The organism is Klebsiella sp. 1SOBk5mer, assembly GCF_046603115.1.
GTDB lineage: Bacteria > Pseudomonadota > Gammaproteobacteria > Enterobacterales > Enterobacteriaceae > Klebsiella > Klebsiella quasipneumoniae.
This window is the reverse complement of sequence record NZ_JBKIUU010000003.1, coordinates 1-113893: the sequence shown is the minus strand read 5'-3', so window position 1 is coordinate 113893 and position 113893 is coordinate 1. Positions and strand designations below refer to the sequence as shown.

Annotated in this window: 105 protein-coding genes and 4 pseudogenes (1 of these 109 cut by a window edge); 70 read left to right on the top strand and 39 right to left on the bottom strand. The window is 60.3% G+C overall.

What is annotated here, in order from left to right; genetic code table 11:
- A protein-coding gene (locus tag ACLH1U_RS09325; protein WP_023289355.1) for an MFS transporter crosses the window boundary here: on the top strand, positions 1-1213 show its 3' portion. The gene continues 179 nt to the left of window position 1, outside the view; only the last 1213 of its 1392 coding nucleotides appear in the window; its start codon lies off the left edge, out of view; the stop codon is at positions 1211-1213.
- On the opposite strand, the gene pspF is transcribed toward ACLH1U_RS09325, so the two are convergent.
- Positions 1204-2193, bottom strand: a complete 990-nt coding sequence (gene pspF / locus ACLH1U_RS09320; protein WP_176221036.1) for a phage shock protein operon transcriptional activator — start codon at positions 2191-2193, stop codon at positions 1204-1206. The genes ACLH1U_RS09325 and pspF overlap by 10 nt on opposite strands.
- A gap of 152 nt (positions 2194-2345) precedes the next feature.
- Between pspF and pspA the strand changes: the two genes are divergently transcribed.
- The 6 genes from pspA (at position 2346) to ACLH1U_RS09290 (ending at position 6458) form a co-directional block, all read left to right on the top strand.
- Positions 2346-3014 (top strand): phage shock protein PspA, encoded by a 669-nt coding sequence (gene pspA, locus ACLH1U_RS09315; protein WP_004203910.1) that lies wholly within the window; start codon positions 2346-2348, stop codon positions 3012-3014.
- A gap of 55 nt (positions 3015-3069) precedes the next feature.
- Positions 3070-3294: an envelope stress response membrane protein PspB gene (gene pspB / locus ACLH1U_RS09310; protein WP_023289357.1), complete on the top strand. Its 225-nt coding sequence runs from the start codon at positions 3070-3072 to the stop codon at positions 3292-3294.
- Positions 3294-3653 (top strand): envelope stress response membrane protein PspC, encoded by a 360-nt coding sequence (gene pspC, locus ACLH1U_RS09305; protein ID WP_411299211.1) that lies wholly within the window; start codon positions 3294-3296, stop codon positions 3651-3653. Before pspB ends, pspC begins: the two co-directional genes overlap by 1 nt.
- 28 nt (positions 3654-3681) lie before the next feature.
- On the top strand, positions 3682-3900 hold the full coding sequence (gene pspD, locus ACLH1U_RS09300) for a phage shock protein PspD (RefSeq protein ID WP_002901915.1): 219 nt from the start codon (positions 3682-3684) through the stop codon (positions 3898-3900).
- A gap of 102 nt (positions 3901-4002) precedes the next feature.
- Positions 4003-5400, top strand: a complete 1398-nt coding sequence (locus tag ACLH1U_RS09295; RefSeq protein WP_032452561.1) for a YcjX family protein — start codon at positions 4003-4005, stop codon at positions 5398-5400.
- Positions 5397-6458 (top strand): YcjF family protein, encoded by a 1062-nt coding sequence (locus ACLH1U_RS09290; RefSeq protein ID WP_023289359.1) that lies wholly within the window; start codon positions 5397-5399, stop codon positions 6456-6458. Before ACLH1U_RS09295 ends, ACLH1U_RS09290 begins: the two co-directional genes overlap by 4 nt.
- 99 nt (positions 6459-6557) lie before the next feature.
- Here the strand turns inward: ACLH1U_RS09290 and ACLH1U_RS09285 are convergent, their stop codons facing one another.
- Positions 6558-7427, bottom strand: coding sequence for a LysR substrate-binding domain-containing protein (locus ACLH1U_RS09285; RefSeq protein WP_223825673.1), 870 nt, complete (start codon positions 7425-7427; stop codon positions 6558-6560).
- 143 nt (positions 7428-7570) lie between these two features.
- On the opposite strand from ACLH1U_RS09285, the gene ACLH1U_RS09280 reads away from it, so the two are divergent.
- The 3 genes from ACLH1U_RS09280 (at position 7571) to ACLH1U_RS09270 (ending at position 11752) form a co-directional block, all read left to right on the top strand.
- Positions 7571-8884, top strand: a complete 1314-nt coding sequence (locus tag ACLH1U_RS09280) for a 6-phospho-beta-glucosidase (RefSeq protein WP_017900788.1) — start codon at positions 7571-7573, stop codon at positions 8882-8884.
- A 172-nt stretch (positions 8885-9056) separates the two neighbouring features.
- Positions 9057-10598 carry a transcriptional regulator TyrR gene (gene tyrR, locus ACLH1U_RS09275; RefSeq protein ID WP_065806148.1) on the top strand — a complete coding sequence of 514 codons (1542 nt, stop codon included), beginning with the start codon at positions 9057-9059 and terminating at the stop codon, positions 10596-10598.
- 101 nt (positions 10599-10699) lie between these two features.
- Positions 10700-11752, top strand: coding sequence for an AbrB family transcriptional regulator (locus ACLH1U_RS09270; protein ID WP_411299210.1), 1053 nt, complete (start codon positions 10700-10702; stop codon positions 11750-11752).
- Positions 11753-11822: 70 nt separating this feature from the next.
- Here ACLH1U_RS09270 and tpx read toward each other — a convergent pair whose 3' ends face one another.
- A complete protein-coding gene (gene tpx, locus ACLH1U_RS09265) occupies positions 11823-12329 on the bottom strand; it encodes a thiol peroxidase (RefSeq protein ID WP_334080039.1) in 507 nt (168 codons plus the stop codon).
- A 102-nt stretch (positions 12330-12431) separates the two neighbouring features.
- Here tpx and ycjG point away from each other — a divergent pair, with 102 nt between their 5' ends.
- Positions 12432-13397: an L-Ala-D/L-Glu epimerase gene (ycjG, locus tag ACLH1U_RS09260; RefSeq protein WP_048297345.1), complete on the top strand. Its 966-nt coding sequence runs from the start codon at positions 12432-12434 to the stop codon at positions 13395-13397.
- On the opposite strand, the gene mpaA is transcribed toward ycjG, so the two are convergent.
- Positions 13394-14101: a murein tripeptide amidase MpaA gene (gene mpaA / locus ACLH1U_RS09255; RefSeq protein ID WP_032452569.1), complete on the bottom strand. Its 708-nt coding sequence runs from the start codon at positions 14099-14101 to the stop codon at positions 13394-13396. The two genes, ycjG and mpaA, sit on opposite strands and share 4 nt — an antisense overlap.
- Before the next feature lie 72 nt (positions 14102-14173).
- Between mpaA and ACLH1U_RS09250 the strand changes: the two are divergent.
- Both ACLH1U_RS09250 and ACLH1U_RS09245 read left to right on the top strand, forming a co-directional pair.
- Positions 14174-14287 (top strand): annotated as a pseudogene (locus tag ACLH1U_RS09250) (hypothetical protein); the annotation flags it as partial.
- Positions 14288-15904 carry an ABC transporter substrate-binding protein gene (locus ACLH1U_RS09245; protein ID WP_032452570.1) on the top strand — a complete coding sequence of 539 codons (1617 nt, stop codon included), beginning with the start codon at positions 14288-14290 and terminating at the stop codon, positions 15902-15904.
- Between the two features lie 181 nt (positions 15905-16085).
- Here ACLH1U_RS09245 and ACLH1U_RS09240 read toward each other — a convergent pair whose 3' ends face one another.
- Positions 16086-16472 carry a VOC family protein gene (locus tag ACLH1U_RS09240; RefSeq protein ID WP_072420345.1) on the bottom strand — a complete coding sequence of 129 codons (387 nt, stop codon included), beginning with the start codon at positions 16470-16472 and terminating at the stop codon, positions 16086-16088.
- A gap of 322 nt (positions 16473-16794) precedes the next feature.
- Positions 16795-17679 carry a LysR family transcriptional regulator gene (locus ACLH1U_RS09235; protein ID WP_023289368.1) on the bottom strand — a complete coding sequence of 295 codons (885 nt, stop codon included), beginning with the start codon at positions 17677-17679 and terminating at the stop codon, positions 16795-16797.
- Positions 17680-17850: 171 nt separating this feature from the next.
- Here ACLH1U_RS09235 and ACLH1U_RS09230 point away from each other — a divergent pair, with 171 nt between their 5' ends.
- From ACLH1U_RS09230 to ACLH1U_RS09220, 3 genes are all read left to right on the top strand, one after another.
- Complete coding sequence (locus tag ACLH1U_RS09230) at positions 17851-18987, top strand: alpha/beta hydrolase (protein WP_411299209.1); 1137 nt, start codon at positions 17851-17853, stop codon at positions 18985-18987.
- A gap of 72 nt (positions 18988-19059) precedes the next feature.
- Positions 19060-20262: an MFS transporter gene (locus tag ACLH1U_RS09225; protein ID WP_411299208.1), complete on the top strand. Its 1203-nt coding sequence runs from the start codon at positions 19060-19062 to the stop codon at positions 20260-20262.
- A gap of 77 nt (positions 20263-20339) precedes the next feature.
- On the top strand, positions 20340-21209 hold the full coding sequence (locus ACLH1U_RS09220; RefSeq protein WP_032452576.1) for an aldo/keto reductase: 870 nt from the start codon (positions 20340-20342) through the stop codon (positions 21207-21209).
- 24 nt (positions 21210-21233) lie between these two features.
- Here ACLH1U_RS09220 and ACLH1U_RS09215 read toward each other — a convergent pair whose 3' ends face one another.
- The 3 genes from ACLH1U_RS09215 to ACLH1U_RS09205 are packed head-to-tail and all read right to left on the bottom strand — an operon-like array spanning position 21234 to position 26063.
- Entirely contained in the window at positions 21234-22946 is a 1713-nt protein-coding gene (locus tag ACLH1U_RS09215) for a glycosyl hydrolase 2 galactose-binding domain-containing protein (RefSeq protein WP_411299207.1), read from the bottom strand.
- Positions 22936-25626, bottom strand: coding sequence for a response regulator (locus ACLH1U_RS09210; RefSeq protein ID WP_411299206.1), 2691 nt, complete (start codon positions 25624-25626; stop codon positions 22936-22938). The genes ACLH1U_RS09215 and ACLH1U_RS09210 overlap by 11 nt, the downstream gene beginning before the upstream one ends.
- A gap of 2 nt (positions 25627-25628) precedes the next feature.
- Complete coding sequence (locus ACLH1U_RS09205; RefSeq protein WP_023289374.1) at positions 25629-26063, bottom strand: hypothetical protein; 435 nt, start codon at positions 26061-26063, stop codon at positions 25629-25631.
- 77 nt (positions 26064-26140) lie between these two features.
- Here ACLH1U_RS09205 and ACLH1U_RS09200 point away from each other — a divergent pair, with 77 nt between their 5' ends.
- From ACLH1U_RS09200 to ACLH1U_RS09185, 4 genes are read left to right on the top strand one after another with little or no spacing between them, the layout of a single operon-like run.
- A complete protein-coding gene (locus tag ACLH1U_RS09200) occupies positions 26141-26428 on the top strand; it encodes a hypothetical protein (protein ID WP_032452579.1) in 288 nt (95 codons plus the stop codon).
- 8 nt (positions 26429-26436) lie between these two features.
- A complete protein-coding gene (locus tag ACLH1U_RS09195; protein ID WP_048334817.1) occupies positions 26437-27651 on the top strand; it encodes a PP2C family protein-serine/threonine phosphatase in 1215 nt (404 codons plus the stop codon).
- On the top strand, positions 27641-27979 hold the full coding sequence (locus tag ACLH1U_RS09190) for an STAS domain-containing protein (RefSeq protein ID WP_023289382.1): 339 nt from the start codon (positions 27641-27643) through the stop codon (positions 27977-27979). The genes ACLH1U_RS09195 and ACLH1U_RS09190 overlap by 11 nt, the downstream gene beginning before the upstream one ends.
- Before the next feature lie 19 nt (positions 27980-27998).
- Positions 27999-28466 carry an ATP-binding protein gene (locus ACLH1U_RS09185; RefSeq protein WP_071997528.1) on the top strand — a complete coding sequence of 156 codons (468 nt, stop codon included), beginning with the start codon at positions 27999-28001 and terminating at the stop codon, positions 28464-28466.
- 45 nt (positions 28467-28511) lie between these two features.
- Here ACLH1U_RS09185 and ACLH1U_RS09180 read toward each other — a convergent pair whose 3' ends face one another.
- Both ACLH1U_RS09180 and ACLH1U_RS09175 read right to left on the bottom strand, forming a co-directional pair.
- Positions 28512-28700: a hypothetical protein gene (locus ACLH1U_RS09180; RefSeq protein ID WP_023289384.1), complete on the bottom strand. Its 189-nt coding sequence runs from the start codon at positions 28698-28700 to the stop codon at positions 28512-28514.
- A 302-nt stretch (positions 28701-29002) separates the two neighbouring features.
- On the bottom strand, positions 29003-29917 hold the full coding sequence (locus ACLH1U_RS09175; protein WP_065806141.1) for a LysR family transcriptional regulator: 915 nt from the start codon (positions 29915-29917) through the stop codon (positions 29003-29005).
- Positions 29918-30025: 108 nt separating this feature from the next.
- Between ACLH1U_RS09175 and ACLH1U_RS09170 the strand changes: the two genes are divergently transcribed.
- Positions 30026-30787, top strand: coding sequence for an SDR family NAD(P)-dependent oxidoreductase (locus tag ACLH1U_RS09170; protein WP_065806140.1), 762 nt, complete (start codon positions 30026-30028; stop codon positions 30785-30787).
- A 142-nt stretch (positions 30788-30929) separates the two neighbouring features.
- On the opposite strand, the gene ACLH1U_RS09165 is transcribed toward ACLH1U_RS09170, so the two are convergent.
- The gene (locus tag ACLH1U_RS09165; RefSeq protein WP_023289387.1) at positions 30930-31496 is read right to left on the bottom strand and encodes a DJ-1/PfpI family protein; all 567 of its coding nucleotides are present in this window, start codon (positions 31494-31496) and stop codon (positions 30930-30932) included.
- Between the two features lie 599 nt (positions 31497-32095).
- On the opposite strand from ACLH1U_RS09165, the gene tssB reads away from it, so the two are divergent.
- The 21 genes and pseudogenes from tssB to ACLH1U_RS09060 all read left to right on the top strand — a co-directional run bounded on the left by tssB (position 32096) and on the right by ACLH1U_RS09060 (position 59133).
- On the top strand, positions 32096-32587 hold the full coding sequence (gene tssB / locus ACLH1U_RS09160) for a type VI secretion system contractile sheath small subunit (protein WP_023289388.1): 492 nt from the start codon (positions 32096-32098) through the stop codon (positions 32585-32587).
- Between the two features lie 42 nt (positions 32588-32629).
- The gene (tssC, locus tag ACLH1U_RS09155; protein ID WP_102004000.1) at positions 32630-34174 is read left to right on the top strand and encodes a type VI secretion system contractile sheath large subunit; all 1545 of its coding nucleotides are present in this window, start codon (positions 32630-32632) and stop codon (positions 34172-34174) included.
- A 9-nt stretch (positions 34175-34183) separates the two neighbouring features.
- Positions 34184-35527 carry a type VI secretion system baseplate subunit TssK gene (gene tssK, locus ACLH1U_RS09150; protein ID WP_072420330.1) on the top strand — a complete coding sequence of 448 codons (1344 nt, stop codon included), beginning with the start codon at positions 34184-34186 and terminating at the stop codon, positions 35525-35527.
- Entirely contained in the window at positions 35524-36213 is a 690-nt protein-coding gene (gene tssL, locus ACLH1U_RS09145) for a type VI secretion system protein TssL, short form (protein ID WP_044522517.1), read from the top strand. The genes tssK and tssL overlap by 4 nt, the downstream gene beginning before the upstream one ends.
- The gene (locus tag ACLH1U_RS09140) at positions 36210-37916 is read left to right on the top strand and encodes an OmpA family protein (protein WP_105491393.1); all 1707 of its coding nucleotides are present in this window, start codon (positions 36210-36212) and stop codon (positions 37914-37916) included. Before tssL ends, ACLH1U_RS09140 begins: the two co-directional genes overlap by 4 nt.
- 4 nt (positions 37917-37920) lie before the next feature.
- On the top strand, positions 37921-38412 hold the full coding sequence (hcp, locus tag ACLH1U_RS09135) for a type VI secretion system effector Hcp (RefSeq protein WP_023289393.1): 492 nt from the start codon (positions 37921-37923) through the stop codon (positions 38410-38412).
- Between the two features lie 265 nt (positions 38413-38677).
- Entirely contained in the window at positions 38678-41332 is a 2655-nt protein-coding gene (tssH, locus tag ACLH1U_RS09130; RefSeq protein ID WP_285202918.1) for a type VI secretion system ATPase TssH, read from the top strand.
- Position 41333: 1 nt separating this feature from the next.
- Positions 41334-43703, top strand: a complete 2370-nt coding sequence (locus ACLH1U_RS09125; protein ID WP_181075153.1) for a type VI secretion system Vgr family protein — start codon at positions 41334-41336, stop codon at positions 43701-43703.
- Positions 43703-44482 carry a DUF4123 domain-containing protein gene (locus ACLH1U_RS09120; protein WP_101861506.1) on the top strand — a complete coding sequence of 260 codons (780 nt, stop codon included), beginning with the start codon at positions 43703-43705 and terminating at the stop codon, positions 44480-44482. The genes ACLH1U_RS09125 and ACLH1U_RS09120 overlap by 1 nt, the downstream gene beginning before the upstream one ends.
- A gap of 63 nt (positions 44483-44545) precedes the next feature.
- Positions 44546-45076 (top strand): annotated as a pseudogene (gene tli1, locus ACLH1U_RS09115) (T6SS immunity phospholipase A1-binding lipoprotein Tli1-KP).
- Positions 45077-45144: 68 nt separating this feature from the next.
- Complete coding sequence (tli1, locus tag ACLH1U_RS09110; RefSeq protein WP_101861507.1) at positions 45145-45666, top strand: T6SS immunity phospholipase A1-binding lipoprotein Tli1-KP; 522 nt, start codon at positions 45145-45147, stop codon at positions 45664-45666.
- A gap of 68 nt (positions 45667-45734) precedes the next feature.
- Complete coding sequence (gene tli1 / locus ACLH1U_RS09105; RefSeq protein WP_101861508.1) at positions 45735-46265, top strand: T6SS immunity phospholipase A1-binding lipoprotein Tli1-KP; 531 nt, start codon at positions 45735-45737, stop codon at positions 46263-46265.
- A complete protein-coding gene (locus ACLH1U_RS09100; RefSeq protein ID WP_105491390.1) occupies positions 46253-48694 on the top strand; it encodes a T6SS phospholipase effector Tle1-like catalytic domain-containing protein in 2442 nt (813 codons plus the stop codon). Before tli1 (ACLH1U_RS09105) ends, ACLH1U_RS09100 begins: the two co-directional genes overlap by 13 nt.
- Before the next feature lie 20 nt (positions 48695-48714).
- Positions 48715-48972: a PAAR domain-containing protein gene (locus tag ACLH1U_RS09095; protein ID WP_002902252.1), complete on the top strand. Its 258-nt coding sequence runs from the start codon at positions 48715-48717 to the stop codon at positions 48970-48972.
- Entirely contained in the window at positions 48969-50108 is a 1140-nt protein-coding gene (locus ACLH1U_RS09090; protein WP_105491389.1) for a hypothetical protein, read from the top strand. The genes ACLH1U_RS09095 and ACLH1U_RS09090 overlap by 4 nt, the downstream gene beginning before the upstream one ends.
- Positions 50092-53520 carry an ImcF-related family protein gene (locus tag ACLH1U_RS09085; protein WP_411299205.1) on the top strand — a complete coding sequence of 1143 codons (3429 nt, stop codon included), beginning with the start codon at positions 50092-50094 and terminating at the stop codon, positions 53518-53520. The genes ACLH1U_RS09090 and ACLH1U_RS09085 overlap by 17 nt, the downstream gene beginning before the upstream one ends.
- The gene (gene tssA / locus ACLH1U_RS09080; RefSeq protein ID WP_411299204.1) at positions 53517-55109 is read left to right on the top strand and encodes a type VI secretion system protein TssA; all 1593 of its coding nucleotides are present in this window, start codon (positions 53517-53519) and stop codon (positions 55107-55109) included. Before ACLH1U_RS09085 ends, tssA begins: the two co-directional genes overlap by 4 nt.
- Positions 55110-55188: 79 nt before the next feature.
- Positions 55189-56943: a type VI secretion system baseplate subunit TssF gene (gene tssF, locus ACLH1U_RS09075; RefSeq protein ID WP_101861512.1), complete on the top strand. Its 1755-nt coding sequence runs from the start codon at positions 55189-55191 to the stop codon at positions 56941-56943.
- Complete coding sequence (gene tssG, locus ACLH1U_RS09070; protein WP_411299203.1) at positions 56907-57992, top strand: type VI secretion system baseplate subunit TssG; 1086 nt, start codon at positions 56907-56909, stop codon at positions 57990-57992. The genes tssF and tssG overlap by 37 nt, the downstream gene beginning before the upstream one ends.
- Positions 57970-58512: a type VI secretion system lipoprotein TssJ gene (gene tssJ, locus ACLH1U_RS09065; protein ID WP_085550776.1), complete on the top strand. Its 543-nt coding sequence runs from the start codon at positions 57970-57972 to the stop codon at positions 58510-58512. The genes tssG and tssJ overlap by 23 nt, the downstream gene beginning before the upstream one ends.
- A 126-nt stretch (positions 58513-58638) precedes the next feature.
- Complete coding sequence (locus ACLH1U_RS09060) at positions 58639-59133, top strand: hypothetical protein (protein ID WP_085550777.1); 495 nt, start codon at positions 58639-58641, stop codon at positions 59131-59133.
- Between the two features lie 4 nt (positions 59134-59137).
- On the opposite strand, the gene ACLH1U_RS09055 is transcribed toward ACLH1U_RS09060, so the two are convergent.
- Complete coding sequence (locus ACLH1U_RS09055) at positions 59138-59893, bottom strand: SDR family NAD(P)-dependent oxidoreductase (RefSeq protein ID WP_032452600.1); 756 nt, start codon at positions 59891-59893, stop codon at positions 59138-59140.
- Positions 59894-60051: 158 nt separating this feature from the next.
- Between ACLH1U_RS09055 and ACLH1U_RS09050 the strand changes: the two genes are divergently transcribed.
- Positions 60052-60930 carry an AraC family transcriptional regulator gene (locus tag ACLH1U_RS09050; protein WP_032452601.1) on the top strand — a complete coding sequence of 293 codons (879 nt, stop codon included), beginning with the start codon at positions 60052-60054 and terminating at the stop codon, positions 60928-60930.
- A 50-nt stretch (positions 60931-60980) separates the two neighbouring features.
- Here the strand turns inward: ACLH1U_RS09050 and ACLH1U_RS09045 are convergent, their stop codons facing one another.
- Both ACLH1U_RS09045 and ACLH1U_RS09040 read right to left on the bottom strand, forming a co-directional pair.
- The gene (locus ACLH1U_RS09045) at positions 60981-61187 is read right to left on the bottom strand and encodes a DUF1471 domain-containing protein (protein WP_368764397.1); all 207 of its coding nucleotides are present in this window, start codon (positions 61185-61187) and stop codon (positions 60981-60983) included.
- A gap of 25 nt (positions 61188-61212) precedes the next feature.
- Positions 61213-62142: an aromatic alcohol reductase gene (locus tag ACLH1U_RS09040; protein ID WP_236948095.1), complete on the bottom strand. Its 930-nt coding sequence runs from the start codon at positions 62140-62142 to the stop codon at positions 61213-61215.
- 138 nt (positions 62143-62280) lie between these two features.
- Between ACLH1U_RS09040 and ACLH1U_RS09035 the strand changes: the two genes are divergently transcribed.
- The gene (locus ACLH1U_RS09035; protein WP_072420316.1) at positions 62281-63186 is read left to right on the top strand and encodes a LysR family transcriptional regulator; all 906 of its coding nucleotides are present in this window, start codon (positions 62281-62283) and stop codon (positions 63184-63186) included.
- Between the two features lie 21 nt (positions 63187-63207).
- Here ACLH1U_RS09035 and ACLH1U_RS09030 read toward each other — a convergent pair whose 3' ends face one another.
- The gene (locus ACLH1U_RS09030; protein ID WP_085550780.1) at positions 63208-64131 is read right to left on the bottom strand and encodes a LysR family transcriptional regulator; all 924 of its coding nucleotides are present in this window, start codon (positions 64129-64131) and stop codon (positions 63208-63210) included.
- Positions 64132-64218: 87 nt separating this feature from the next.
- Between ACLH1U_RS09030 and ACLH1U_RS09025 the strand changes: the two genes are divergently transcribed.
- From ACLH1U_RS09025 to ACLH1U_RS09015, 3 genes are all read left to right on the top strand, one after another.
- On the top strand, positions 64219-65082 hold the full coding sequence (locus ACLH1U_RS09025; protein WP_180812803.1) for an MBL fold metallo-hydrolase: 864 nt from the start codon (positions 64219-64221) through the stop codon (positions 65080-65082).
- Complete coding sequence (locus tag ACLH1U_RS09020) at positions 65082-65993, top strand: NmrA/HSCARG family protein (RefSeq protein WP_064154716.1); 912 nt, start codon at positions 65082-65084, stop codon at positions 65991-65993. Before ACLH1U_RS09025 ends, ACLH1U_RS09020 begins: the two co-directional genes overlap by 1 nt.
- 206 nt (positions 65994-66199) lie before the next feature.
- Entirely contained in the window at positions 66200-66559 is a 360-nt protein-coding gene (locus tag ACLH1U_RS09015; RefSeq protein WP_023318077.1) for a hypothetical protein, read from the top strand.
- Positions 66560-66578: 19 nt separating this feature from the next.
- Here ACLH1U_RS09015 and ACLH1U_RS09010 read toward each other — a convergent pair whose 3' ends face one another.
- On the bottom strand, positions 66579-67754 hold the full coding sequence (locus ACLH1U_RS09010; protein ID WP_087827673.1) for an aminotransferase class I/II-fold pyridoxal phosphate-dependent enzyme: 1176 nt from the start codon (positions 67752-67754) through the stop codon (positions 66579-66581).
- A gap of 220 nt (positions 67755-67974) precedes the next feature.
- Between ACLH1U_RS09010 and ACLH1U_RS09005 the strand changes: the two genes are divergently transcribed.
- From ACLH1U_RS09005 to ACLH1U_RS08995, 3 genes are read left to right on the top strand one after another with little or no spacing between them, the layout of a single operon-like run.
- Complete coding sequence (locus ACLH1U_RS09005) at positions 67975-68778, top strand: MetQ/NlpA family ABC transporter substrate-binding protein (protein WP_105491385.1); 804 nt, start codon at positions 67975-67977, stop codon at positions 68776-68778.
- Between the two features lie 8 nt (positions 68779-68786).
- A complete protein-coding gene (locus tag ACLH1U_RS09000; protein WP_032452622.1) occupies positions 68787-69800 on the top strand; it encodes a methionine ABC transporter ATP-binding protein in 1014 nt (337 codons plus the stop codon).
- Complete coding sequence (locus ACLH1U_RS08995; protein WP_044522560.1) at positions 69793-70461, top strand: methionine ABC transporter permease; 669 nt, start codon at positions 69793-69795, stop codon at positions 70459-70461. Before ACLH1U_RS09000 ends, ACLH1U_RS08995 begins: the two co-directional genes overlap by 8 nt.
- A gap of 44 nt (positions 70462-70505) precedes the next feature.
- On the opposite strand, the gene ACLH1U_RS08990 is transcribed toward ACLH1U_RS08995, so the two are convergent.
- The 3 genes from ACLH1U_RS08990 to ACLH1U_RS08980 all read right to left on the bottom strand — a co-directional run bounded on the left by ACLH1U_RS08990 (position 70506) and on the right by ACLH1U_RS08980 (position 73089).
- Positions 70506-71705, bottom strand: a complete 1200-nt coding sequence (locus ACLH1U_RS08990) for an amino acid aminotransferase (RefSeq protein ID WP_032452610.1) — start codon at positions 71703-71705, stop codon at positions 70506-70508.
- A gap of 38 nt (positions 71706-71743) precedes the next feature.
- Entirely contained in the window at positions 71744-72358 is a 615-nt protein-coding gene (locus ACLH1U_RS08985; RefSeq protein WP_004176405.1) for a YitT family protein, read from the bottom strand.
- A 251-nt stretch (positions 72359-72609) separates the two neighbouring features.
- Complete coding sequence (locus ACLH1U_RS08980) at positions 72610-73089, bottom strand: Lrp/AsnC family transcriptional regulator (RefSeq protein WP_023289419.1); 480 nt, start codon at positions 73087-73089, stop codon at positions 72610-72612.
- A 334-nt stretch (positions 73090-73423) separates the two neighbouring features.
- On the opposite strand from ACLH1U_RS08980, the gene ACLH1U_RS08975 reads away from it, so the two are divergent.
- Positions 73424-74803, top strand: coding sequence for an amino acid permease (locus ACLH1U_RS08975; RefSeq protein ID WP_102003927.1), 1380 nt, complete (start codon positions 73424-73426; stop codon positions 74801-74803).
- A gap of 274 nt (positions 74804-75077) precedes the next feature.
- Here ACLH1U_RS08975 and ACLH1U_RS08970 read toward each other — a convergent pair whose 3' ends face one another.
- The 3 genes from ACLH1U_RS08970 to ACLH1U_RS08960 all read right to left on the bottom strand — a co-directional run bounded on the left by ACLH1U_RS08970 (position 75078) and on the right by ACLH1U_RS08960 (position 77333).
- Positions 75078-75272, bottom strand: a complete 195-nt coding sequence (locus tag ACLH1U_RS08970; RefSeq protein WP_004203980.1) for a hypothetical protein — start codon at positions 75270-75272, stop codon at positions 75078-75080.
- A 236-nt stretch (positions 75273-75508) separates the two neighbouring features.
- Positions 75509-76627: an oxidoreductase gene (locus tag ACLH1U_RS08965; protein ID WP_411299202.1), complete on the bottom strand. Its 1119-nt coding sequence runs from the start codon at positions 76625-76627 to the stop codon at positions 75509-75511.
- Positions 76590-77333, bottom strand: a complete 744-nt coding sequence (locus tag ACLH1U_RS08960) for a DeoR/GlpR family DNA-binding transcription regulator (RefSeq protein ID WP_032452613.1) — start codon at positions 77331-77333, stop codon at positions 76590-76592. The genes ACLH1U_RS08965 and ACLH1U_RS08960 overlap by 38 nt, the downstream gene beginning before the upstream one ends.
- 278 nt (positions 77334-77611) lie before the next feature.
- Here ACLH1U_RS08960 and zntB point away from each other — a divergent pair, with 278 nt between their 5' ends.
- The 3 genes from zntB to dbpA all read left to right on the top strand — a co-directional run bounded on the left by zntB (position 77612) and on the right by dbpA (position 80495).
- Positions 77612-78595 carry a zinc transporter ZntB gene (zntB, locus tag ACLH1U_RS08955; protein WP_032436262.1) on the top strand — a complete coding sequence of 328 codons (984 nt, stop codon included), beginning with the start codon at positions 77612-77614 and terminating at the stop codon, positions 78593-78595.
- 335 nt (positions 78596-78930) lie between these two features.
- The gene (locus tag ACLH1U_RS08950; protein WP_369707506.1) at positions 78931-79107 is read left to right on the top strand and encodes a hypothetical protein; all 177 of its coding nucleotides are present in this window, start codon (positions 78931-78933) and stop codon (positions 79105-79107) included.
- A gap of 14 nt (positions 79108-79121) precedes the next feature.
- Positions 79122-80495, top strand: coding sequence for an ATP-dependent RNA helicase DbpA (gene dbpA / locus ACLH1U_RS08945; RefSeq protein WP_044522571.1), 1374 nt, complete (start codon positions 79122-79124; stop codon positions 80493-80495).
- A 45-nt stretch (positions 80496-80540) separates the two neighbouring features.
- Here dbpA and ttcA read toward each other — a convergent pair whose 3' ends face one another.
- Complete coding sequence (gene ttcA, locus ACLH1U_RS08940; RefSeq protein ID WP_023289425.1) at positions 80541-81476, bottom strand: tRNA 2-thiocytidine(32) synthetase TtcA; 936 nt, start codon at positions 81474-81476, stop codon at positions 80541-80543.
- A gap of 48 nt (positions 81477-81524) precedes the next feature.
- Positions 81525-81959, bottom strand: a pseudogene (locus tag ACLH1U_RS08935) (tyrosine-type recombinase/integrase); the annotation flags it as partial.
- 446 nt (positions 81960-82405) lie between these two features.
- Here ACLH1U_RS08935 and ACLH1U_RS08930 point away from each other — a divergent pair.
- The 3 genes from ACLH1U_RS08930 to ACLH1U_RS08920 all read left to right on the top strand — a co-directional run bounded on the left by ACLH1U_RS08930 (position 82406) and on the right by ACLH1U_RS08920 (position 83480).
- Positions 82406-82726 (top strand): TonB family protein, encoded by a 321-nt coding sequence (locus ACLH1U_RS08930; RefSeq protein WP_071996700.1) that lies wholly within the window; start codon positions 82406-82408, stop codon positions 82724-82726.
- 149 nt (positions 82727-82875) lie between these two features.
- A complete protein-coding gene (locus tag ACLH1U_RS08925; protein WP_366204930.1) occupies positions 82876-83040 on the top strand; it encodes a hypothetical protein in 165 nt (54 codons plus the stop codon).
- Between the two features lie 179 nt (positions 83041-83219).
- Positions 83220-83480 (top strand): bacteriocin immunity protein, encoded by a 261-nt coding sequence (locus ACLH1U_RS08920; protein WP_077266838.1) that lies wholly within the window; start codon positions 83220-83222, stop codon positions 83478-83480.
- 291 nt (positions 83481-83771) lie between these two features.
- Here ACLH1U_RS08920 and ACLH1U_RS08915 read toward each other — a convergent pair.
- From ACLH1U_RS08915 to nifJ, 5 genes and pseudogenes are all read right to left on the bottom strand, one after another.
- Positions 83772-83939 (bottom strand): annotated as a pseudogene (locus tag ACLH1U_RS08915) (SOS response-associated peptidase); the annotation flags it as partial.
- Positions 83940-84265: 326 nt separating this feature from the next.
- On the bottom strand, positions 84266-84700 hold the full coding sequence (gene uspF, locus ACLH1U_RS08910) for a universal stress protein UspF (RefSeq protein WP_023289426.1): 435 nt from the start codon (positions 84698-84700) through the stop codon (positions 84266-84268).
- 81 nt (positions 84701-84781) lie between these two features.
- The gene (locus tag ACLH1U_RS08905; protein ID WP_023289427.1) at positions 84782-84994 is read right to left on the bottom strand and encodes a KTSC domain-containing protein; all 213 of its coding nucleotides are present in this window, start codon (positions 84992-84994) and stop codon (positions 84782-84784) included.
- A 144-nt stretch (positions 84995-85138) separates the two neighbouring features.
- Complete coding sequence (gene ompK37, locus ACLH1U_RS08900) at positions 85139-86263, bottom strand: porin OmpK37 (RefSeq protein ID WP_023289428.1); 1125 nt, start codon at positions 86261-86263, stop codon at positions 85139-85141.
- A gap of 357 nt (positions 86264-86620) precedes the next feature.
- Positions 86621-90148 (bottom strand): pyruvate:ferredoxin (flavodoxin) oxidoreductase, encoded by a 3528-nt coding sequence (gene nifJ, locus ACLH1U_RS08895; protein ID WP_411299201.1) that lies wholly within the window; start codon positions 90146-90148, stop codon positions 86621-86623.
- Positions 90149-90509: 361 nt separating this feature from the next.
- Here nifJ and ACLH1U_RS08890 point away from each other — a divergent pair, with 361 nt between their 5' ends.
- Positions 90510-90773, top strand: coding sequence for a DUF333 domain-containing protein (locus ACLH1U_RS08890; RefSeq protein WP_008805145.1), 264 nt, complete (start codon positions 90510-90512; stop codon positions 90771-90773).
- 31 nt (positions 90774-90804) lie between these two features.
- Here ACLH1U_RS08890 and hslJ read toward each other — a convergent pair whose 3' ends face one another.
- The 3 genes from hslJ to ACLH1U_RS08875 form a co-directional block, all read right to left on the bottom strand.
- On the bottom strand, positions 90805-91245 hold the full coding sequence (gene hslJ / locus ACLH1U_RS08885) for a heat shock protein HslJ (RefSeq protein ID WP_023289430.1): 441 nt from the start codon (positions 91243-91245) through the stop codon (positions 90805-90807).
- A 122-nt stretch (positions 91246-91367) separates the two neighbouring features.
- A complete protein-coding gene (locus ACLH1U_RS08880) occupies positions 91368-92357 on the bottom strand; it encodes a 2-hydroxyacid dehydrogenase (protein WP_032452619.1) in 990 nt (329 codons plus the stop codon).
- Between the two features lie 147 nt (positions 92358-92504).
- On the bottom strand, positions 92505-93005 hold the full coding sequence (locus ACLH1U_RS08875; RefSeq protein WP_023289432.1) for a DedA family protein: 501 nt from the start codon (positions 93003-93005) through the stop codon (positions 92505-92507).
- A 206-nt stretch (positions 93006-93211) separates the two neighbouring features.
- Here ACLH1U_RS08875 and ACLH1U_RS08870 point away from each other — a divergent pair, with 206 nt between their 5' ends.
- From ACLH1U_RS08870 to ACLH1U_RS08860, 3 genes are read left to right on the top strand one after another with little or no spacing between them, the layout of a single operon-like run.
- Positions 93212-95851, top strand: a complete 2640-nt coding sequence (locus ACLH1U_RS08870) for a YdbH family protein (protein ID WP_411299200.1) — start codon at positions 93212-93214, stop codon at positions 95849-95851.
- Positions 95848-96033: a YnbE family lipoprotein gene (locus tag ACLH1U_RS08865; RefSeq protein WP_004204017.1), complete on the top strand. Its 186-nt coding sequence runs from the start codon at positions 95848-95850 to the stop codon at positions 96031-96033. Before ACLH1U_RS08870 ends, ACLH1U_RS08865 begins: the two co-directional genes overlap by 4 nt.
- 7 nt (positions 96034-96040) lie before the next feature.
- Entirely contained in the window at positions 96041-96364 is a 324-nt protein-coding gene (locus tag ACLH1U_RS08860; protein ID WP_023289434.1) for a YdbL family protein, read from the top strand.
- On the opposite strand, the gene feaR is transcribed toward ACLH1U_RS08860, so the two are convergent.
- Complete coding sequence (gene feaR / locus ACLH1U_RS08855; RefSeq protein WP_411299199.1) at positions 96365-97267, bottom strand: transcriptional regulator FeaR; 903 nt, start codon at positions 97265-97267, stop codon at positions 96365-96367. It lies immediately after the preceding gene.
- Positions 97268-97502: 235 nt separating this feature from the next.
- Between feaR and ACLH1U_RS08850 the strand changes: the two genes are divergently transcribed.
- Together ACLH1U_RS08850 and ACLH1U_RS08845 are read left to right on the top strand one after the other, a co-directional pair.
- Positions 97503-99002 (top strand): aldehyde dehydrogenase family protein, encoded by a 1500-nt coding sequence (locus ACLH1U_RS08850; RefSeq protein WP_101861523.1) that lies wholly within the window; start codon positions 97503-97505, stop codon positions 99000-99002.
- A 124-nt stretch (positions 99003-99126) separates the two neighbouring features.
- A complete protein-coding gene (locus ACLH1U_RS08845) occupies positions 99127-100017 on the top strand; it encodes an oxidoreductase (protein WP_048334934.1) in 891 nt (296 codons plus the stop codon).
- A gap of 17 nt (positions 100018-100034) precedes the next feature.
- On the opposite strand, the gene ACLH1U_RS08840 is transcribed toward ACLH1U_RS08845, so the two are convergent.
- The 4 genes from ACLH1U_RS08840 to ACLH1U_RS08825 are packed head-to-tail and all read right to left on the bottom strand — an operon-like array spanning position 100035 to position 104045.
- Positions 100035-100766 carry a class II aldolase and adducin N-terminal domain-containing protein gene (locus tag ACLH1U_RS08840; protein WP_032452631.1) on the bottom strand — a complete coding sequence of 244 codons (732 nt, stop codon included), beginning with the start codon at positions 100764-100766 and terminating at the stop codon, positions 100035-100037.
- A gap of 5 nt (positions 100767-100771) precedes the next feature.
- Positions 100772-101602, bottom strand: a complete 831-nt coding sequence (locus tag ACLH1U_RS08835) for an ABC transporter substrate-binding protein (RefSeq protein WP_032452632.1) — start codon at positions 101600-101602, stop codon at positions 100772-100774.
- 23 nt (positions 101603-101625) lie between these two features.
- Complete coding sequence (locus ACLH1U_RS08830) at positions 101626-102498, bottom strand: phytanoyl-CoA dioxygenase family protein (RefSeq protein ID WP_105491379.1); 873 nt, start codon at positions 102496-102498, stop codon at positions 101626-101628.
- A 26-nt stretch (positions 102499-102524) separates the two neighbouring features.
- Positions 102525-104045, bottom strand: a complete 1521-nt coding sequence (locus ACLH1U_RS08825; RefSeq protein WP_023289441.1) for an amino acid ABC transporter permease/ATP-binding protein — start codon at positions 104043-104045, stop codon at positions 102525-102527.
- A 488-nt stretch (positions 104046-104533) separates the two neighbouring features.
- On the opposite strand from ACLH1U_RS08825, the gene ACLH1U_RS08820 reads away from it, so the two are divergent.
- From ACLH1U_RS08820 to ACLH1U_RS08790, 7 genes are all read left to right on the top strand, one after another.
- Positions 104534-105448 (top strand): LysR substrate-binding domain-containing protein, encoded by a 915-nt coding sequence (locus ACLH1U_RS08820; RefSeq protein WP_004204026.1) that lies wholly within the window; start codon positions 104534-104536, stop codon positions 105446-105448.
- Between the two features lie 170 nt (positions 105449-105618).
- Positions 105619-106875, top strand: a complete 1257-nt coding sequence (locus tag ACLH1U_RS08815) for a flavin-containing monooxygenase (protein ID WP_411299198.1) — start codon at positions 105619-105621, stop codon at positions 106873-106875.
- 26 nt (positions 106876-106901) lie between these two features.
- Positions 106902-107336, top strand: coding sequence for a RidA family protein (locus ACLH1U_RS08810; RefSeq protein WP_044522612.1), 435 nt, complete (start codon positions 106902-106904; stop codon positions 107334-107336).
- Positions 107333-108007 (top strand): DUF1028 domain-containing protein, encoded by a 675-nt coding sequence (locus ACLH1U_RS08805; protein ID WP_044522615.1) that lies wholly within the window; start codon positions 107333-107335, stop codon positions 108005-108007. Before ACLH1U_RS08810 ends, ACLH1U_RS08805 begins: the two co-directional genes overlap by 4 nt.
- Positions 107985-109169: an acetylornithine deacetylase gene (gene argE / locus ACLH1U_RS08800; protein ID WP_411299197.1), complete on the top strand. Its 1185-nt coding sequence runs from the start codon at positions 107985-107987 to the stop codon at positions 109167-109169. Before ACLH1U_RS08805 ends, argE begins: the two co-directional genes overlap by 23 nt.
- Before the next feature lie 24 nt (positions 109170-109193).
- A complete protein-coding gene (locus ACLH1U_RS08795; RefSeq protein WP_139620384.1) occupies positions 109194-110012 on the top strand; it encodes a phytanoyl-CoA dioxygenase family protein in 819 nt (272 codons plus the stop codon).
- A 22-nt stretch (positions 110013-110034) separates the two neighbouring features.
- Positions 110035-111018, top strand: a complete 984-nt coding sequence (locus ACLH1U_RS08790) for a zinc-dependent alcohol dehydrogenase family protein (protein ID WP_194859489.1) — start codon at positions 110035-110037, stop codon at positions 111016-111018.
- A 2-nt stretch (positions 111019-111020) separates the two neighbouring features.
- On the opposite strand, the gene tynA is transcribed toward ACLH1U_RS08790, so the two are convergent.
- Entirely contained in the window at positions 111021-113288 is a 2268-nt protein-coding gene (gene tynA / locus ACLH1U_RS08785) for a primary-amine oxidase (protein ID WP_411299196.1), read from the bottom strand.
- Positions 113289-113893: the final 605 nt, after the last annotated feature.

Below are 113893 nucleotides of genomic sequence, written 5' to 3'. Positions count from 1 at the left end.
CGCGCTGTTCAGCGGCTGTTTCGTGGTGGCCAGCGGCGGCCTGGCGGACAAGTTTGGCCGCATGCGAATGACCACCCTCGGGCTGGGGCTGAGCATCGTCGGCAGCGCCATGCTGGTACTGGCCCAGGGGCCGGGGCTGTTCCTCGCCGGCCGGGTGCTGCAGGGGCTGTCGGCGGCGTGCATTATGCCGGCGACGCTGGCGCTGATTAAGACCTGGTACCAGGGGCGCGCGCGTCAGCGGGCGGTCAGCTTCTGGGTCATCGGCTCGTGGGGCGGCAGCGGCCTGTGCTCCTTCGTCGGCGGAGCTATCGCCACCGGCCTGGGCTGGCGCTGGATCTTTGTCTTTTCCATCGCCGTTGCCCTGGCGGCGCTGGCGTTACTGCGCGGCACGCCGGAGAGCCGCAGCGCCAGCGCCAGCCAGCAGAAGCTGGACGTTGGCGGCCTGCTGAGCCTTATCGCCGGGCTGGTGCTGGTGAATCTGTTTATCAGCAAAGGCCACGGCTGGGGCTGGAGCAGTCCGCTGTCGTTGAGCATGCTGGCGGGGGCGCTGATCGCTGGCGCGGTGTTTATTCGCAGCGGGCTGCGCAAAGGCGAGGCGGCGCTGATCGATTTTGCGCTGTTTCGCAACCGGGCGTACGGCGCGGCGGTGCTGTCTAACTTTCTGCTCAACGGGGCGATTGGCACCATGATGATCGCCAGCATCTGGCTGCAGCAGGGGCACCACCTGACGCCGCTGGAGAGTGGAATGATGACCCTCGGCTATCTGGTCACCGTCCTGGCGATGATCCGGGTCGGCGAGAAGCTGCTGCAGCGCTACGGCGCCCGGCTGCCGATGATGGCCGGCCCGGTGCTGACCGCCATCGCCATCGGCCTGATATCCTGCACCTTTCTCGATAAGGCGCTTTATATCGGCGTGGTGTTCGGCAGCAATGTGCTGTTCGGCCTTGGGCTGGGCTGCTACGCCACGCCGTCAACGGATACGGCGGTGGCCAACGCGCCGGAGAACAAAATTGGCGTCGCCTCGGGGATCTACAAGATGGGCAGCTCGCTGGGCGGGGCGATGGGGATTGCCGTGACGGCGTCACTTTTCGCGCTGTTTTTGCCGCTCGGTATGGCCCATGCCGCCCAGTATGCCCTGTGGTTCAACGCCGCCTTATGCCTGGGGGCGATGGCGGTAAGCGCACTGCTGCTGCCGCGCGCCTCTCACAGCTGATGCTTTTTCAGCAGCGCGCGGAGCTGATGATAGGTTAAGCCTAACAGCTCCGCCGCCTGCTTCTGATGATACTTCGCCTGCTGCAGACTCCGCTGCAGCAGGCGTTTTTCCTGCTGTAGCTGAAAATCGCGGAGATCCAGCGGCAGGGCGGGCGGTTCGTCCCCGGACGCGGCCTCCGGCACGGAGGCCGCGGACTGACGGAAAGGGTTGAGGATAATGGCGTCCAGCTCGTGCTCGCTGTCGCCGTGGCGATAGACCGAGCGCTCGACGACGTTCTTCAGTTCACGAATATTTCCCGGCCAGCGGTAGCCGAGCAGCGTGGCGGTGGCTCGTTCGCTGAAGCCGGGAAACAGCGGCAGACCGAGCTCGCGGCACATCTGAATGGCAAACTGGTTGGCGAGCAGCATGATGTCGCTCTGCCGTTCGCGCAGCGGCGGGAGCTGCACCACGTCGAAGGCCAGACGGTCGAGCAGGTCGGCGCGGAAATGGCCTTCCTCCACCATCCGCGGCAGGTCGGCGTTGGTGGCGCACACCAGCCGGACGTTGACCTGCAGCGGCTGGCTGCCGCCCACGCGCTCCAGCTCGCCATATTCAATCACTCTTAACAGCTTCTCCTGCACCAGCATCGGGGCCGTCGCCAGCTCATCGAGAAACAGCGTCCCGCCGTCGGCGCGCTCGAAGCGTCCGGGATGGCGCTTGCTGGCGCCGGTGAAGGCCCCGGCTTCGTGGCCAAACAGCTCCGAATCGAGCAGATTGTCATTCAGCGCCGCGCAGTTCAGCGAGATAAACGGCCCCTGCCAGCGGGCGGAGAGGTAGTGCAGACGGTTGGCGATAAGCTCTTTCCCGGTACCGCGCTCGCCGATGACCAGCACCGGTTTGTCCAGCGGAGCCAGCCGGGAAACCTGTTCCAGCACCTCGAGAAAGCTGTTGGCCTCGCCCAGCAAATTATCCTTGTACTGCGCCATGATGAATTTCGCCATTAAGTAGTGTGATTAACCAGGTGACTGTAGCAATGCCCTGCCTGTTTCGCAACCACTGTGTTTAAAATCAATAAGATAAAAAGTTGGCACGCCATTTGTATTAGCTAAGCCACAGGTGAATGCCTGCAACCAGAACTATGAGGACTGAAATTATGGGTATTTTTTCTCGTTTTGCCGACATCGTGAACGCCAACATCAACTCCCTGCTGGAGAAAGCCGAGGACCCGCAAAAGCTGGTGCGTCTGATGATCCAGGAGATGGAAGACACCCTGGTTGAGGTACGTTCCACGTCGGCCCGCGCGCTGGCGGAAAAGAAACAGCTGACCCGTCGTATTGAGCAGGCGGTCGCCCAGCAGGCGGAATGGCAGGAAAAGGCCGAGCTGGCCCTGCGCAAAGAGAAAGAGGATCTGGCCCGGGCGGCGCTGATCGAAAAACAGAAGCTGACCGACCTTATTGCTCAGCTGGACCACGAAGTGCAGCTGGTGGATGAAACGCTGGCGCGCATGAAGAAAGAGATTGGCGAGCTGGAGAACAAACTCAGCGAAACCCGCGCCCGTCAGCAGGCGCTGGCGCTGCGTCATCAGGCGGCGAGTTCGTCCCGCGATGTGCGTCGCCAGCTGGACAGCGGTAAACTGGATGAGGCGATGGCGCGCTTTGAATCCTTTGAACGTCGCATCGATCAGATGGAAGCGGAAGCGGAGAGTCACCGCTTTGGCAAGCAGCAGACGCTGGATCAGCAGTTTGCCGAACTGAAAGCGGACGATGAAATCAGCGAGCAGCTGGCGGCGTTGAAAGCCAAAATGAATCAGTCCAACCAGTAAGTACGATTGCGCGGCGCGGCGTTGCGCCGCGGCTCACCCCCTGTAAGGAGTACACATGAGCATGCTTTTTCTCGCCATTCCGTTGACGCTGTTTGTGCTGTTTGTTCTGCCGGTCTGGCTGTGGCTGCACTACAACAATCGCGGCGCCAACGGGACGCTGACGCAAAATGAGCAGCAACGGCTGCTGCAGTTGACCGATGACGCGAAGCGGATGCGCGAGCGCATTCAGGCGCTGGAAGCGATCCTGGATGCCGAACATCCGAACTGGAGAGACAAATAATGGCTGGACTGGATCTGAATAAAAAACTGTGGCGTATCCCGCAGCGCGGGATGGTCAAGGGCGTCTGCGCGGGTATTGCTCAGCATCTTGATGTCCCGGTGAAGCTGGTGCGCCTGATTACCGTGCTGGCGATGATTTTTGGCCTCTTTTTCTTCGTCCTGGTGGCCTACATCATTCTGACCTTCGCCCTGGACCCGATGCCGGACAGTGAGCTTTACGGCCACAAAGCGCCGAGCAATGGCGATCTGCTGGCCGCCGTGGATGCCGAACTGGCCTCCGACGAACAGCGTCTGCGTGAGATGGAACGGTACGTCACCTCCGACACCTTCACGCTGCGCAGCCGCTTTCGTCAGCTGTAAATCCTGTTGTTAACGAGTGAGGCAACGCATGAATAGCAAATGGCAACGCGCCGGGCAGCAGGTTAAGCCCGGCCTGAAAATCGTCGGTAAGCTGGCGCTGCTGACCGCGCTGCGTTATGGCCCGGCGGGCGTTGCCGGCTGGGCGGTCAAATCGGTCGCGCGACGGCCGCTGAAAATGCTGCTGGCGGTGGCGCTGGAGCCGCTGCTCAGCCGGCTGGCCAACCGCGTCACGCGCGGGATGAAATAACGCCGCCGTGGGGAAGGCGCAAAAGGATTCACGTTCTCCTGCTTATCCCCGGCAGATAGCTTATGATGACGAGACACACCTTCAGGGCATAACGGACTGGCGATGAAGCGACTGAAAACTGAATTGAATGCGCTGGTCAACCGCGGGGTTGACCGGCATTTACGGCTGGCGGTGACCGGCCTGAGCCGCAGCGGCAAAACGGCGTTTATCACCGCGCTGGTCAACCAACTGCTGAATATTCACACCGGCGCCCGCCTGCCGCTGCTGAGCGCCGCGCGCGAAGAGCGACTGCTCGGCGTCAAGCGCGTACCGCAGCGGGACTTTGGCATTCCGCGATTCACCTACGATGAAGGGCTGGCCCAGCTGTACGGCCAGCCCCCCATGTGGCCAACCCCGACGCGCGGCGTTAGCGAGATCCGTCTCGCGCTGCGCTACCGTTCCAACGACTCCCTGCTGCGCCATTTTAAAGACACCTCCACGCTGTACCTGGAGATCGTCGACTATCCGGGCGAGTGGCTGCTCGATCTGCCGATGCTGGCGCAGGATTATCTGAGCTGGTCGCGGCAGATGACCGGACTCCTGCAGGGACAGCGTGCGGAGTGGTCGACCCGCTGGCGGCAGTTGTGCGCCGGGCTGGATCCGCTGGCCCCTGCCGACGAGGCCCGGCTGGCCGAGATCGCCGCCGCCTGGACGGATTATCTGCACGCCTGTAAGCGCGAAGGGCTGCACTTTATCCAGCCCGGACGCTTTGTCCTGCCCGGCGAAATGGCCGGCGCGCCGGCGCTACAGTTTTTCCCATGGCCTGACGTCGATGCCGTCGGCGAAGCCAAGCTGGCGCAGGCCGATAAACACAGCAACGCCGGCATGCTGCGCGAACGCTACAAGTACTACTGCGAAAAGGTGGTGAAGGGGTTCTACAAAGAGCACTTCCTGCGCTTCGACCGACAGATTGTGCTGGTGGACTGCCTGCAGCCGCTGAACAGCGGGCCGCAGGCGTTTAACGATATGCGCCTGGCGCTGACCCAGCTGATGCAAAGCTTCCATTACGGGCAGCGCACCCTGTTCCGCCGGCTGTTTTCGCCGGTCATCGACAAGCTGCTGTTCGCCGCCACCAAAGCTGACCACGTCACGGTGGATCAGCACAGCAATATGGTGTCGCTCCTGCAGCAGCTGATCCAGGACGCGTGGCAGAATGCCGCCTTCGAGGGGATCAGTATGGATTGCCTGGGGCTGGCGTCCATTCAGGCGACCCAGAGCGGGCTGATTGAGCTGAACGGCGAGAAAATCCCCGCCCTGCGCGGCAATCGGCTGAGCGACGGCCAGCCGTTGACCATCTATCCCGGCGAGGTGCCGGCGCGCCTGCCGGGGCAGGCCTTCTGGCAGCAGCAGGGATTTCAGTTTGAAAACTTTCGTCCGCAGGTCATGGATGTCGATCGGCCCTTGCCGCACATTCGCCTCGACGCGGCGCTGGAATTTTTGATTGGAGATAAACTGCGATGAGCGAACCGTTAAAACCGCGGATTGATTTTGATGGCCCGCTGCAGGCGGAAAAAACGCCGCCGCTGAAAAGCGCCCGCGCCTTCGACCGACGGGAAGCCGACAACTTCGCGCCGGCGCTTCTGGTGACCGGCGAAGAGGAAGAGGGAGCGGCAGAGGCGGTGGTGGAGTCGGTGCTACGGCCGAAACGCAGTCTGTGGCGGCGGATGGTCAGCGCTGGCCTGGCGATCTTCGGCGTCAGCGTCGTGGCGCAAGGGGTGCAGTGGACCGCCAACGCCTGGCAGACGCAGGACTGGATTGCGCTGGGCGGCTGCGCTGCCGGGGCGCTGATCGTCGGCGCCGGCGTCGGATCGGTGGCCACCGAGTGGCGCCGCCTGTGGCGACTGCGCCAGCGCGCCCACGAACGCGATGAAGCCCGCGATATGCTGCACAGTCACGCGGTCGGCAAAGCGAAATCCTTCTGTGAGAAGCTGGCGCAGCAGGCGGGTCTGGATCAGTCGCATCCGGCGCTGCAGCGCTGGTATGCCGCCATCCACGAAACGCAAAGCGACCGGGAAGTGGTCAGCCTCTATGCCCAGCTGGTGCAGCCGGTGCTCGATGCCCAGGCGCGGCGGGAAATCAGCCGTTCGGCGGCGGAGTCGACGCTGATGATCGCCGTCAGTCCGCTGGCGCTGGTGGATATGGCGTTTATCGCCTGGCGCAATCTGCGGCTGATCAACCGAATTGCCACCCTGTACGGCATTGAGCTGGGGTATTACAGCCGCCTGCGTCTGTTTCGCCTGGTGCTGCTGAATATCGCTTTCGCCGGCGCCAGCGAACTGGTGCGCGAGGTGGGCATGGACTGGATGTCGCAGGATCTGGCGGCCCGGCTGTCGGCGCGCGCCGCGCAGGGCATCGGCGCCGGTCTGCTTACCGCCCGCCTTGGTATCAAGGCGATGGAGTTGTGCCGCCCGCTGCCGTGGATCGCCGATGATAAACCGCGGCTCGGCGATTTTCGTCGCGAGCTGATTGGCCAGCTGAAAGAGACCCTGCAGAAAAGCAAAACCAGTCCGGAGAAGTAACCTCCGCTCAGAGACATCGCCGGGCGGCGGTTTGGCCTTGCCCGGCCTGCGAGGTCGAGTCCAGGCTTACGCACCTGCCGCGCCGCGGGCAATGTCCGGTCATACGCATTCCGCCGCCAGCCACTCGCTGAAGGCGCGAAAGCGCGGGCGCGAGCGGTTCTCCTGCGGACAAATCAGATCATAGCCAAAGGGAGATTCCGCCTCGTCTTCGGACAAGGCTACCAGTCTCCCGGTGGCGAGCAGCGGCTGGATCAGCGTTTTACGTCCCATCACGACCCCGAGTCCATTCAACGCCATCTCAATGGCCAGCGAGTGGTTGTTCACCGCGTAATACCGGCCGTCAAAGGGTAACGCCTGTCCGCTTTGCTGGCACCACAGGCGCCATTCGGCAAACTGATCCTGCACGTCGGTGGATTCGCAGGCATGGATCCAGACGATCGCCGCCGCGTCCCCGCCGCTCAGCGGGCGATACTGCCGGCGATACTCCGGAGAGCAGACCGGCAGCAAACTTTCCGCCATCAACCGTTGTTGATAAAGATCGGGATAGCGCGTGGCGCCGTAATAAATCGCGAGGTCCACCCGCTCCTCGTTAAAATCCATCACCCCGGCGCGGACGCGAAACTGTAGATTTAGTCCCGGCCACTGGGCCTGGAAGCGGGGCAGACGCGGCATCAGCCAAAGATGGGCCAGGGTCGGCGCAATACCAATATGCAGCGTGCCGCGCAGATCCTGTTCGCGAATATCCTCAATTTCATCGTTAATCGCCCGCAGCGAATGGCTCAACGTCGTCAGCAGGCGTTTGCCTTCCTCCGTCAGCGCCAGTTTACGCGTCATGCGAATAAACAGGCGAAACCCGATATGCATCTCCAGCTTGCGGATCCGATGGCTGACCGCCCCCTGGGTCAGGTTCATTTCATGCGCGGCGAGGGTAAAACTCAAATGGCGGGCGGTCACCTCAAAGGTCTGCAGCAGCGCAAGGATGCTTTGTTGTTCAAGCACAGGTTGTCTCCCTTATGCATTAATTTGCTTCATGCATAGGCCGATTTAATTCGTTTGTTACGCCAGTTTGGCCGGTTTTAAATAGTTATATCGTAACTAAACCGAGGTATACCATGTCAGGACTCAAAATTGTGGTGATTGGCGGCGGCTCCAGCTACACCCCGGAACTGATTGAAGGTTTGCTTAACCGCTATCACGAGATGCCGGTCGCTTCGCTATGGTTGGTGGACATTGAAGAGGGCAGAGAGAAAGTCGAGATCATCGCCGGACTGGCGCGGCGAATGATCGCCAAAGCCGGGCTGACCATCGAGGTGGTGGCTACCCTGGATCGGGAGAGCGCCCTGCGCGATGCCGATTTCGTCTGCTCGCAGTTTCGCGCCGGCTGCCTTGACGCCCGCATCAGCGATGAACGTATTTCCCTCAAGTATGGCCTGATCGGCCAGGAGACCAACGGCCTTGGGGGCTTCGCCAATGCCTGCCGTACCATTCCCATCGCCCTGGCGATTGCTGCCGATATGGAACGACTCTGCCCTGACGCCTGGCTGCTGAACTTTACCAACCCGTCGGGGATGGTGACCGAAGCGATCCTGCGCCACAGTCGCATCAAAGCCGTCGGCCTGTGTAATGTGCCGGTGATTATGCAAAAAGGGGTGACCACCCTGCTGCAATGCGCTGACGAAAAGGAGGTAGTGATGCAGGTCGCCGGCCTGAACCACTTTATCTTCGTGCGCCAGATCCTGCACAAAGGAAAAGAGTGGCTGCCGGAGGTCATCGCCGAGATCAATGCCGGTCGGGATCCGCTGGTGCCGCGCAACATTCCGCCGTTCCGTTGGCCGTCGCATCTCCTGCAGGGCTTAGGCATGATCCCCTGCGCCTATCTGCGTTATTACTACATGAAGGACGATCTGCTGCGTCAGGAGCTGGCGGAGGCGGGCGGCGAAGGGACCCGTGGCGAAGTGGTTAAGCAACTGGAAAAAACCTTGTTTGAACAGTACAGCGACCCGCACCTCGCGGTTAAACCGAAGGCGCTGGAGGGCCGTGGCGGTCAGTACTATTCCGAGGCGGCCTGCGAGCTGATGAATGCCATCTACAACGACAAGCGCATTATCATGCACGTCAACACGCGCAACAACGGCGCCATCAATGGCCTGCCGGATGACTGTGCGGTGGAGGTCAGCTCGCTGATCACCGCTTCCGGTCCGCTGCCCCTCAACGTGGCGCCGTTCCCTGACGATACCCTGCGTTTGCTGCAGCTGATGAAATCTTTCGAACAGCTGACCATCGAGGCCGCCATCACCGGCAACCGCCATACGGCGTGGCGCGCGCTGGTGCTGAATCCGCTGATTGTCAGCGGCGAGAAGCTCGAACAAGCGTTGGATGACGTGATCGCCCATAACCGCCAGTGGCTGCCTGCCTTCCATGCTTAACCCCCAATTAACCGGCCGGACGGCCGGTTAATTGACCACTGACCGCCTGACTTTACGGCGCAACGCCCATTTTTCCGCCATGCTGTCAATAATTGTTGACAGTTAGCTTCCCGAAAGTCCATTCCTGGCCTATTATTCTCCGGTCATTGGCACTTTTAGGGTGAACACTCCCATGCGTCTTGAAGTCTTTTGTGAAGACCGCCTCGGTCTGACTCGTGAATTGCTCGATTTGCTGGTGCTGCGCGGCATTGATCTGCGTGGTATCGATATTGACCCTATTGGCCGTATCTACCTCAATTTTGCCGAACTGGAGTTCGCCACCTTCAGCAGCCTGATGGCGGAGATCCGCCGTATCGCCGGCGTGACAGACGTGCGCACCGTGCCGTGGATGCCATCCGAGCGTGAACATCTGGCGCTGAGCGCGCTGCTGGTGGCGATGCCGGAGCCGGTGCTGTCGCTGGATACCAAAGGCAGGGTCGAACTGGCCAACCCCGCCAGCTGCCTGCTGTTTGGCCAAAGCCAGGCGAAGCTGCGCAACCATCCGGTGGCGCAACTGATCGACGATTTTAACGCCCAGCGCTGGCTGGAAAGCAGCCCGCAAGAGACGCTGGCGGAGCATGTGGTGGTGAATGGGCAGAACTACCTGCTGGAAGTGACCCCGGTTTATCTGGAAGGGGAGCATAACGAGCGAGTGCTGACCGGCGCTGTGGCGATGCTGCGCTCAACCGTGCGCATGGGACGCCAGCTGCAGACCATGACCAGCCAGGACACCAGCGCCTTCAGCCAGATCCTCGCGGTGGGGCCGAAAATGCGCCACGTGGTGGAGCAAGCGCGTAAGCTGGCGATGCTCAGCGCGCCGCTGCTGATTGTCGGCGACACCGGCACGGGTAAAGATCTGCTGGCGCACGCCTGCCATCTGGCCAGTCCGCGGGCGGGCAAACCCTATCTGGCGCTCAACTGCGGCTCCATTCCTGAGGACGCCGTTGAGAGCGAGCTGTTCGGTGACGCGCTGCAGGGCAAAAAAGGCTTCTTTGAGCAAGCTAACGGCGGCTCGGTGCTGCTGGATGAAATTGGCGAGATGTCGCCGCGAATGCAGACCAAGCTGCTGCGCTTCCTCAACGACGGTACCTTCCGCCGCGTCGGCGAGGATCATGAGGTGCACGTCGATGTGCGGGTGATCTGCGCGACGCAGAAAAACCTGGTCGAGCTGGTGCAGAAAGGGCTGTTCCGGGAAGATCTTTACTATCGCCTCAATGTCCTGACGCTGTATCTGCCGCCGCTGCGCGACTGCCCGCAGGACATTATGCCGCTGACCGAGCTGTTTGTGGCGCGCTTTGCCGATGAGCAGGGGATCCCCCGACCGAAGCTCTCCGCCGACCTCAGTACGGTGCTTACCCGCTACAGCTGGCCCGGCAACGTCCGCCAGCTGAAGAATGCCGTTTATCGCGCGCTAACCCAGCTGGAAGGATTCGAGCTGCGTCCGCAGGATATTTTGCTGCCGGACCACGACGTCGCCTCGCTGCCGGTGGGCGAGGAGGCCATGGAAGGATCGCTGGACGATATTACCCGCCGCTTTGAGCGCTCGGTATTGACCCAGCTCTATCGCAGCTACCCCAGCACCCGTAAGCTGGCGAAGCGGCTGGGGGTGTCGCATACCGCCATCGCCAATAAGCTGCGCGAATATGGTTTGAGTCAGAAAAAGGGCGACGAATAATCGCTGAACGCCGGCGACGCTCGTCGCCGGTATCCCGGCCTGCAAAGCGGGCTAAACCTGTATATACTGGTTTTTTAATCCTTTTTCCGGGGTGGTGCATATTGGCGTCGCGTCGCGCGATCGGGCAATGGCTGACATTGCTGCTGCTCTCAATTCTCTTTTCCTCGCTGCTGTTACGCATTCATCTGCCGGCAGCGCTGCTGCTGGGGCCGCTGATTGCCGGTCTGATTTTGAGCCTGCGCGGGGTGAAGCTGAGGATCCCCCGCGCCTGTTATCTGGCGGCGCAGGCTATCGTCGGCTGTATGATCGCCCGCGCCATTAACCCCTCCGTTTTTGGCGTGCTGTTCAACAACTGGGCGCTGGTGCTGGCGATCCTGTTAACGACCCTGGCGATCAGCGGCCTCACCGGCTGGCTGCTGGTCCGCTACAGCGCGCTGCCGGGCGCCACCGGCGCCTGGGGAAGCTCTCCCGGCGGGGCGTCGGCAATGGTAGTGATGGCTCAGGAGTACGGGGCTGATGTACGCCTGGTGGCGCTGATGCAGTATCTGCGAGTGCTGTTTGTCGTCGGCGCGGCGGCGCTGGTGGTGCGCTATGCCCTGGGCAACGAGGCGCAAACAATGAGCCAGGCTATCGTCTGGTTTCCACCGTTGACCCTTCATTTCCCTTTAACGCTGCTGCTGACAGCGGCGGGCTGCTGGCTGGGCGTGCGGCTGCGCATTCCTTCAGGCGCCATGCTGCTGCCGATGCTGCTCGGCGCGCTGACCCAGGGGGGCGGCTGGGTGATGCTGGAGCTGCCGGAGTGGCTGCTGGCGATGGCCTACGCGGTGCTGGGCTGGACGGTGGGACTGAAGTTTAACAAGGCGGTGTTTCTGTTGGCCCTGAAGACGCTGCCGCAGATTATCGCTTCCATTCTTGGGCTGATCCTGATGTGCGCCCTGATGGCCCTCGGCCTGACCCACATTCTGCAGATGGATTTCATGACCGCCTATCTGGCCACCAGCCCTGGCGGACTCGACACGGTGGCGATTATCGCCGCCGGCACCCGGGCGGATATGTCGTTTATTATGGCGCTTCAGACGCTGCGGCTGTTTACCATCCTGCTGACCGGCCCGGCGATGGCGCGGGCTATTTCCCGCTATGCGCCGCGGCAATAAAAAGCCCCCGCAGAGCGAGGGCTGAGTACATAGCATGTCCGCAGGCGCGATGCCCCCGGGCAGTCTGTTATCAGGCTTTCAGGGCGGCCAGCGCGGCGTCGTAGTCCGGCTCTTCGGTGATTTCGTTCACCAGCTGGCTGTAGACAACCTGATCGTTTTCATCGATAACGACCACCGCGCGAGCGGCCAGGCCCGCCAGCGGACCGGCGCCGATGGCGACGCCGTAGTCAGCGAGGAACGAGGCGCCGCGCAGCGTGGAAAGGGTCACCACGTTGCTCAGGCCTTCCGCGCCGCAGAAGCGGGACTGGGCGAACGGCAGGTCAGCGGAAATGCACAGCACCACGGTGTTGTCCAGTTCAGCGGCCAGCTGGTTGAATTTACGCACTGATGCGGCGCACACGCCGGTATCAATGCTCGGGAAAATATTCAGTACTTTACGTTTGCCGGCGTACTGGCTCAGCGCGACGTCAGAGAGATCTTTGGCGACCAGCGTAAACGGCTGCGCTTTAGCGCCTGCCTGCGGAATGGTGCCCTGAACAGAAACGGGGTTGCCCTGGAAATGCACGGTTTGTGACATGGTTATCTTCCTGTTTACATATAGTTAACGTCGCGAGTAGTGTATGACATCCGCCAGCTACACGGCAAACCCTATTTAACATTTACCAGAGAGGACAAGGGAATGCGCAACGTGCGAGTGTATGAGGAAGCCTGGCCGCTCCACACCCCCTTTGTGATCGCCCGCGGCAGCCGCAGCGAGGCAAAAGTGGTGGTGGTGGAACTGGAAGAGGACGGTGTGAAAGGGGTGGGGGAATGCACCCCGTATCCCCGCTATGGCGAGAGCATCGCTTCGGTCATGGCCCAGGTGATGGCGATCGGCGAGCAGCTGGAGGCGGGACTTACCCGCGAACAGCTGCAGCGGCTGCTGCCGGCAGGCGCCGCGCGCAATGCCATTGACTGCGCCCTGTGGGATCTGCAGGCGCGGCGCGAAGGCAAAACCTTGCCCCAGCTGCTGGGGGTGACGTTGCCAAACCGGGTGATCACCGCCCAGACGGTGGTCATTGGCACGGCGGATCAGATGGCGGCCAGCGCCGCGGCGCTGTGGCAGAAGGGCGCTCAGCTGTTGAAGGTGAAGCTTGACGACCGGCTGATCAGCGAGCGGTTAATCGCTATCCGACAGGCGGCGCCGGAGGCTACGCTGATTGTCGACGCCAATGAATCCTGGCACAGCGAGGGGCTGGCGGCGCGCTGCCAGCTGCTGGCGGACCTCGGCGTGGCGATGCTTGAGCAGCCGCTCCCTGCCGACGCCGATGCGGCGCTGGAAAATTTCGTCCATCCGCTGCCAATTTGCGCCGACGAGAGCTGCCATACCCGGGAGAGCCTGCCCAGGCTACGCGGACGCTATGAGATGGTCAATATCAAACTGGACAAAACGGGCGGCCTGACCGAAGCGCTGGCCCTCGCCGAGGAGGCAGAACGACAGGGCTTTGGACGGATGCTGGGCTGTATGCTCTGCACCTCGCGCGGGATCGCCGCCGCGCTACCCCTGGCGCCGCTGGCGCGCTTCGCCGACCTCGACGGCCCGACATGGCTGGCGGTGGACGTCGAGCCGGCGCTGCGGTTCAGCACCGGCGTGCTTCATCTTTAAGCCTGCCAGCGCAGCAGGTCGGTCATCGCCGGCAGGTAACGCTCGGTTGCCTCGTCGGCGGAGACCGGCGGGAACTCAGCGGTAATGCAGGGGAGTCCGATATCAGCGCACCAGCTGCCAAAGGAACCTGGGGTGTCGTAGCCCACGCTGCCGACCAGCGGTAGTGAGAAGGCGTCGGCCAGCCAGTGTCCCAGCGGGCTGTGTCCCGGGTCTTCGATGCAGGCCAGCGGATCGTGAAAGGAGACCACCCACGCCGGATGGATCTGATGGATCAACTGACACAGGGCCTGGGTCTCTCGCTCCGAGCCCGGCTGTTCGCCGGTCAATAACACCACGTCTCGTTCCGTCGCCGCGCTGTTCCAGCGGTACACCGTTTCCCCTTGTCTCCAGTTAGCGGCCGGAAAGTTACGGTTGAGGTCAACACCGCGGGCGTTGGCGCGCAGCCCGAGCTGACAGCCGTCAGGATTGACCGTCAGCACCACGTGATGGCGGCGCAGCTCCGGCTTCAGGGTGCGCAGGGCGCAGGAGAGGGTCACAATCGACGAATTCTCATCGCCGTGGGTGCCGGCAATAATCAGGCCGCTGCGGCTGTCGGCCATCGGCGCAGGAAACCACAGCAGCGGCGCGCCCAGTTCCGAGCTGCCGTACTGCCGGGTCCCCGGCGGAAAGTCGCCGCGCTGCGGGCGAGGACGTGAAATAGACATAGGGCTTCCTGTGTGTCGTTATTATGTAGTGTTGGCGAAAAGCGTGCTGGAATCAAACCCATTCCCTGAGGCGTGAAATCCGACGGCACATCAATTTTCTATCATATGTTGTTTGCAATTTCAGGTGATGAAACAAATAATTATCGCTCTGTTGGCGGTGTTTTTTCTCATTTTAAAGGGGATCTTATGAAGTATCCTGTCGCTTTGACATGCGGCGCGCTGTGGTTAGCCAGCGTATCTTCTCTGGCCTGGGCGGCGGACGTACCGCCGGGCACGGTACTGGCGAAAAACCAGCTGTTAGTGCGCCATATCAAAGATGAACCCGCCTCGTTAGATCCCGCTAAAGCGGTGGGCCTGCCGGAAATCCAGGTGATCCGCGATCTGTTTGAAGGTTTAGTCAATCAGGATGCGAAAGGCAACCTGATCCCGGGCGTGGCGACCCGCTGGCAGAGCAACGATAACCGCGTCTGGACCTTTACCCTGCGCGATAACGCCCGCTGGTCCGACGGCACGCCGGTCACCGCTGAGGACTTCGTCTATAGCTGGCGGCGTCTGGTGGACCCGAAAACCACCTCGCCGTTCGCCTGGTTTGCCGCGCTGGCGGGGATCGCCAACGCGCAGAACATCATTGACGGAAAAGCCGCGCCGGAGACCCTGGGGGTCACCGCCGTCGACGCCCACACCCTGCGGGTGCAGCTGGATAAGCCGCTGCCGTGGTTCAGCAACCTGACCGCCAGCTTTGCCTTCTACCCGGTACAAAAGGCGAACGTCGACAGCGGGGCAAACTGGACGCGGCCCGGCAGCCTGGTGGGCAATGGCGCCTATGTTCTGAAAGATCGCGTCGTGAATGAAAAGCTGGTAGTGGTGCCCAACGCCCACTACTGGGATAACGCCAAAACGGTGATCCAGCAGGTCACCTTTGTGCCGATCAACCAGGAGTCCGCCGCCACCAAACGCTATCTGGCCGGCGATATCGATATCACCGAATCTTTCCCGAAAAATATGTATCAGAAGCTGCTGAAGGATATTCCGGGGCAGGTGTATACCCCGCCGCAGCTGGGCACCTACTATTACGCCTTTAATACCCAAAAAGGGCCGACGGCGGACGAGCGCGTGCGACTGGCGCTGAGTATGACCATCGATCGCCGGGTGATGGCGGAGAAAGTGCTGGGGACCGGGGAAAAACCGGCCTGGCGCTTTACCCCGGACGTAACGGCGGGCTTCACGCCGCAGCCGTCGCAGTTTGAGAGCATGAGTCAGGCCGAGCTTAACGCTCAGGCGAAAGCCCTGCTGGCTGCCGCTGGCTATGGCCCGAATCGCCCGCTGAAGCTGACGCTGCTGTATAACACCTCTGAGAACCACCAGAAGATTGCCATCGCGGTGGCGTCGATGTGGAAGAAGAACCTCGGCGTGGAAGTGAAGCTGCAGAATCAGGAGTGGAAAACCTATATCGACAGCCGCAACACCGGCAATTTCGATGTGATCCGCGCCTCGTGGGTAGGGGATTACAACGAGCCGTCCACCTTCCTGTCGCTGCTGACCTCCACCCACAGCGGAAATATCTCCCGCTTTAACGATCCGGCATACGACAAAATCCTCGCCCAGGCGGCGGTGGAAAATTCAGCCAAAGCGCGTAACGACGATTACAACGCGGCGGAGAAGATCATTATGGTCAAAGCGCCGATTGCGCCGATCTATCAGTACACCAACGGTCGGCTGATTAAGCCGTGGCTAAAAGGCTACCCGATCACCAACCCGGAAGATGTGGCCTATAGCCGTACCATGTATATCGTTAAACACTGATGCGTACTGGCCTCCTGCTCAGGGCAGGTTGCCATTGCTGAAGCCGGAGCTGGCGCGGATTACGGCGCCAGTTTCTCCTGCTCACCTTCTCCTGCTCACCTTCTCCCGCCACAGTAGAAAGCATCACTTTTCTGGTAGTATGGCCGACTGAAACCAGGTCTAACCCTCTGAAAGCGAAGCATCAGAAGATCTCATCCGCTGGGTTTTTGTCATGATGCTCAACGTATTCGGCAATCATACCATCCGGATGCTGAACCAGCATGTTCCAGCCGGTTGGCACGATCTTCACCGGGTTGATAATCGTTGCTCCGGTGGAAGGCAGATGTTTCTCCCAGGCGGAAATGTCGTTGACCAGGAAAGTGGTCTCGGTAGCGCGAAAAGGCGCCAGGCTTTTCTCGGTTCCGCCGATTAACAGCACCGAACCCACCTGCGCCAGTTTGAGATCGTATTCAGGATAGTCGAAACGCAACCTCGCCTTCTGCGCGATGAGGTTTTCATAGAACGAAACGGTTTCTTCATAACAGCTCAGCAGCACGCATCGCCGGATCAGAATATTGAGGACTTTCATTACGCCTCCTTTGCCATTGACGTAGAGATAGCCTGGCAGTCCTGAGGTGGAATGCAATGCTTAAGCGTTTAAGAGGTATTTCAAGAACAGGCGTGGGTAGGCGAAGAAAAAGGGTTTGCGCAGCAGGGAAATATGCGTTGTTTAACTTGTTACGAAGCGGTGCTGTATTATAACTTTATAATCAAATAGGCGAGTCGCAAAATTGATACTGATATAAGATCATTTCCGCCTTGCATGACAATTTGCATAGTTCGGAATTAAGCGAAAGCTCTGAGCTCAGCCCCTCCACCAACTGATACCTGCTGCCCGCAGGCATCCTCTGCTACATTCGCAATGTATCAATAACCGCTCTCAGCGCGGGCGACACATTGCGGTGCGGGTAATAGAGAAATGAACCTTCCAGACGCTGGCTATAACGTTGGAGCACCCGGATAAGCGTGCCCTGCGCTAGATCGTCGGTAATCAGTTCTTCCGGGACATAGGCCAGCCCCAGACCGAGCCTGGCCGCTTTGGCTTCCATATAGCTATCGGCGAAAGCCCACTGTCCCTGCGGCGGATGAGTGATTTTTTTGCCATCCACGTTAAGTTCCCAGGCGTAAAGGCTGCCGTCGCCAAACTGATAAGCGATGCAGGGGTGGACGACTAAATCGGCGGGCGTTTGTGGAAAGCCGTAGCGTCGAAAATGTTCCGGTGTACCCACCACCGCCATCTCCATATCGGGCGAAATGCGTACCGCAATCATGCCGCTTCCGACTTCCGGGCCCAGACGTACGCCCGCATCGAATCGCTCCGCAATAATATCGACAAAACGGCTTTCGCTGATCAGTTCCAGTCTGATATCGGGATAGCGTTGTTTAAATACTGCCAGCTTCGGCAGCAGGACTTTATCAATGGCATGCTGGCTGGCATTGATGCGTACCGTACCGGAGGGCGTTTGACGATAGTGGGCCAGCGTGGCGAGTCCCATATCTAAGGCGTCGAAACCGGATTCGACATTGTGATAGAGCTGTTCACCCGCCTGAGTGAGCGACAAACGGCGGGTGGTGCGCACCAGAAGCTGAACGCCCAGGCGCTCTTCAAGTTCACGAACCGCACGGCTGATCCCGGACTGCGCCAGGCCAAGTCGTTGCGCTGCGGCGGTAAAACTGCCTTCCCGCACCACCTGCATAAACAGATAAAGGTCATTATAGTTTTCTCGTTTCGCCATTCTCCCGCCTCGTAATCCGCATGCCATTTAGAACAATATGGTATTAATCTTAGCATTTTTCACCCACTAATCAGCACTATTACTGCTGGCTACACTAAGCCCACGACAACAAAGCGCAGCAGCGTTGTCTACTGGAGATTTGCATTGATCACGTTTATTTAGGGGACTTTGATGACGGTTTTCACCAAAAAACTGACAGCCGCGATACCTGCCATGCTGCTTTGCGCCTCAATAAGTGGAGTCACAACGATGAGTTATGCTGATACGACTAACCCGAATACGCCTGTCTCTTTGATTGAAAAATGGGACAAAACATTTCCTGAGAGCGCGAAAGTGGATCATCGTAAGGTGACCTTCCACAACCGCTACGGGATTACCTTAGCAGGAGACCTCTACTTGCCGAAGGATCGCGGCGACCGCAAACTGGCCGCCATTGCCGTTAGCGGTCCTTTCGGCGCGGTAAAAGAGCAATCCAGCGGCCTGTATGCCCAGACGTTGGCCGAGCAGGGGTTTGTCACCCTGGCGTTTGACCCATCCTATACGGGTGAAAGCGGTGGCTACCCACGTAACGTGGCTTCGCCGGACATCAATACCGAGGATTTCAGTGCCGCGGTGGACTTTCTCGGCCTGCAAAAAGAGGTGGATCGCCACCGTATCGGTTTGCTCGGCATTTGCGGATGGGGCGGTATGGCCTTAAACGACGCGGCGATGGATACGCGCGTCAAAGCGGTGGCGACCAGCGTCATGTATGACATGAGCCGCGCGATGGGGCATGGAGTCGGCGATGGCAAAGACCGCTACACGACCGCCGACCGCCGAGCGGTACTGCAGTACCTGAACGCGCAGCGCTGGAAGGATGCGGCAAACGGCACTTTCGCCCCCGGCGGGCATGACATTTATGTTGATGATAAAGGCAACGTCAGCGCTGCCGATCGTATTTTGCCGGAAACCTTGCCCGCCAATCCCAACCCGGTCCTGAAAGAGTTCTTCGATTATTACCGTATGCCGCGTGGTTTCCATCCGCGTTCGGTTAATTCAACCGGGGCATGGAATGCGACGATGCCGCTGTCGTTTATGAATATGCCGCTGCTGAATTATGCCGGCGAAGTGACTATTCCGACGCTTATCGTGACTGGCGAAAAAGCCCATTCTCGCTATTTTGCCGAAGATGCCTATAAGGCTATTGGCAGCAACGAGAAAGAACTGGTGATTGTCCCTGGCGCAAACCATGTCGATCTTTATGACAACGCCGCAGGCAAAATTCCCTTTAGTCAGTTCGAGCAGTTCTTTAAAACCAACCTGAAATAGATCTCCTGTGCCGGAGACATCCCCAAAGCCGCCACGCGCCTGCGGGCGGCTTTGTATTGTCGGAGATAAACAATGTCTGCATTAAGTAACACCCGGGCACACTGGAGCGGCGTCCTGGCGATGACGCTCTGCGTATTTGTGCTCATTGCCTCAGAATTTATGCCGGTCAGCCTGTTAACGCCCATCGCTGGCGATTTAGGCGTCACCGAAGGATTAGCCGGTCAGGGCATTGCCATTTCAGGCGCGCTGGCGGTGCTGACCAGCCTGACCATTTCTCGCCTTGCGGGAGCACGGGATCGAAAATACCTTCTGTTAGCGCTCACGGCGCTGATGGCGGTCTCGGGAATGATGATTGCCCTGGCGTCCAGCTATCCAGTTTATATGCTGGGCAGGGCGCTCATTGGGATCGTCATCGGCGGCTTCTGGTCTATGTCGGCCGCAACGGCCATTCGCCTGGTGCCGCAACGCCAGGTCCCCCGCGCATTGGCCATCTTTAACGGCGGCAACGCGCTGGCCACCGTTGTGGCAGCGCCGCTGGGCAGCTACCTGGGGGCCACCGTCGGCTGGCGCGGCGCCTTTTTATGTCTCGTCCCGCTGGCGATGGTGGCTTTCGTCTGGCAATGCGTTAGCCTGCCGTCGATGAAAAGCCAGCGCGCACCACAGCCGCAGGGAACCGTGCTGGGTTTGTTCCGCCGCTCGACGGTATTCCTTGGATTGCTGGCCTGCGGGCTGTTTTTTATGGGGCAGTTTACCTTATTTACCTATGTGCGACCGTTTCTGGAGACCGTGACCCGAGTCAGTTCCTCTGGTCTGTCCCTGATATTGCTGGCAATGGGTACCGCCGGTTTTGTCGGCACGCTGCTTATTTCGAGCGCGCTGAACGCCCGGTTTTATCCGACGCTGGTGGCTATCCCTTTGGTCATGGCCGCGATTGCCGGAACGCTTCTGCTGGCCGGACACCACCCGGGATCAGTCGCCGTACTGTTAAGCCTGTGGGGCCTGCTGGCGACGGCCGCACCCACCGGCTGGTGGACGTGGATTGCGCGGACGCTGCCCGAGGATGCGGAGGCGGGCGGTGGTCTGATGGTCGCCGTGATCCAGCTATCGATTGCCCTCGGGTCAACGGCAGGCGGCCTGGTGTTTGGTAGTCTGGGATGGCGCAGCAATTTTGCACTGAGCGGTCTGTTACTGCTGGCGGCGGCAGGGGCGACTTTTCTGCTCTCTGCCAAAATCAGCTCATCTCAGCGCACGCCGATTAATGAGCTGGATGCATAAGTCAAATCACAAATGACAGGGTAATCACGGCGACGTTTATGGCCTACCATGATGGTTAAACAAGATGAGGGCTGACCATGGAATATTGCGTATTAAGTAACAACCGTAAAATGCCGATGCTGGGTTTTGGCGTTTTTAAGGTGACCGATAAAGCAGAGTGTAAGCGGTCGGTGCTGAACGCCATTCGCACCGGCTACCGCCTCATCGATACCGCCGCCGTCTACGATAATGAAGATGCGGTGGGGGAGGCCGTTCGCGAAGCCATCGCCGAAGGTCTGTGTACCCGCGAGGCGCTGTTTATTACCTCCAAACTGTGGGTTCAGGACATGGCCAACGCCGGGATGGCGAAAGCCGGGATTGCCGCGTCCTTAAAAAAATCCGGGCTGGAATACTTCGATCTTTATCTGTTGCATCAGGCGATGGGCGATTATTTCAGCGCCTGGCGCGTGCTGGAGGAGGCTTATGAAGCCGGTACCCTCAAAGCGATCGGCGTGTCCAACTTCTACGCCCATGTGTTAGCTAACTTCTGCGAAACCGTCAGAATCAGGCCGATGGTGAATCAGGTCGAACTGCATCCTTATTTCGCCCAGCCGGCGGCGCTGGAAACCATGAAGCACTATCACGTTCAGCCGGAAGCCTGGGCGCCGTTAGGCGGTGGCAGACATAATCCGTATGAAGAGGCCATGCTGCAGGAGATTGCCGATGCCCACCAAAAAACCGTTGCTCAGGTGGTCCTGCGCTGGAACGTGCAGCGTGGCGTCACGGTCATTCCTAAATCCACCCGCCAGGAGCGTATTGAAGAGAACTTTGCCATCTGGGATTTCTCGCTCACCGCGCGCGAAATGGCGCAAATTAGCGATCTGGATTTAGGTTACGTTGGCGAAGCAGTGAAACACTTTAACCCTGAATTCGTTCGCGGCTGTCTGGGGGTGAAAATCCACGACTGATCGTGGCTCAGCGTGAAGCCTGCTTCATTTAGCTGCCTGCGCCGCGGCGACGGGTTCGGTATGCTGGTTAGCGCCCACGCGTGTGCCGCGACGGTTGGCGATGCGGTAGTCGAGCGTCACGGGCTGCGGGCCGGCGGGGGTGACGGTCAGCTCCCTGATCATCTGGCCGGCGTCCGGCGGCAGGGTCAGCGTGGTTTCCCCCTGAGCGAGCATCTGGCCATTTTGCCTGACCCGCCAGGTCAGGCGACAATCCTCGCAGGCCGTCCAGGTATCGTTAATCGCCCACAGGCGCACCATCGCCGGGCTACCCTGACGCCATCTGGCGGTCACCGGCTCGATGGATTGTACGATGCGGGAGGTATCTTCCGCCAGCGCATCGCCCACCCGCTGCGTCAGGGTCTGGTTTAAGGTTTTACGCCAGTCGGGGAAGCGTTTCTCCATCCACGGCGAGTTCCACGGCGGCTCGTTGTGACCGCCCCAGACAATAATCGCCGGCGAATTGCCGAACTGGTCCATCATCGCCCGGGTCTGGCGCACCGCGTTATCGGCAAAGGCGACGCTGTCATCATAACCCCACTGCAGCGGGATATCCTGCCAGATCATCAGCCCCATCTCATCGGCCACCTCATACAGCGCGCGGCCCGCCACGTGGCCATGAACGCGGATGGCGTTGGCGTTCATGGCCGTGACTAGCCTGAAATCCCGGCGATATTTTTTCCGCGTCATGGTGCTCAGCCACGGCGAGCCAATATAGTTGCTGCCCTTGATGAACAGCCGTTTGTCATTGATGCGCCAGCCCTGATTGTCCGCCAGCGCTTCCACCTTACGTAATCCGGTGCGGGTGACGGCGGTATCCATGATCCCCCGGTTATCCGCGAGGGTGGCGCGCACCCGGTAGAGGTTAGGTTTGCCAGCACCCACGGGCCACCAGAGCTTTGCCGAGGGCATGGGCAGCGAGACGCGCAGGACGCCTGCGGTGTTCTCCAGGGTGACCGCGAAGGCCTGTTGAAAACGCGGGCCGGAAAAATTGTCCGGGGTGGCCGTCAGGCGCAGCGTGACGGGGCCGGTGGTCACGGCGCGATAGCGGATTTCGGCACGCAGAATGGGGTGCTCCAGCCCCTGTCGCCAGTCCGGGCGCAGGATCACCTCGTCGAGGGTGACGCCGCGGCTCAGATGGAGCTTCACCGGCGCCCAGATCCCCCCGGAATTGGCATCCTGCCCCTGAACCGACCAGGCGCCGCCCGGGCGGGTATCGTGCTGGTTCAGGATCCCTTTCATCAGCGTTTTGTGCAGCGGCCAGATCGTTTGCGGGTCTTCATAGGGGCTGTCGACCCGCACGGCGAGCTGATTATGGCGGCGAACGACCCCGCTGATGTCCACCGGGAAGCGCTGAAAATACCCTTCGTGCCGGGCCAGCGTCTTGCCGTTGAGCGCCACCTCGGCAAAGTAATCGACGCCGTCAAACACCAGGGTGGCCATGACGTCCGGCGTCAGGCCATGCAGGGTAAACTGATGGCGATACCACAGGGCGCCCTGATGATCGTATCCGGCGCTGTACCAGTTTGCCGGTACCCGCAGCGTGCGCCAGTCGCCGTCCGAAGCCTGCGCGCCGTCGAAGGCGCTGTCGTTGGCGTCATGCACCCGCCATTGTCCGGCCAGTGACCAGGTCACCGGCGCTGAGCCGGCGTGCGCCAGCGGCAGGCAAACCACCAGCAGCAGAAGACGTCTAGCGATCACGGGGAGCCTCCTGCATTCTGCGCCGCAGCCACAGGTGGCAGCCCGCGATCGCCTCGGCCAGCGTGTCTTGCAGGTCGCCCGGCACGCTCTGGTCGGGCGAGGCTGCCTGGGTCTCCAGTTGCTGGAGCACCCCGGAAAGGCGCTGAAAGCCAAGGGTGGCCGCCTCGCCGCGCAGTTTGTGGGCGGCGCGACGCCACGTCTCCCGGTCATTAGCGTTAATGGCGTGGGTAAGGGCGGCGGCGGCAGCGTCAAGCCCAGCAGCGAAGAGCCCCAGCAGCTCCTCGACCAGCTCAGGATCGTCGGCGCACTGTTTCAGCAGGCGGGCCTCGTCCGGCAGGCCTTCCTCTTCCTCCGGACCGCTATCTTCCGCTGCGCCGACGCGGGCGATGGCCTCCCGTAGCGCCTCCTGGCTCGCCGGTTTGGCGATATAGCCGTCGAAGCCCATCGCCAGACAGCGCTCTCTATCGCCCTGCATCGCGTGGGCGGTCATAGCCATCGCGGGCTGGTGCTCCCGGCCGAGCACCTGCGTCTCTTCGCGCAGCAGGCGGATGGCGGTTTCACCGTCCATCTCCGGCATTTGCAGATCGATCAGCAGGAGATCCCAGCAGTCGGCGCGCCAGCGCTCCAGCGCCTCCCGGCCGTTGTTCACCACCTCGCAGCGGTGGCCAAGCTGTTCCAGCAGCCGTCTGGCGACCTTCTGATTAACCAGATTGTCCTCGGCCAGCAGGATATGCAGCCCGGCCTGCTCCCCGACCGGTTCCGCAACGGGGGCTGGCGCTGTCGCCACCACCGGCGTGGGAACCAGAATGCCGGCGATAACCTGATGCAGTTCGCGCTGCGCCACCGGTTTATGCAGATAGTGAGCAATGCCGATGCGCTTGAGCATATTGGCGTCAAAATGGCGGCTCATGGAGCTGAGCATAATAATCTGGCTTTGCCGGGCCTCGGGCAGGGCGGAAAGCTCCAGCGCCAGGGATACGCCGTCCATATCCGGCATCTGCGCGTCCAGCAGGATCAGCGGCCAGGGCGGCCCTTCGGCGGCCCGGCGTAGCGCCTCGCCGGCGTTGTCCACGCAGCTTGGCATCAGCCCCATCTGGCGAAGCATGGCGTCGAGCAGGCGCAGGTTGGTGCTGTTGTCGTCAACCACCAGCACCCGCTGGTGGTTAAAATGGCCCAGCGGGGCGCTGTCGGCGGCGGCGTGAAGCGCTGCCAGCGGCAGGGTGAAGGCAAATTCGCTGCCCGCCCCGGGCTGGCTCTCCACCGTCAGCTCGCCGCCCATCAGGCTGACCAGGCGGGCCGAAATGGTTAACCCCAGACCGGTGCCGCCGTAGCGGCGGGTGGTGGAGCTATCGGCCTGGCTGAAAGCCTCGAAGATCGCCTTTTGCTTCTCCGCGGCGATGCCGATGCCGGTATCGCGAATGCGAAAGCGCCAGCGGTTTTCGTCGCCGGCCGGCGCTATCGCCAGCAGAACCTCCCCCTGATGCGTGAACTTCAGCGCATTACCCAACAGGTTGGTCAGGATTTGCCGCAACCGGGGGCCATCGACGATCAGCACCTCGGGCACCGCTGGGGAGATATCCACCAGCAGCTCAATGCCCTTTTCGCTGGCGGCAGGCATATGCGGGCGGATCAGCGACTGAACAAAGGGGCGGATCTCCAGCGGCTCTTCGTCCACCTGCATCTTGCCCGACTCAATGCGTGAGAAATCAAGAATGTCGTTAATAATGTGCAGCAGCGACTGGGCTGAGCTCATCACCAGCGAAAGGTACTCCCGCTGCTCCGCGGTCAGCGGCGTGTCGAGGCAGAGCTGCGTCATGCCGAGAATGCCGTTCATCGGGGTGCGGATTTCGTGGCTCATATTGGCGAGGAAGGCGCTTTTCGCTTCGTTCGCCTCGCGGGCTTCCTTCGCCGCCTCAATGGCCAGCAGCTCTGCGACTTTGCGCCGGGTAATATCCTGCAAGGTGCCGATCACCCGCTCTGCCTGCTGCTGCATATTGAGGGTGACGATCTGCCCCGAGAGCAGCATCCAGCGCCAGCCCTGCGTGGGGTGCTGGACGCGAAGCTCACATTCAAAAACCGGCATATGCTCGTTTTGCGAGGCGATCATCGCCTGTTGCAGGGTGGCGCGATCGTCCTCGTGGACCAGATTGAGCATAAAACGCAGTGGAAAGCGCCACTGCGCCCGTGACTGGCCGACCATCGCCAGCAGAGTGTCATTGACCTGCAGGCTGTCGCCGGAGACCTGCCAGTCCCAGATGCCGATCTGGATCGACTCCGCGGTGAATAAAAAGTCGTCGTGAAGCTGGTGACGCGAGCGTCGGGCCTCGTCAAGCTCGGTGATGTCGGTATGCAGGCTGACAATCCCGCCATCCGCCAGCCGCTGATGCTGAACGTAAATCCGGCGGTTGCCCGACTGACGGACCTCGCAGTGGTTCGTCTGGCGGCAGTTGCGGATTATCGCCTCGCGCAGCGTCTGTTGCCGGCCTGGGTCGATGTTATATCCGGCATCGATAAACTTCTCCGCCAGGCTCTCAAGAGAAGCGCCGACGGCGAGCCAGGGCGCGATCGTTGGATAAAACAGCGCCACCTTATCATTCCAGGCCTGCAGTCGTTCACGCTCATCGTAGATCATCACCGCCGAGGGCAGGAGGTTGAGGTCGGTACGGTTAGCGGCATGCATGATTACTGGCCAGCGGTTTGATAGTGCAGCTCAGCCTGGCGGCGCAGATACTCAAGCCCAGGGGCGATTGCCATTGCCCATGCGGTGAGGATCTCCTCATCGCACAGCGGATCGCTGGCGCGGACGGTTTTGAGCATCGCTTCCCGCCAGAGGGCAAAAAAACGCGGCGGCAGACGCAGGCCTTCCTCGCTCTGCGCCCGCGCCAGCCGTTCCAGGAAATCGGGTACAAAGAGGTCGCCGTTGACCGCCAGCATGGCGAAAAAGCTTTTAAAGATCATCTGCTGGCCCTCTTCGCCGGAGCGTTGTGAGAAGTGCTGCTCGGTTTCCGCAGACATATGGATAAAAGTAGTGTAGAAGGCCTCGAAGAAGCGCTGTTTGTCGTGCTCCGGTACGACGCGATTCAGGCTGGCTTCAAAGAGATCGCGATAAAACTTCATGGTGCGCTCCTCATGACCCGTTCGCCCGGCAGGCAGCGGCGGGGCGGGTTAGGATCCACAGGCGACACGCGCTGGCCATGCATGAGTTTTCCCCTTACAGGATTTCCTCGTTGCTATTCTGCGGTAAAGCGGGCCGCCGCTCACCCATCTTTATCCAGCATCAGCCACACGATACTTTTGTTGACCAGCCATTTATCACAGGTTTGTCGCTAAAGTCGATTGGCGTTGCCGTCAGGTTGGAGTATAGCCTGGTTGACAACCCCATTGCTGATGAGCAAGCCAACCCGCTACTGACTAAACTGATAGCGTACAGCGGCAAGTTTCGTGAAGGCACGATCAGCCTTATCTGGTTCTTGCCGATTTAGGAGGCGCGATGTCGGCACAGCACGTCCTGATTGTTGAAGATTCGCTGGTTTATCGTCGGCTGCTAAGCCGGATGTTGACGCAGTGGGGCTATATCGTCAGTGAGGCGGAAAACGGCGTCGCCGCGCTGGCGATCCTCGAAAACCAGCCCGTCAGCCTGGTGATAAGCGACTGGGAGATGCCAGAGATGAATGGCCTGACGCTGTGCCGGGAAGTTCGCCGTCGCCAGTTTGGTCACTACGTTTATCTGATATTGCTTACCGCCCGCGAAGACCCTGGCGATTTAACGCAGGGGTTTGAGGCCGGGGCCGATGATTTTCTCAGCAAACCGGTAGAGCAGAGCGAACTGCGGGCGCGGCTGCACGCCGGGTCGCGGATCCTCTCCCTTGAGGCTGACCTCGCCGCGCGCAATGCGCGGCTGAGCGAAGCGCTGCGACAGATTGAACAGGATCTGGAGCTGGCGGCGCGCATTCAGCAGTCGGTTCTCCCGGCTCATCAGCTGCGTCATCAGGGATTTTTCTCCGACTGGATTTTCCTGCCCTCGGCCTGGGTGTCGGGAGATATTTTTAACGTCTTCCCGTTGGGCGATCGGCTCGGATTTTACTGCGTGGATGTCTCCGGGCACGGTGTGGGGGCGGCGATGATGTCGCTCGCCGTCGCCCGCCAGTTTCTGCATGGCAGGGCCGTTGAGCGCTTTCTTTTTACGGCAGACAACCAGCCGGCGTCGCCTGCCGAGGTGGTGGCGATCCTTAATGGTCGTTTTTGCAGTGACGAAACAGAGATTGTCAGCTATTTCACCCTGATCTATGGCGTCATTGACCTGAAGACCGGCGCGGGCAAACTCTGTCAGGCCGGGCATCCCACGCCTTTTATCGTGAGCCCGGACGCAGCTGTCCGTCCGGTCGGCAGCGGCGGGGCGCCGGTGGGGTTGATAGACCATCTCTCGTGGGCAGATGTCAGTTTCTCACTGGCGCCGGGAGAGCGGCTGTGCCTGTTCAGCGACGGCATCACCGAATGTGAAAACCGGAGCGGTGAACAGTTTGGCGAGGCGCGTTTACAAGCATGGCTGCAGGACAGCGTGACGCAGCCGCTGCCCGCGCTGCTGCCGGGGTTTGCCCGGCACCTGATCCGCTGGCGCAGTGGCGACGGGCAGGAGACTCAGGCGATGGCCGATGATGTTTCACTCTTGATTATTGAACGAACAGGGGACAGTGATGAAAATTGAAACCGAACGGCAGGCCTCGGTGACGATCCTGACGCCGGCGGTGCGTCGGCTGGATGCGTCCGTCGCGGTAGCCTTTAAAGCGGCAATCGCCCAAGAGATAGGCGAAGATCGCACCGATCTGATTGTTGATTTCAGTAAAATCGATTTTATCGACAGCAGCGGTTTGGGAACGCTGGTTTCGCTGATGAAAATGATGAATGGTAAAGGAGAAATGACACTGTGCGCGCTGAACCCCGGCATCCGCAATATGTTTACCCTGACCAGGATGGATCGTATTTTTCGTATTTGCGAGGATCGCACTTCAGCCCTTGCGCAGTTCAATCCGTGATGCGCCCGTGAATAACGTCATGCTGTTTCCTGCCCAACTCAGCTCGCTTTCACCGCTGGCGGCGTGGCTGACTCAACAATTGGCGCCGCTGCCCGTCGGGGAGGAGTGGCGCTTCGCGCTCGATCTTGCCGCCTGTGAGACGGCCACCAATATCATTCGCTATGCGCTGCATGAGGATCGGCAACGCGTTTTTCGTGTCGAATTTATCGCGGCGGAGGACCGGGTGACGCTGCGCTTTATTGATGCAGGAGAGGGCTTTCCGGCCGAGCGCCTGACGCTGGCGCGTAGCGATGAGCGCTTCGATGTCGATCCGTTAGCGGAAAGCGGCCGAGGTTTGCGGCTCATTCTGCGCGCGGTGGACTATTTTAATGTGGAAAGCCGCGCCGGGGAGAATGTGACGACCCTGATAAAAGCGTTGCCGGATGCCGGCCTTCGCCATTCCACCGACGGTGCGTCAGGTGAAGGACCAGATGTTGCCCCCAGGTGAATCACCGGGGGGATTTTCCCGCCCGCGTTCACCAGCTTCATCGTCTTATGGCTGTGCCTGAGCGGTGGACAGCGCGCCCAGGTGATAAGGGCGAATAGTATCTAAGGTCATCATGGCCGATTTGCAGAAAATGCATTTCGCACCAAAGGGATTTTTTTCCGTCACGTCAAACTGGGACGTTCTGTACTGGGAGCCATGGCAGCATGGGCATCTAAAATGGATATGTTCAATCATAATGTAAACCTTGTATGGGTAATGTTCTGTTGAAAAGACAATGGTCGTTTTCAGGGAAATTAACGCGGCTGATTTTTGTTAGTGGTAAGCCGGGTATTGGGTCAGACGGAGGGCTTTTTTAACGAGCCAACAGGGATCTGACAGGGCCTGTTTACAGAAAAAGCAAAATACTAACGGGACTGCTCAAAGGAAGGTGGTATCAGGGATAACGCCTGGAGATGAGAACACGTGCTTCGATAATAATTTTTCGTCTGGTAAATCGACTTAATGATTAACGCACGAGCCGCAAATAATAGCAAACGTTATTTTAGCCTTCCGGATGCCTGCTGCGCCAGGGGCGCCTTCATCAGCGCCGTCACCCAGTCGATAAATACCTGTACCCGGGCAGAGAGCTGCCGGCTGCTGGGATAGAGCAGGGAGAGCGGCAGCGGCGCAGGGCGAAAATCAGCCAGCACCTCCGTTAACCCACCGGATGCCAGATCGGCCTCAAGGCGGGACAAGGGTGCCTGATACAGGCCAAAGCCCAGCCTGGCCGCTTCGGCGCCGACGTCGGCATCGGAAGTCAGCAGCCGACAGGGCAAACTGACCTCGGTCTGGCGGCCATCCAGGGTAAAACTGAGCGGCAAGGTACGGTGCGTGCGCGATGAAACAAAACCGATCGTCACGTGTCCCGCCAGCTCGTCAATCGTATGCGGGGTACCGTACCGGGCGAGGTAGGCCGGGCTGGCGCAGGTGATCTCCTGCAGCATGGCGAGCGGCCGGCAAATCATCTCGCTATCGGGAAGATGGCCGCCGCGAATGACGCAATCTACCCCTTCGCGGACCAGATCGACGTCGCGCTCGCTTTCGCCTACCTGCAAGGTAATGGCCGGATAGCGGGCGAGAAACTGCGGTAGCGCGGGCAGCAGCAGGGTTCGCGCCAGATTGCCCGCCACGTCCACCCGAAGGGTGCCGGAGATGCTCCCTCCGGCGCTGCGGTTGGCCTCCTCCAGGGCCGCCAGGATGGAGACGCAGCGCTGATAATACAGCGACCCCTCCGCCGTCGGCTGCACGTGCCGGGTGGTGCGCTGCAGCAGGCGCGCCCCAAGGCTGGCCTCCAGCGCCTTAATGGCCGCGGTCGCCACCGGCCGGGAAAAACCCAGATCCGCGGCGGCAGCGCTGAACGAACCCCGTTCGACGATACGCACGAACAGGGTCAGGGTATCCAGTTTATCCATGACATTGTTCCAGCTGGCAAAACAATCCTGTCGCACCATGCGGTCTTATCGTCGGCATTCAGAGGCCTATAATCGCTCATGTTTTCAGCAGAGATAAAAGGGGAAAACATGAACAATAGCGCAAAAATCGCCCTGGTGACAGGCGGCAGCCGTGGCCTGGGCCGCGCGACCGTTGAAGCGCTGGCTCAGCGCGGCGTGAATGTGGTATTGACCTACAACGCGCATTTCGCCGAGGCGACCGATGTGGTCGCGTGGGTTGAAGACCAGGGCTCGCGGGCGATCGCGCTGCCCTTCAGCGCCGGCGAAACCGACACCTTTGACGGGTTTGTCAGCACCTTTCAGGCGGCGCTGGCGGAGCTGGGGGCCGATCGGTTTCATTACCTGGTCAATAATGCCGGCAATGCCAGCGGCATGGGGTTTCTGAACGCTACCGAAGCGGAGCTCGATGCGCTTTATCGCATCCATGTGAAGGGTGTTTTTTTCCTCAGCCAAAAATTATTGCCGCTGCTGGCCGATGGCGGGCGAATTGTGAATATCTCGTCCGGACTGACCCGTATCGTGATGGCGAATCGGGCGCCCTATGCAGTCATGAAGTCTGCGGTGGAAACCCTGACCCGTTATATGGCGTTTGAGCTGGGCGGCCGCGGGATCACGGTGAACTGCGTGGCGCCGGGCGCCATCGCCACGGATTTCAGCGGCGGGGTGGTGCGGGATAACCCGCAGGTCGCTCAGGCGGTGGCGAACATGACGGCGCTTGGCCGACCGGGGGTGCCAGAGGATATCGGGCCGATGATCGCCTCGCTGTTATCCGATGATCATCGCTGGGTTAATGCCCAGCGCATTGAAGTTTCCGGGGGAATGCGCATCTGAGGCGAGGAGACAAGCCGGCCAGCGTTTCGCTGAGCTGAATCAGGTTTGGCGGCAGCGGAAACGGCCGTTCGAAAACCGCCGGGCCGGTAACAAAGAGAGCGCCAGCGCGGCGATAGTCGTTCACTTAGTCAGAGAAAATGCGTTACTCCGCCAGCAGGGCGGCGAATTTCGCCAGCCACTGCGGGTGCGCCGGCCAGGCGGGGGCGGTGACCAGATTGCCGTCAACATGCGCCTGATCGATACCGATATCGGCATAATGCCCGCCGCTCAGGCGCACCTCCGGGGCGCAGGCCGGATAGGCGCTGCAGGTCCGCCCCTGCAGAATCCCGGCGGCGGCCAGCAGCTGTGGCCCGTGGCAGACGGCGGCGATAGGTTTACGCGCGGCGTCGAACGCCTGGACCAGTTTAATGACCTGTTCGTTCAGACGCAGATACTCTGGCGCGCGGCCGCCGGGGATCAGTAGCGCGTCGTAATCCTCAGCCTTCACCGCGGCAAAATCGGCGTTCAGAGTGAAGCGGTGCCCCGGCTTTTCGCTGTAGGTCTGGGCTCCGTCAAAATCATGGATCGCCGTCATCACATAGTCGCCGGCGGCTTTATCCGGGCAGACGGCATCGACCTGGTGGCCAATCATCTGCAGTGCCTGAAAAGGGACCATCGTTTCGTAATCTTCGGCGTAATCGCCGACCAGCATCAGGATCTTCTTGCTCATTATTTTTACTCGTTGTGGGAGAAAGGTGTCATAGATATAGCCTGGCGATCCGCAGAATGCGACCTCCTCAGGATGCCGATGACGGTGGCGTGCGCATCTTGTAACCGGGTTCATATTTTTTTGGTAACGACAACTTTTTTCGCCATCGCGCTGTGGTCAGTCGCCCAGAAAATAGGCTCTTCAGCCACTGACGACTGTCTGCGGAGGAACATATCGCTGGGTCCGCGGTCATTCCTCGCTACGTTCGCTGGCCGGTTAGCGCAAACCAGTTGCTGAGAAAAAGGTTGCTCTTGAATGTTTTGCCGAGCGGGTGACGATAAATTGCGTTGCGAGGGGATGATTTAATTCCAGGTGCTGTTATCGCTATGTTTATTCTTATATTTCTCTTTGGGGTGTAATTTATTTTTATGATTGTTTTAGGTTTTGTATTTATTTATTAAATATTTATTTTGGCGCTAAGAGAAAATGAAATCATTCACCTTGTGAGTATATTCAATAAATCTTCTTGTTAAGTTGATCGATAATCTATTTCTGTTTTATTATCCTCAGGTTTTTACCGTCAACTCTTCAATAATTATTCCCTGAGGAAAGGAACTGCTATGGCTGATACGTTCCAGAATGAAGTGCCTAAGGCTCGCATTAATCTCAAATTATCTCTCCACACCGGCGGCGTGCAAAAAAAGGTTGAGCTGCCATTAAAGCTACTTACCATTGGCGATTTTAGTCACGGTAAAGAAAACCGGCCATTATCGGAAAGAGAAAAAATTAACGTCAATAAAAATAACTTTAACAGCGTACTTTCGGAATTTAGCCCGGAGGTGAATCTCTCGGTACCGAATACGCTGGCTGGCAATGGCGAAGAGGAGAACGTCAGGCTGCGTTTTACCGATATCAACGATTTTGAACCGGAGCAGATTGCCCGGCAAATTCCGCAACTCCGCGCCATGCTGGCGATGCGTAATTTATTACGCGATCTCAAATCCAATCTGCTTGATAACGCCACTTTCAGAAAAGAGCTTGAGGCAATTCTGAAAGATCCGGCGCTGTCACAGGAATTACGCGACGAAATGAGTGCGCTTGCTCCGAAATAATGGCGGGGCAAGTCTGTTAATGGAATAACCGGGAAAATGCTAATGTCTGTTACCACAGAAAACAGCCCTGCTCAGGGGCAAACCGCGCTGCAGGAAAACACGGCGAGCGAGGGCGTTTACGCGTCGCTGTTTGAAAAAATCAATCTCGCCCCGGCCTCTCGCCTCGGGGATATCAACGACTTTCTGGACGATGCCGCGCTCTCCGAGGCGCCGGCGGCGGAGCGTCTGACCGCGGCGATGCAGGTGTTTATGGAGCGCATCCGCCAGTCCGGCCAGCGGGTGGAAAAGCTCGATAAAACGCTGATTGACCACCATATCGCTGAACTGGATTTCCAGATAAGCCGCCAGCTGGACGCAGTGATGCACCATCCGGAGTTTCAGCAGGTCGAATCCCTGTGGCGCGGCCTCAAACAGCTGGTGGACAACACCGACTACCGCCAGAACGTGAAAACGGAGATCCTCGACGTCTCAAAGGACGATCTGCGTCAGGACTTTGAGGATGCGCCGGAGCTGATTCAGAGCGGCCTTTACTGGCACACCTACACCGCGGAGTACGACACCCCCGGCGGCGAGCCGATCGGCTCGCTGATCTCGGCCTATGAGTTCGACGCCAGCGCGCAGGACGTGGCGCTGTTGCGCAATATCTCCCGGGTTTCCGCAGCCGCCCACATGCCGTTTATCGGCGCTGTCGGCCCGGCTTTCTTCCTGAAAGAGACCATGGAAGAGGTCGCCGCCATCAAAGATATCGGTAACTACTTCGAACGTGCGGAATATATTCGCTGGAAAGCGTTTCGGGAAACCGACGACGCCCGCTACATCGGCCTGGTCATGCCGCGCGTGCTGGGTCGTCTGCCGTATGGTCCGGACACCGTGCCGGTGCGCAGCTTCAACTATGTCGAGCAGGTGAAGGGGCCGGACCACGAAAAGTATCTCTGGACCAGCGCGGCGTTCTCTTTCGCCTCCAATATGGTGAAGAGCTTTGTCAATAACGGCTGGTGCGTGCAGATCCGCGGCCCGCAGGCCGGCGGCGCGGTGAAAGATCTGCCCATCCATCTGTACGATCTGGGCACCGGCAATCAGGTGAAGATCCCTTCCGAGGTGATGATCCCGGAAACGCGGGAGTTTGAGTTCGCCAGCCTGGGCTTCATTCCACTGTCGTACTACAAAAATCGCGATTACGCCTGCTTCTTCTCGGCCAACTCCGCGCAAAAACCGGCGCTGTACGATACCGCCGACGCTACCGCCAACAGCCGCATCAACGCGCGTCTGCCTTATATCTTCCTGCTGTCGCGCATCGCGCACTACCTGAAGATGATCCAGCGCGAAAATATCGGCACCACCAAGGACCGGCGTCTGCTGGAGCTGGAGCTGAACACCTGGGTGCGGAGCCTGGTCACCGAAATGACCGATCCGGGCGACGAGCTGCAGGCCTCCCATCCGCTGCGCGATGCCAGCGTGGTGGTGGAAGATATCGAGGACAACCCGGGCTTCTTCCGCGTGAAGCTGTACGCCGTGCCGCATTTCCAGGTCGAGGGGCTGGACGTCAATCTGTCGCTGGTCAGCCAGATGCCGAAGGCGAAGGCGTAGGGTCGGACGATGATGAAAACCGAACGTCCGTTATGGGGCCGGGGCATTATGGTGTCGCCCCAGCATTTTCAACAGCAGGCTGCGTATGCCGCCTGGGCTGCGGAAGCGATTGCCCGGATGGGCCTCAACCACCCCTGGGGAGTGGTTGAGGCGACCTTCGAACCAGAGATGCTCAAACTGGGCCGCCTGCAGGCTCACAGGCTGCAGGTCCGGTTCCAGGATGGCACGATGATTGATACGGACAATGCCGATGCGCTGCCGCCGGCTTTGTCGCTGGAGGGCGAATCCCGCACGGGAGTGGTGATGCTGGCGCTGCCTCTGATGAAGGCCAATGGCGGCAACTGCCTGAAGCCTGATGATGTGGCCGACAGGCCGGTGCGCTTCCGGCAGCGCTGGCGCGATGTCCGCAACCAGTTCGGGGATGATACCCGGCAGATTGCCGTCATGCAGCCGGAGCTGTCCCTCCGTTTCGCCCATCAGGATAACAGCGATTACCTGACCTGTCCGGTGGTACGCCTGCTGCGGGATTCGCAGGGGGCCTGGCTCATCGACGAGACGTTTCTCCCGCCGCTGCTGCAGATTCAGGGCAGCCGCTGGCTGGCGACGCAGCTTGAACTGCTGCTTACTCAGCTCCGGGCTCGTCTGACGCGCCTGATGGCCATGCGTCGCGAGAGCAATGAACGGATGGCTGATTTTGCCGTGGCCGATGTCTCTCTGTTCTGGTTGCTGAACGCGCTGAACAGCGCTGAGCCGGTGCTGGGTTATTTTCTGCGTTACCGGCAAAGCCCGCCGGAACGCCTCTATCCGGAGCTGGCGCGCCTGGCTGGCAGCCTGCTGACCTTTTCGCTGACCCATCAGGCGAATGCCGTCCCGATCTATCAACATGACCAGCTGAACGCGGTTTTTCCGCCGCTGTTTGATTTACTCAGCGACCTGCTGGAGGCGAGCCTGCCGTCGCGGGTGGTAGCGATTGCCCTGGAGCATGATGCCCGGCTGCACTTCTGGCAGGCGCGTCTGCACGATGCCCGGCTGCGGGAAGGGGCGGATTACTATCTGTCGGTTCGTTCGTCGGTACCGGTCGCTCAGCTGCAGGAACAGTTTCCGCGGCAGTGCAAAGTGGGCAGTCCGGATCATGTCAAAGCCATCGTCAACTCCTCGCGGACAGGGGTGCCCCTGACGCCTTTGCGTCATGTGCCGGCGGCGATCCCGCTGCGTCTGGAAAACCAGTATTTCAGCCTCGATGTGTCCCATCCTCTGGCGACGGAAATGCTGCAGAGCGGTACCTGTATGTTCTACGTCCCGGGGATGCTTGGCGAGCCTGAACTTGAACTTTTTGCGGTACTACGAACGTGAATGAACGTCAACGCGGCAACGCCGCGTCCATTGATATCGATGCGCTGCTGCAAAACACCTGGCTGCAGGTTATCAGCCTGCGCCATGGCCCGCAGTTCCGCGATGAGGAGGGGTACACGCTATGGCAGCGGTGTATTGCTGATGTCGAGCGCGTGCAAACTGAGCTGAAGGCGAGCGGGCTTGATGACGTCAGCTGTCAGCATATTCTCACCGCCCAGTGCGCGCTGCTCGATGAAGTCGTGAAAGGGCGCGGCGTGGAGGATGATGCCTGCCTGCAGTGGTATGACATTCCGCTGCAGGGGCATTTTCTCGGCACCATGGACGCCGGCGACACCCTGTGCGAGCGGATGCGCGAGGTTCTGCATGATCCGACGCCCGACCTGGCTGTGGTCACCTGTTTTCAGCGAGTGATGCTGCTGGGTTTTGTTGGCAGCTTTCGCTCCCTCCACGACCCGGAGCGCCTGAAGCTGGTCAACGCGCTCAGTGAACATGTCCCGCCTTTCCGTTGTCCGCAGGGCGCTCCGGTGCTGATAGAGAGCCGCGCCGGACTGGGGATAAGCGGCTGGTTGGCCTCCTGGCCGGTACGTGCAGGGCTGAGCGTGGCGGTGATCGTGGCTCTGTGGTGGGGATTGAACCACTGGCTCGATCATCTGCTGTTGACCCTGCTGCCGGGGGAGGTGAAATGAGCCCCGCCCAGCAGCGCGGGCTGGCGCTGTGGGCAGGCTTGCTGAGCGCGCTGGTGTGCCTGCTATTTTTGCCGGTTCCCCGCTGGGGGGCGTGGCTCATTCTGCTGGTCACGCTGGCCCTGATTATCGCGATCTGGCGTATTGCCCGTCGTGGTGCCGAACGTCAGGTCACGTCAACCCTGCACGAACTTCCGACGATCGCTTATCGCCAGCCGGTAGTCCTCGTTTGCGGCGATCTGCCGTGTGTCTGGCCGCAGCCGTCCCCGGTGCGGGTCGTCAAACAGGGCTGCTGGATCCGAGTGGAAAAGACGGATGATCTGCCGCAGGTCGCGCGCCAGATATTGAGCCAGCGACCGGAGTGGGGGCCTCAGCTGTCGGTGCTGCTCTGCGTCTGCCCGCAGCGGCACGCGCAAAGCGACGCGCTGACCAGCGCCCTGCTGGCCCTGCGCTGGCAACTCAGCCAATTGCGGCAGCAGACGAGGTATGCCGTACCGCTGGCGCTGCAGGGGCAGGTGGGCAGCGCGATGAGCCCCAGTCTGCTCTGGCAGGCGGCGATCCCGGGTGAGGCGGTGAAAGTCTGGCAGCCCTCCTGCGCCCCCTGTTCTGTGGCGACCTGGTTGAGCGTCGGCGGCGCGGCGGCGCTGCAGCAGCAGGTGTTAATGAACAGCCTGATGGGCTGGTTCGAACGGCACGTCCTTGCCGTGTTAACGGAGGAGAATGCCGACCTGCCACCCTTGACCCCAGCGGCCGTACTTTGGGGGATCGGACCCACCCATGCCGGGAGCCTGGCGTCGTCGGCATGGACGAGGTGGTTATCCCGGCATACCGGCCTGACGCGGGTAGCTGGCTGGCAGCCAGGCGAGACCGACACCCCGGATGCGTCATCCTTGCCGGATTTCATCCTGTCGCAGTTACCGGCGGGACGGGGGCTTACGCCATGGGGCAGGGCCTGGCGCGCGGCGCTCGCTGTTTTCACTCTTGCGGCTGTCGCCGCGCTGCTCAGCAGTGGCTGGAACAATCGACAACTGCTGCAGCGCGTGGGCGCTGATATTGCCCGTTATGAGCGGATCGCGATGGATGATTATGGGGCAAAAGCCAGCGCCGTCAGGGTGCTGCGTGAAGATGCCGCGCTGCTGGATAGCTGGGCGCGTAACGGCGTCCCGCTGCGCCTGAGTCTTGGCTTATATCGCGGGGAGCGGATTCGCCTGCCGTTGCTGGAGGCTATTCGCCGCTACGTGCCGCCACCACCGCCCCCCAGGCCGGTGCAGCACGTCGCGCCGCACGTCATCCGCCTTGACAGCATGTCGCTGTTCGATACCGGGAAATGGGTACTGAAACCCGGTTCGACAAAGCGGCTTGTCCACTTGCTGGTGGACATTAAGGCCAGGCCCGGGTGGCTTATCGTGGTGGCCGGCCACACCGACAGCGTCGGTGAGGAAAAAGCCAACCAGCTATTGTCGCTGAAACGCGCGGAATCGGTCCGCGACTGGATGCGCGATACCGGCGACGTGCCGGACAGCTGCTTTGCCGTTCAGGGCTATGGCGAAAGCCGCCCAATTGCAACAAACGACACGCCGGAAGGCCGGGCGCTGAACCGACGTGTCGAAATCAGTCTGGTGCCGCAGGTCGACGCCTGCCGGTTACCGGACAAACCCTCTGCGTCATCCCAGGATGATGGCGCTTCACTACACAATGGAGAGTAATTCCATGGCAATTCCTGTTTATCTTTGGCTGAAAGACGACGGCGGCGCGGACATTAAAGGGTCTGTCGACGTTCAGGATCGTGAAGGCAGTATCGAAGTGGTGGCCCAGGAGCATAACCTTTACATCCCGACCGATAACAACACCGGCAAACTGACCGGCACGCGGATCCATACGCCTTTCCTGTTCACCAAGGAGATCGACTCCTCCAGCCCCTACCTGTACAAGGCGGTGACCACCGGTCAGACCCTGAAATCCGCCGAGTTCAAGTGGTACCGGATCAACGATGCTGGCCAGGAAGTGGAGTATTTCAACACCACGCTTGAGAACGTCAAGGTGGTGAAAGTGAATCCCCTGATGCACGACATCAAAGACCCTGCGTACGAGAAGCACAACCATCTGGAACAGATCGAGCTGCGCTACGAGAAGATCATCTGGACCTATAAAGACGGCAACATCATTCATTCCGATAGCTGGAACGAACGCGCTACCGCGTAATTGCCCGTCATTCTTCGCGCCGGAGGCGCGTTGGCGGCGTTCGCTCACCCCGGTCGCATCGTTATCTATGCGACCGGGGAGTAAGGAGGGCCATCGCCTGATGCGGACAGCGTTTCTCTGTCCGCCGTTTTTTGCTGAATGCCTGAGATGCGGGTACTCAGCAAAGAAAAACACAATCTGCCTGCCTGACCCTGTGCGCTATGGGTTCCTGTTGGGGAACAGCGACGGGCGGTAGCGTGTCCGGAACCAATAAAGAGAGGATCTCATGGAAAATCCAGCCAGCCTGTTACGCCGTCTTAATCCCTGCTGTGCCCGCGCGATGGAGGGGGCGGCCTCGCTGTGCCAGTCCCGGGCGCACGCTGAGATCCTGCCCGAGCACTGGCTGCTCAAGCTGCTGGAACAGGGGGAAGGCGATCTGATGGTGCTGGCGCGGCGCTACGAATGGGATATGGATGCGCTATGGCAGGATCTGCTTAGCTGGCTGGATAAACAGCCGCGCTCGGTACGTCATCGTCCTCAGCTATCTGGCGCTATCCTGAAGCTGATGCAGGAGGCCTGGCTGATTGCCTCGCTCAGCGGCGAAGCGCAGATCCGCAGTGTTCATCTGTTGATGGCGCTGGTAGCAAAACAGAATCTGATCCAGTGCGATGGCCTGTGGCCGCTGTTAACCCTGGGCCAGAGCCAGCTGGAACGCCTGCGCCCCCTGCTGGATACCCAGTCCGACGAACGTCCGCAAGCGCAGCAGGAGGCGGCGCTGGCGCAGCGTCATGGCGGGGACGTGGAGTTTGTGGGGCGTCCTGCGGACGGGGTACCGAACGCGGATGGGCCCAACCCGGCGCTGCAGAACGCCCTCGACAAATTTACTCTCGACGTCACTGCCAAAGCCAGAGACGGGCAGATTGACCCGGTGTTCGGACGTGATACGGAAATCCGCCAGATGGTGGATATTCTCTCCCGGCGTCGTAAAAACAACCCGATCCTCGTCGGTGAACCGGGCGTGGGCAAGACCGCCCTGGTGGAAGGCCTGGCGCTGCGCATTGCTGAAGGCAACGTCCCCGACGCGCTGAAGCCGGTGTCGGTGCGCACCCTGGACCTCGGATTGCTGCAGGCCGGCGCCGGGGTCAAAGGCGAGTTCGAGCAGCGGCTGAAAAATATCATTGAGGCGGTGCAGCAGTCGCCTACGCCGGTGCTGCTGTTTATCGACGAGGCGCACACGATTATCGGCGCGGGCAATCAGGCCGGCGGGGCGGATGCCGCCAACCTGTTGAAGCCGGCGCTGGCCCGGGGGGAACTACGGACCATCGCCGCCACCACCTGGCGTGAATACAAGCAGTACTTTGAGCGCGATGCCGCGCTGGAGCGCCGCTTTCAGATGGTCAAGGTGGATGAGCCGGACGACGACACCGCCTGCCTGATGCTGCGCGGCCTGAAGCCCCGGTATGCCCACCACCACGGGGTGCATATCACGGATGACGCGGTGCGTGCCGCCGTGACGCTGTCACGACGCTATCTCACCGGGCGCCAGCTGCCGGACAAGGCGGTGGATTTACTCGACACCGCCTCCGCCCGCCTGCGCATGAGCCTTGATACCGTGCCAGAGCCGCTGACCCGCCTGAAGGCGCAGCTCACCGCGCTGGCGATGGAGAAGCAGGCGCTGCTGGAGGATATCGCGCTGGGCAACAGCGCCCACGGCGAACGGCTGGCGTTCATTGAGCAGGAGGAGAACCGCCTTATCCTGGCGCTGGATACCCTCGAAACCCAATATGGTCAGGAGCTGCAGCTGACGGAGGCGCTGCGGGCATGTCGTCGCGATATCTCCCGCCAGGGGGAAATCAACGACCTGCAAAACGCGCTTAGTGCCGCCCAGCACGGCAATCCGCTACTCGGGCTGGACGTCGACGTCCGCACCGTGGCGACGGTGATTGCCGACTGGACCGGCGTGCCGCTCTCCTCGCTAATGAAGGATGAGCAGACGGAGCTGCTGAGCCTGGAACAGAGTCTCGGCAAACGGGTGGTTGGCCAGGAGGCGGCCCTGAGCGCTATTGCCCGGCGCCTGCGCGCCGCGAAAACCGGCCTGACGCCGGAGAACGGTCCGCAGGGGGTGTTCCTGCTGGTCGGGCCGAGCGGCACCGGCAAAACGGAAACGGCGCTCGCCCTCGCCGATGCGCTGTTCGGCGGCGAGAAAGCGCTGATCACCATCAATCTCTCCGAGTACCAGGAACCGCACACCGTCAGCCAGCTGAAGGGTTCTCCGCCGGGCTACGTCGGCTACGGCCAGGGCGGGATCCTGACCGAGGCGGTGCGCAAACGCCCCTACAGCGTGGTGCTGCTCGATGAGGTGGAAAAGGCCCATCGCGATGTGATGAACCTGTTCTACCAGGTCTTCGACCGGGGGGTAATGCGCGACGGCGAGGGGCGTGAAATCGACTTCCGCAACACCGTGATCCTGATGACCGCCAACCTTGGCAGTGACCTGCTAATGCAGCTGCTGGATGAACAGCCTGAAGCCAGCGAATCAGACCTGCACGAGCTGCTGCGCCCGGTGCTGCGCGGTCACTTCCAGCCGGCGCTGCTGGCCCGCTTCCAGACGGTGATTTACCGTCCGCTGCCGGCGGCAGCGCTGCGCGCCATTGTCGGCATGAAGCTCGGGCAGGTGAGTCAGCGTCTGGCTTGCCATTACGGGATGACCACCACCCTCAGCGAGAGCCTGTTCGACGCGCTGACCGAGGCCTGCCTGCTGCCGGACACCGGCGCCCGCAACGTCGACATTCTGCTCAATCAGCAGATCCTGCCGGCGCTGAGTCAGCAGCTATTGAGCCATATGGCGGCGGGGCATAAACCCAACCATGTGACGCTGGGGTATCACGAAGAAGAAGGCATCGTGATGGCGTTTGACGAGGGGGCAATCGCCGATGAGTAGCGTGAAATCGTTGTTGTTCAGCCACAACCACCATCTGCTTTCGGTGAAGGGATGTGAAGCCGGGCTTGATGTGCTGGCGTTTGAGGGCGATGAAGCCCTGAGCCAGCCGTTCCGCTATCGTATCGAATTCACCAGCGCAGACCATGCCATCAGCAAAGAGATGATGCTGATGAAGGCAGCCTCCCTCACGCTGCAGGCGCCGGTAGCTCAGGGCTTCGGCATCAATGTTCAGCAACCCGTGCGGGTGATCCAGGGCGTGGTGACGGGGTTCGAACGGCTCGGCACCTCCAGGGATGAAACGCACTACGCGCTGACCATCCAGCCGCGCCTGGCGCTGCTTAACCGCTCGCACCAGAACGCCATTTATCAGGACCAGTCCGTTCCGCAGATTGTGGAAAAAATCCTCCGCGAGCGCCACGGCCTGCGCGGTCAGGATTTTCTGTTCTCACTGACAAAAACGTATCCGCGCCGTGAGCAGGTGATGCAGTACGGCGAGGATGACCTGCGCTTTATCACCCGGCTGCTGGGTGAGGTGGGGATCTGGTTTCGCTTTACCGCCGACACGCGGCTGCACATCGACGTCGCTGAGTTCTGCGACAGTCAGCAGGGCTATGAAAAGGGGCTGACGTTGCCTTCGGTCCCGCCATCCGGGCAGCAGTCGGCCGGGGTGGACGCGGTGTGGGGGATGGCATGCCGCCACCGCGTCGTGGAGCAGCAGGTCAGTACCCGCGACTACAACTACCGCGAGGCGACGGCGGACATGAGCGCGCAGGTGGATGTCACCCGCGGGGAGACCACTACCTTTGGTGAGGCTTACCACTGGGGAGATAACTACCTGACCGCCGGGAATGTCCATGACCGCCATCCGGCGCCGGAGTCCGGGGCGTTTTACGCCCGGCTTCGTCATGAGCGTTATCTGAACGGCCAGACCCGGATGCAGGCCACCACCAGCTGCCCGACGCTCTGCCCGGGTCAGGTGCTGAAGGTGACCGGCGGAGAGGAGGTGGCCGGAGAGTTTGCTGATGGTGTGCTTATCACGGCGATGCACAGCCACGCCCGGCGCGATGCCGACTTTGCGGTGGAGTTTGCCGGCATACCGGACAGCCCGGACGTCGGCTACCGGCCCGAGCCCGGCGCGCGCCCGGTGATGGCCGGGACGCTGCCGGCCCGCGTGACCAGTACCCGGGAAAACGACACCTACGGGCATATCGACAAACACGGGCGCTACCGGGTGAATATGCTGTTTGACCGGGCGCGCTGGGAAACCGGGTTCGAGAGCCTGTGGGTCCGCCAGTCGCGGCCGTATGCCGGAGACACTTACGGCCTGCACCTGCCGCTGCTGGCGGGGACGGAGGTGGCGATTGGCTTTGAGGACGGTAACCCGGACCGGCCATATATCGCGGGCGTGCTCCACGATTCGGCGCACGGCGATCACGTCTCCATCCGCAATGACAAACGTAACGTCCTGCGCACCCCGGCCAACAACAAAATCCGCCTCGACGATGAGCGCGGGAAAGAGCATATCAAGGTGTCGACCGAGTATGGCGGCAAGAGCCAGCTGAATCTGGGGCACCTGGTGAACAGCGACAGGCAGCCGCGCGGCGAAGGCTTTGAGTTGAGAACCGACAGCTGGGGGGCCATCAGGGCGCAGAAGGGCATTTTTATCAGCGCGGACGGACAGGCGCAGGCCCAGGGGCAGGCGCTGGATATGGAGCCGGCGGTCAGTTTGTTGAAAGGCGCGGTGAATCAGGTCACGGAATGGGGAAGCATTACGCAAACCCATCACAATGTTATCCCAGACCCCGGCCCGTTAAGCGCACTGGCCACAGGCAGCCGCGAGCTTCAACAGCCGACATTGCTGATGTCGGCCCCGCAGGGAATTGCCGCCGTCACACCGGAAACGACCCTCCTGCACAGCGGTAACGGGCTGTATCTGCAGAGCCTGGGGGAGGTCAACATCACCACGGCACAGCGCTGTTCACTGAATGCCAGCCAGGCTATTTCACTGCTGGCGCAACAGGAGGGAATGCGGCTGGTCTCCGCCAAAGGCCCGCTGGAAGTAGAGTCGCACGGCGATATTCTGTCGCTGACCGCGCTAAAAGATATCACCGTCCAGTCAACTCAGGGGCATCTGCAGTTGACGGCTAAAAATGGCATCACCCTGGGGTGCGGCGGCGCATATATCCGTCTTACCCCGCAGGGAGAAGTACAGATCCACGGACCGGGGGTGATTAGCCTTAAGGGGCAGCACGATTTGCAGGGGCCGGTCAGCGAGGCGTTTCCCTTACCTGATCTACCGGCATCGGTTTGTAAAGAGTGCCTTAAAAAAGCCCAGGCGCTGGCGCAGGGCTTCGTGCCGCGGGAGGCATAATGACCAGACAATGGATTGAGGAGGTCGCCGGAACCTCTCGGGTTTTCGGAACGGATTATCTGCACGTCATTATCGATCAGGCAGGGGTGGATTTTTCCGTTATTCCGGCGCTGAATTCGCTGTCAGTTGAGTGGCAGTCGCTTTTTCATGGACTTCCGGAAGCATTTATCGTCGATGATGCTCCGCTGGTAGCGCGCTTTACGCTTGATGATCTTGAGCAAATGCGCTGGTTACAGGATATCAGCCAGCAACTTGCCAGCCAGGCGCCGCTGCTCCTGTTCTGCACATACTGGCCCTTTTCGGCGCTGGCGAACTGGCTCACGCAGTGCATGGATATTCTGCAGGAAGGGCGCAGCGGAATTTTACGCTTTTACGATACCCGGGTATTTCCGCTGTTGTTTACGCACATTCTCAGTGAAGAGCAGCAAGAGCCATTGATGCGTCCGGCCCTGTTCTGGGCGTGGCAGGATCTTGACGGGCAGGCCAAAGGCATCAAAGGCAGTGGTCTCCCACCGGAACGCGATGAAAAGGCGCCAAAAATAGAACTCAGCGATCGCCAGCTTGAGCATCTGATGTGTATCAGCGATGTCATCGTCCTGTTGTCACACTGTGCTCCGCCTGCGGGCATATTTGGTTCAAGACAGTCGCTGTTTTCGGCCTGTTATCAGGGCATGGTGGAGGCGACACGCCAGGGCATTCTTCTGGATGACGCCCGTGAAGACTGGGTAATGAAAAAGTGGCTTGCCGACGTAAAAACCAGTGAGAGACCTTCGGAATGAAAAGTCTGCTCTGGCTGAGTTCATCCCTCTTTTCATTACCCTCAACCCGACAGGGAGAGTCCGATGCAATCTGCATTAATCAGCCCGCTGCTGGCGGGGCTGCTGCTGTTAACCGGCTGCGCACAGCCTGCCGCCCGGGCCGGAGGCGGTGGCGGCGGCACCATTGACGCCATCAACCACACAAAGTGGGCAATTAATCACTTCAGCGTCAACGGCCAGTCGGGCATCGACATTATAGGCCCGTTCCAGGGAGGCGGTGGCGGCTGCTGCTTCAGCGTGCCCTCCCGCTGGACGCCGGGTATGACGGTGCGCGTTGACTGGGAAACCGGGCAGGGTTGATCTGCGGGTTTCCCGGGGTTTGCCGACAGGGCTAAATATAAAGCCTGGATAGCGGAAATTGATGCCCAAAAGAGGCAGCACAGCAAAACCGTCCCGCTGCCCGACTATAACGGCCAGGAGGTGTGAGGTATTACGGTGCACTTTTTACCCTGCGATGACGTGAAGGTGACAACCAGCTGTTACACCTACGGGAGTCCGTCCTACCCGATAAAAGAGCCCGTCAGGATGAAGGCGCCGGCCGTCTGTCCGAAGTAGCTCGCCTTCGTTTCCCCGGGATGGCATCACCGTTCCTTAATCACCCTCAAAACGACAGGGAGAGTCCGATGAAATCTGCATTAATAAGCCCGCTGCTGGTGGGGCTGCTGCTGTTAACCGGCTGCGCGCAGCCAGCCGCCCGGGCCGGAGGCGGAACAATAAAAGCCATCAACCATACAAAGTGGGCGATCAACCACTTCAGCGTCAACGGCCAGTCGGGCATCGACATTATAGGCCCGTTCCAGGGAGGCGGTGGCGGCTGCTGCTTCAGCGTGCCCGCCCGCTGGACGCCGGGTATGACGGTGCGCATTGACTGGGAAAGTGGGGAGGCATCGACTGAAGGTTTTCCTGGATTTGCTGATTACGAAAAATATAAAGCCTGGGAGAAAAAAATGAGCTCTCAGAATCGGCAGCACAGTAAAACCGTCCCGCTGCCTGACTATAACGGCCAGGAGGTGTGCGGTATTACGGTGCACTTTTTACCCTGCGATGACGTGAAGGTAACCACCAGCTGCTGGTCACCGAGAAATGCGAACTACCCGATAAAAGAGCCCGTCAGGATGAAGGAACCGGCCGTCTGTCCGAAGTAGCTCGCCTTCGTTTCCCCGGGATGGCATCACCATTCCTTAATCACCCTCAAACCGACAGGGAGAGTCCGATGAAATCTGCATTAATCAGCCCGCTGCTGGCGGGGCTGCTGCTGTTAACCGGCTGCGCACAGCCTGCCGCCCGGGCCGGAGGCGGTGGCGGCGGCACCATTGACGCCATCAACCACACAAAGTGGGCAGTTAATCACTTCAGCGTCAACGGCCAGTCGGGCATCGATTCAATAGGCCCGTTTCAGGGGGGCGGTGGCGGCTGCTGCTTCAGCGTGCCCGCCCGCTGGACGCCGGGTATGACGGTGCGCGTTGACTGGGAAACTGGGGTGGGGTACTCCATGGACTTTCCGGGGTATCAGGATAGGCAAAAATACCTTGCCTGGAAAAAAGGAATTGATGCCCAAAAGAGGCAGCACAGCCAAACCGTCCCGCTGCCCGACTATAACGGCCAGGAGGTGTGCGGTATTACGGTGCACTTTTTACCCTGCGATGACGTGAAGGTAACCACCAGCTGTTGGTCACCGAGAAATGCGAACTACCCGATAAAAGAGCCCGTCAGGATGAAGGAGCCCCCCGTATGTCCGAAATAACCGAAACCCATGCCGCCTGGGTCCCGCCGTCGTTTCCACCGCAGGGACGTCTGCCGGGCCGGGCGCTGGAGGTTGGTCAGAACTACTATCAACAGAACAGCGACGAGCGGCGCTATCATCAGGAACTGTGCCTGGCTGCCGGACGGCGCGTGGAGCCGCCGTGCTGCAAGACGCTACATATCAGCCTGTTTTTCGACGGTACCGGCAATAACTTAAATCATGACTTTTTTATCGCGAACCCGAAACATCCGACCAATATCGCCCGGCTGTTTCGGGCGACTATTGGAACGGGTACGGCTGGCGGGGTGCCGTCTGATGGTCAGAGCAAGCTGTTTGATGGAGACGGCGAGGGAGACGGGAAATATTTTAAATTCTATATGCCCGGCGTGGGCACCCCCTTCCCGGAAGTGAATGACCCCGACTATTCCACCATGGGTCTGGTGGGGGCAGTTAAGGGGGAGGACCGGATTAACTGGGCGCTGCTGCGTATAATCGATGTGCTGATGTTTAGTGCCACCGAAAAATGGCTGACCACCACAGAGAGTCGTCGTTCACTGAAAGAAATGAGCACCAACTGGAACCTGCTGGGGTTTGGTGGCAGCCATAACCGCTATGAAGAGTTCACTCGTTTGCTGAATGGTCTTGCCCCGAAACTGATGCCGATGCTGATTCAGCCTGAGCCGGGCAAGCCGAAACTGACAGGCATCAAGCTGTATGTCTATGGTTTTTCCCGCGGTGCGGCAGCGGCGCGCACCTTTGTGCGCTGGCTGAGCGAACTACTGCCCCCGCCGGCGGCGGAAGGTGAAAAACCGCCGCAGTGCCTGCAGACAGGCGGGATGCAGCTGCCCCTCAGCGTGGAGTTTCTCGGGCTGCTGGATACGGTGGCCTCCGTCGGGGTGGCGCAAGTGGTGCCGGTTGCCGACGGGCATATGTCCTGGGCAGACGGCACGATGGAGCTGCCGGATGATGAAACCTATGGCGGGCTGATAAAAAAATGTATTCACCTGGTCTCCGGGCATGAGCAGCGTCTCTGCTTTCCGCTGGACTCGGTGCGACGGGCAAACGGTAAATACCCGCCCTGTGCCACTGAGGTGGTTTACCCGGGGATGCACTCGGATATCGGGGGAGGGTATCCGCCGGGGGAGCAGGGGAAAGCGAATGGTGAGGATGATGCACTGTTACTCTCACAGGTAGTTTTGCATGACTTATATGCTTCGGCATTTGCTTTTGGTGCGCCACTTAAAGTCCCACCGACCACATTACCGCGAGATCTAAACCGGCAGCTTTGGCGAGCCATGTCGCCAGATTTGCAGGAAGAATTTGTAATTGATACACCACTAGTCAACCGCTTCAACGCCTGGCGCGAACTCACTCTGGGCCAAACCACGCCGAAAACGTTCGATCCCGAAGCAGCCTCTCACTACGAACCACTTGCCGCCGGCGGCAGCCTGGAAACCGTCATTGCTGAGCAGATGGCCTGGATCACCGCCTGGCGCATCGACCGCTATGCCAGAGGCTCGATGCTGAAAACGCCATTCTATCAGCGCGCCACGAATACCGAAGCGCTGCCTGCCGCGCGGAAGGCGGCAGAAGAGATTCGTGATGAAAAACAGGCGGCGGTGCTCAGGGCTCGCCAGAACCAGATAGCAAACCAGCCTCCTGACAGGATGGATGAGCTGGTTCTGCAGCCGGGCGTGAAGGATTTTGACCCAAAGATGGATCAAACCCAGCTGTTCGACGCGGCGAAGGAGTTCGGAAAGGATTACCACGACGGTTACCGTATCCCGGAGAACCTGGCGCAGCTGGTGCTGGATACCGTGCTGCAGCCGGTGATTTTCATTCTGAATACCGATGATGAAGCGCAGGAATACCGGCGCATGAAGCGTGACGGAGAGACCCGGGTGGCCGTCCTGTTCCCCGCGGCCGGGGAGGCCAGCAACGCGGAGCAGCCTGCCGGGCTGGTGAGGGCGCTGTTTGATGACCAGGTGCATGACTCACGCGCCTGGTTTATGTATGCCGTGCTCGGCACGCGCGAGATGTGGACCGGCTACTTCCGCTACCGGATGATTTACTTCGGCGAGCGCTGCAGTAAGCCGCTCTCGCCGCTGGTGCTCGCCGGAGACCTGGTGGGTTTTGCGACCGTGACTGCGGGCGTCGTGCTCAGTTTCCGGCAAAAGTCCCTGACCGGCAAGCTGGCCGGGCTGGCCGCTACAGGCGCCGTGCGCTCGCTGGAGGTGGCGGTGCTGGACAAGATAACCGGGGAAGCGCTCCCAGAGCTGCCCGGAGGGGAGCAGTTGCGGGCCTTTACCCACGAGCCGGGGACCGTTGTCGCACAGCAAAAGGCGCGGAAAGCGGAACAGCAGATGGCGCGGGGGCAAGCCGCGCTGCCGGCCAGCTGGCTTGAGGACGTTCTGACGACAACGGTCTGAACGCGGATAAGGAGGATCCGATGAATAAAGTCATCCGCAAAGGAGATACCCTGCGGGAGTATGGTGGCAGGGTGCTGATGGGGCATTATCAGTGTTTTGGTCTGGGATTCGCCTGCAAGGGCGACCCGGTCAAGTGTAACAAACACGGTATGACGACCATCGCTGAAGGCAGCGCGCGAACCACTATTGATGGCCAGCCGGTTGCGCTCCACGGTCATCGCTGCGCCTGCGGCTGCACGCTGGTCAGCTCTAACCCAGACTGCGGGGTTGATCAGTGAGGCCGGTACCGGAGTATCCCCCGTACAAAGACGCGCGACCGCCTGGTACGGCCAGGTGGCTATCGGTTTCGGCCCTGCTGGTTCTGCTTAGCGGCGGGATCAGCGCTTTACTTCCCTCGTCAGAAGGAAAAAGCGCCCTGGCCGGCACCGGGATCCTGTTGGCCCTGGCGCTGGCAGGTACCGGCTGGTTGATCCGGCTGCTGTACTACCGCATGAGCGTGCATAACGCCAGGTTCTATGACCAACTGGTGGCATACGAACAAATGCAATGGTGGGCGGAGCATCGGCAGCCGATCGGGTTACAGGACGGTCTGCTGCTGGGCCCCGCGGGCAAAACGACCACTGACTGGCTGCGGGTGCTAAGCCGTCACGAGCGTCCGCCAGAGGAAGAGAACGAGGGCGGCGGCAGGGCGCTGCGAGCACCATACCTTTCAGTTTCTGAGGCTATCGCCCGCGAAAAACGGCTGGCGGAACTACTGGTGATGGAATGGCAACGACAGCGCAGTGAAAGAACGCTTACTCCGCCGCTGCGTTGCTACTGGCAGGGAACGGAACTCGCCTGGCAGGCGTTTCGTGCACAGATGACCCTCACTGTTGAGCAGATGACACTACCATCCCGCCCGCATACCTGGTGTGGGGAGGCCAGCCTCGCGGAGATAGCACACACTCTGGCCGAAGCTGACCCCCACGACACTGTGCTTATCGCCGGATGTCAGGTGGTTGTCGCCCAGACGGGGGCAGTGCAACCCGCCGGAGAGTCTGCGGTACTGTGGCTCGCCGGACGGGACGGTCCGGTGCACCTGACCAGGGGGGAAACCTATTGCGCAGAAAAAGGGGAGGCCCTGACTGCTGTAGCCGCTCGTGTGCTGGAGCAGAACGAACTGAGCGGCCCCCCGGAAGCCTGTGCGCTGTTTTTTCAGCCGGGACTGGAAGCGCTGGCGCACAGCGGTTGGGATATCAACCTGTATCGCCAGGATGCCTGTTGGGGAGACATCGGCGAGATGGAAGGCTTGACCGTTCTGTCGCTGGCGGCGATCTACGCCGCGCACTACCAACAACCGTGTGGCTGGATAGCCCGCGATCCCTGGAATACCCTCGCAATTGGAATTGTAAAACCTGATGGACAACGTCAATAAACCTGCAGCTATCTCTGTGGCGGCTACGGTTATCGTCAGTATTGCTGCGGTCACGCTTCTGGTGCTCCTGGGCGGGCTGGCATGGTGGCTGTGGGCGATGGATCATGCCACGCAGTGGGAAACGCTGCGCCCGTTTATCGCCATGGGCTTTATTATCTGGGGGATGGCGCTCAGCCTGCTGGTACTGGGGTTTATGGCCTTTCGACTGCTGATAAAAGATAAGGTTAAGCCTTCAGCAGCGCCTGTGCGGCAACCCGCCAGGCCCGATGGGCGCGAAGCCCTTTATGCCCCGTTGAAAAAGCACCTTCACGCACGTTACCGCCTGCGCTGGCACCGCAAAGTCCGCCTGCTTTTAGTCACCGGCGATGAGTCGGCAATCGAACAACTGGTTCCCGGCCTACAACGGCAGCACTGGCTTGAAGGCAACCGCACCGTACTGATTTACGGCGGCAGCCTTGCATCGGAGCCTGACCGAGAAAAATACGCCGCGCTGCGCAAGCTGCGCCGCGGCCGTCCTCTGGACGGGATTGTGCGGGTGATGCCATCGTCTCTCACCCTGGCGCCGCAGATAAGCGAAAACGACCTGCGCGGGCTGGAAAAAATTAGCGAACTGCTGGGCTATGCCGCCCCGGTCTGGCTGTGGAAACTGTGCGGCAGTGAGTGGTCGCAGGCTGACCGCGCGGTGCAGGCGGTAGGGGTTAGCTTTCCGTTACGCGCTACCGAGGACGATGTCGCCCGTCAGCTTGCGCAGATGCTGCCTATGCTACGGGAGCAGGGGATGCGCCAGATCGCGGAGGAGACCCGCCACGACTTCCTGCTGCGTCTGGGGCAGCAGTTTCTCGACGGGGGGATCGCGCAATGGCGCTGGCAGCTGGCGCCATGGCTGACCGCCTCGCGGCAGCGGTTTGCGCTGCGAGGCCTGATGTTTAGCCTGCCGGCGCCTCGTAGCGCAGATCCTTATCAGGAGGCTGATGCCTCGCCTGCGGGCCAGCCTCATCTCCTGACGCTGCCCGCCACCTGGCAGGGAATCGTCGATGACTGCCGCCGTTTACGCGGGCATCACGTGGGAATGGCGTGGGAGCGGGGCCTGGCGTGCGGTTTGATGGCTATCCTCGGCCTGTGGGCGGCGGGACTGCTGCTCTCCTTTACCCTTAATTACAGCCAGATTGTTTCGGTAGCGGGAAAAGCCCGTGACCTGCTGACCCACCCCTCTGTTTCTGACTATCAACTGACGGCCCTCCATGCCCTGCGCAATGAGGCCGGCCGTCTCGTGCACGATGGGCAGAAGGGAGCGCCCTGGTATCGGCGCTTTGGTCTGGACCATCATCAGCAATTATTAGACGCCGTCCTGCCCTGGTACGGCGTGGCAAACAACCGCCTGATACGTGACCCGGCCAATGTCGCGCTGCGGCAGGCGCTCAGCGCGCTGGTCAACTCCGCACCCAATAGCGACCAGCGAGCCCTGCTGGCGAAACCGGGCTATGACCAGCTGAAAGCCTGGCTGATGATGGCTCGTCCGGATAAAGCCGATGGCGCCTTTTTCGCGCAGACCATGAAAACGGTCCAGCCAACGCGAAAGGGGATCTCGACCGGACTGTGGCAAAGTCTGGCGCCGGATCTGTGGGCCTTTTATCTCTCCCTGCTGCCCGAGCGGCCAGAGTGGAAGATCATCCCGGATGCACAACGTGTCAGTCAGAGCCGTCAGGTTCTGTTGCAGCAGATAGGTCGCCGCAATGCCGAAAGCACCTTGTATGAGAACATGCTCAAATCCGTGCGTCGTAATTTTGCCGATGTATCGCTGGAAGACATGACCAGTGGCACCGATGCGCGCCGCCTGTTTACCACCGATGAAGTGGTCCCGGGGATGTTTACCCGCCAGGCATGGGAAGGCGGCATTCAGCAGGCCATTGATAAGGCAGCCAGCTCGCGCCGGGAGGAAATCGACTGGGTGCTGAGCGATTCGCGCAAAACGGTGTCGACAGACCTGTCGCCGGAGGCGCTGAAAGCGCGTTTGACCCGACGCTACTTCACCGATTTCGCTGGCAGCTGGCTGAATTTTCTCAACAGTCTGCGACTTAATCCGGCGACCACCATTGCTGATGTTACTGACCAGCTCACGCTGATAAGCGATGTCCGCCAGTCGCCGCTGATTGCCCTGATGAATACCCTTGCCTGGCAGGGGCAGGCGGGGCAACAAAGGGAGGGGCTGTCGGACAGCCTTATTAAATCGGCCAAAGATCTGGTGGGCGGAAAAGACAAGCCGGTCATCGACCAGTCGGCAGCCGGGCCGCAGGGGCCTCTGGATGACACGTTCGGCCCACTGCTCCAGCTAATGGGGAAAAACACGGGCAGCAACGTCATGTCGGCCGACAGCACCCTGAGCCTGCAAACCTATCTGACCCGTATCACCCGCGTGCGCCTGCGTCTGCAGCAGGTTGCGAATGCCTCCGATCCGCAGGAGATGATGCAGACCCTGGCGCAGACCGTCTTCCAGGGGAAAAGCGTCGACCTGACCGACACGCAACAATATGGCAGCCTGATTTCGGCAAGCCTTGGCGAAGAGTGGAGTGGCTTCGGTAACACTCTGTTTGTGCAGCCGCTGACTCAGGCCTGGGAAACCGTGCTTCTGCCGTCGGCGGCCAGTCTGAATGATAAATGGCGCCGATCGGTAGTCGCCAGCTGGCACACCGCTTTTGACGGCCGCTTTCCGTTTGCCGCCAGCAAAAGCGACGCCTCTCTGCCGATGCTGGCGGAGTTTGTGCGCAAAGACAGCGGGCGAATCGAACGTTTTCTTACGACGGAGCTGAACGGTGTCCTGCATAAAGAAGGCAGTCAGTGGGTGCCGGATAAGGTCAACAGTCACGGCCTGGTCTTTAATCCGGCCTTCCTGCGCGCCATCAACCAGCTAAGCCAGCTGTCCGACATTCTTTTCACCGATGGCAGCCAGGGCATCAGCTTCGAATTGCAGGCCAGGCCTGTTGCACAGGTCGTGGAGACACAGCTGACGATAGACGGCCAAAAGCTGCGCTATTTCAATCAGATGGCTGACTGGCAGACTTTCCGCTGGCCGGGGGAAACGTATAAACCCGGCGCTCTGCTGACCTGGACCACCGTCAATGCGGGCACGCGTCTGTTTGGTGACTACAGCGGAACCTGGGGTTTTATTCGCTGGCTGGAGCAGGGTAAACGCCAGCAGCTCGAACGCAGCCAGTGGATGATGAGCTTCACCGCTCCGGATGGCCGCACCCTGCAGTGGGTACTGCGCTCCCAGCTTGGGAGCGGCCCGCTGGTGCTTCTGGCGCTGCGCGGATTGACCCTGCCGGATCAGATTTTCACTGTCGATGCGGCTGAGAGCGCACAGGCCCTGACGGCGGGGGTAGGGAATAGTGACATGGATGAGATGGAAAAATGAGTATTTTACAAAATCTGGTTGCCGCCAGTCAGTTGGATGAAAGCGTACTGCGCCAGCAGGCCCGGTCACGCCAGGAAAACTGGCAGTCATGGCTTGCGCCAATCAGTGATAGCCAGCCCACCGGCAGCGATCCGGGCTATGACGATGATTTTCAGCGTATCCGCGAGGAGGTCAATAAGATCTCCGGCGTCGATACCGAACTGATTTGCCAGCTGGCAGAAAAACTGCTGACTCATACCTGCAAGGATCTGCGCGTGATCACCTTTTACGTGTGGGCGCGTCTGCAGCAGGATGGCGAAACCGGTCTGGCCGATGGCGTTACGCTGCTTGCGGCAATGCTTGAGCGGTTTGGGGATATGCTCCATCCCCAACGTGAACGTAGCTGCAAATCGGCGCTGGAATGGCTCGGCAGTCGCCGGATGTCGGACAGTCTGTCTCTTTATCCGGAAGTCGACATGACCACTATGCAGGTCATTATCGGGGCGTTATTGCTGACGGAAGCCTCTTTTGCCGTATTGGCTGAGGCCTCTCGCCCCGATCTTTCCGGGCTATATCAGCTCCTGGAGAACCGACTGGTGCAAAGCGGCGGCGCCCGCAGCCTGGTGCCGCAGACCAGCCGCGAAGAACACGATCTGCTGCCCCAACATGCAGACACCGCACCGGTAATGCATACCGTCACGTCAGGACGTGATTTGCTCGACCAGGTTAAAGTGCTGGCGAAATATCTGCGTGAGTGTCCCGGCGGATGGCTGGCAGGTCATCATCTGATGAAGAGTGTGCGTTGGGATACTTTAACGGAATTACCGCCGCTGGATGCCTCCGGCCGGACCCGGCTATTGCCTCCAAAGCCGGAGAGTAAAGCCCATCTTAAGCGGTTGTATTTACAGAAAAGCTGGTCAGAACTGCTGGAGCATACGGACACGCTGTTGGCGCAAGGCGTCAATCATCTGTGGCTGGACGTGCAGTGGTACGCCTGGCAGGCGCTGCTGAAACTGGATGCTGACACTGTACGGGCCGATATCCTGTGCCGGGATATGAAAGGGCTACTGGCTCGTCTACCGGGGCTGGAAACCCTGGCGTTTAACGATGGTACGCCATTCGCCGATGAAGTGACGCTCAACTGGCTTAACGAACATGTTCTGGATGAGATGGCCGGATGGCAAGGTGAGCCGGTGATGGCGGCGACCAGCACTGATGAGGTGCTGTCGCTGGAGGCAGAAGTGCTCGCCCGCGCGGACGATGAAGGTATTGAGTCGGCGCTGAACTGGTTACAGGCGCAACCGGGCTATACCACCAGCCGCAATCGGTGGCTGATGCGCTTATTGATGGCGCGGGTCAGCGAGCAGTACGGAAAAAATGAAATAGCGCTGCATCTGCTGGCGGAACTCGACAGCCGTGCCCGGGAGATGACGCTCGAACAATGGACGCCGGAGCTTATCTTTGAGATCAAAGCCCGCCGACTCCGGCTGCTAAGAGGCAAGGCCGGGCGCAGTGAGGCAGAAAAAAATCGCTTGCAGCCAGAGATGGAGTCTTTGCTTGCCGGGCTTATCGCTCTGGATCCCGCTCGCGCTGCGGTGCTGTGCGCATAATTTACGCGTCAACCGCACCTCATTACTTGCATCTGCTGTCTTCTGCATATCTGAAAGCTATTACTTCTTCTGGTGACTTATGGACGATTTAACCCTGCGTTATTACGACGCTGAAATGCGCTACCTGCTGGAAGCGGGTGAAGAGTTTGCCCGCGCTCATCCTGAGCAGGCGGCAATGCTCAATCTTGACAAAGCGGGCGCCCGCGACCCCTTTGTCGAGCGTCTGTTTGAAGGTTTTGCCTTCCTGATGGGCCGCATGCGCCAGAAGCTCGATGACGATCTGCCTGAGCTGACCGAAGGCGTGGTCAGTCTGCTGTGGCCACATTATTTACGTACCATTCCTTCCCTGTCGGTCGTGGAATTCACCCCCGACTGGCAGGAGATGAAAGAGCCGATGACGATGGCTAAAGGCTTTGAAGTGCTTTCCCGGCCGATCGGTGAAAAGGGCACGCGCTGTCGGTACACCACCACCAAAGCGATCGCTCTGCAGCCGTTGTCCCTGGAGCGCGCTCAGCTGACCACCGATACGGATGGCCGGTCGGTGATCACGCTGCGCTTTAACTGCAGCAGCCTGACGGACTGGCGCCGGATCGATCTCAGCCATATCCCGCTCTACTGCAACGCCGATGCGCCGCTGGCCTGCGCCATGCACGAGGCCTTTACCCTCAATGTGGCCAGGATGTGGCTGCGCGTACCCGGTGAGGAGGACAGAAAGCCGCTGGACGGGTATTTCAGCGCGCTGGGATTTGGCGAGGATGACGGCCTCTGGCCCGAAGATGGCCGCAGTTTTCGCGGCTACCAGCTGCTGCTGGAGTATTTTACCTTCCGCGAAAAGTTCATGTTCATCGACCTGCGCGGGCTGGAGACGGTGGCTTTCCCGGCCGGGATGGCGTGGTTTGAGATCGACGTCGTGCTGGCGGAACGCTGGGAACATGACTTCCGCTTCAGCGAAAAGCAGCTGCGCCTGCACTGCGTGCCGGCGATCAACCTGTTCCCGCTGGAGTCTGATCCGCTGACCATCAATTCCCTGCAGACAGAATACCTGCTGCGCCCACTGCGCGTGCAGGACGGCCACACTGAAATTTACACCGTCGATTCCGTGATCTCCTCGAGCCAACAGGCTTACGCGCCGTTCTCAAGCTTTCGTCACAAAGGCGGCATGATGCGTCATGACGCACCTGATTATTACTATCATACCCGGGTGCGCCGTGGCCCCTCCGGGTTGCATAACACCTGGCTTATCGTCGGCGGGGAAGCCTTTGACAAGCATACCGTACCGGAAGATGAAAGCCTGTCGCTCACCCTCACCGGAACCAACGGCCAGCTTCCGCGTCGTGCGCTGCAGAGCACCGTGCTCGATACGGTGATGAAAACCACCTCGGCCAGCGTCGCGGTTCGTAACCTCTGCGCGCCGACGCTCCCGTGCTATCCCCCTGCCCAGGATCGTTTTCACTGGCGGGTGCTGAGCCATCTGGGCAGCAGTTTTCTTTCCCTGATGGACAACGCTGAAGTCCTGCGAGGCACCCTGGCGCTGTATGAATGGACCGACAGCGAGATGAATCGTCGGCGTCTGGAAGCCATCCTCGACGTGAAGCACCGCGCAACAGAGCGCTTTGCACAGGGCCATCTGGTGCGCGGCGTGCAAATTGAAGTCACCCTCGACAGCCACGGTTTTGCCGGACGAGGCGATATATGCCTGTTTGGCGAGATGCTCAGCCGCTTCTTTGCGCTCTACACCGATATCTACTTGTTCAACCGCCTGATTATCATTCTGCAACCAACCGGAGAACGACTGGAATGGGAAGAGAAGCACAGCCGACGCATTCCCGGCTGATGCCGCGTCTGGAGGCCGACCTGCCGCGGATCAATTTTTACCGCTTTTGTCAGCTTCTGGAACGACAGCACCCCGATAAACCGCTGCTGGGGGCGACCAGCCATCCGGCTGACGATCCGGTACGTTTTCATCCGCATCCGGGGATGGGATTCCCCGCCAGCGAACTCAGAACCGTGGAATACGATGAGGCCAATGACAGCGGGCCGCCGGTCATTCGCACCACCTTTATGGGCTTGTACGGTGTCGATTCGCCGCTCCCGACGGCCTGGCTCGATGATATCGCCCAGCGCAGGGAAGGGCATGAAGCGCTGCAGGGGGTGCTGGATATCTTCAGTCACCGGATTATCACGCAGTATTACCGCCTCTGGCGGAAATACTGCTGGCCCGCCACCTTTGAGCCTGGCGGTACCGACCGCCTGTCACAGTCGCTGCTGGGTCTGGCGGGGCTGGGCATCCCCGGCACGACGCGGCATATCGCCTCGCCAGCGTCGCGCTTTCTGGCGCTGACTGGCGTGCTGCGTCAGCCGGGCAAAACTCAGCAGGGGATCCAGGCGCTGGTCACGCTGCTGGCCCCGAAGACCACCGTCAGGGTGAGCCCTTACTGCCTGCGTCCGGTGGCGGTCAGCCAGCCGCTGGGCTTTTACGGCGATGACGACTTCTTACTGGACGGCAATACCCCGCTGGGTGACGAAGCGATGGACAGCAGTAGCCAGCTCCTCGTCGCCCTTATCACCGATAATCCCGAGGAGGCGCAGGGCTGGAAGCCTGATGGCCCGCTGTTTCGGGACTTTCTCATCCTGCTGCGGGTGTATCTGGGCTGGCGATTCCGGGCCAGAATCACCCTGACCGCGCCGACCCGACTGCTGGCTGTCCCGCCGCTGGGAGACGGACCGTTCTGGCTCGGTATGAACGGCGTGCTGGGCGCTGGAGAGGGTGAGAGTCAGGATGATATCCCACAGACATTTACCACCGAACTGGGCATCTATACCGGCCTGCAGCCTGCCACCTCATCGCAAGGAAACCGACGTGTTACGTATAAGTTTGATTAAAACCGCCTGCCTGCTGTCCCTGCTAGCGCTTTGCCTGAGCGGATGCGGGCTCACCCAGCGCGTCTCGGAGGGAACAAAATCCGCCTTCAACGCCGTTTTTTATAAGCAAATTAATACGCTGCATCTGGATTTTACGGCGCGCGAAGCGCTCAACACTGATGCCAGAGAGAATCACTCGCTCTCCGAACCGGTGATGGTGCGCATCTATCAGCTTAAAGATCGCCGGACCTTTGACCGGCTGGTTTACCAGCAGCTGCTGGAGGAGGGGGATATTCTGCTCGCCGCCGATCTCCTCGCCAGTCGCGACGTAGTGATCAACCCCGGAGGGGACGCCAGTCTCAATATGCCGCTGGAAACGCAGGCGAAGTTCGTGGCGGTTGTCGGCCTGTTCCGCCATCCGGATACAGAAAGAAATACCTGGAAGCAGGTGCTGGCGCGTGAGGAATTGGATCCTGACAAGCCACGTATTTTTACCGCCGAAACTAACCAGCTAAGGCTCAGGCCTGAAGCGGCGAAGTAACGTCGAAAACAAATTTCTGCGGCGGGTCCATCGTGGCGATTGGCCCGTAATCTTCGTTAACCAGCGAACTGGCGGTAACCATCCTCATCCAGCCTCACCGGTTTCATCACAGCACAGGGAGATAACGTGACAGCGAGGGAGCGTTTTTTTAAGAAACTGCAGCACCAGCAAAATCCGCCGCGGACAACCACCTTCGATGGGGCGGCGGCCGCGGATATTGCCATGTTTCGCCAGCAGATGGCGGCGCTCGCCCGGCAGGTGAATCAGTGGTTTGACGGAACGGGCATCGAGGTGGTGGTTTCGACCCGCCACCTCCACGATCTGAGCACCCTTGGCTACAGCCTCAATAGCGGCATCTGCCGCTACGATATCCCCACTCTCCGCCTGCAAAACGGCGAGCGCAGCGTCAATATCGTGCCGCAGCAGCTGTGGGATGGCGTGGAAAAGGGAGTCGTGACCCTGAGCCTTGAGACACCTGGCGGGGCGGGCTCCCGGGAGGTGTTTTATCTGAGCCTGGCCCCGGACGGCGGCTGGTTGATCCGTCAGTCGCGCCAGCCCTCGGAGGCGCGACAGATTCTCACCGAAGACCGCTTTTTTATGGCGATCGACAGCCTGGCCTGACTGGTCAGATGGTTTGTCCGCCCGATACCTCGATCCGCTGGGCGGTCACCCAGCGGTTATCGTCGCGCAGCAGGCTGGCGATCATCGGCCCAATATCCTCGGGAACGCCCACCCGTCCCAGCGCCGTCATCGCGGCAAACTGCGCGTTAACCCCCGCGTCGTCCCGCACCAGTCCGCCGCCAAAGTCGGTGGCGATAGCGCCGGGGGCGACGGTATTGACGGTGATGCCGCGCCCGCCCAGCTCGCGGGCCATGTATACGCTCAGCATCTCCACAGCCGCTTTGGCCGCGGCGTAGGCGGAGAAGCCAGGATAAGAGACGCGGGTCAGTCCGGAGGAGAAGTTAACGATCCGTCCGCCGTCAGCCAGCAGCGGCAGCAGGGTTTGAACGAGGAAAAACACCCCCTTAACGTGGACGTTAAACAGCCCGTCGAACTGCGCCTCGCGCGTTTCGGCCAGCGGGGCAAATTCGCCGTGTCCCGCGTTATTGATCAGATGGTCGAAGGTGTCCCGTCCCCAGACGCTGCCCAGCGCAGCGCGCAGGCTGTCGGCGAAGGCCGGAAAGCTGGCGGTCTGCGCCATATCCAGCGGCAGGGCGATGGCCTTGCGGCCGAGAGCGTGAATGTCGGCCACCACCGCTTCCGCCTGTTCAATATTGCCGCGGCAGGTGACGATGACGTCCCCACCCTGGCGGGCGATATCCAGTGCGGTCTGACGGCCAAGGCCGCGGTTGGCGCCGGTGATAAGTGCAATCTTAGTCATGTTCGATCCTCTCTGGTGTGTGGAGTCCTTACAATAGGGGGTGCCTACCAGACCGGGTTGCCCAATCCTTGTTATTTTTTGCCCATTCCTCTCAATACCCTCTCTTCTGGTGGGAAATAGCGCATACTGAGGCTTTAAAACTTGCCTGAAAGGATCTTATGCGCGACGAACTCTTCGCTCTCTGCCGCCGGTATGCCGATGCTCATGTCGATAGCAGCGGGGTGGCGGTTACCCCGGTTCCCGGCATCACTCTGGTGCGGGCCCTGCACCCCGGCGATCTGCAGGCGGCCATCGCCAGGCCGCTGGTGGCCATGCTGCTGCAGGGGCGCAAAAGCGTGACCACCGGCCTGGCAAGTTTCGACTATGGTCCGGGGGAGGCGATGGTGATCGCCGCGGATGTCCCCACCACCAGCCAGATCACCGAGGCCAGCCAGCGTTTTCCCTATTACGCGCTGGTGCTGGAGCTGGATCTGGCTATCCTGCGCGAGCTGCAGGAGGTGGGGCCGTCAGGGGGAGATGAGGCGCCCCGCGTCGGTATCGAACCGATGAATGCCGACGTGACGGACGCCGCTTATCGGCTGGCAAGACTGTTTGATCAACCGGGGGCGCTGGCGGTGTTAGGCGAAGGGCTGCGGCGGGAGCTGCATTACTGGCTGTTGCAGAGTGTTCACGGGGCGGCCATCCGGGCGCTGGGCGTCGCAGACGGCCATTCGGCGCGGATCCGCCGGGCGGTGGCGGTGCTGCGCCGGGATTTTATGCAGCCAGTCAGCGTCGACGCGCTGGCCGACGCCGCCGGGATGAGCGTTTCGGTCTTTCACCGTCATTTCCGCGCCATGACCACCTTGTCGCCGCTGCAGTTTCAGAAGCAGTTGCGCCTGATCCACGCCCGCCGCCTGATGCTGGCGGAAGGGATGAGCATTGCGCAGGCGGCCGGCGAAGTGGGCTATATCAGCGTGTCGCAGTTCACCCGGGAATACGCTCGCCTGTACGGCGCGCCGCCGGGCCGCGACCGTCGACGGGAAAGAATGAGCGCCTGATCTGGCGCGCGGGCTGGCGGCGGCTCCTCCCTGAGCCGGATAGCGGTGGTTCAGTGGTCGAGTGTCGCCGTGATGTGCACGTTATTACCCATTCGCGCCTCAATGATCCGATAGGCGGTTGCGCCCTCGCGGGCGGCCTGCTGGCGAATTTTGCTTTCCGCGTGGTCCAGGGTATCGCCGGTGGCGGTGAGGGTCCTGGCGTTGACCGCCAGCGGCAGCAGGCAACTCAATACGATCAGTGGAATCAGCTTGTTCATCGTCATTCTGTCCTGTGAGAGAAAATCAGCGCGCGGCCTGCAGCCAGCCGGCAATGTCCTGGGTCGGCAGATGGTGGCGGGTATTCCAGGTGTCGCCCATCGGCCACCACACGCCATCCCCCCGGGCGAAGGCGGCGCGATAGCGCAGCATGGCGTTATCCGGGTCTGTCCGCAGCTGGTCCAGCAGGGCGGGCAGGGTGTGAACGGCTTTGCTGAACGTCTGCTGCGTCACGCGCTCCACGGTGTCCGCCAGCTGCCGGTAAGAGGTCGTTTCGCCGGCAACAAACGTCACCTCGTTGACGATCCGCGGCTGATGCAGATAAATCGCGGTGGTCAGGCGGCCAATATCCGCCGGCGAGGTGACGGTCACCTGGGTGTCCCAGCTGCCAAGGGCGTGAAGGGTTCGGGTGGATAAATTCACCACATCGAAGTCTGGCTCGAAGAGAAAGCTGGTAAACATGCCGGTGGAGACAATGACCCACTCCGTGGCCTGCTGCGCGCGCAGCAGGGTCCGGACATCATACTGCTCGTCCCAGACCGGCTGGCCGCTGCCTTTGCCGACCACATCGTAATTGACGCCAAACTGCCAGGGAAAATAGCGAGGCACTCCGGCGGCCAGCACCGCGCGGGTAATTTTCAGCTGCGTCCCCGGACCGGCGACAAAGCCCATGCAGTTAATCACGGTGCTGTACCCGCGAAACGCCCCGGTCAGGGTCTCCAGTGAACTACCGGCGATGTCGACGGCGAGAAAGGCGGCCCCGGCGTCGGCCAGCGCCCGGTGGCTGGCCGAACGCAGCTGGCCGGTTTCATCCCAGGCCGCCGGCGAGACGATCACCGAGACCGCGCCCTGGCGCTGGATCACCGCTGGCACCAGCGCATCCAGTACGGCGGCCCCCAGTTGTCCCGCTCCCAGAACTAATACTTTTTCCTCAAGATTAATATCATCAGTTTTCATTTTAACTCCTTGCTCAGTTAAGCCTTGTATTCACTGGCTACAAGCTCAGTGTAGGGGGGAGGGCATCATTCGATAAGAACAGGATTTCGGGTTAGACTGTTCGTCATAATGGGATAATAACTACCGGGAGAGCACCAAATGGACAGACTGGATGCCATGCAGTTGTATGTTGCGGTTGTGGATGCCCACAGCTTCGCCCGGGCGGCGGAGGCGCTGGGGCAGCCGCGCTCAACGGTGTCTCGGGTAGTGAAGGAGCTGGAAGCCTGGCTTGGGGCGCAGCTTCTTCAGCGCACCACCCGTAAGCTCAGCGTGACGGCGGAGGGGCGTCGGTATTACGAGGAGTGTAAACGGCTGCTGGCCGAAATGACGGCGATGGAAGCCTCCTTTCCCGGCCGCTCGGCGCAGCCCGCCGGGCGGTTCAAGGTGGGGATGCCGCAATCTCTCGCCCGGCACTGCATTTTGCCGAGGATCGGCGAGTTTCTGCAGCAGTATCCCGACCTGGAGCTGATCCTCTGCTCAAGCGACAACGTGGAAGATATCATCCAGGAGGGATTCGACTGCGTGATCCGTACCGGGCAAATCGAAGATTCCACCACCCTGGTGGCGCGCCCTCTGGCCCGCTACCGCTGGATGGTCCTCGCCTCGCCGGCCTGGATAGCGGCCCACGGCCGGCCGCAGAGCATCGACGATCTGCACCAGCACCGGGCGGTGGGATACCTGAACCACCGTACCGGGCGGACCATCGACTGGCTTTTCTCCCTCGATGACGGCGACTGCGCGATCCGCATGCAGGAGACGCTGGTGGTCGACGATACCGATGCCTATATCCAGGCCGGCGTTCAGGGGCTGGGCCTGATCCGCGTCGCCAGCTATCTGGCGCAACCCTGGCTGCAGAGCGGCGCGCTGGTCGCCTGTCTGGAGCAGGCCGCGTCTGATCTTCCCCTGTCGCTGGTCTATCCGCAAAACCGCTATCTGCCGCCGGCGGTGCGCGCGTTTTACGACTGGAGCAGGCGCGTTCTGCAACCCCCGCTCAGCGAGGCCTGATGACGGTGGTATTCGCTACCGCTATGGTCCGCGCATGGCCTGTTTTATCCTCGCTATCAGCCAGTTCAGCGCCGGATCCCGCGCCCGGCGTTTGTGGCGCAGTATACACAGCGTAAATTCCGGGTAGGCCACCGGCGGGGCGCCCGCGCGCAGCGCATACTGCGCCTGCCAGCGTTGCGCCAGCCCCTGGGGGACGGTGGCGAAGAGCGGCAGGGTGGTCAGCAGGAGGGGAAAGGTGGAGAAATTCTGCGTGGCGAAGCGCACGCGCCGCGCGAGTCCCTGACTGGCGAGCTGGCGGTCTATTTCCCCGTGGCCGGTTTCGCGATAGGCCACCATCACATGCTCCCAGGCGACGAAATCGCCCACTGACAACGGCCCGCGGCAGGGGATCTGCTGCGGCGACCACAGGGTGGTCACCCCCATGCTCATCACCGGTTCGCTGACGATCTCCCCGCGGCTCTGCTTGTTGAGGGACACCGCGACATCAATGCGATCCGCCTCCAGCAGCTGGCGTACCTGGAAGGGGTCGGCGGCGAGTGTCTGGAGCGACACCCCGGGCGCCTCCTGCATCAGTCCGGGTAACAGCTGCGGCATCAGCCAGTGTTCGCTCCAGTCGCTGAGACCGACGCGGAAAAGCTGCTGCGCGCTGGCGGGGGAAAACTCCCCGGCGCCAAACATTGCCGAATGCAGATGCTCCATCAGCGGCTGCAGCTCGGTCATCAGCGCTTGCGCCCGCGGGGTCGGCAGCATGCCTCTGGCGCTGCGCACGAACAGCGGATCGTCAAACATCTCGCGCAGCCGTTTCAGCGCCCCGCTGATGGCCGGTTGGCCAAGATGCAGCGCCTCTGCGGTGCGGGTAACGCTGGCTTCGCGGTACAGCACCATCAAGACCGTCAACAAATTCAGATCGATACGACTAAAATCATTTTCAATGATTTTCTTCATTATGATAATCAATTTGAATGTGGGTTATCCCGGCAGCATAGTGAATATCACCCCGGTAAATCAACCAGCGCAATGCGCGCGGAGGGAGTGATGCAAACTTACCAGACAGGCGACAGCCTGATATTCAAAGTGCCGGAGCGTGAGATTAGCCTGCAGCCGGCGGCGCTCTATCCCGCGGCGTTCCCTGCGACGGAGGCGGACGCCGATAATCAGCCAATCGCGCTGTCAATCCACAGCTGGGTGGTACAGACTCCCCACGATCTGATCGTTATCGATACCGCCACCGGCAATGGTCGGGAGCGCGGCGGCAATCCGCTCTATCATCAACTTAATACGCCCTATCTGGAGAATCTCCGCGCCGCGGGAGTGAACCCGGAGGAGGTGACCCTGGTGTTACTGACCCACCTGCATACCGACCATGTCGGATGGAATACCGTCTGGCGGGACGATCGCTGGGCGCCGCTGTTTCCCAACGCGCGCTACCTGTGTTCGGCAAAAGAGCTCACGCGGGTGAAGAACAGCGAACGCTACCGGGCGCTGTGGCTCGACAGCCTGCTGCCGGTGATCGAGGCTGGCCAGCTGGAGACCGTGGATGTGGCGGCCAGGCCGCGGGTCGGCGGGCGGATCGCCTTTATCCCTACCCCCGGCCACAGTCCGGACCATGCCGCGCTGATCCTCTCCTCTGGCGATGACTACGCCTGTTTCTCAGGCGATCTTCTGCATTCCCCGCGCCAGTTTACCCATCCGCACTGGAGCTCGGCGTTCTGCGGCGATCCCCGGCAGGCGGAACGCTCGCGACGCGAGATGATGGCGTGGTGCGCAAGCCATCATGCCCAATGGTTCACCGGGCATTTCGCCGGACCCTCCTGCGGTTGGCTGGAGGAGGACAGGCCAGGGGAGTATCGCTGGCGAGACGCCGGAGAACGATCTGCTGACGAGGGGGAACGGTGATGAATAATGCCCAGAGCGTATTGGTTTTTGGCGCCACCGGCCAGCAGGGCGGCTCGGTGGCGCGGGCGCTGCTGCACCGCGGCTGGCGAGTGCGGGCGCTGGTCAGGGATCCTTTCTCCGCCGGGGCTGTCGCGCTGGCGGCGCGGGGAGCCGAGCTGGTCGTGGGCGCCTTTGAAGACCGGGCGGCAATGCGGGCGGCGATGGCCGGGGTCGACGGCGTCTTCAGCGTGCAGCCCAGCTCGCCGGGCGGGACGGTAACCGATGAGCAGGAGGTGCGCTACGGGATAACCATCGCCGACCTTGCCGTCGAGTGCGGGGTGAAGCATCTGGTGTACAGCTCCGGCAGCGCGGCGGGGGAGACGCCGACCGGCGTAGCGCATTATGACACCAAAGCGGCGATTGAGCGGCATATCCGCCGCCTGCCGCTGGCGGCGACCATCGTGCGGCCCGCCACCTTTATGGAGCTGCTGGTGATGCCCGGTTTTGGCCTTGATGAAGGTCATTTTCACTTTTTTATGCTGCCGGAGGGGAGGATGCAGGTGCTGGCGGTGGAGGATATCGGCCAGCTTGTCGCAGCGATTTTTGCCGCGCCGGCGCGGTTTGCCGGCAAGACGTTCGAGATCGCCAGCGACAGCGTGACCGGTCGTCAGCTCGAGGCGTTATTCTCCGCGGCGGCGGGACGGCCGATCCCCTATTCGCGATTTTCCGACGAGGTGCTGGCCGCCAGCCCTTTTCTGCACAAGCTGACCGGGCTGGTGGACGACGGGCGGCTGGCGGGGCACGCCGACCTCGACGCCCTGCGCCAGCTGCACCCGCAGCTGCACACCTTCGCCGGCTGGCTGGCGGGCCCCGGCCGTCCCGCCTTCGAGCGGGCGCTGACCAGCGGGACCCGCTGGGCGTTTAATCGTTAAAGACGGCTATATCCTTCCCGCCGGCGTCTCGGTATCTGGCCCGGCGGATGAGCTGCGCAGGGAAGGCCTGCAGGTCGTTAAGACAACGCACGAGGAGTCTGAGTGTAAATTATTTTGCGGTTTTTGCTGGCAACGATAGGTGAAAGTGAACGTCCAGAATTTTCAGCCGCTTAGAATGGAGGAAACTCTCTGGGATCGCCTGAATAATGACAATTTACCGATGGGCTTCGGCCTGCCTGTTAAGCATGACCTGTGCCGCTACGGCGGCGGAATTTAAAACCATCGAGGCCGATCTGCTGGCCTCCAACCGGCTGTTCTGTATGACCGGCTATGACCATAAGCCGATCGGCGTGGCGTGGGAGAGCGTCAAATCCAGCCGCTATCAGCCGCAGTCGGATGGCGACCGTATTTTCAGCGACACCGTCTCCCGGCGCTTTCTGGAAGAGGAAAATAAGACCGCCTTTTACAATGGCGCCAAATATCGCGTACTGGGTAAACCCGCCAGCGCCTGCTATGACTATTCCGCCGCGCGTATTCAACGCATGGCGGGCTACCTGAAGGTGTAACGACTCCGCGAGGCGGGCGCTAAAACAGCGCCAGCCGGGCGAGACGGTCCAGCGCCTTGCGCAGCGCGTCGTCCCCAGCCGTCAGACTGATGCGAATAAACCCTTCACCCCCATCGCCAAAACCAGTGCCTGGCGCCACCAGAATATGCGCCTCCTGCAGCAGCAGGCGGGCAAACTCCTGTGAACGGTACCCGGGCGGCACGCTCAGCCAGAGGAAGAAAGTACCTTGTGCGGCACGAACCGGCCAGCGCAGTGCGGCCAGTCGACGCAGAACCCACTCCCGGCGCTGATGATACACCGCCGTCAGCTGCGCAATCCGTTCTGCCGGCAGGCTGAGCGCGGCGATCGCTGCATCCTGAATGGCGCCAAACACCGTGCTGTAGCTGTGGGTGTGCAGTTTTTTAAACGCCCGGATAATCGAGGCGTTGCCGACCGCGAAGCCGAAGCGCCAGCCGGCCATATTAAAGGTCTTGGAGAAGGTGTAGGTCTCCACTCCCCACGCTTTCGCGCCGGGCTGAGAGAAAAGGCTCAGCGGCGCATCGCTGGCCGCGCTGCCGATGGCCGCATAGGCAAAATCGTGCAGGATCGGCACCTGGTGACGGCGGGCAAACTGCAGGGCGCTGGCGAACAGCGCCGGCGTGGCGAGGGCGCCGGTGGGGTTATGCGGATAGTTAAGCACCACCAGCCCGGCCTGGTCAGCCACCTCCCGGGGGAGGTCGTTAAAATCCGGCAGGAAGTGGTTCTCAGCCCTGAGCGGCAGGCCATAAAACGCCGCCTGGGACTGCAGCGCCGCTGAGCGGTAAATGGGATAGCAGGGATCGGTGGAGATGAGGTATTGTCCGGGACGGAGCAGCGCCCGCGGGATGCCGCCAATACCGATATGCGAGCCCTGAAATACCGCGACTTCGCTGTGCGGATCGAGTTCCACATCATACTGGCGGCGATAAAAATGGGCGATCGCTTCGCGGACCTGCGGCTTGCCCCAGAACGACGGGTAGCCATGGTTTTCACGACGATGAATGGCGCTCTGCAGCGAGTCAATCACTTCCGGCGGCGTGGGCTGATCCGGACTGCCGCTGGAGAGGTCGATCAACGGCAGCGCGTCGGTGTTGACCTCCGCGGCCAGTTTTTCCAGCAGGCTGAACAGATTCTCTTCCAGGGCGTCCACCAGCGGTGAAGCAGCGAAATCAGGCATAATTTTCCCGGTTTACGTTATCAATAATCTGCCATCTTTAAGGGATTTATTGCGCCTGGCTAAATAACAATATATGCAAAGGATTATTGTTTTTAGGATATGTCGGGATGGCAAAAGTTTATGTGGAATAAGCAAAAGGAAATCCGGCGTTCTGGCTTACAACCCGCTTTCGGCTGTGATTTAATCGCTCGATATCGCCAACCTTCCAGGAAAATACCTTATGAACAAGTCAGTTGCGTTCGGAGTGACGCTCGCCCTGTTATCCGCCACCTCCTTTTACGCCACCGCCGATCAAATTATTCGTATCGGCTTTAACCCCGGGCCGTATAAAGAGCAGTTTGAAAAAGGGGTCGCCCCCTATTTATTGAGTAAAGGATATAAAATCGAATATAAAGATTTCAGCGACGGTATTCAGGTCAATGACGCGGTAGCTCGCGGCGATATCGAAGCGAATATTATGCAGCATCCGGTATACCTGAAAGCGATCAATGAGCGACTGGGGACCGATAACGTCGGCATTGTGCAGGTACCCACGCCGCCGATGGGTCTGTACGGCGGCAAGCTGAGGACCCTGGGCACCCCGGCAGCCGGCACGGTGGTGTCGGTGCCAAACCAGCCGTCGAACGAATATCGCGCGGTTCTGGTGCTGGAAAGCCTCGGCTGGGTGAAGATTAAACCGGACAGCGATCCCGCCACCTTTTCGCAGCGCAATATCGTTGCCAACCCCTATAACATCGTGCTTAAGGAGATGGACAATGCCCAGCAGGTTCGCGCGCTGCCGGACGTCGACTATGGCCTGATTCAGGGTAATTTCGCCGTCTCCAGCGGCATGGCGCTTACCTCGGCATTAAAGCTGGAGGCCGCCACCAGCCATTTTATTAACGTTGTGACCGTTGCCGGTAAAAATCAGAAGGCGCAGTTTGCCAAAGATATCATCGACGGCTATCACTCTGCCGATTTCAAAAAATATATTCTCAGCCATCCGCAGTATGATGGTTACCTGCTGCCTGATTATTTAAAATGAATAACGCGATGATAGAATTTCGCCATGTCAGTAAAACCTTTAACAGAAAAGGGCATCCGGTTCTGGCCCTGCAGGATATTAATCTCAGTATCGACCGGGGCGATATTTTCGGCATTATTGGCTACAGCGGGGCAGGGAAAAGCACCTTATTGCGGCTGATTAATCGTCTGGAAACGCCGGGTGAGGGCGAGGTGGTGTTGAACGGTGAGTCGCTCCAGGACTGCAGCGGCCAGCGCCTGCAGGCGATCAAAAAAGATATCGGCATGATCTTTCAGAATTTTAATCTGCTGAATTCGAAAACGGTATTTCATAACATCGCTATCCCGCTTATTTTGCAGGGACGCGACAAGGCCTTTATCCAGGCGCGGGTTGCGGAGCTGCTGGCGTTTGTCGACCTGAGCGACAAAATGCACAGTTACCCGAATGAGCTGTCGGGAGGGCAAAAGCAGCGGGTCGGTATCGCCCGGGCGCTGGCCACTAACCCGTCGGTGCTGCTGTGCGATGAAGCCACCTCGGCGCTCGACCCCCATACCACGGTACAGATCTTATTGCTGCTGCAGGAGATTAATCGCCGCTATGGCATCACCATTGTGCTGATTACGCATGAAATGTCAGTGATCCAGAAAATCTGTCACAAGGTGGCGGTGATGCAGGCCGGGCGCATTGTTGAGCAGGGGACGGTTTTCGATCTCTTTGCCCAGCCGCAGCATCCGGTCACCGCCAGTTTCGTGCAGTCGGTGGTGCACGATCGTCTGCCGCAGCGGGTGGCGTCGCTCCTGCAACGCGACAACGGCGCCCGGGCTTTACGCCTCGAATTTATCGGCGCGACGGCCCGGCAGCCGATCATTAACCGCCTGATCCGCGAGTATGCTGTCGAGGTGAATATCCTGTTTGCCAGCATGTCCGAAGTTCAGGGCCGGATACTGGGATTTATGATTGTGCAACTCCTCGGCGAGCCTGACGAAACCGAACGCGCCATCACCCATCTGGCCGACGCAGGAGTGAAAATCATCCATGTTTGATCTAATTGATACCGCCATTACCGGCGAGCAGTTTCTGCTGGCGCTGCATGATACCCTGATCATGGTCGCCATCTCACTGGGCTTTGGCGCGCTGCTTGGCGTCCCGCTGGGAATTGTGCTGGTGGTTTGCCGTCCTGGCGGCATCGTGGCCAACCCGGTGGTGCATCAGGCGCTGAATCCGCTGATTAACGTGCTGCGCTCGCTGCCGTTTATCATTTTGCTGATTGTGATCCTGCCCTTCACCAGGCTGCTGGTGGGCACGACTATCGGCACCGCGGGGGCCATCGTGCCGCTGATCGTTTTTGTCGCCCCCTATATTGCCCGGCTGGTGGAGAGCTCGCTGCTGGAGGTGGACGAGGGGATCCTTGAGGCCGCAGACGCCATGGGCGCTACCCCTCTGCAGACCGTCTGGCATTTCATGCTGCCGGAGGCGGCGGCGTCGTTGATTCTGGCCCTTACCACCGCGACCATCGGTCTGCTTGGCGCGACCGCCATGGCGGGAACGGTGGGCGGCGGCGGGATCGGCGACCTGGCGATCACCTACGGCTATCAGCGTTTCGACGCCTTTGCTACCCTCACCACCGCCCTGGTGCTGATTGTTATTGTCCAGCTTATTCAGACGCTGGGCACCCGCCTGGCTCGCCGACTGCGTCGCGAATAACTGCTATACCGCGCCGGGGTTGCCCCGGCCAGCGGGAAAGCGGATCAGCGTGCGCAGACCGCGGCGAAGGCGCTGGCTACCCGCGCAATATTGCCGTGGTTGAGCCCGGCCACGCAGACGCGACCGCTGGCAATCAGATAGATGCCATGCTCTTCACGCAGAACGTCTACCTGATCGGCGCTAAAGCCGGTGTAACTGAACATGCCGCGCTGGGTCAGCAGATAGGAAAAATCCACCGCCGGCAGGGCTGCCTGCAGAGCCTTCACCAGCGCGACGCGCATCGCGCTGATGCGGGTGCGCATGGCCTCCACTTCACCCTGCCACAGGGCATTCAGCTCGGGATCGTTGAGCACCTGCGACACCACCTGGGCGCCAAACCCCGGCGGGCTGGAGTAGTTGCGGCGTACGGTAGCTTTCAACTGGCCCAGCACGCGCCCGGCGGCATCGGCGTTGTCACAGACCACCGACAGGCCGCCGACACGCTCGCCGTACAGTGAAAAAATCTTCGAGAACGAGTTGCTGACCAGCGCCGTCAGCCCGGCGCTGGCGATGGCGCGTATGGCATAGGCATCTTCATCCAGCCCGCGGCCAAAACCCTGGTAGGCAATATCGAGGAACGGGATCAGCTCCCGGGCGATCAACACCTCAATCACCCGATCCCACTGCTCGGGGGCGAGATCGGCCCCCGTCGGATTATGACAGCAAGGATGGAGCAGCACGATGCTGCGCGGCGGGAGCTGCTGGAGGGCGGCAAGCATAGCGGGGAAATTGACCCCACGGGTGGCGCTGTCGAACCAGGGATAGGTATGCACCTCGAAACCCGCCCCGGCAAAGATGGCCACATGGTTCTCCCAGGTTGGATCGCTGACCCAGACCGCGGAGTCGGGGAAGTAGCGCTTGAGGAAATCAGCACCCACCTTCAGCGCGCCGGAGCCGCCCAGCGTCTGGATGGTGGCGATGCGTCCGGCACGCAACGCCGGATGGTGTTCGCCAAACAGCAGCGTCTGGACCGCGCGGCGATAGGGAGCCAGTCCCTCCATCGGCAGATAGAGGCTGGCCTTGTGCAACTGGCTCTGCAGCCGGTCAGCGGCCTGACGGACCGCCTCCAGCTGAGGAATGATGGCCTGCTCGTTATAGTACAACCCGATGCTAAGGTTAACTTTGTCTGCCCGGGGATCCTGTTGAAAGGCTTCCATCAGCGACAGGATAGGATCGCCCGCGTAGGCGTCAACGTTCTGGAACACAGTGGTTACTCCTGAAATGACCGTTAAAGGTGAAGCCATTACACCGCGTAGCGTCCCGGGCGGTGGTTCATGGCGATAATCGAATTCAAAATCACGGCGCCGAGGACAGAGACCAGCAGCATCGGCAGGCTAACCACCCACAGCGAGGCAGTGACGATGCAGGCGTCCACCACCATCTGGAATTTACCGGCGCGGATGCCGCTTTTATCCTGCAGATAGAGGGCCAGAATATTGACGCCGCCGAGGCTCGCTTTATGGCGGAACAGCACCACAAAGCCGATACCGACCATGATGTTGCCGAAGAGGGTGGCGTAATAGGGGTTCAGGCGATCGACATGGATAAAGTAGCCGTGCAGGTCGGAGAACAGCGACACCAGTCCGACCGCGCAGAAGGTTTTCAGCGTGAAGGCGGCGCCCATCCGCCGGACGGAGAGCCAGTAGAAGGGCAGGTTAATGGCGAAGAAAACCACGCCGAACGGCAGGTGGGTGGCGTAGTGGATCAGAAAGGCCATGCCTGCCGTCCCGCCGGTCAGGGCGCCGGCCTGGCGAAACAGGATAATGCCAAAGGAGATCATCAGCGTGCCGAACAGCAGCGCCAGGGCATCCTCCAGCCAGGTGTGGGTCAGTTTTTCAGGGGAAAGGACGTTATCCATAAATAAGCACTATCTTTTCGTTAACAAGGATAAGCTCTTGTTTGCAAAAATCGCACCAGAGGAGCGGGCCCGGGCGATTGGTTGCGGAAAAAATAGCCGTGGATTAGCCTAACCTGTTGTTCTGTTGGAAAGAGAAAATCGCACGAGTCGTGCGCATAATGGTTATGAAATGCGTAAATTGTGCGAATTTACTGCTTATCACGCATTGACTGGCCCCGCATCTGCACCAGCGCAGGGCACTGTGCTCCGATTCAGCGCAGCGAGGGCGTGCCCGGCATCAGCTGGCCGTTCTCCTTCAGGCGGTTGAGCACGACGGCGGTTTTCAGATGAGCCACCCCTTTGTTTTGCGCCAGAATATGGCTGATCAAATGGCTCAGTCCGGGCAGGTCCGGGACCGTTACCCGCAGCAGATAATCGGCGTCGCCGGTGGTTTTCCAGGCGTCCAGAATGGCGTCCACTTCACTGAGCATCTGATGAAAGCTCTCCACGCATTGCGGGGTGTGATTCAGCAGGCGCACCTCAATCAGGCCAAGCATCTCCTGCCCGGCGGCATCCGGCGCCAGACGCGCATGGTAGCCGAGGATAAGCTGCGCCTGTTCAAGGGCGATACGGCGGCGCGAACACTGGGAAGCGGACAGGCCGATAAGCTCGCTAAGCTCCTGATTGGTCAAACGGCCATTGGCCTGCAGCAGGGTAAGAATTTTCAGATCATAGTCGTCGATGTTGTACATAGTGGCCACTAGCGGAACGTAAAAGTGGCTACCAGCCTAACAGTTTTTTGCCTGGCGTGAAGCCTGACCCGACGGCGGCAAACCGGATGCACCAAAACGGGTCAGCTTCATGCATTCAGTTACTTGTTTTCTCATGATCTGTGCGTCATCTGGCCAATTTTCGCGCGTTATGCGCCAGGTCAGCGGCGCGATGACCAGCTTTCAGAACGAACTGGAAAATAATATTTCAATATCATTCAATGGATTAGTTTTGGCCTGACGCTCCGCTACGATCCGCTGGCCTGAAAGTTGCTACCGGCGAAAGTGACTTTTTACAGACAGGGGCAGGTCAGAGATGACAACGCAGCAAGAGCATCAGTTAAAGCGCGGGTTAAAAAACCGCCATATCCAGTTGATCGCCCTCGGGGGGGCGGTCGGCACCGGACTGTTTTTAGGTATCGCGCAAACGATCCGTATGGCAGGCCCCTCGGTCCTGCTGGGGTACGCCATCGCCGGGGTTATCGCCTTCTTTATCATGCGTCAGCTTGGCGAAATGGTGGTAGAGGAGCCGGTGGCGGGGTCGTTCAGCCATTTCGCCAACCGCTACTGGGGGCCCTTCGCCGGGTTTATGTCCGGCTGGAATTACTGGGTGTTGTACGTGCTGGTAAGCATGGCGGAGCTGACGGCGGTGGGGATCTATATTCAGTACTGGTGGCCGGAGGTACCCACCTGGCTGTCGGCGGCAATCTTCTTCGTGGCGATCAACGCCATCAACCTGACGCACGTCAAAGTGTATGGCGAGCTGGAGTTCTGGTTCTCAATTGTCAAAGTGGCCGCCATCATCAGCATGATCGCCTTTGGCTGCTATCTGTTATTTAGCGGTCACGGCGGGCCGGCGGCGACGGTGGCCAACCTGTGGCAGGACGGGGGATTTTTCCCTAACGGTATCACGGGCTTAGTGATGGCCATGGCGGTGATCATGTTCTCCTTCGGCGGGCTTGAGCTGGTGGGGATCACCGCGGCGGAAGCCGACGAACCGCATAAAACCATTCCCAAAGCCACCAACCAGGTGATCTACCGTATTCTGCTTTTTTATGTGGGGTCGCTGGCGGTCTTGCTGTCACTCTACCCGTGGCGGAACGTCGTGGAAGGGGGAAGCCCCTTTGTGCTGATCTTTCACGCCATTGACAGCAATATTGTGGCCAACGCCCTCAATCTGGTGGTGCTCACCGCCGCGCTGTCGGTCTACAACAGCTGCGTCTACTGCAACAGCCGGATGCTGTTCGGCCTGGCTCAGCAGGGCAACGCCCCGCGCGCGCTGCTGCGGGTGAACCACCGCGGGAGCCCGTTGACCGCCCTGGCGGTGTCCGCCGTCGCCACGGCGCTTTGCGTGGTGATTAACTATGTGATGCCCGGGAAAGCCTTTGCTCTGCTGATGGCCCTGGTGGTGGCCGCCCTGGTCATCAACTGGGCGATGATCTGCATCACTCATCTTAAGTTCCGTCGCGCCATGCAGCAGGCCGGGAAGGTAACGGCTTTCCAGAGTTTCGCCTATCCCCTGACAAACTGGCTGTGTCTGCTGTTTCTCGCCGGGATCCTCGGGGTGATGTATCTGACCCCGGACATCCGCATCTCCGTCTGCCTGATCCCGGTATGGCTGCTGATCCTTGCCGCAGGCTATCTGCTGCGCAGGAAAAGCGCGCCGGAGCCGGTGGCGGCGCTGGAGGAGCGGTAGTCGCCGACGCCCTGCCTGGCGGCAGGGCGATATTGTTTCGACTAAAAAATCACGGGGAAATAGATAATTACGATAAATGACATCTCACGTTATCGGTCTGAAAATTGACAAAAGCGTGAGGCAGACAGCATGGGGTTCTGGCTGGTCGTTATCCTGTTTATCGCCGGTGGGGAAGGAGAGCCGCCAGCGGGAACGAGGGCCGTGGCGGCGGAAGGGGGGAGATCAACGGCAGGCGCGTCGGCCTGGCCTTCGGTATACCGCAACAGGCTGCCTGTTAATCCACGTTAGTAAAATAATCGCGCGCGGCGGTCTCGACGCGCTTCGCGTCCAGCCCGGTCTTCTCAGTGATCTGCTCGATAAACGGTTTAAATTTTTCGTCCATCACGTTCCCTCCTTCCCAGTGGGCGACGTAGAATTTGCACTGATAGCGATAAAAATGGAGAGTGGTATCTCCTAACGTGTAGTACATGAGCTTCTCCTGTCCGGTATTGCGGTCACCGCGTCCACAGCGTCAGCAACCTTGTTCTCATCACGATCGATCTGTTCTCTATCCTCCTCCCAATTGGCTGAAATTTCCAGCGGTGCTTTAGGCAAAAAGGCAGGATAAAGAAAGGATAATCTGCTGACAGGCAGTGATTATTTCTGCAGTCGGGGTGGCGATCCGGTTACCTGCAGGCTGCGCAGATAACCGGAGTAACGACAGGCTTAGCGCAGCGCGTTGCGCTCGTCGTCGGTCAGGTCGAGGGTCTGCGCCACGCCGCTTTCTGCAGAGCGCGCCGCCGCTTCCAGGACGGCCATCACCGCCAGCGCCTGCACCGGCGGCACCGGATTGGCGATCAGGCCCTTCAGCGCGTCGCGGATCTGCATATAGTACTGGCGCTGATCGCCCGGCGGGGTAGGCTGGGTTTGGGTCTGCAGCGAGGCGTCATAGATAACCAGCCCATCCTCATCCTCTCCCCAGCCGGCGCTTCCCGGCACCACACCCGCCAGCAGCTGGCTCTCCTGCTGGTCGGCCCGCGCTTTAACAACGCTGCCTTTATCGCCATGCACCGTGAAGCGCGAGGAGCCCCCCGCGACCAGCATGCTGCAGTGGAGGATCGCTTTATGCGCCGGGTAGTTTAAGACCACATGCGCCCAGTCGTTGATCTCCGCGCCGTCGCGCAGGGTGGCGATATTGCCCTGTACCGACTGCGGCAGACCAAACAGCTGCAGCGCCTGATCGGTCAGGTGCGGCCCCAGATCGAACCATAAGCCGCTGCCGGGGACGTTCTGCTCGCGCCAGCGGACGCGGACTTCCGGGCGGAAACGGTCGAAATGGGACTCAAAATGTTTCACCGTGCCGATGGCGCCCTGCTCAATAACCTGACGGATACCGAGATAATCGCTGTCCCAACGGCGGTTATGGAAGACGGAAAGCAGCCGCTGTTTCACCTGCGCCAGGGCGATCAGCTCCCGGGCCTCCTGCATATCAAGGGTAAAGGGTTTGTCCACCACAACATGCTTGCCGGCGTTCAGCGCCAGGCGGGCCAGCGGCGCGTGCGTGGCGTTAGGGGAGGCGATAACCACCAGATCGACATCCGGGTGCTGGACCGCCGCTTCCGGGGAAGCGATCACCGTGACGTCCGGCAGGTCGCGTTTGACTTTCTCTTCATCGCGCGAGGCGACGAAGGCCAGGTTCAGGCCCGGCACCGAACGGATAAGCGGCGCGTGGAAAGTCTTACCGACAAAGCCATAGCCAATCAGGGCGATATTTATCGTGTTGTTACTCATCAGGTTCTCCACGTTGTTAAGCGTCAGCAATATGTACAGAGAGGGCAGGATCATCCCCCAGCTCAGGCCAGGGACGATCGAGGAAAAGATGGTGAATGTCGCTGAGACCGGCCACCAGCCAGGGTTCGCAATGGTTGACTTTGGTATGGTCCGCCACCAGCCAGTGTTCCGCGCTGGCGGCGAGCATGGCGCGTTTTACGTCCGCATCGGCCTCCTGGCTGGCGCTCAGGCCCAGTTCGGCATGCAACGCGCAGGCGCCGAGAATCGCGATATCGGCGCGGTAGCGCGCCACCAGCGACAGCGTGGCGCTGCCGGCGAACAGCCGCTGTTCACTGTCCCACTGGCCGCCAAGCAGGATAAGCTGGATATCGGCGCGGTCGCTGAACAGCTGAGCGATATCCAGCGACGCGGTGATCACGGTCATGGGGCCTTTCAGCTGTGTAGCGACGGCCAGCAGTGTGCTGCCGGCGTCGAGAAACAGCGTCGAGCCGGAGGGGATGCGCGCGGCGACCTGCTGGCCCAGACGCTGTTTCGTTCCGGGGAGCAGGGCGTTTCTTCCCTGGCGCGTCATCGCCGGGACGTTAAGCGCGATGGCACCGCCGTGGCTTTTCTGCAGTACCCCCTGGTTTTCCAGCTCACTGAGATCCCGGCGTATGGTATCGGCCGACACCTGCAGCGCATCAACCAGTTCGCTGATGCTCAGCTGACCGGTTTCACTCAGCCGGTCAAGGATGTGTTTTTGTCGCGCGAGCTTATGCATGGCGAGGGACTCCGCAAATTGACGCAATAAACGGCATAATACAGCAAAAAGCCGCAAAATAAACCGCAAAAGGTCGCAGTGAACCGCGCAAAACCTGAAGAACTTGATTTCACTACACTTTAACGTTAAATGAGGAAAGCGGGCGCGGCCCGGGGGAAAGCGCTTTTTAATGAAGCGATTAGCCTCTTTCACCGGGCAATAAACAGCGAAAAAGCGCGCTTTCGCGTACCTTATACAGAGTGCGCGCAATGCGACAGGCATGGATTAACGGAGGTTGAGTGGACGCGATTAAAGGCTCGGAGTTGCAGATACCGGACGCGATCTTCGCGTGGGTGCTCGACGGGCAGGGGGGCGTGAAGCCGCTCGCCGATGACGATATTATCGACAAAGAGAAACCCTGCTGGCTGCATCTCAACTATACCCATAGCGACAGCGCCGACTGGCTGGCGGCCACCCCGTTGCTGCCCAATAACGTGCGCGATGCCCTGGCGGGCGAGAGCACCCGACCGCGGGTGACGCGGATCGGCGACGGGGCGTTGATTACCCTGCGCTGCATCAACGGCAGCACCGATGAACGGCCAGACCAGCTGGTGGCGATGCGTCTGTATATGGATGAGCGGCTGATCGTCTCCACTCGTCAGCGCAAAGTGCTGGCGCTGGACGATGTGCTGGGCGACCTGAAGGAGGGTAATGGGCCGACGGATGGCGGCAGCTGGCTGGTGGAAGTCTGCGACGCGCTGACCGATCATGCCAGTGAGTTTATTGAACAACTGCACGACCGAATTATCGACCTCGAAGACGACCTGCTCGATCAGCAGGTGCCGCCGCGCGGTTTTCTCGCGCTACTGCGTAAGCAGCTGATTGTGATGCGCCGGTATATGGCGCCGCAGCGCGATGTTTACGCCCGGCTGGCCAGCGAACGCCTGCCGTGGATGAGCGACGATCAGCGGCGGCGGATGCAGGATATCGCCGAGCGGCTGGGGCGCGGGCTGGACGAGATCGACAGCTGCATTGCCCGGACGGCGATCATGAGCGATGAGATCGCCCAGATTATGCAGGAGTCGCTGGCGCGGCGTACCTATACGATGTCGTTGATGGCGATGGTGTTTCTGCCCAGCACCTTTTTAACCGGCCTGTTCGGTGTCAACCTCGGGGGGATCCCAGGTAACAGCTGGCATCTGGGCTTTAGCCTCTTCTGCCTGATGTTAGTCGTTGTCATCGGTGGTGTTGCGTGGTGGTTACATCGCAGTAAATGGTTGTAAAGAATCGCCTTTTGGCGGCGACGATGCCGGGAAAACCCGGCAATGTTTGAGCGAAATCAATAAACCCTCTACCCATTCAGGGCAATATCTCTCTCGCAGGTGAATGCAACGTCAAGCGATGGGCGTTGCGCTCCATATTGTCTTACTTCCTTTTTTGAATTACTGCATAGCACAATTGATTCGTACGACGCCGACTTTGTTGAGTCGGCTTTTTTTTTGCGCTCTCCTGACCAGCTTCTACGCTTACTAAGACACCCGACGGTCTTCAGGCCGTTTACGCCTGCGGGTACGCCCGTATCACTTTCCGGGAGGCCACTATGCATTACGCTTCAGGGCTGACAGCCCAGTCCATCCCCATCTCGCCCGAGCCGAACGATCCGGTTCCTTTACCCGATCCGCGACCGCGCCCGCAGCCGCAGCCCGATCCGCCGCCTGATGAAGAGCCGATTAAATTGTCGCATCAGGCGCGGAGATCTGCGAGGATACGCGCCTGCAGATCGTCTGTCCTTTAATACGAGAATACATTGTGACCGCTTTTTCTACCCTGACTGTTTTACCTGCCGCCCAATTAGCCAACCTTAACGAGCTGGGTTATCTGTCGATGACGCCGGTTCAGGCCGCCGCCCTGCCGGCGATCCTCGCGGGGAAAGATGTGCGCGTGCAGGCAAAAACCGGCAGCGGAAAAACGGCCGCCTTCGGGCTGGGCCTGCTGCAGCATATCGATCCGTCGCGCTTTGAGACCCAGTCGCTGGTGCTGTGTCCGACCCGTGAACTGGCCGATCAGGTTGCCGGCGAGCTGCGCCGTCTGGCGCGCTGCCTGCCGAACATCAAGATTTTGATGCTCTGCGGCGGGCAGCCGTTTGGCGCTCAGCGCGATTCACTGCAGCACGCCCCGCATATTATCGTCGCCACCCCGGGCCGTCTGCTCGATCATCTGCAGAAGGGGACGGTCTCTCTCGACGCGCTGCAGACCCTGGTGATGGATGAAGCGGACCGCATGCTCGATATGGGCTTCAGCGACGCCATCGACGAGGTGATCCGCTTCGCGCCGGCTGACCGGCAGACGCTGCTGTTTTCCGCCACCTGGCCTGCGGCGATCGCGGCGATCAGCGGTCGGGTGCAGCGTCATCCGGAAACGATTGAGATTGACAGCGTCGATGCGTTACCGGCTATCGAACAGCAGTTCTTTGAAGTTTCCCGCCACGGCAAGATTGCGCTGCTCCAGCGTCTGCTTAGCCAGCATCAGCCGGCGTCCTGCGTGGTGTTCTGCAATACCAAGCGCGATTGCCAGGCGGTCTGCGATGCGCTCAACGCCGCCGGGCAGAGCGCATTATCGCTGCACGGTGACCTCGAGCAGCGCGACCGCGATCAAACGCTGGTGCGCTTCGCGAACGGCAGCGTCCGGGTTCTGGTGGCGACCGACGTCGCCGCCCGCGGCCTGGACATCAAATCTCTCGCGCTGGTGGTGAACTTCGAGCTGGCCTGGGATCCGGAGGTGCATGTTCACCGCATCGGCCGTACCGCCCGCGCCGGCGAACAAGGCCTGGCTATCAGCTTCTGCGCGCCGGAAGAGGCGCAGCGCGCCACCATTCTGGCCGACATGCTGCAATTATCCCTTAACTGGCTGCCGGCGCCGACGGGCAACGCTATCACGCCGCTGACGGCGGAGATGGCGACGCTGTGCATCGACGGCGGAAAAAAGGCGAAAATGCGCCCGGGAGATGTGCTGGGAGCGTTGACCGGAGATATGGGGTTTGATGGCGCCGATATCGGCAAAATTACCGTCCACCCGGCCCACGTCTATGTGGCGATCCGCCAGAATATGGCGCAGAAAGCGTATAAGCAGTTACAAAACGGTAAGATCAAAGGCAAAGCCTGCCGCGTACGACTGCTGAAGTAAGGGCAGAATAGCGCGTCTCAGGCGGCGGCCTGAGACGCTTTCGGGTTACTTCACTTCCACTACGTTCAGACGCAGCTCATCTAACCGGGCGTCCTCTTCCTCCGGCTGCCAGCCGGCAGGCTGCAGGGGAATCTCTTCCCGATCAAACGCCAGATCGCCGCCGTCCACCACCTCAGAACCGTGGGTGATGCCTTTAAAATCAAACAGATTAACGTCGCTCAGGTGCGAAGGCACAACGTTCTGCATCGCGCTAAACATGGTTTCAATGCGTCCCGGATAACGCTTATCCCAGTCGCGAAGCATATCGGCGATCACCTGGCGCTGCAGGTTAGGCTGCGACCCGCACAGGTTGCATGGAATGATCGGGAAGCCCTTGGCCTGGGAGAAGCGCTCGATGTCCTTTTCACGGCAGTAGGCCAGCGGGCGGATGACGATGTGTTTGCCGTCATCGCTCATCAGCTTCGGCGGCATTCCTTTCATTTTGCCGCCGTAGAACATATTCAGGAACAGCGTCTGCAGGATGTCGTCGCGATGATGGCCGAGGGCAATCTTGGTGGCGCCGAGTTCGCTGGCGGTACGGTAGAGAATGCCGCGACGCAGGCGAGAGCAGAGCGAGCAGGTGGTTTTCCCTTCCGGGATCTTCTCTTTGACGATGCCGTAGGTATTCTCTTCGACAATCTTGTATTCAACTCCCAGCTGCTCAAGATAAGCCGGCAGAATATGCTCCGGGAACCCGGGCTGTTTCTGGTCGAGGTTCACCGCCACCAGTGAGAAGGAGATGGGCGCGCTTTTCTGCAGGTTACGCAGGATCTCCAGCATGGTATAGCTGTCCTTGCCGCCTGACAGACAAACCATAATGCGGTCGCCTTCTTCAATCATATTGAAGTCGGCGATCGCCTCACCGACGTTGCGGCGCAGACGTTTCTGCAGCTTGTCGATGTTGTATTTCTCTTTCTTTGTAAGTTCTTGATTTTCTTGCATTATTAACATTCTCAAAATCTAAAAGGGGCATATAGGGGGCAAAATGTGTTAAAGCCCAAGCCGGGAATTCAACATAGAAACCTGGTCGCCGTTCATCTCTTCTATCCATGTACTATAAACGTCGTACACCATTTGCGCGTTTTCATGCCCCATCTGATTGGCTATAAAAGACGGGTTTGCGCCAGCCGTCAGGAGCCAGCAGGCAAAAGTATGCCGCGTATGGTACGGATTCCTGCGGCGAATGCCAGCGCGTTTTACTGCAGCTTCCCATCTGCTGCCTATGCTGCTGTGCGAGTAGCAGGGTTTTTGCTCGCCTTTTCGTCTCCGCGGCATGAAAACAAATCGCAAATTCTGTTCCTCGCTTGAGCCGTATTCCCTGTGGTGAAACGTGATAGTGGATACCGGATGTCCAGCTGTCAGTTCATGCTGCGCTTTCAGCGCATCCAGGGCAGGGCCGAGCAATTGTATCGTCCGGTTTCCTGCTGCTAATACCATACCGAGGCCTTTTGCTGAGGCGCTGGTGAGAGGTAACTCGCCGGAGATGTGCCGGGCGTGAGAAACCGTAAAAGCACCTGGGAAGCAATAAAATACCCGGCAATCAGTGCCGGGTTTTGGGGCTCACATAAGATTGGAAATCTGGCTGTAAGAGAGGTGTTTACTTTACTTGACCCTAAATGATAAGTCGAAACTCCTCATTTATTAATGGAATATAGGTGAATGGAAGCGTTATAGGGAAGGAGTAGCCCTGCGGAAGAATGGCGATGCCTCAATCCCCCGCAGAACGCAAAGCGCGCAGCTAACCCGGCTGTGATATATAATCCCCTCCATACCAGCGGGGATGTAGAAGTGGAGCCGCATCCTCCGGCGTTGCATGAAAAAGGCGTATTAGGGATCTATAGACATAAGGAAAACAACAATTGGTATCGGTTATGAAAAAAACATTACTTCTGGTTTGCGCTGTTCTTATATCAAACTTGGCACTTGCTGCAGAAAATAAAGAAGAAGTTGTGCCTGTGCGGATAAGTTGCCCTAATCCTTATTATCCAGTTTCTGCCATGGCTAATCGGATTAGTGGCACTGTAAATTACGCTGCCTCAGTAAATGAAAAAGGGGAAGTAACTTCTGTTGAGACAACTGGTGCTGAGATCTTTTTTAGAGAAACAAGATCAGCAATGAGAAAATGCAAGTATGAGCCCGGAAAGCCAGGCATTGCGCGTGGAACAATAAGATTTCGTCCATCTCAACCGTAAATACTGCTAGCCTACCTGGATTTTGTGTACTGAGAGATCTAGCAGCCTGATGCTCTTGCAATGGGAGTCGAGCCAAGTGATGTTATGTTGGCAAGCTCTAGAGATTTACCTGGCAAAATCACTGGTTAAGGGGAGCAGGTTAGTCATGGTTGGCTGAAAAAAACGGAGACGAGTCAGGCTCTCCTGTTCCCGGTGTGATTGCTGATAAATTTCGTTGCTGTGAGTTTTCGAACTTTCATTCATTCGGGAGAGCTTTCAGGAAGGCGGTTTCTGATACCACTGAGCTAACTGAGCGGTTTGACAAGCTAGCTTAGGGGGTATCAAGTTAGAAACATGGTCGTTCATTCGTAAAATGAGCATGTCGGGGGAAGGCTTAAACATGAATTAGAACACGCAAAAGCTATTAAAATACCGGTGATGTGTATGGTATTGAGAACTGACGAGTTATTATGCACAAAAAGCCATGTCGAAGTTCACTAAGCAATGGTGGTAAATGATGGACAATAAAAAAAGCATTTCTGATTACACCGAATCTGAGTTTTTAGCTTTTGTGGAAAAGATATTTAAACCGGATAATACAACCGAAGATGAAGATGTGCAAAATGTTTTAGAGTTTGAACGTATCACTGAACACCCTAATGGTTCTGATGTAATTTTCTATCCTCCAAAGGGCCGAGAGGATAGTCCGGAAAGGGTTGTTAAGGAAGTGAAAGAATGGCGGGCCAGGAATGGCAAGCCTGGTTTCAAAGAGTAGCTGATCGGTACAGTTGCGTTATCTTACCTATCTTAACGTGATAATAGATGACTTCTGATTGAAACTCGCGCCGGCGGTTTTTTATTACGTTGAATTTATTATCGATGAAAGTAGCTCACAATTTTGATTTTTTATCAACCAGCCCTAAAGATGCCGTCGGAGCCTGAGCAACTTCCTTAACTTATGCGCTTTGAGGGCATTCCCGAAGCAAAAGGCAAGCAGAACACCAAGGTCTGCTTTCAGCATAGTGCGGGTATTATCAGGTTATTGGATTTTAATAGCCTCAATCAATTACGCCCCCTGATTCCTAACGTTGTCCACCGCTCGGAAAACGGGGTGCCATGTGAAATGATCTGCAGGTACCGCACCATCTGCAATTATCTCATTCACCTCTTTTCCTCGAATAGCCTACCTCATCCATTCCCGGGTGGATTCAGGTGCCAGGACCAGCGGCCGGCGGTGTGGGGGGCTGGCTGTATGTAAATACAAAATAAATTCAGTTGGTTGGGGAGCACAACTTATTGATGTTGTACATTTTTGCTGATTTCTTGATTTTGCAGCATGTAATAGTGGCTCAATTCATAGTGTGGCATCAGAAGAGCACGCGTTCTGCCAGCCGCTGGACAACGTGGCGCTGGCGCGTAGCAATTAATGAGGTCTGACAGACAACCGTGGCGTGTATGGTACGGATTCAGGGGCGGAATGTCAGCATCTTTCCGGCACTTTCCGCTGCGGGCAGGGGCAGAAGTAAAAATAAAAAGCCCGCCGGGCGGCGGGCTGAGGCGTTAGCGAACGACCAGCACCGAGCACTCGGCGTGGCGGACCACCGCGGCGGCGTTGGAGCCCAGCAGATAGGTGGTAATATCCGGCCGGTGCGAAGCGATGATCACCAGGTCGGCGGGTAGCGACCTGGCGAGGGCCAGGATCTTATCCTTTGGCGACCCTTCGGCAACGTGAAAATGTTTCCGATCTTCCGGGATAGAGAACTGCTTCGCGAGCTCTTTAAGCTGCGTTTCCGTCCCTTCGCGCAGCTCATCCATACCAGGCAGTTCGGCGGTATAGGCCATTCCCAGTGAGGCATAATAAGGCAGGGAAGGGATAACGGAGAGGAAATGGACCTCAGCGTCGTCAATCCGCGCTTCCGATTCAACGTGACTGATAATGCGTTCAGTAAATTCTTTATCAGAGATATCGATGGGGACAAGAATCATTCTGCTCATAAAACCTCCTGTTTAAGTATCCCCTCATATTGTACGGCATTATGGCACGTTTTGTATCATGACCGCAGTCACACTTTGACATTAACGTGGCTTGCGTTCGGGGAATTTTCCCTTTATCACGCCGTCATAAAATCGGCCTTTTGACACCACCTGTAAAAAGTCACGAAAAATACGCGGTGGAACCCCGGTATATTGCAACGGCGGCTGGTGATAAAAACAGATTTCCAGCGTGGCGGAGGCGTCATCATAGGCGACAGAGATAATTCGGGAAGATTTTACCGGGTGATGATGCATGATGGACGTCCTCGGGCAGGCACTGACTGAGCACGACTATATCACTAAAAGGACGGCTATTTTAAGCTGTGGGATATATTGTTTTGTTTTAGCTGCTGCGATGCAAAGAGAGATAAAGCCCGCCGGAACCGGCGGGCTGGCGCATCAGAACTGGTAAACCAGGCCCAGCGCGACGATGTTGTCGGTAGAAATACCGTTGTCTTTGTAGAAGCTGTCGTTGTCATCCAGCAGGTTGATTTTGTAATCAACGTAGGTGGACATATTACGGTTGAAGTAATAGGTGGCGCCGACGTCCATATATTTGACCAGATCTTTATCGGCGTAGCTGCCGGTATTATAGAGATCTTTGCCTTTGGACTGCAGGTAGGAGATAGCCGGACGCAGACCGAAGTCGAACTGATACTGAGCGGTGACTTCGAAGTTTTGCGTCTTGTTGGCCACGCCGTCATTGCCGTACGGGGTCATGTTGCGGGTTTCAGAGTACATGGTCGCCAGGTAGATATCGTTGGCGTCGTACTTCAGGCCTGCAGTCCAGGCTTCGGCTTTATCGCCGCGGGCGTTGGTCCGGGTCATCTGGTCGTTGGTACGATCAGAAGAGGTATAGGCCGCAGCCGCGCTGATGCCCATGCCGAAGTTATAGGAGGTGGAGAGACCGAAACCGTCGCCGTTGTCAAAGCGAACATCGCTGTCGCTGCTGCGGTTGTTGGTGCCGACGTTGATATCCTGGGCGTTTTGGCCTTCGTTTTTACCCTGATACTGCAGGGCGAAGTTCAGACCATCCACCAGACCGAAGAAATCGCTGTTGCGGTAGGTCGCGACGCCGTTGGCGCGGCCTGCCATAAAGTTATCCGCATAGGTGTAAGAGTCGCCGCCGAACTCCGGCAGCATATCGGTCCAGCCTTCGACGTCGTACAGCACGCCGTAGTTACGACCGTAGTCGAAAGAACCGTAATCGCCCACTTTGATACCGGCGAAGGCCAGACGGGTCCACGCCTGATCGCCGGCGCTTTCGGTATTGTTGGCCTGAACGTTGTATTCCCACTGGCCGTAACCGGTGAGCATATCGTTGATCTGGGTTTCGCCTTTAAAGCCAAAGCGAACGTAAGTTTGGTCGCCGTCTTTTTTCGAGTCGCTGGAGAAATAGTGCAGACCGTCTACCTTGCCATAGACATCTAATTTATTTCCGTCTTTATTATAAATTTCCGCCGCGTGCGCAGCGCCAGCGGCTAATAAAGCCGGAATAACGAGGGCCAGTACTTTTCTTTTCATGAAGAAATTCCTTTAACTGTTTTTATGTTCTAGCTTCCGGGAAGGAAGTGAACTCATGCTAAAGGAGCGGTCTGAGATATGGTAAGACTCAATTGTTACGATATAAGTAAAATCTAAATAAAATACGTCTGAAGTAATGGTGATAATTATGGTGAATATATCTACAAATAATATACAAAATAAAAATTATACATATCCAGATTGATCGCGTATTATTCGGGCGTTATATGCCTTTATTGTCATGCCAAGCATTTTTATTTGCCGTCTCATTCTGCGGAATGATTTTGTTTATCGGTAAAACGACAAGCCCGAACTTTATGTTCGGGCTTTTTTTATGGCTGCGGGAGAAAAATAACCTCAGCTCTCGCTCGGTGATTTCTCCGCTTTGCCCGCCAGCTGGGCGAGGAAGTCGTAGCGCTTCTGCAGGTCGGCGGCAGCGTCTTTCCACAGTTGCTCCGCCACTTCCGGCTGCTGCGCATTCAGGCGACGGAAGCGTTGCTCATTGAGCAGCGTCTCAGCCAGGGCGTCTGACGGTGGGCGGGAGTCCAGCGCCAGCGGGATCTTGCCTTCTTCCGCCCGACGCGGGTCGAAGCGGTAGAGCGGCCAGAAGCCGGTAGCGGTCAGCTGACGCATCTGATCGTGGCTGAGCGCCAGATCGTAGCCATGCTCTTCGCAAGGACTGTAGGCGATGATCAGCGACGGCCCCGGATAGGCTTCCGCTTCCTGAATCGCTTTCACTGTCTGGTTCAGCTGCGCGCCCAGCGAAATCTGCGCCACATAGACATGACCGTACATCATCATGCTGACGCCAAGATCTTTGCGCGCCTTGCGTTTACCGTGCTCGCCAAACTTAGTGACCGCCCCCAGCGGGGTGGCTTTTGACGCCTGGCCGCCGGTGTTGGAGTAACACTGGGTATCCAGCACCAGAATGTTGACATTTTCCGTCAGGCTCAGCACATGGTCCAGACCGCCGAAGCCGATATCGTAGGCCCAGCCATCGCCGCCGATCAGCCAGACGGATTTCTCCACCAGCGCGTCGGCATCGGTCAGCAGCTCTTCAGCGCCTTGCACGCCGGCCAGCGCCTGACGCAGGGCTGCCACCTGTTCGCGGCGCGCTTCCGGCGTCGCCTCGGCATGCAGCGCCGCGTTCAGCTCTGCCGGCAGCTGGTGGGCGAATTCACTCAGCAGGCGCATCACGCGCTGGCGATGCTGGTCGACGGTTAAGCGGAAGCCGAGCCCGAATTCAGCGTTATCCTCAAACAGCGAGTTGGCCCACGCCGGGCCGCGGCCGTTGGCGTCGGTCGTGTACGGGGTCGAGGGCAGGTTGCCGCCGTAAATGGATGAGCAGCCGGTGGCATTGGCAATCAGCATCCGGTCGCCATACAGCTGGGTCAGCAGTTTGATATACGGCGTTTCGCCACAGCCGGAGCAGGCGCCGGAGTATTCAAACAGCGGGCTGATCAGCTGCGAAGTGCGGATATCAATACGCTCCAGTTTGCTGCGGTCGATTTCCGGCAGGTTGAGGAAGTAATCGTAATTCACTTTCTCCTCTTCAACATGCTCCAGGCGCGACATCATATTGATGGCCTTGATCTCCGGGTTCTGGCGATCTTTTGCCGGGCACACTTCCACGCACAGGTTGCAGCCGGTGCAGTCTTCCGGGGCGACCTGCAGAACGTATTTCTGCCCGCGCATATCGCGGGATTTAACGTCCAGCGAGTGCAGACTGGCAGGGGCGTTCTCCATGTCCTCCGGCGCGACCACTTTGGCGCGGATTGCCGAGTGCGGGCAGGCGGCAACGCAGTGGTTACACTGGGTGCAAAGCGCTTCCTTCCAGATCGGGATCTCTTCGGCGATGTTGCGTTTCTCCCAGCGGGTGGTGCCCATGGGCCAGGTGCCGTCCGGCGGTAGGGCGGAGACCGGCAGCGCATCGCCGAGGCCGGCCAGCATGGCGGCGGTGACCGTTTTGACGAAATCCGGCGCGGCGTCGGAGACCACCGGCGGGCGGTTCGGACTGCTGGCATTCACCGGCTGCAGCGGCACTTCCGCCAGGGACTCGCGGGCCAGGGCCAGCGCCTGCCAGTTACGTTCCACCAGCTCCTGACCTTTGCTGCTGTAGCTTTTGGCGATGGCCGCCTGCAGTTCCGCCAGCGCGCTGTCGCCAGGCAGGATGTGAGTCAGATGGAAGAAGGCCATCTGCATCACGGTATTAATGCGCGCCCCGAGGCTACATTCGCGGGCGATCTTCGCCGCGTTGACCACGTAAAAACGCGCTTTTTTCTGATTCAGGGTGGCCTGCACTTCCTGCGGCAGGCGGGACCAGACTTCATCGGCGCTGTACGGCGTGTTGAGCAGGAAAATGCCGCCGGGCTTCAGCCGCTCGGCCATCTGGTATTTATCGATAAACTGCAGCTGGTGGCAGCCAACGAAATCGGCCTGCGAAATCAGATACGAAGAACGAATCGGCTTTTCGCTGACCCGCAGATGGGAGACGGTCAGGCCGCCCGCCTTCTTCGAGTCATAGACAAAGTACCCCTGGGAGAACCACGGGGTGGAGTTGCCGATGATTTTGATATTGTTTTTGGTGGCCGACACGCTGCCGTCGCTGCCGAGGCCGTAGAACAGCGCTTCGAGCTTGGCCTCTGCCGGCAGGGTATTTTCGCCCAGCGGTAGCGACAGGTTGGTCACGTCGTCATAGATGCCGACGGTAAAGCGCGGCTTCGGCTGGGCGGCCTGCAGCTCATGGAATATCGCCAGCACGCATTCCGGACCGAACTCCTTGGAAGAGAGACCGTAGCGGCCGCCGATGGTCCGCGGCAGCGTCTCGCGCTCGCCGCGGTTAAAGGCTTCCGCCAGGGCGGTCATCACGTCGAGATACAGCGGCTCCGCGTGCGCGCCAGGTTCTTTGGTGCGATCCAGCACCGCCACCGCCCGGACGCTCTCCGGCAGCGCTGCCAGCAGGTGGGCGGCGGAGAACGGACGATAGAGGCGGACCTTCAGCACGCCGACTTTCTCGCCGCGGCTCAGCAACTCATCGACCACCTCTTCGCAGGTGCCGATGGCCGAGCCCATAATGACGATGACGCGTTCCGCCTGCGGATGGCCGTAAAACTCAAACGGTTTGTACTGGCGGCCGGTGGCGGCGGTGAAGTCATCCATCGCTTTCTCGACATGATCATAAACCGCGTCGTACCACGGGTTGGTGGCCTCCCGCGACTGGAAGTAGGTGTCAGGGTTGGCCGAGGTTCCGCGGATCACCGGGTGTTCCGGATTGAGCGCGCGCTGGCGATGCTCAGCGATTTTTTCCTGCGGCAGCAGGGCGCGAATCGTGTCATCCGCCAGCGGGGCGATTTTGTTGATTTCGTGCGAGGTGCGGAAACCATCAAAGAAATGAATAAACGGCACCCGGCTTTGCAGAGTGGCGATATGCGAGATCAGCGCGAAATCCTGCGCTTCCTGAACGCTGCTGGCGCACAGCATGGCGCACCCGGTCTGGCGGACCGCCATCACATCGGAATGGTCGCCGAAGATCGACAGCGCGTGGGTGGCGACGGTGCGGGCGGCGACGTGCAGGACAAACGGCATCAGCTGGCCGGCCAGTTTGTACAGCGTGGGGATCATCAGCAGCAGGCCCTGCGATGAGGTAAAGGAGGTGGAGAGGGCGCCGGTCTGCAGCGCGCCATGTACGGCGCCAATGGCGCCTGCCTCCGACTGCATTTCGACCACGCGGGGCACATCGCCCCAGACGTTTTTCAGCCCATTGCCGGCCCAGGCGTCGGCCTGTTCCGCCATCGTTGAACTGGGCGTGATCGGGTAGATGGCGATAACTTCACTGGTGCGAAACGCGACGGAAGCGACCGCGCCATTACCATCAATAGTAATCATAGGAAGACACCCTTACATTGCGCAAAAGAATGGACGCGTAAAACCGCGACGCGCCCTGTAATTATATAAGAGGTAGTTTAGCAAACCGTTGATGCCGCCATTTTTGCATTTGTGTCCTCAATGCGGCGGCCACCCGTGACCAGATCAATATTTTGCGCGGTTCGCGGAGAAAGTGGCTTTCCAGGGCGTGAAGGCCAGCGATTGTCCGGTGGCGAACCCGGGGGAGATCAACCTTTAGGCAGAAATTTGCTAGAAAATGTTAATGAGACGCATAAATACGTACTTCCCCTCTCGACGCCGCGCGCCACGCTGCCTATTATTCTTGGGTTTGCTTTTTAAGACGTTTCCGAGGGGAGAGAAAATGCGAGCTGCGATATTAGTGGGATGTGCGGCGCTGTTGCTGTCGGCGTGCAGTAGTGAACCCGTTCAGCAGGCCACGGCGGCGCACGTCACGCCAGGAATGCGGGCGGCGATGAGCGACGCCGGTCAGGCCAACTGCGCCATGATAGGCGGCTCGTTATCGGTAGCTCGTCAGCTCGATGGTTCGGCGATTGGCATGTGCGCGTTGCCGAACGGTAAACGCTGCAGCGAGCAGGCGCTGGCGGGCGGAAGCTGCGGCTATTAATGGCAACCCCGCAGCGGGTTCACCACGCCGGCTAGTGCATCAGGTCGGCGAGCTTATAGACCAGCGTCTGGTCGGCGGTCGCCAGCGTCAACTGGTTTTCCGTCAGATCGACCTGCGCGCCCTCGCGCAGCATCTTACCAATGGTCGCGTCAAGGGTATTGAGCTGGGCATCGTGGCACAGCATCCGGGTCATCGCCAGCGATTTAACCTTCAGCTCGCCGTCCGACACCTTACCTTCCCCGCTGAAGCCGTTGCACATATTGCCCGAAACATACATATTGCCCGTAAGAGCCGTCTTCTCGCCGAAGCTCAGCTCCAGCGGCCGGTCGCCCGCGTTCACCGCCTGGCCGTTGACGCTGGTCAACACGAAACGATGATGCTGTAGCTGTTCCGCGCCGGTGGACACCTTACTGTTATAGACACAGCCGGACAGCAGCAACCCTGCCGCCAGTAATGCCGCAAATTTGTTCATTTTTACTCCAAAACATTCACATTACTAATAAAACAAAGCCAGTGTAACGGTATCGCAGCGGGGATCTGTGGGGATTATCTGAATGTGCTCCCCCGGGGAGAGGAGCACAAATGGGAAAGGAATCAGACGATAGCGTTCGGGCAGGTTTCACCGTTGGCGACCTGCTGCAGATTGCCCAGGGTGGTCTCCGAAATGCTGATCAGCGCCTCGGCGGTGAGGAACGCCTGATGGCCGGTAAACAGCACGTTGTGGCAGGCGGAGAGGCGACGGAAGACGTCGTCCTGGATCACGTCGTTGGATTTGTCTTCGAAGAACAGATCGCGTTCGTTCTCATAAACGTCCAGCCCCAGCGCGCCGATTTTCTGGTGCTTCAGGGCATCGATGGCCGCCTGGGAATCGATCAGCGCGCCGCGGCTGGTGTTAATCACCATCACCCCGTCCTTCATTTGATCGAAGGCCTCGCGATTGAGCAGATGGTAGTTTTCGTCGGTGAGCGGGCAGTGCAGGGAGATCACGTCCGACTCCTTGTACAGCGTGGCCAGGTCAACATATTCCACCCCCAGCTCCAGCGCGGCGGCGCTTGGGTACGGGTCAAAAGCCAGCAGACGCATGCCGAAGCCTTTAAGGATCCGTAGCATCGCCACGCCAATTTTCCCGGTGCCGATCACCCCGGCGGTTTTGCCGTACATGGTGAAACCGGTGAGGCCTTCGAGGGAGAAATTGGCATCACGGGTACGCTGGTAGGCGCGGTGGATGCGGCGGTTAAGCGACATCATCATGCCGATCGCATGTTCAGCGACCGCTTCCGGCGAGTAGGCCGGGACGCGCACGACGCGCAGGCCAAGCGCTTTCGCCGCCTCGAGGTCGACGTTGTTAAACCCGGCGCAGCGCAGGGCGATATACTTCACGCCGTGGGCCTTCAGCTCCTCCAGCACCGGACGGCTGCCGTCGTCATTGACGAAGATGCATACCGCTTCGCAACCGTGGGCGGTTTTGGCGGTTTTCTCTGTCAGCAGGAAGTCGAAGAATTCCAGTTCAAAGCCGTAGGTATCATTAACGTGCTGCAGGTACTTTTTATCGTACTGCTTCGTACTGTAAACCGCGATTTTCATAAGACTTTTCTCCAGTGATTATAACGTCACGGTAGCATATTTAAAATTATCGTACAATTATTAAAAAATAGTTTAAATAGCAGGTGCTTATCCTAATTCTAGAGCATATCGCGGATTTGCGGAATCTCTTTGAAAGACAAAGTTTTTTCACCACAAACTCAGGCTTAAAGCGCCGGGGGAGAGCAGCAGAAACGGCCACAGCAGACCGGAGGTGACGTTAGCCAGCTGAAACGACCACAGCGGCAGGCCGCTGGCGCCGCTGACCAGGGGCAGGGTGGCGCGCAGGGGAGAGAGGAAGCGACTGAAAAAGACCGCCCACAGCCCGCGGCGCTGAAAAAAGAGTCGACTGCGGGCCAGCCGCTCGGCGGTCAGCCAGCGCAACTGCGTGAGGCGGTGACGATAGCGAACGCCTAACCACCACGAGAGCCAGAATCCGCCGATGGCGCCGAGGCTGGCGCTGGACCACATTAACAGGAAATGACCGAGGCTGGCGGAAGCGAATGTCCCCAGCAGCAGCAGGCCGGAGGTGCCCGGGATCGCCAGCGACACCAGCGCGCAGGATTTAGTGAAAGTGAGCAGGAAAACCATCAGTAATACCAATGGATAGTGGCCCTGTGCGCTCTCAATGAGCGAGATAATTAACGACACTGTCTCTCCCGCAAGCAAAACCGAACTGGCTGGAGTGTGGCAGGTAGCGCTTAAACAAAAGCTAAATAGTGACGAGCGATCGCCGCGCCGCGATACCGGCTGGCAACTATGCTTTAACAGGTCGCAAACTTTCACTCACTGGTCGAACGTGTCACAATGGGCGCCTTTCGGCTTTTACTTATGTTGAATCAGGATATTAACTGCCCATGAAGGGTAAATATAAAGCCGCCATCGCGCTGGTGCTAGCGCTGGTGTTACTGCCGCTAACCCTGCTGTTGACGCTGACCCACTGGGTGCCGACGCTGGCGGGCATCTGGCTGCCCGTGGGGACTCATATCGCTTTGCAGGAGAGCCCGCGTCTTACGCGCTCCGCCCTGCTGATCCCCGATCTGCGCTATCTGGTGGGCGACTGTGAACTCGCCCGGGTGACCGATGCCCGTCTCTCGCGCCCCAGCCGCTGGCGGCTGCATATTGGCCAGCTGGAGATCAACAGCGCCTGCCTGAGCAAACTGCCGGCCAGCGATCCCGCGCCGGGGGCGCCGCGCACCCTCGCCGAATGGCAATCAATGCTGCCCTACAGCTGGTTAACCATTGAGAACCTGCGGCTGTCGCCGTGGGAAAAATGGCAGGGGCGGCTGGTGATGTCCTTGACGCCTGCGCAGCAGGATATCGGCTTCGCCGGGAACGATTTGAGCCTGCAGGCGCGCCTGCGCGGCCAGGCGCTCACTGTCAGCCAGTTCAGCGCCCGGCTGACTGACGATCAGCCGCCGGTGAAGCTGGTGGGGACCTTCCATCTGCCGCTGGTGCCGGATGGCCTGCCGGTCGATGGCCAGATGCAGGGTACCTTTGAATTTCCGCAGACCGCAGAATGGATCGATGCCGAGCTGGCGTGGCAGCATAATCGCGGCCAGCTGCTGGTCACCCCGCGCGGCGAGGTGGAGCCCATTCTCGACCTGCCGTGGGAGATCACCCCGGAACGGATCACCATCAGCGACGGCCGCTGGCGCACCCGCTACGAGGCGTATCCGCTGAGCGGCCGCGTGGCGCTGTCGGTCGGTAACTGGCAGCAGGGCACGGAACAGATGATCGTCAGCGGCCGCTTAAATGTGCTCACCGAGGGGCATGCCGGCAAAGGCAACGCGGTGCTGAATATCGGTCCGGGCAAGTTAAGCATGGATAACAGCGACCTGCCGCTGCGGCTCACCGGCGAGGCCAAGCTGGGAGAGATGATCTTTTACGCCGCGCTGCCGGCCCAGCTCAGCGGGTCGCTGGTCAGCCCGCAGCTGGCGTTTCACCCCGGGGCGCTACTGCGTTCGCGCGGGCGGGTGATCGACGCGCTGAACATTGACGAAATCCGCTGGCCGCTGGCCGGGGTGAAGGTCACCCAGCAGGGCGTCGATGGCCGCCTGCAGGCGATCCTCCGCGCCCATGAGCAGCAGATGGGCGACTTTACGTTGCACCTGGACGGCCTGGCGAACGATTTTCTGCCCGACAGCGGCCGCTGGCAGTGGCGCTACTGGGGCGAGGGGCATTTCACGCCAATGCAGGCGCGCTGGGATGTGAAGGGCAGCGGTGAGTGGCGGGACAATGCCATTACGCTGAGCAGCCTCTCCACTGGCTTCGATAAGCTCGAGTACGGCACGATGCGGGTCAGCACGCCGCGTCTGACCCTCGAGCAGCCGATTCGCTGGCTGCGCGACGCTGAGCATCCGCGGCTGACCGGCGCGCTGTCGCTGGATGCGGCAAAAACCACCTTCTCCGGCGGCAGCTATCTCCCGGCGTCGACGCTGAAATTCGCTCTCGACGGCCGGGACCCGACGTGGTTCCAGTTCACCGGCGCGCTGCACGCCGATACCATTGGCCCGGTGCGGTTGACCGGGCGCTGGGATGGCGAACGGCTGCGCGGCCAGGCCTGGTGGCCTAAACAGTCGCTGACGGTATTCCAGCCGCTGGTGCCGCCGGACTGGAAGATGAACCTGCGCGAAGGCAGTCTCTATGCGCAGGTGGCCTTCTCGGCGGCAGCCGGGCAGGGATTTGAGGCGGGCGGTCATGGCGTCCTGAAGGGCGGCAGCGCCTGGATGCCGGATAACCAGATCAATGGCGTCGACTTCGTTCTGCCGTTCCGCTTCAGCGATGGCCACTGGCAGCTGGGCACCCGCCGTCCGGTCTCCCTGCGCATTGGCGAAATCGTCAACCAGGTCACCGCGCGCAACCTGACGGCGGACCTGCAGGGCACCTGGCCATGGAGCGAGGCCAATCCGCTGCAGCTTAGCGACGTCAGCGTCGACCTGTTAGGCGGCAAGCTGACCCTGCTGCAGCTGCGCATGCCGCAGCGCGACCCGGCGCTGATCCGTCTGCAGCACATCTCCAGCAGCGAACTGACCAGCGCGGTCAAGGTGAAGCAGTTCGCCATGTCCGGGGCGGTGAGCGGCGCGCTGCCGCTGTGGCTGGAGAACAATCAATGGATTATCCACGACGGCTGGTTGCGCAATGACGGACCGATGACGCTGCGGCTCGATAAAGACACCGCCGATGCGCTGGTGGCGGACAACGTCTCCGCCGGGGCGGCGATCAACTGGCTGCGCTATATGGAGATCTCCCGTTCATCGACGCAGATTAACCTCAACAATCTGGGCGTGCTGACGCTTAAGGCCGCCATCAACGGCACCAGCCGGGTGGACGGGAAAAGCAGTACCGTGCATTTAAACTACGCTCATGAGGAGAATATTTTCGATCTGTGGCGCAGTTTACGCTTCGGCGACAATTTACAGGCGTGGCTTGAGCAAAATGCCACGCTGCCCGTGCGGCGCTGTACGGACGGTAAGACATGTAAGGAACCTAAATGAAGAAGCTGTTACTGGCCATAGTGGCGTCGATGCTGCTCGCCGGCTGTACGCCGCGTATCGAAATTGCGGCGTCGAAAGAGCCCATCACCATCAATATGAATGTCAAAATTGAGCATGAGATCCATATCAAGGTCGATAAGGATGTGGAAAACCTGCTGAAATCCCGCAGCGATTTGTTCTGAGGCGACGATGAGAAAACGACTGTTAACCGCAGCGCTGGCGCTGACTCTGCTCAGCGCGCCCGCGCTGGCGTTGACCCTGAACGAAGCGCGCCAGCAGGGGCGGGTGGGGGAGACGCTGAACGGCTATCTGGCGCCGCTGCGTCAGGATAAAGAGACGCTGGCGCTGGTGAAACAGATTAACGCCGCGCGCAGTGAAAGCTACCAGCAGCTGGCGGATGACAACAATCTGCCGGTGGATGAGGTAGCGAAAATGGCCGGACAGAAGCTGGTGGCCCGCGCTCAGCCCGGGGAGTACGTCCAGGGGCTGAACGGCCAGTGGCTGCGCAAATAGTTAGCGGCAGCGCTTACGGTATTCGCCCGGCGAGACGCCGAAGCGCTGCTTAAAGGCGGTGGAGAAATGGCTGTGGTCGCTGAAGCCCCAGCGGTAGCCGATCCCCGCCAGCTTTTCGTCGTCATGGACGTTCTGTAACGCCCGGGCGCACAGATCCAGCCGCCGGTTCTTAATATACTGCGCCACTACCAGCCCTTTGTCGGCAAACAGCCGGTAGAGGCTGCGCACCGACATTCCCGTCTCGCTGGCCAGCCACTCCGGCCGCAGGTGTTCCGACTGAATGGACGTGTCGATTAACGCAATGATCTTTTGAAACTGCTGGTCCCGCCGGGACGGGGTCGGCTCGCGCTGGCGCAGTACCGGGCGCAACAGGCAGGCGATCGCGTCCAGCGCCGCCTCACTCTCGCTGGCGGAGAGCGTCGTGCCGCCCATACTCTCCAGCAGCAGTCGCTGACTGAGCTGCACCATCGGCAGAGACTTGTCCAGCCGGCAGGCGGTGGCGATCTCCCCCGTCGGCGCCACCCGCTGGCGCGGCAGCAGCAGCGAAGCCTGACGCGAGGTCTGCTGCCAGACGATAGAGCACGGGCGGGCGGCGTCGATCAGCGTGATATCCCCCGCCGCCAGGGTCACCTGGCGATCGTCCTGTTCGATCACCGCTTCGCCGGCGAGCTGAAACACGGTATAGAACCAGGCGTCGTTATCGCGTTTGATCTCATTGCGTGTGCGGTAGAGATTGACGCCGGCGGCGGTGACCGTGCTGACTTTGAGACTGCCGGCGTAGCGGGCGTCAATCTCGCCGTGAAAGCGTCCCTCCAGCGGCCGGGCGGCGAAATGGCCGCAGACCTGATTGATCGTCGCCAGCCAGCGCTGGTAGGCCAGACCCCCCTCAGCCGTGGTCATCATTCGCCGTTCTCCTGTAATAATAATGTTTCTGCATTGTTGCATTTATGCCGCCTCAGGCAAGGGCGCGATGGCGGTTATATGAAAGAACTATTACCTGCGGCACATTTCTGTCAGGGCAGGCGACGGAATTGCGGCGACTGTCACAGCGGCGCAAACGAATGTCACAGAGAAAAAAGCGCCAGCCGCCAACCGGACATAGACTGAAAGCACTATCCGCGAAGAATAAGGAAAGGGTATGTCCACCTCTCAGATAGCGCTGCTTGCCAGCGTCCAGCAGTTTTTAGACCGTCAGCATGGCCTGTATATCGACGGCGCTCCCTGCGCCGCGCAGAGCGAAAACCGGTTAACCGTCTGGGATCCGGCCACCGGGCAGGCGATCGCCACCACCGCCGACGCCAGCCCGGCGGATGTCGACCGGGCGGTGATGTCCGCCTGGCGCGCCTTCGTCGATCGCCGCTGGGCCGGTCGCACCCCGGCCGACCGTGAGCGCATCCTGCTGCGCTTTGCCGATCTGGTGGAGGCGCACGGCGAGGAGCTGGCGCAGCTGGAGACCCTTGAGCAGGGTAAATCCATCGCCATCTCCCGCGCCTTCGAGGTCGGCTGCACCCTGAACTGGATGCGCTACACGGCGGGGCTGACCACCAAAATCAGCGGCCGGACGCTGGACGTCTCGATCCCGTTCCCGCAAGGGGCCCGTTACCAGGCGTGGACCAAAAAAGAGCCGGTGGGGGTCGTGGCGGGCATCGTCCCGTGGAATTTCCCGCTGATGATCGGTATGTGGAAGGTGATGCCAGCGCTGGCGGCGGGCTGTTCGATCGTCATCAAACCCTCGGAAACCACCCCGCTGACCCTGCTGCGGGTGGCGGAGCTGGCGACCCGGGCGGGCATTCCTGACGGGGTGTTCAACGTGGTCACCGGCAGCGGCGCCGGCTGCGGCGCGGCGCTGACCTCGCATCCGCAGGTGGCGAAGGTGAGCTTTACCGGCTCGACGGCCACCGGGAAACAGATTGCGCGGGTGGCCGCCGACCGACTGACCCGCGTGACGCTGGAGCTGGGCGGCAAGAACCCGGCGATTGTGCTCAAAGACGCCGATCCCCAGTGGGTCATTGAAGGGCTGATGACCGGCAGCTTCCTCAACCAGGGACAGGTCTGCGCCGCCAGTTCGCGGATCTACATTGAAGCGCCGCTGTTTGACACCCTGGTCAGCGGTTTCGAGCAGGCGGTGAAATCGCTGCAGGTGGGACCGGGGATGCAGGAGACGGCGCAGATCAACCCGGTGGTCTCCCGGGCCCACTGCGACAAGGTGGCGGCCTACCTCGAAGAGGCCCGCCAGCAGAAGGCGGAGCTTATCAGCGGCAGCGCCGGGCCGGATGCCGGGGGGTACTATATTCCGCCGACGCTGGTGGTCAACCCGGACGCCGGGCTGCGCCTTACCCGCGAGGAGGTGTTTGGCCCGGTGGTGAACCTGGTGCGGGTGGCTGACGGCGAGGAGGCGCTGCGCCTGGCCAACGACAGCGATTTCGGCCTGACCGCCAGCGTCTGGACCCGCGACCTGACTCAGGCTCTCATCTATACCGACCGCCTGCAGGCCGGGACGGTATGGGTCAACAGCCATACCCTGATTGACGCCAACCTGCCGTTCGGCGGCATGAAGCAGTCCGGTACCGGTCGCGATTTCGGCCCGGACTGGCTCGACGGCTGGTGCGAAACCAAATCGGTCTGCGTGCGTTACTAGCCCTCCGTCGGGGAAGGCGCATCGCTTTTCCCGACATCCCGCTTGCCGACCTCCGCGCTTTCTCGCTACTGTGGAGGGCAATCTTTGCCCGCGCAGGGCGGTGAATGATGAGGAGGTCTTCGGCATGACAGCATTTCCTGAGGTTGCACTAATTGGTCCCGGCGCCATCGGCACGACTATCGCCGCCGCCCTGTTTGCGGTGGGAAGGGCGCCGGTGGTTTGCGGGCGCACTGCCCATACGTCGCTGGTGCTGCGCACTGATGAGGGTGAGATCGTGGTCCCCGGCCCGGTGCTTACCGACCCGACGGCGATAGCCGCCCCCTTCGACCTGGTGTTTGTCGCGGTGAAGGCCACCCAGACGGAGGCCATCGCCCCCTGGCTGACGGCCCTGTGTTCGCCGGACACCGTGGTATGCGTGCTGCAAAACGGCGTCGAGCAGCGCCAGCAGTTTGCCCCTTTGACCGGCGGCGCGACGGTGCTGCCGTCGGTGGTCTGGTTTCCGGCGCAGCGCGACGCCGATGCTTCCGTCTGGCTGCGCGCCGCGCCGCGACTGACGCTGCCGGACCTGCCGGGGGCGGAGCGGGTGCAGCAGGCGCTGGCGGGAACCCGCTGCGCGGTGGAGCTGGCGGCCGATTTTACCACCGTGGCCTGGCGTAAACTGCTGCAGAACGCCGTCGCCGGACTGATGGTGCTGACCGGACGACGCGCCGGGATGTTCGCCCGGGAGGAGATCACCGCTCTCGGACTGGCCTATTTGCGCGAATGCCTGCAGGTGGCGCGGGCGGAAGGGGCCGTCCTGAGCGACAGCGTGCCGGAGGAGATCATCGCCGGTTTTCATCGGGCGCCTGCCGACCTGAGCACCTCTATTCTGATCGATCGCCTGCATGGCCGACCGCTGGAGTGGGATATTCGTAACGGGGTGGTGCAGCGTCGCGGGCGTCAGCACGGCATACCGACGCCGCTCAGCGATATCATCGTGCCGCTGCTGGCGGCGGCCAGCGACGGCCCGGGCTGACCCGGGCTGGCGCGGGGTTAGTCGACCAGGGAGGGATCGAGGTCGATCATCAATTGCTTCATCTCGGCAAAGTGCTGCCGGGAGAAATCGGCAATCTTCTCCCAGTCCTGGGCGGTTTTTTCCGCCACCGCGTCTGACAGCACCTTCAGCGGCTGGCCGGTTGACCAGGCGGTGATCAGGATCTGACAGGCGCGCTCGAGGGTCCAGATATCGTCGAACGCTTCGCCGATGGTCGGGGCGGTCACCAGCACCCCGTGGTTGCCCATCAGCAGACGGCGTTTATCCGCCAGCAGCCCCGCCAGCCGGGCCCCTTCTGCCGCGGTGTCCGCCATCCCGCCGTACAGCGTATCGACGGCGACCCGGTTAAAATAGCGGGCCGTGTTCTGGTCGATGGGCAGGATCTGCGGCGTCGCCAGACAGGCGAGGCTGGTGGTGTACACCGGGTGCAGATGCAGCACCACCCGCACGTCCGGCAGCCGCTGATGGATCTGCCCGTGAATAGCCCACGCGGTGGCATCGACGTCAGGGCGCGCGGCGCAGCTTTCATCATCGGCGTTCAGCACCAGCAGATCGCTGGCGCGGATGCGCGAAAAGTGTTTCCACTTCGGGTTCAGTAAAAACGTCTTCCCGTCGGCGGAGAGCGCGGCGCTGAAATGGTTGGCCACCGCCTCATGCATGCCAAGATGGGCAATGATGCGAAAGGTGGCCGCCAGGTCGATGCGGATCTGCTCTTCATCGGTATCGCGCATGGGCATTACTCCGCTTTTGGCATCAGGGTCTGCAGATCCTCTGCCGTCGGCGCCTGGAAGTGATATTTCTTCAGCAGAGCGGCGTATTCCGGCGTGGCGCTGTATTTTTTCAGCGCCTCTTCAAGGGCGGTTTTCACCTCAGTGTTGCCTTTTTTAACGCCAAAGCCGTTCAGCACCGGATAGATCAGGGTGTCAGAGGCGATCACCACCCGGTCGCCCAGCTTTTCCACTACTCCGCGCGCCACGGCGGCGTCGGTGATCTGCGCATCCACTGCGCGCGACAGCAGCGCCTGGGTGGTCTGCGGGTCGGTGGTATAGACGCTCAGCGCAATCGGTTTCAGCCCCTTCTTCACGCAGTAGTCGGCGGAAAGCTTCTGCAACTGCGCCAGCCACGAGGTGGCGCCCATCGAGCCGATTTTATGCCCGCAGAAGTCTTCCGGGGTCTTTGGCTGATAGTCGCTCCCTTTACGGGCGAGGATCGCTTCCCCGCTTTTCAGGTACGGCACCATGTCGATCACCTTCAGGCGCTCGGCGGTAATGTACATCGACGAGTTGGTGATATCGAAGCGCCCGCCCTGCAGTCCGGGGATCAGGTTGGGGAAGCGGGTATCGATATTCACCGCCTCGCGGCCCATGCTCTTCGCCAGGCCGTCGAGCAGTTCAATATCAAACCCCGCCGGCTTATTGTTCTCCATATACTCGTAAGGGAAAAAGGTCATGTCCGAACCGGCGGTGATCTTGCCGCTTTGCTGGAAAGCCAGCGCGTTCAGGGATGTCAGAGCCCCCGCTGCGCAGAGCAGCAGAGCCAGCGGGCGTGGTGCGAAAAAGCGTGTCATAAAACCTCCGGAGTGTGGGCGAATTACATGCTGGCGCGATCGGCACCGGCCTGCTGAACAAAAAACGAAGCGCCGCGCGGCTTCTGCGGCAGACGAAGCTGGTTATCGGTGCTGCGCACCAGACCGCTCTCTTCCCCGGCCACCAGCTGGCCGGCATGGCGGCTCGGCAGCGGGTTTTCGCCGAAGGGCAGCGCATCCTCGGCGGCGTAGACGCTGATGAACAGGGTGCGCGGCAGGGCGGTTTCGTTGGGGCTGGAGGCGTGCAGCAGGCGGGTATGCATAAAGCAGACTGAGCCCGCCGGGCCAAAACAGGCCTGCGGCTGCTGGCAGTGAGTCGTCACCACCTCGTCATCCACCGCTCCGGTGAAGCGCCCCTCCTGCCAGTGGGACCACAGCGGCCCCTGATGGCTGCCCGGCACCACGTTGAGCGGGCCATTCTCCGGCGTCACCTCGCTGACCATCAGCAGGGCGGTGATGATGTCGTCATTGCTGTGCGGGGTGAAGAGGAAATCCTGATGCCATTTCACCTCGGTGGCGGTGTGCGGCAGCTTGGAGTTAATTTTGCTGTGGTGAAAGCGGGTGCCGCTGCCGCCGATCAGCTGCGCGGCGATGGTCGCCATCCGCGAGTTGAGCGCAGTATGGCGATACGCTTCGGAGATCTCCGTCGGGGAGGCGACCCGGCGCAGCGACGGATGGTCGGGAGCATGGTCGCGCTCGATATCGAAGCGCGGCCGCCCGTCGAGGGTTTTCCCCCACGCCGACGCGTGGCGGCGGCTCTCCTCGACCCAGCCGTCAAAATCGCTCTGCAGAGTGGCGATGTCGGCGGCGGAAAGCACCCCTTCGACCACCAGATAACCCTGCTGATGAAACTGCTCAATTTGCCACTGCGCAATCATAGTTTTTCCTCTTCACGTCCCGATAGTTAAGCCAGAGAAACATCTTTCAGAAAGGCCTCGACCCGCGGGTGTTGCCCGCTGCGCATCGCCTGCGGCGTGTCATCGCACACCACCCGGCCTTTCTCCATAAACACGATCCGGTCAGACACTTTGAAGGCGAAGTTCATCTCGTGGGTGACGATGACCATCGTGATGCCTTCATGGGCCAGGGATTCGATAACCTGCAGCACCTCATTCACTTTTTCCGGATCCAGCGCCGAGGTGGGCTCATCGAACAGCATGATCTGCGGACGCATCATCAGGGCGCGGGCGATTGCCACCCGCTGCTGCTGACCGCCGGAGAGCTGGTGCGGATACTTCCAGGCGTGCTCCAGCATGCCCACCTTGTGCAGCAGCTCGCAGGCGTGCTGGCGCAGCTCCGCGTCGCTTGCCAGATGGTGATAGCGCGGGGCCAGCAGCAGATTGCCGAACACGGTCAGATGCGGGAACAGGTTGAAGCTCTGGAACACCATGCCGATATTCAGACGGTGTTCGGCATTCTCCATAAAGCGCGGCTTCTGCTGCCCCTGACGGTCGAGATGAATAAAGGGCTGGCCGTTAATCTGAATTTCGCCGTTGTCGATCTGCTCAAGACCGTTCAGCAGGCGAATGAGGGTGGTTTTTCCCGAGCCCGACGGGCCGATGACCGACACCACTTCGCCGGGCTGGATCTGCAGGCTCACCGCCCCCAGCACTTCGACGTTGTTGTAGGCCTTATGCAGCTTAGAGGCCTGCAGCGCCGGCTCATGGCCCTGGGAGACGCTGCGCGCCATCGCCGGGCGGCGGGCGGTCGCCAACTGCTGCATCTCGGCATCCACCGGCCGGGCGGTGTCGCGTCGGGTGACATCGAGGTAGTTCTCCAGCCGTTTCAGCAGAAAATCGAACACCGTGACGATAAAGATGTAATAAAACGCCACGGCGGTCATGGTCTCCATGACCAGAAAGTTCTGCGAGTAGAGCTGCTGGCCGACCATCAATATTTCGGTCAGGGAGATCACCGACACCAGCGAACTGAGCTTCACGATGGCGATATACTCATTGGCCAGCGCCGGCAGGGCGACGCGCAGCGCCTGGGGAATGATCACCCGCCACTGGATCCCGGCGTAGCGCAAACCCAGGGCCCGCGCGGCTTCACTCTGCCCGCGGGGGATGGAAAGCAGCCCGCCGCGATGGATCTCGGCGATATAGGCCGCTTCGCTGAGGACCATCGCCAGCAGGCCGGCCCAGAAGGGGTCGTTCAGCACCGGCGCGAAGGAGGGCAGCGCCTGCGGCATGTTGTAGACAAAAATCAGCAGGACCAGCAGCGGCATACTGCGAAATAACCAGATATACAGCCGGGCAGGGGTGGATAACCAGCCGCGCGGCGACTGTTTAGCCAGCGCCAGAATAAATCCGAGCACAATACTGCAGCCCCAGGTTAGCAGACTTAATTTAATGACGGTCCAGGTGGCCCACCAAAAATCGGCATCGCTGAGCAGGCTTAACATGTAGTTCCAGTTAAACGTCATGGGCTATTTCACTCGTCATAATTAACCTAAATGAAAGCGGCTCGGCTGTGCATTAATGGGGAGCCGCCGGTGTTCATCGTGCGAATACACTATGCTGGCAGGATGCTTTCAGAGGCAATTAGTAAATTTTTGGTCTTTAAGTTTAAAAAAACTATACAGCGTTATTAACGATATGGAATTTAAAGTGATTATCAGGATACTTTGCGTAAACAATTTAAAAACAATAGCTGTAATTTAATAACGCCATTTTATGCAGACAGGTTATTTTGCGCGAAACTGGGGCGACCGCCGCCTGCTCAATGTGCAGCGTGATGCATGATGGTGCAAGCGGGGAAATAAACCGCGCCGGCGCGGGAGGAGAAAAAATAATATCGCCCCCTGGCGGGCAATGCGCCGCCATTCTTCGCGGGTGGCACGCGGATTGCTTGGGACTTAGAGGAAAACTATTCCCCGCGTGCGCCGGACCATATTTTATCAATGGTGATGCTATGAACCGATTTACCCTGAAGCAGCTCAAATATTTCGTCACCGTGGTGGAGACGGAGAGTATCGCCGAGGCCTCCCGCCAACTGCACATTGCGCAGCCGTCGATTTCCATTGCTATTAAGAATCTGGAGAGCACCTTCGACCAGCAGCTGTTTATTCGCCACCATGCGCAGGGCGTCTCGCTCACCTCCAGCGGTCGGCGGATCTACGATAAAGCGAAGGAGCTGCTGCGCCTGTCCTGGGAATTTGAGCAGAATTCGCGAGCGGATAAAGAGCTGGTTTCTGGCATGATCTCCATTGGTTGCTTTGAGTCGGTGGCCCCGCTGTATATGCCGAAGCTGGTGGCCGGGTTTAAGAAATGCTATCCGGAAATTACGCTGCATCTGTATGACGGCGAACAGCATGAGCTGATGCATGGCCTGCACCGCGGCCGCTTCGACCTGGCGCTGGTCTACGATCTGGAGCTCGGCCACTCGATCAATAAAGAGCGGCTTAATGCCCCGCATAAACCCTACGCGCTGCTGCCCGCCGCGCATCCGCTGGCGCAAAAGGCGCAGGTGACGCTGCAGGAGCTGAGTCGCGAGCCGATGATCCTCCTCGATGCGGTCCCGAGTAAAAATTATTTCATCTCCATCTTTAAGGAAAAGGGCTATCACCCGGAAGTGGCTTACAGCTCCCCCTCTATCGAAATGGTGCGCTGTATGGTCGGCCAGGGGCTCGGTTTTTCGGTGCTGGTCACCCGGCCCTGCTGCGATATGACCTACGATGGCGAAAGGGTGGTGCAGCGGGATATTGCCGACGACATGCCCGCCTCAACCTTAATTATGGCGCACCTCGCTAATAATGAGCCGACGCGGCCGACGCAACTGTTTATGGATTATTGTCGCAGTATCGAATTAACCCCCTCTCACGGCTGAAATAATGCCTGTCGATCCGGCAGGCGTTATTTTTTCTGTCGCCACTCAGCCTCGTAAAATTCTATTCAGTCGATCGTTTTATAATATTTTACCAATTCGTCACAGTTAAATAACCTGAAAGCCGTCAATTCCGGCGACCTCGTCGGCAACTGTGCTTGAAGGATAGAGAAATGACTGAACAGATAACCGAGATCGATACCCTGGTGGTCGGCGCGGGGCAGGCGGGCGTCGCCATGAGCGAGCATCTGACCCGGCTGGATATCCCCCATCTGGTGCTGGAGAAACAGGGTATTGCCCAGGCCTGGCGCAGCGGGCGCTGGGATTCGCTGGTGGCCAACGGCCCGGCCTGGCACGATCGGTTTCCGGGGATGGTGTTCCCTGACTGCCCGCCGGACAGCTTTGTCGGCAAAGAGCAGGTTGCGGACTATTTTGCCGCCTATGCCCGCAGCTTCAATGCGCCGATCCGCACCGGGGTGGAGGTGTACAGCGCCGAACGCCTCGCCGGGCGTCCGGGCTTTCGTGTCGACACCTCCGAGGGGGTGATTGAGGCGCAGCGGATCGTGGCGGCTACCGGACCCTTCCAGCGCCCGACGATCCCGGCCATCGCCCCGCAGAGTGAGGCTATTCAGCAGCTCCATTCGGCGCACTATTTTAATCCGCAGCAGCTGCCGGAGGGCGGCGTGCTGGTGGTGGGGGCCGGATCCTCCGGCGTGCAGATTGCCGATGAGCTACAGCGTGCCGGACGCGCGGTGTGGCTGTCGGTGGGGGCGCACGACCGGCCGCCGCGTCGCTATCGCCAGCGCGATTTTTGCTGGTGGCTCGGCGTGCTGGGGATGTGGGACGCGGCGGCCAATGCGCCGGGGAAAGAGCATGTCACTATCGCGGTGAGCGGCGCGCGCAGCGGCCATACCGTCGATTTTCGCCAGCTGGCGCATCAGGGGGTCACCCTGGTGGGGCAGACTCGCGGCTTTGACGGCGCCAGGGCGCTGTTCCACCCCGACCTGGCCGAGAATATCCGCCGCGGCGATGCCTCCTATCTTGCGCTGCTCGACGCCGCCGACGACTGGGTCGCGCGCAACGGTTTGGATCTGCCCGAAGAGCCCTCCGCCCGTGACTTTCTGCCCGACCCGGCCTGCGTCAGCGACCCGCTGCTTAGCCTCGACCTGGCCGAGGCCGGGATCGGCGCCATCATCTGGGCGACCGGCTATACCACCGATTATCGCTGGCTGAAGGTCAACGCCTTCGATGACGCGCAGCGGCCGCAGCATCACCGCGGCGTGTCGACGGAGCCGGGGGTCTATTTCCTCGGCCTGCCATGGCTGTCGCGGCGCGGGTCCACCTTTATCTGGGGCGTCTGGCACGATGCCAAATATATTGCCGACCAGATCGCCATTCAGCGCCAGTATCAGCGCTACCAGCCGTCCTGATAACCGATTCCTGAAGGAGTGCTTTGATGCCAACCCATACCCGTATTCGCATGTTTAACACCAAAGAGACCTACCCAAACCAGGCGCTGAATAACGATCTGTGCCAGGCGGTGCGGGCGGGGAATACCGTCTACGTTCGCGGCCAGGTCGGCACCGATTTCGCCGGCAACCTGATCGGCCTCGGCGACCCGCGGGCCCAGGCGGAGCAGGCGATGAAGAATGTCGAACAACTGCTGAAAGAGGCCGGCAGCGACCTCTCGCATATCGTCAAGACCACCACTTATCTGATCGACCCCCGCTATCGCGAGCCGGTCTATCAGGAGGTGGGCAAATGGTTGAAAGGGGTCTTCCCCATCTCCACCGGGGTGGTGGTGTCGGCCCTGGCGCAGCCGCAGTGGCTGATGGAGATTGACGTCACGGCGGTGATCCCCGACGACTGGCAGGGGGAGGCGACAGAATGACCCTCTCCCTTACCGCCCGCTGCCCGGAAACGGGTCAGTTGGGCATCGCCATTAGTTCATCGAGCATGGCCGTCGGGTCGCGCTGTCCATGGCTGCTGCCCGGCGTGGGGGCGGTTTCCAGCCAGAATATTACCCTGCCGTCGCTGGGGCCGCAGATCCTCAGCGCGATCGAGGCGGGGGCCAGCGTTGAGCAGGCCATGAAACAGGCTCTGGCGGAGGATCGCTTCCGCGAATATCGCCAGGTCGCGGCGATTGACGCCAACGGCGACACAGCGGTGTTCAGCGGGGAGTTCACCCTCGGGATCGGCGGCGCCCTGGCGGGGGATAACTGCGTGGCGGCGGGCAATATGCTGGCCAGTCAGGGCGTGATCGCCGCGATGGTGGGCGCCTTTGAGGCCGCCACCGGTGAGCTGGCCAGCCGGCTGCTGGCCGGGCTGCGCGCCGGGATCGTCGCCGGGGGCGAGGCCGGCCCGGTCCACTCGGCGGCGGTGAAGGTGGTGGATGATTACCCGTGGCCGGTGGTCGACCTGCGCATTGACTGGGCGGAGGCGGATCCGCTGGCGGCCCTTGAGCAGCTGTGGCTGGCGTGGGAGCCGCAAATGGAGGCCTATATTACCCGGGCGCTCGACCCGCGCGAGGCGCCGGCCTATGGCGTGCCTGGCGATGAATAACACGCCGGGAGCGATCCTTGCCGCGCTGCTGGCCTTTGATACCACCAGCCGCCATTCGAACCTGGCGATGATCGACTGGATCGCCGATTTTCTCGCCGCCCGCGGCGTGGCGTCCCGCCGCTTTTATGACCCGTCGGGCGGTAAGGCCAATCTCTACGCCCGCCTGGGGCCGTCCGGCGGCGGCGGGGTGATGCTCTCGGGCCACACCGACGTGGTCCCGGTGGACGGGCAGGACTGGAGCGTGCCGCCGTTTAGCCTGACCGAGCGCGATGGCCGCTACTACGGCCGCGGCAGCGCCGATATGAAGGGCTTTCTCGCCTGCGTGCTGGCGGCAGTGGATGACTTTCTGGCGGCGCCGCTGCGGATGCCATTGCATCTGGCCTTCTCCTATGATGAAGAGGTCGGCTGTCTCGGCGTGCGTAGCCTGGTGGCGTTTCTGCAGGCCTCGCCGGAGAAACCGGCGCTGTGCCTCATCGGCGAGCCGACGGAGATGCAGCCGGTGTTCGGTCATAAAGGCAAACTGGCCATGCGCTGCTGTATCGAGGGCCAGGCCTGCCATTCGGCCTATGCCCCACAGGGCGTGAACGCCATCCGCTACGCGGCCAGGCTAATTAATCGCCTGGATCGGCTGGGCGCGGGTCTGGCCCGGCAGCAGGACAGCCGCTTCTCGCCGCCCTTCAGCACCCTGCAGGTGGGCACCATTCAGGGCGGCGCCGCGCTGAACATCGTCCCGCAGTCCTGCCGCTTTGATTTTGAGATCCGCTACCTGCCGGGGATGCGTCCCGAAGCGGTCACCGAGGCGCTGGCGGCCTACGCCCGCCGCCGGCTGCTGCCGGAGATGCGCCGGGTCGGCGGTGAGAGCGACATCCAGTTTCAGCTGTTGAGCCACTACCCGCCGCTGCTCAGCGATCCGCAGTCCGACTTCGCCCGCTGGCTGGCGCAGTGGTGCGGCAGCGATCGGTTTTCCACCGTGGCGTTCGGCACCGAAGGGGGGCTGTTCGATGAGATGGGCGTCGCGACCCTGGTCTGCGGGCCGGGCAGCATGGCCCAGGGCCATAAGGCCGATGAGTACATCAGCATCGACCAGACCGAACGCTGTATGACGATGCTGGGCCAGCTGTGCGCCTGGATGTGCGCCGAGCCCGCAGAACCGCTTACCTGATCCACCCACACAGGAACCCAAGCGATGCACAATCAACACTCTCCCCATATCGATCAAGCGACTGTCGACCGCTGGCAGGCGGATGGCGTGGTATTACTGAAGGGCGTTTTTACCCCCTGGGTTGAGCGCCTCGCCGAGGGGGTCACGGCGCTGATGGCCAGCCCCAGCGAATATGGTCATGCGCGCACGGTGATCCCCAAAGATGGCTCGCCGCCTTTCTTTCAGGATTACTGTAACTGGTCGCGGATCCCGGCGTTTAGCGAGTTTGTCTTCCAGTCGGCGGCCGCGGAGATCGCCGCGGCGCTGATGCAGTCGCAGACGGCGAAATTTTTCCATGAGCATACGCTGGTCAAACCCGCCGGAGGCAGCACGGTCACCCCCTGGCATCATGATCAGCCGTACTATTGCGTCTCCGGCCGGCAGAACGTCAGCTTCTGGATCCCGCTGGACCCGGTAGCGGAGGCCACCTCGCTGCGCTGCATTCGCGGGTCGCATCGCTGGGAGGCGGAGTACAGTCCCACCCGCTTCAATGGCACAAAGCTCTACGAGCACACCCGGTTCAGCGCGCTGCCGGATATCGACGCCCATGAGGATGAGTACGATATCGTCAGCTGGGCGCTGGAGCCGGGGGACGCGGTGGCCTTCCATTTTCGCACCGTCCATGGCGCCCGCGGCAACCCCGGGGCGCGGGCGCGACGGGTCTTCTCCGCCCGCTGGGTGGGGGATGACGCCGCGTTTGCCGACCGCGGCGGCGTGACCTCGCCGCCGTTCCCCGAACTGACTCTGCGGGACGGCGACCCGCTGGATTCGCCACTGTTCCCCCAGGTCTGGCCACCGACGTAAGCGGCTGCGGACGGGATCTGCTATGATCCCGCCTTTCGTTGTCTGGAGCCTGTCGATGTTCAATGACGCCATTGTTTATGACCGCTACGGGCCGCCGGCCGCGGTGCTATCGCTGAAACGCACCCCGCTGGCGCCGCTGGCCGGCGGACGGGTGCGGGTCAGGATGCGCTATGCCCCGGTGAATCCCTCAGATCTGATCCCCATTACCGGCGCCTATCGCCACCGTACCCGACTGCCGGCCGTGCCCGGCTACGAAGGCCTTGGCGAGGTGGTCGCCGCGCCGTTCGGCAGCCGACTGACCGCGGGCCAGCGGGTGCTGCCCCTGCGCGGGGGCGGCACCTGGCAGCGGTTTATCGATCTGGATGAGACCTGGCTGGTGCCGGTTCCCGCGGTGGTGGACGATCTGCTGGCCGCCCGCGGGTATATCAATCCGCTGACCGCGATGCTGATGCTCAGACGCTGGCCGGTTGCCGGGAAACAGATCGTGCTGACCGCCGCCGCCTCCTCTTGCGCCAGCCTGCTGGGGCAGTGGGCGTTGGCCATGGGCGCCCGTTCGGTAAGCGGGATTATTCGCTCGCCGCAGCATCGGGCGCGTCTGGAGCTGGCCGGGATCTATCCGATCCTTGAGGCCGACCGGGCGCTGGTGGAGAAGGTCAGCCAGCACAGCGATCTGGTGTTTGACGCGGTGGGCGGGGAGCTGGGGAACACGCTGTTGTCGGTGCTGCCCGCGTCATCGACCCTGATCTCCTATGGCTTATTATCCGGACGGCCGCTGATCCAGACGCGCGCCAGCGCGGCGGTGCGCAAGTTTCATCTGCGGGAGGCGCTGCCTGGCCTTAGCGTGGCGGCATGGCGGGCGGCGTTCGACGAGATCTGGCAGCGGCTGCCGACGACCACGCAACCGCCGGCCCGGCGGGTGGCGTTGAACGACTGGCGGGAGGCGATTGCCGCCGCCGGCCAGCCGGGAAGAGGCGGTAAAATCCTGCTCGATTTCACCGTGGGTTAAGATTACTGTTTCTTCTCGCCGAGGGTCGGCGTTTCGTCAAAGAAGTTCCATGGCTTCAGCAGGGCGTGCGCCCATTCGGTTGGCATGATCGGCCACTCTTCAGCCCGCGCCACGTGGGTGGTGCCGGTGGTGATCCACACCACGTCATCCTGGTGCGCCAGCGACTCATCGTCCTTCGCATACTGGCCTAACCCGGTATCGTGAGCGGAGCGGTTGGGGTATTTGCCTTCCGGATAGCGTTCGCTCGGGTGGTAGCGCGTCACCCACAGCTGTTTATCCATAAAGCTCAGACGATGGTAGATCCACTCGTCCGGGGCGAATTTTGCGCCGGTCGCCGCCGGATGGGTGCCGCCGGCGTAAGGGATGATCTGGTAAGAGACCGGGTTGCCCATGCGGTTCTCTTTGCTGATGTTGCTCAGCAGGCGAATCGTGCCCGGGTCGAATTTCTGCGCCGCTTTCTGTTCGCTGTCGATCGTGTACTGATTCACCTGCATGGTGCTGGTGCGCGGGCCGCCGGCGGTGTTGGGCTTCACCTCCGGGTCCATCGCCACCAGGGTGTTGTTTTCGCCGTCCACGTCGAGGTCGAGACGGAAGTTATAGATATGCTGGTGGGTGGTGCCGACAATATTATGGTCGATCAGCGTTCCGTAGCGGGTATCCTCTTTGGCGCTAGGGTCGTGCATGGTCTTCGCCAGCACGCCTTTCACCGCCTCAATCCCGGTGGCGCCGGCGTCGATACCGATGGTGCCGTTGTCGTGGAATACCCAGTCAAAGATATAGTCGTAGTTGCCGACGGTGCTGATCCAGCGCACCACCAGCTCCCGGCGCTCGGTACTGACGTTGGGCTTGCCCATCTCCAGGTGCTTATATTCCGGCCCGGCGTAGCGCTCGAAGATGGCGACAGCGTGCGGGATGGTGGTCGGCGCGCCGGTGTAGTCGGCGATGGTTTCATCCAGCAGCACCGCATTCGACGGCGCGTCTTTGCCGCGTACAATCGGCGAGGTCAGGGTGCCCATGCCGTAATCGCCGGAGTCCAGATAGGCTTTGAAATACCAGCCGACGTCGGGGTCGCCGTAGGGGACGATCATCCCGCCGAGGGAACCTTCATACATCACCTGGCGTTTTTTGCCGTTATCGTTGTAGGTCACCGTCGAGAGGATGGGCCCGACGCGCGAGTTAAGACGCAGGTGGAAATCCCAGTTCCGCCAGTGAATGGTATCCCCGGTAATGGTGTAGTTTTTGCCTTCCGGTTCAGTAATATCCAGCGGTTTCACTGCCGGGGCGTTGCGGTCCCGGCCATCATACGGCCGCGGTTCCATCGGCACCGGGATCACCGGGCCTTCCTCGATTTTGATGATTTTCTTCGCTTCCAGGTCGACCACCGCCACCAGGTTTTCAATCGGGTGCGCCCAGTAGTTGCCGTCGCCGGTATCGAGATAGCTGACCACCTTCAGCAGGCGCGCATCCTGCTGCAGGCCATCTTTGCCATCGAAGTAGCCAACGGTGAGCGGGGTGGTGACCACTTTTCCAGGATCGGTAATCCCGTGCTTTTTCAGCACCGTCGCGAATTCACTGCTGGCGTTGATGATGTTCTGCACGCTGGCGAAATCATCGAGCAGCACCATGCCGTGGGCGCCTTTGATCGGCGTCCATGAGAGGATTTTTTTGTGTTGCAGATCGACCACGGCCTCCATCACCTGTTTGCCATCCAGCATCACAACATCGGCAGTGCGCGGCGCATCCACTGGCGTACCCTGCAGGGCGAAGGCCCATACCGCCGCTTTATCCGGCTCATGCAGGGAAATTTCGCTAAACCGGGTATTAGGCTGGAATTCCGGCGCGGCTTTGACAATGGTCACCGCGTCGCTGATTTCCGCTGCCGAGAGCGAGTTTAATGGGTGAGGGCGCTTTTCCACCTGGAAGGTCTGGTCGAGACCGGACTGGAACACATCGTTGATAAAGGTATCGGAGACCCAGGCTTTACCGTCCTTCATCACCACCGGCACCGGCAGATCAAGGGTTTTGCCGTTGACGATCGCGGTTTTAGCGCCGGGCTTCACTTTGACGTAAGCGCCGTCTTTTATCAGGGTAAACATTTGCGCATAGTCGTCCCACTGCACGTCAGCGCCAAACGCCTCCAGCGTTTTATCCAGTGGCACCATGTGCGCCTCGCTGCCGTGAGCGAAGACCGGGGATTGCCAGGCGCAAACCACCGCCACGGCCAGCGCCAGCGCGGTTTTACGAGGGGAAAATTTCAAGCCGTTTGCCATGATGACCTCATCTTATTGTTGTGTTGTCTTATGCCGCTGCGAATGTCGGCTTTGTCACCCTTAAGCTACCAGCCCGCGGCGCCGGGGCGTTTGTTTGCTCTTGCCAGGTTATTTGTCAGGTTTGCCAGACGGACGTAAAAAATGCCTCCGCAGAGGCATGGAGCACGTGCGCCGATTTTGTGCCGGGTGGCGGCTGCGCCTTACCCGGCCTACCTGTCCGGGTCTGACTGCCAGTAGGCCCGCGCAAGCGCAGCGCCGCCGGGCAAGGACAGCGGGCACGTGCGCCGATTTTGTGCCGGGTGGCGGCTGCGCCTTGCCCGGCCTACCTGTCCGGGTCTGACTGCCAGTAGGCCCGCGCAAGCGCAGCGCCGCCGGGCAAGGACAGCGGGCACGGAGCCGGTTTTGTGCCGGGTGGCGGCTGCGCCTTACCCGGCCTACCTGTCCGGGTCTGACTGCCAGTAGGCCCGCGCAAGCGCAGCGCCGCCGGGCAAGGACAGCGGGCACGTGCGCCGATTTTGTGCCGGGTGGCGGCTGCGCCTTACCCGGCCTACCTGTCCGGGTCTGACTGCCAGTAGGCCCGCGCAAGCGCAGCGCCGCCGGGCAAG

Bases quoted from the DNA above. Each gene is read 5' to 3' on its own strand.
- pspF (WP_176221036.1), bottom strand. From the start codon at position 2,193: ATGGCGAAATTCATCATGGCGCAGTACAAGGATAATTTGCTGGGCGAG.
- pspA (WP_004203910.1), top strand. From the start codon at position 2,346: ATGGGTATTTTTTCTCGTTTTGCCGACATCGTGAACGCCAACATCAAC.
- pspB (WP_023289357.1), top strand. From the start codon at position 3,070: ATGAGCATGCTTTTTCTCGCCATTCCGTTGACGCTGTTTGTGCTGTTT.
- pspC (WP_411299211.1), top strand. From the start codon at position 3,294: ATGGCTGGACTGGATCTGAATAAAAAACTGTGGCGTATCCCGCAGCGC.
- pspD (WP_002901915.1), top strand. From the start codon at position 3,682: ATGAATAGCAAATGGCAACGCGCCGGGCAGCAGGTTAAGCCCGGCCTG.
- ACLH1U_RS09295 (WP_032452561.1), top strand. From the start codon at position 4,003: ATGAAGCGACTGAAAACTGAATTGAATGCGCTGGTCAACCGCGGGGTT.
- ACLH1U_RS09290 (WP_023289359.1), top strand. From the start codon at position 5,397: ATGAGCGAACCGTTAAAACCGCGGATTGATTTTGATGGCCCGCTGCAG.
- ACLH1U_RS09280 (WP_017900788.1), top strand. From the start codon at position 7,571: ATGTCAGGACTCAAAATTGTGGTGATTGGCGGCGGCTCCAGCTACACC.
- tyrR (WP_065806148.1), top strand. From the start codon at position 9,057: ATGCGTCTTGAAGTCTTTTGTGAAGACCGCCTCGGTCTGACTCGTGAA.
- tpx (WP_334080039.1), bottom strand. From the start codon at position 12,329: ATGTCACAAACCGTGCATTTCCAGGGCAACCCCGTTTCTGTTCAGGGC.
- ycjG (WP_048297345.1), top strand. From the start codon at position 12,432: ATGCGCAACGTGCGAGTGTATGAGGAAGCCTGGCCGCTCCACACCCCC.
- mpaA (WP_032452569.1), bottom strand. From the start codon at position 14,101: ATGTCTATTTCACGTCCTCGCCCGCAGCGCGGCGACTTTCCGCCGGGG.
- ACLH1U_RS09245 (WP_032452570.1), top strand. From the start codon at position 14,288: ATGAAGTATCCTGTCGCTTTGACATGCGGCGCGCTGTGGTTAGCCAGC.
- ACLH1U_RS09240 (WP_072420345.1), bottom strand. From the start codon at position 16,472: ATGAAAGTCCTCAATATTCTGATCCGGCGATGCGTGCTGCTGAGCTGT.
- ACLH1U_RS09235 (WP_023289368.1), bottom strand. From the start codon at position 17,679: ATGGCGAAACGAGAAAACTATAATGACCTTTATCTGTTTATGCAGGTG.
- ACLH1U_RS09230 (WP_411299209.1), top strand. From the start codon at position 17,851: ATGACGGTTTTCACCAAAAAACTGACAGCCGCGATACCTGCCATGCTG.
- ACLH1U_RS09225 (WP_411299208.1), top strand. From the start codon at position 19,060: ATGTCTGCATTAAGTAACACCCGGGCACACTGGAGCGGCGTCCTGGCG.
- ACLH1U_RS09220 (WP_032452576.1), top strand. From the start codon at position 20,340: ATGGAATATTGCGTATTAAGTAACAACCGTAAAATGCCGATGCTGGGT.
- ACLH1U_RS09210 (WP_411299206.1), bottom strand. From the start codon at position 25,626: ATGCATGCCGCTAACCGTACCGACCTCAACCTCCTGCCCTCGGCGGTG.
- ACLH1U_RS09205 (WP_023289374.1), bottom strand. From the start codon at position 26,063: ATGAAGTTTTATCGCGATCTCTTTGAAGCCAGCCTGAATCGCGTCGTA.
- ACLH1U_RS09200 (WP_032452579.1), top strand. From the start codon at position 26,141: ATGCATGAGTTTTCCCCTTACAGGATTTCCTCGTTGCTATTCTGCGGT.
- ACLH1U_RS09195 (WP_048334817.1), top strand. From the start codon at position 26,437: ATGTCGGCACAGCACGTCCTGATTGTTGAAGATTCGCTGGTTTATCGT.
- ACLH1U_RS09190 (WP_023289382.1), top strand. From the start codon at position 27,641: ATGAAAATTGAAACCGAACGGCAGGCCTCGGTGACGATCCTGACGCCG.
- ACLH1U_RS09185 (WP_071997528.1), top strand. From the start codon at position 27,999: ATGCTGTTTCCTGCCCAACTCAGCTCGCTTTCACCGCTGGCGGCGTGG.
- ACLH1U_RS09180 (WP_023289384.1), bottom strand. From the start codon at position 28,700: ATGATTGAACATATCCATTTTAGATGCCCATGCTGCCATGGCTCCCAG.
- ACLH1U_RS09175 (WP_065806141.1), bottom strand. From the start codon at position 29,917: ATGGATAAACTGGATACCCTGACCCTGTTCGTGCGTATCGTCGAACGG.
- ACLH1U_RS09170 (WP_065806140.1), top strand. From the start codon at position 30,026: ATGAACAATAGCGCAAAAATCGCCCTGGTGACAGGCGGCAGCCGTGGC.
- ACLH1U_RS09165 (WP_023289387.1), bottom strand. From the start codon at position 31,496: ATGAGCAAGAAGATCCTGATGCTGGTCGGCGATTACGCCGAAGATTAC.
- tssB (WP_023289388.1), top strand. From the start codon at position 32,096: ATGGCTGATACGTTCCAGAATGAAGTGCCTAAGGCTCGCATTAATCTC.
- tssC (WP_102004000.1), top strand. From the start codon at position 32,630: ATGTCTGTTACCACAGAAAACAGCCCTGCTCAGGGGCAAACCGCGCTG.
- tssK (WP_072420330.1), top strand. From the start codon at position 34,184: ATGATGAAAACCGAACGTCCGTTATGGGGCCGGGGCATTATGGTGTCG.
- ACLH1U_RS09140 (WP_105491393.1), top strand. From the start codon at position 36,210: ATGAGCCCCGCCCAGCAGCGCGGGCTGGCGCTGTGGGCAGGCTTGCTG.
- hcp (WP_023289393.1), top strand. From the start codon at position 37,921: ATGGCAATTCCTGTTTATCTTTGGCTGAAAGACGACGGCGGCGCGGAC.
- tssH (WP_285202918.1), top strand. From the start codon at position 38,678: ATGGAAAATCCAGCCAGCCTGTTACGCCGTCTTAATCCCTGCTGTGCC.
- ACLH1U_RS09120 (WP_101861506.1), top strand. From the start codon at position 43,703: ATGACCAGACAATGGATTGAGGAGGTCGCCGGAACCTCTCGGGTTTTC.
- tli1 (WP_101861507.1), top strand. From the start codon at position 45,145: ATGAAATCTGCATTAATAAGCCCGCTGCTGGTGGGGCTGCTGCTGTTA.
- tli1 (WP_101861508.1), top strand. From the start codon at position 45,735: ATGAAATCTGCATTAATCAGCCCGCTGCTGGCGGGGCTGCTGCTGTTA.
- ACLH1U_RS09100 (WP_105491390.1), top strand. From the start codon at position 46,253: ATGTCCGAAATAACCGAAACCCATGCCGCCTGGGTCCCGCCGTCGTTT.
- ACLH1U_RS09095 (WP_002902252.1), top strand. From the start codon at position 48,715: ATGAATAAAGTCATCCGCAAAGGAGATACCCTGCGGGAGTATGGTGGC.
- ACLH1U_RS09085 (WP_411299205.1), top strand. From the start codon at position 50,092: ATGGACAACGTCAATAAACCTGCAGCTATCTCTGTGGCGGCTACGGTT.
- tssA (WP_411299204.1), top strand. From the start codon at position 53,517: ATGAGTATTTTACAAAATCTGGTTGCCGCCAGTCAGTTGGATGAAAGC.
- tssF (WP_101861512.1), top strand. From the start codon at position 55,189: ATGGACGATTTAACCCTGCGTTATTACGACGCTGAAATGCGCTACCTG.
- tssG (WP_411299203.1), top strand. From the start codon at position 56,907: ATGGGAAGAGAAGCACAGCCGACGCATTCCCGGCTGATGCCGCGTCTG.
- ACLH1U_RS09055 (WP_032452600.1), bottom strand. From the start codon at position 59,893: ATGACTAAGATTGCACTTATCACCGGCGCCAACCGCGGCCTTGGCCGT.
- ACLH1U_RS09050 (WP_032452601.1), top strand. From the start codon at position 60,052: ATGCGCGACGAACTCTTCGCTCTCTGCCGCCGGTATGCCGATGCTCAT.
- ACLH1U_RS09045 (WP_368764397.1), bottom strand. From the start codon at position 61,187: ATGAACAAGCTGATTCCACTGATCGTATTGAGTTGCCTGCTGCCGCTG.
- ACLH1U_RS09040 (WP_236948095.1), bottom strand. From the start codon at position 62,142: ATGAAAACTGATGATATTAATCTTGAGGAAAAAGTATTAGTTCTGGGA.
- ACLH1U_RS09035 (WP_072420316.1), top strand. From the start codon at position 62,281: ATGGACAGACTGGATGCCATGCAGTTGTATGTTGCGGTTGTGGATGCC.
- ACLH1U_RS09030 (WP_085550780.1), bottom strand. From the start codon at position 64,131: ATGAAGAAAATCATTGAAAATGATTTTAGTCGTATCGATCTGAATTTG.
- ACLH1U_RS09020 (WP_064154716.1), top strand. From the start codon at position 65,082: ATGAATAATGCCCAGAGCGTATTGGTTTTTGGCGCCACCGGCCAGCAG.
- ACLH1U_RS09015 (WP_023318077.1), top strand. From the start codon at position 66,200: ATGACAATTTACCGATGGGCTTCGGCCTGCCTGTTAAGCATGACCTGT.
- ACLH1U_RS09010 (WP_087827673.1), bottom strand. From the start codon at position 67,754: ATGCCTGATTTCGCTGCTTCACCGCTGGTGGACGCCCTGGAAGAGAAT.
- ACLH1U_RS09005 (WP_105491385.1), top strand. From the start codon at position 67,975: ATGAACAAGTCAGTTGCGTTCGGAGTGACGCTCGCCCTGTTATCCGCC.
- ACLH1U_RS09000 (WP_032452622.1), top strand. From the start codon at position 68,787: ATGATAGAATTTCGCCATGTCAGTAAAACCTTTAACAGAAAAGGGCAT.
- ACLH1U_RS08995 (WP_044522560.1), top strand. From the start codon at position 69,793: ATGTTTGATCTAATTGATACCGCCATTACCGGCGAGCAGTTTCTGCTG.
- ACLH1U_RS08985 (WP_004176405.1), bottom strand. From the start codon at position 72,358: ATGGATAACGTCCTTTCCCCTGAAAAACTGACCCACACCTGGCTGGAG.
- ACLH1U_RS08980 (WP_023289419.1), bottom strand. From the start codon at position 73,089: ATGTACAACATCGACGACTATGATCTGAAAATTCTTACCCTGCTGCAG.
- ACLH1U_RS08975 (WP_102003927.1), top strand. From the start codon at position 73,424: ATGACAACGCAGCAAGAGCATCAGTTAAAGCGCGGGTTAAAAAACCGC.
- ACLH1U_RS08970 (WP_004203980.1), bottom strand. From the start codon at position 75,272: ATGTACTACACGTTAGGAGATACCACTCTCCATTTTTATCGCTATCAG.
- ACLH1U_RS08965 (WP_411299202.1), bottom strand. From the start codon at position 76,627: ATGATCCTGCCCTCTCTGTACATATTGCTGACGCTTAACAACGTGGAG.
- ACLH1U_RS08960 (WP_032452613.1), bottom strand. From the start codon at position 77,333: ATGCATAAGCTCGCGCGACAAAAACACATCCTTGACCGGCTGAGTGAA.
- ttcA (WP_023289425.1), bottom strand. From the start codon at position 81,476: ATGCAAGAAAATCAAGAACTTACAAAGAAAGAGAAATACAACATCGAC.
- ACLH1U_RS08930 (WP_071996700.1), top strand. From the start codon at position 82,406: ATGAAAAAAACATTACTTCTGGTTTGCGCTGTTCTTATATCAAACTTG.
- ACLH1U_RS08920 (WP_077266838.1), top strand. From the start codon at position 83,220: ATGATGGACAATAAAAAAAGCATTTCTGATTACACCGAATCTGAGTTT.
- uspF (WP_023289426.1), bottom strand. From the start codon at position 84,700: ATGAGCAGAATGATTCTTGTCCCCATCGATATCTCTGATAAAGAATTT.
- ACLH1U_RS08905 (WP_023289427.1), bottom strand. From the start codon at position 84,994: ATGCATCATCACCCGGTAAAATCTTCCCGAATTATCTCTGTCGCCTAT.
- ompK37 (WP_023289428.1), bottom strand. From the start codon at position 86,263: ATGAAAAGAAAAGTACTGGCCCTCGTTATTCCGGCTTTATTAGCCGCT.
- nifJ (WP_411299201.1), bottom strand. From the start codon at position 90,148: ATGATTACTATTGATGGTAATGGCGCGGTCGCTTCCGTCGCGTTTCGC.
- ACLH1U_RS08890 (WP_008805145.1), top strand. From the start codon at position 90,510: ATGCGAGCTGCGATATTAGTGGGATGTGCGGCGCTGTTGCTGTCGGCG.
- hslJ (WP_023289430.1), bottom strand. From the start codon at position 91,245: ATGAACAAATTTGCGGCATTACTGGCGGCAGGGTTGCTGCTGTCCGGC.
- ACLH1U_RS08880 (WP_032452619.1), bottom strand. From the start codon at position 92,357: ATGAAAATCGCGGTTTACAGTACGAAGCAGTACGATAAAAAGTACCTG.
- ACLH1U_RS08870 (WP_411299200.1), top strand. From the start codon at position 93,212: ATGAAGGGTAAATATAAAGCCGCCATCGCGCTGGTGCTAGCGCTGGTG.
- ACLH1U_RS08865 (WP_004204017.1), top strand. From the start codon at position 95,848: ATGAAGAAGCTGTTACTGGCCATAGTGGCGTCGATGCTGCTCGCCGGC.
- ACLH1U_RS08860 (WP_023289434.1), top strand. From the start codon at position 96,041: ATGAGAAAACGACTGTTAACCGCAGCGCTGGCGCTGACTCTGCTCAGC.
- feaR (WP_411299199.1), bottom strand. From the start codon at position 97,267: ATGATGACCACGGCTGAGGGGGGTCTGGCCTACCAGCGCTGGCTGGCG.
- ACLH1U_RS08850 (WP_101861523.1), top strand. From the start codon at position 97,503: ATGTCCACCTCTCAGATAGCGCTGCTTGCCAGCGTCCAGCAGTTTTTA.
- ACLH1U_RS08845 (WP_048334934.1), top strand. From the start codon at position 99,127: ATGACAGCATTTCCTGAGGTTGCACTAATTGGTCCCGGCGCCATCGGC.
- ACLH1U_RS08840 (WP_032452631.1), bottom strand. From the start codon at position 100,766: ATGCGCGATACCGATGAAGAGCAGATCCGCATCGACCTGGCGGCCACC.
- ACLH1U_RS08835 (WP_032452632.1), bottom strand. From the start codon at position 101,602: ATGACACGCTTTTTCGCACCACGCCCGCTGGCTCTGCTGCTCTGCGCA.
- ACLH1U_RS08830 (WP_105491379.1), bottom strand. From the start codon at position 102,498: ATGATTGCGCAGTGGCAAATTGAGCAGTTTCATCAGCAGGGTTATCTG.
- ACLH1U_RS08825 (WP_023289441.1), bottom strand. From the start codon at position 104,045: ATGACGTTTAACTGGAACTACATGTTAAGCCTGCTCAGCGATGCCGAT.
- ACLH1U_RS08820 (WP_004204026.1), top strand. From the start codon at position 104,534: ATGAACCGATTTACCCTGAAGCAGCTCAAATATTTCGTCACCGTGGTG.
- ACLH1U_RS08815 (WP_411299198.1), top strand. From the start codon at position 105,619: ATGACTGAACAGATAACCGAGATCGATACCCTGGTGGTCGGCGCGGGG.
- ACLH1U_RS08810 (WP_044522612.1), top strand. From the start codon at position 106,902: ATGCCAACCCATACCCGTATTCGCATGTTTAACACCAAAGAGACCTAC.
- ACLH1U_RS08805 (WP_044522615.1), top strand. From the start codon at position 107,333: ATGACCCTCTCCCTTACCGCCCGCTGCCCGGAAACGGGTCAGTTGGGC.
- argE (WP_411299197.1), top strand. From the start codon at position 107,985: ATGGCGTGCCTGGCGATGAATAACACGCCGGGAGCGATCCTTGCCGCG.
- ACLH1U_RS08795 (WP_139620384.1), top strand. From the start codon at position 109,194: ATGCACAATCAACACTCTCCCCATATCGATCAAGCGACTGTCGACCGC.
- ACLH1U_RS08790 (WP_194859489.1), top strand. From the start codon at position 110,035: ATGATCCCGCCTTTCGTTGTCTGGAGCCTGTCGATGTTCAATGACGCC.
- tynA (WP_411299196.1), bottom strand. From the start codon at position 113,288: ATGGCAAACGGCTTGAAATTTTCCCCTCGTAAAACCGCGCTGGCGCTG.